The following is a 96,682-nucleotide window of genomic DNA, read 5'->3' on the forward strand; positions in this document are numbered from 1 at the left end:
TATTTCGATCTTCTTGTGAGGTTTTAATTCTAGGTCGCTGTGGCTTCGGCATCTGTTTGGGTCGTCCTTTGGGCTTAGATTTTAAGCCATCTATACCGTGTGCCTGATATTTGCGCAACCATGTAGAAAGAGTTCCAACTTCTTTTAATTTAAAAAATCTTAAAGCATCGATAAGTGACAAGCCATCATTCAATATTTTAAGAACAACTTTAAGTTTGAACTCTGTAGAGTAGGTTATGCGATGAGATTGAGGTTTCAAGCCGTCTTCGCCAAGAGTCTGGTATATAGCAACCCATTGTCGAATAGTAGCTCTGTCTAATTTATATTTATTAGCTGTTTTTCTAAACCCATCATCATTTTTATTTGATAAATAATTTTGAACAACTTCAAGTTTAAACTGTTGAGAATATTTAGCCATAGAAAAGCACCCTTCAAATTGGACTAAGAGTGTCCAACTTTCGGGGTGCAGATCAGCTCCGGCGTGTTTTTTTTGGCTTGATAGAAGGTTCAACGATCTTCGAACGAGTCGATTACCTCACCCTATCTTTATAAGTTAATGAAATTCCCGATCTGGTCGATTGGCTTCAACTTCTTCAATCACTTCATCTTCTAATTTTAATTTCACAATACCCTGCGAGTTGGTCAGCTTTTGCTGGGTCTGAATCCGTTTAATCATTTTTTCCAGCACACCAATCAGTTCCGGATATTCAAAGTTTTGCACTTCATCCAGATTTAGTAACAGATGGAAACCTTTGTATTCATAGTCAAACCAGCGCTGATAATCGGATTTTCTGGCTGCATATTTTTCCATCACCTGCCAGGTTTTCACCGGACCCTGAATACCTTTCAGGAAAATTGGCGCTTTCGGCGCACACAGATAATCATTTTTCACCAGTTGATAGGTATCATCTGACAGCAGGATTTCATCAACTTCGGCTGCGCTTTGCAAACGCGCTGCCAGATTGGCATCGCGGCCGACAATGGTATAGGCCATCCGATGCGCCGCACCATAGTTACCCACGTGGCAATAACCGGTACTGATGCCCATGCGGATATGTAGCGGCGGATAACCCATTTTAATCCAGCGTTCACGCAGCAGTTTCATTTGCTGGCGCATGGCAATAGCCATTTCAACGCAGGTCTTGGCATCATTTTCTACACCCTGACTGCTTGGATCACCAAAGAAAATTAGGATAGCATCGCCCATAAACTTATCGACCGTGGCTTCATACTGCTTGGCAATTTCAGTCATATGACTCAAATAATCATTCAGCAGGTAGGCTAAATCGTCTGGAATCAGGGTTTCAGACAGTTCGGTAAAGCCCTGAATATCGGAAAAGAAGATGGTGAGTTTTTTACGTTTATATTCAATTTTGGCTTCTGACTCGCCTTTCATGATCGAGTGCCAGAGCTGAAGCGGCGCATAACGGCTCAACTGGTTGGCAAACTCCATATAGCGGTTCATTTGCTGATAATAATGTTCACGCTTATGGTTAGAGGCACGAATCCGGCGGGTCTGATAAACACTACCCATCCCGAAATACACGATCATGCACAGGAAGGCCAGAATGGTCAGCTCATTGGTGGTGTATTCAAAATATTCACCAAAGCCAAATACGAAAATATTGCACAGATAGAATACCGACGCTGCAAATAAAGCCGCCAGCGACACCAAAAAGAACGACACTTTGACGTTAATGGCGGTATACAGCAAGGCAAAAATAGCCGCAAAGGTCAGGACCAGATTTAAATGCACAGCCGACAGACAGATGGCCACAATCATAATATCTATAATAAATAAGATATTTCTTTTAATCTGATAGTTATATTTAGATTGTAGCCAGCGCGACAGTTTCGGGGTAATAAACAGCAAAAATGCCAATAAAACCGGAATATAAATTTGGTACTGGGTGTCTGGATAGGTGTAATGATAGACAATCAGGATCAGCGATAAACTGGCATAGCCCATAACCCGATGCAGGTAATCAAATTGTGTAGGATCTCGATCCATCCAATAACCTAGTGACACCGTACTCTACTCTCCTTAGCGGATCTGGTCACACCATACATCCCTGCATGATGCAAACACGAATATCAGTCCATTCGCCAGTCAAATGGCATATCGCCCTGACCGCGCAATGCCAACATTAGCGTTTGGCGCATATGGTTCAGCACTTCACTGTTATACGGTACTGCTGGTGTTCCCCAGACCGGTTTTGGCCATGCCACATCATTTTGATAACGCACCACATGATGGAAATGTAATTGTGGCACCATGTTACCCAGTGCAGCGACATTCATTTTATCGGCACGGAATACACGTGACAGTTGGCTAGATAACCAGCTCGATTCACGCAGGAACTGTTCCTGGTCGGCCTGGCTTAATTCATAGAGTTCGGTAATGCCCGGCACACGTGGAATAAGAATGAGCCAAGGAAATTGCATATCATTCATTAAACGACATGTTGACAGGGGAAAGTCGCCTACAAAAAAAGTATCTTGAGCAAGTTGTGGATGCAAACTAAACATATCTTTATAAATGACGCAAATTAGAATGATGGCTAATACTATCACATCCCAAAGGACGTGAATATTCTATAACGGCCGTTTCACCACAAATAACACACTATTTGCAGCCAGCCAGAGCAATCCCCTATCTTCAATAAATTTCCTTAAATAATCAAGACTTCTTTGCGCAGTCAGCGATTAAATAAACAGCAGGAATTGCATCAGGACTGAGCGCTGACTCAGGCTGGCAGCTCACGCAGCAGTTGCTCCAGCAAATCGGAAATAAACTGAATCCGTTTTTGATGTTCATCCAGCAATACCATCACTTTTAAACGCTGTCCGCCATCCATCCGGAAATAGGTCGGATGTTTTTGCATCATCTGGATAATACTAATGGCCTGCACCGGGGTATCTGGTGAAAACTCGATATTGCCGCCATTAGCACCCACATCAATTTTGGTAATACCAAGCTGCTCGGCTTTCAGACGCAGCTGATGCACGGCAAATAGCTGTTTTACCGGTTGTGGTGGAATACCAAAACGGTCAATCAGTTCCATACGGATGTTGTCGAGTTTTTCCTGTGTATCGGTATTGCTGATACGTTTATAGAATAATAAACGCTGATGCACATCGCCCAGATACTCATCCGGAATCAAGGCTGGCATGTGCAGGTTGATTTCCGCTGTTAACGACAACGGCGCATCGAAATTTGGGGTTTTGCCTTTTTGAATGGCTTTGGTGGCTTTTTCCAGCATTTCCATATACAGGCTATAACCAATGGCCTGCATCGAACCGCTTTGCTGTTCCCCGAGAAGTTCACCGGCACCACGAATTTCCAGATCTTCGGTGGCCAGCATAAAACCGGCACCCAAGGTCGATGCACGCTGAATCGCATCCAGACGTTTTTCAGCATCACCTTTTAAGCCTTTAATCGACGGCACCAGCAAATAGGCATAAGCCTGATGGTGCGAACGTCCGACCCGGCCGCGTAGCTGGTGTAATTGCGCCAGGCCGAGCTTGTCGGCGCGTTCAATTAAAATGGTATTGGCATTCGGGACATCAATCCCGGTTTCAATAATGGTGGAACAGACCAGCACATTATATTCTTTATGATAGAACTGCTGCATCACCTGCTCCAGTTCACGCTCACGCATCTGGCCATGTGCGACTGCTACCCGTGCTTCCGGCACCAGCTGGCGGATATTTTCTGCTGCACGTTCAATGGTATCGACTTCATTATGCAGGAAATAGACCTGACCGCCACGCAGCAATTCACGCAGAATCGCTTCTTTGACTGAATCACCAGTCTGTTCCTGCACAAAGGTTTTCACGGCTAAACGACGCGCAGGTGGTGTGGCAATGATGGATAAATCTCGCATACCACTAAAGGCCATATTCAGGGTACGTGGAATAGGGGTTGCCGTTAAGGTCAGCATATCCACATCGGCGCGCAAGGCTTTAATCCGCTCTTTATCGCGCACACCAAAACGGTGTTCTTCATCGACAATCATCAGGCCCAGCTGTTTGAACTGGACATTTTCCTGCAAAATTTTATGCGTACCAATCACAATATCGACTTTGCCTTCGGCCAAATCTTCAATAATTTTAGTATGGGTTTTGGATGAACCAAAACGCGACAGGACTTCAATACGCACCGGCCAGTCGGCAAAACGGTCTTTAAAGGATTCATAATGCTGCTGTGCCAGCAAGGTGGTCGGTACCAAGACCGCTACCTGTTTATTATTTTGCACCGCGACAAAGGCGGCACGCATGGCCACTTCGGTTTTACCAAAGCCAACATCCCCACAGACCAGACGGTCCATCGGTTTTGCCTGCTGCATATCATATAAGGTTGCTTCAATGGCATTGGCCTGATCCAGGGTTTCTTCATAAGCAAACCCGGACGCAAACTGCATATACAGTTTTTCATCCAGCTCAAAGGCATAGCCCGGCTTGGACTGACGGCGTGCCTGTATATGCAGCAATTCGGCTGCAACATCGTGAATCTGCTCTAAAGCCTTGCGCTTGGCCTTGTTCCAGGCATCAGTGCCGAGTTTATGTAGTGGTGCCAAATCCGGATCGCCACCACTATAGCGGCTAATTAAATGCAAATTAGTCACCGGCACATAGACTTTAGCGCCATCGGCATAATCGAGCTGCAAGAATTCATGATCCTGCTGATCAATTTCCAGCGTCACCAGTCCGGCATAACGCCCCACACCGTGATCAATATGTACCACCGGTGCACCAATACTCAGCTCGGTCAGACTGCGAATTAAAAACTCTTCCGAGACTTCCTGCTGACGTTTACGCCGACGCTGAACCACACGATGTTCATAAAGCTGATTTTCCGAAATGACCGAAAGCTGGCCCTGAATTACCAGACCACGATCTAAAGGAGCGTTGGTAATGGCAACGGCATATAAAGATTTCTGGAATTCAGCAAAGTTCTCAACGGTTGGGATTTCTCCCAGACTGGAACGCAGCGCATCTTTTAAGGTTTCACGGCGACCGGCACTTTCTGCGACCAGCAACACCGGATGATTGGCCGCGTTAATATACTCTTTGACCAGACTGAACGGTTTTTCCCGTTTCGGATCGACCGGCAGTTTAGGTGGTGCTTCAGTGGCCAGATTTACCACACCGGCTTTTTCAGCAAAATGATCTGCCGAGGCGATGATGCGGCCAAACTGGTTTAACTGTCCCAGCACCTGCTGAGGTGATAAAAACAGTTGCTCGGGCGGTAAAATAGGCTGGTCAATATTATGCCGGCGATCTTCATAACGGCGGTTTACGTCTTGCCAGAAGCTGTTTAAACCTTCTTCCAGTCCCTTATCTGTAATGACAATGCCATTCTCAGGTAAGTGCGCCATTAAGGTACTTTCGGCAGCCATTGCCTGAGCGCTAAAGAATAATGGAAAATAGAACTCTATCCCTGGCGAGGCAATGCCATCGAGCACATCCTGATACACCGGGCTTTTCTTTGGATTTGCACTTGGGAATAATTCTGCATAACGATCGCGGAACAGCGAACGGCCTTCTTTTAAAGGAAACTCTTTGGCGGGTAGTACTGAAAATTGCTGAATGGTTTGGGTGGTCCGCTGGGTTTCCGGATCAAAAAACTTCAGGCTTTCAATTTCATCATCAAACAGGTCAATCCGGATTGGTGCTTCTTGCCCTGAAGCAAAAATATCCATAATACTGCCGCGCACCGCAAATTCACCATGGTCATAGACTGTATCGACCAGATGATAACCAGCCTGAATCAGGCGTTTCTTTTGCTGTTCCAGTTCAAACTTCTGGCCAACCTGAATATCAAAATGCTCACCTAAGACCCAAGAGGTTGGCGCCACACGCTGCGCCAGGGTTGCAGCCGACACCAGCAGTACGCCCTGCTGTGGCATATTCGATAAAATCGCCAGACGCTCAGAGACAATATCCTGATGCGGCGATAAACGGTCATAAGGTAAAATTTCCCAATCCGGGAAAATGGTCGGTTGAATACCATAAAACTCAAATTCGCTTTCCAACTGCCCCAAATGCTGGCTGTTACGCGCCACCACAATCAATAACTGTTTATGCAGGGTGCTCAGCTGCTTGATCAGCAAGGCCGCGGATGAGCCCTGCAAATTGCCCACCCAGCGTTTTTCGCCCGTTTTTAATTGTTTCAGATTGAGTTGGGAGCTTTCGTGTTGGAACATGTATATAGCTTTTAGGTCTAATCAACATGCGGCTTATACTAACACGAGCATTTCCATCCATTACGTTAATTTTTCTTAATCTTTATCTGAAAAATGAGACTGCATCTAGCTGAAAAGATGGATTGAAGCTTACTTTTTCTCACGCAAGAACTGACGATAATAATCATTCAGGCGTTTCACGATACTTTTAAACTGCAACAGGTTTTCTTCTGTGTTGCCCAAACGCGTCACAAAGCTTTGCGTGGCAATTTCCAGATCAATTTTTTCATTGATCAGCATGGCGGTAAAATACAGTTCTTTCAGGTCATCAAAACGGTTCATACGCCGATTAGACAAATACTCCAGCCGCTCCGATAAAGCATCATTCAGCACAATACCATCGACGATATAGCCGTGTTGCGGATCAAACTGAATCTGATGTTCAGCCAGAAATTCTGCTTCTGGAGAGGGCTTGCTTTTAAACAGTTGCGCCACTTTATTGAACATATGGTTATATCCTGAAATTCGCTGTGCCTAGTGTATCTGCTTTAGCATGGAGATCCAGCGTTTGAACGCGGATATCTTCATAAAAACAAAAAAGCATCCGAAGATGCTTTTAACTTGAGAGTTTTAACCATACTGGCGCTGTAAATAATGCACAATATCATCCGATTCAAACATATGAGCGCCGGTATTCGGATCAACCAGATAAGGCACCTGAATATTCTCTCCCATCAGTGCCAAGACTTTCTCACGTTTACCGCCCTTTAAAGGTACATATTTACCTGGCTTTAAACGTAATTTGGCCAGCCCCTGATCCTGCCAGCGCTCTTTGGCCACATTATGGAAAATAAAAGGCAATTCCAGCTCGGTTAAGGTACTGCGCACAATGCGCGTATACGGACTGGCTTCAAAACCCCACAGCTCCAGCAGTTGCTCTGGCGCCGCACGGTTTTTAATCTTTTTCTTGACCCAGACCCCACGTGCGCCATTGAGCAACGTACCAACAAAGGCCACAAATGGAATTTTTGGATAATGTGCATAGCGCCGCGGGGTTTTCCCGCTTTTGCCATAGTGTTTAAACAGATGATGAATAATCTGCTGCGATTCGTAGAGATGATCTCCAGTATTTTCATCTACCAGAAATGGAAATTGCAGTTTACCGCCCAATTCCTTGACCTGCGGACGGTATTTTTTACCGCCTTTAGGACAGGGATAGACTTCATAATCCAGATTCAGCAAGGTCATGACTTCGCGTACACGTCGACAAAATGGTGAACCTTCAAACTCATACAACTTGAGCGGCTGCTCTGGTTGCTTGGGAAATGCTGTGCCATTGCTTCCGCGCCCGCCTTCGGTCAAAGCAGAAGCCAATGCCTGTACCACTTTAATTTGATGATGCAACATCATGACCTTCCTGTTCTTGTTATGTTCTAGAAGATGAATGCCGAATCGGGTTGATTACAGCTCCACCAATGCTTCTTTGGACACCACAATACCATTATTATCGGCATAAATATAATCACCCGACTGAATATTCACGCCGCCAAAGCTGAGTGGAATATCGACCTCGCCCACGCCTTTACGGTTACTTTTTTGTGGAATTGCTGCCAGCGCATGTACGCCTAAATCCAGTTCAGCAATGGCATCGACATCACGTACACAACCGTAAATAATCACACCATTCCAGTTGTTTTTTACTGCAGATTCGGCAATCAGGTCACCCATAAGTGCACAGCGCATTGACGCACCACCATCCACCACCAGCACTTTGCCCCGGCCTTCAGTCGCCAGTAATTCTTTTACACGCGAATTATCTTCAAAGCATTTTACCGTCACCACCTGACCGCCAAAACTTTTACGCGCGCCATAGCTTTTGAAAAATTTGCCATCCATTGATGGGGTGACCACTTGCAGCTGTTTATCCGGGTTATCATCCAGCAAATCACAAGTAACGAAAGCGACTGTAGACACGTGTGTTTCCCTCATTTTGTATGTTGTATGCGTAAATTATCATAAATTTCAAACTTTTCAGTTTGAGTTAAGGCAGCCTCGACCATAGTATGAGCCACCTGCCCGGCTGTCACTGGCCGATGTTTAAAATTTTTAGGCAAAAAAGATGAACAGCGCTGAAACAGCTGCTGTGACAGATCTTCCAGAAAACGTGCATCCTGACGCTCGCCTAGCAATAACGATGGGCGCAGCAGTGAAACTTTGCTTAAAGATAAGTTCTGAATGTACTGTTCCAGTTCACCTTTGACCCGATTATAAAAAAATGGCGATCTGGCATTGGCCCCCAAGGCACTGACCAGCAGATAATGGGCAGAGGTTTGCTGCAACAGCTCGGCAAAATGGGCATTGATAGTAAAGTCGGTCGCATAAAAGTTATCTTTTGAGCCGGCTTTTTTCAGGGTGGTACCCAAACAGCTAAAGCCATGACTATGCTCGCTGACATCCTGATCATTCAGCATCAGTAAATCTTCCAGCACCAATGGCTGTACTTTGGCCATCTGTTCAAAGGCTGCATCCGGACGACGCACCACCGCTGTAACCTGCTGACAGGCAGGATGATCATTTAAGGCAGAAACCAGTGCCCGACCGACCAAACCGGTCGATCCTATGACAATGGCTTTTTTTATGATTTGAGTCATTTTTTATCCAATATTCAGGCACTCACACTAATCTAACGTTTTCTTTCATTTTTTTCTGCATCTTAAATGTTGTCAAAGCTTGTCAAGACTTGACTTCGACGCATTGTTTAATCAAAATATGGCACTTGTTTACGGGCTGGTGAAATTCTGCTGATGTGGTTTTCAGTTGAATTGCGGCCCGCCCAGACCAATCTATTTCAAGGAGTGCACGAGTGGCAAACTCTGCTCAAGCTAAAAAACGTGCTCGTCAAAACGTTAAAGCACGTAAACATAACGCAAGCTTGCGTTCTATGGTTCGTACCTATCTTAAACGTACAGTAGCTGCTATCGCTGCTGGTGACTATGCTGTTGCTTCAGAAGCTTACAAAAAAGCTGTACCTGTAATCGACCGCATGGCTGATAAAGGCATCATCCATAAAAATAAAGCTGCTCGTCATAAGAGCCGCTTGAACGCGCAAGTTAAAGCATTAGCTTCTAACTAATCGCAAAGCAGAAAGAGCCCTGATTCAGGGCTTTTTTTGTATCTGTAGATTTTATTTTGGTCCGATCTTATCCTCAATACGTTTACGTCCCGATCGATTCCATCTCAATTCCACACTAAACCGTCTAAAAAACATCTAACCATCACACGACCTACCATCACTAGAAAATAAATCTGTCCCCCTATATTTTTGATTGCCACAACATCCCCCATAAAAAAACACCTCCTAAACTACTTAGAAGGTGTTTATATAATTCAGACTAGAATGTTGAATATGAATTGTTATTTCAGCATCAGTCTTAAGTTTTCTGGGGTTAAATAAGCCAGTTGCAGACTATTATTAGCGCTTAACTGGGTCCATTGCTGGTTAGCCCCACCGGTACAGCCATAGCGGATTAAACGGGCACGATTGTCTTTTAAATAGCCATGTTCCAGATCAAAACATTGAGCATCCTGGCGGATGGTTCCGGTTTCTGTATGCATTGTCCACACCTGACTGTCCTGTGTGGTGCTACAGCTGGCCAGTGTTACCACATTGCTGTTATTGCTTAAACACAAATCTATCTCGGCTTTACTATGAATCCGGCCCAAACCATCATAAATCCATTGCTCGGTGTCATCTCCGGTACAGGCGCTTGCACCACTGATATAGACATTTTTCTGACCTGTCGCCAGAGTTTCCACTTTCAAACAGTTATTTCTGTTTTTAAGTAGCGTTGCTTCAGCCAGAAGATCTTCATTGGCCAGTCCCAACTGCGTCACGAAGCCTTCCAGCGCTGTTTGCGCTTCAGGGTTTGCATGCTCCAGATCGGCACGGTAGACATTCATCCAGCGATTCAAACGGTAGATGTTCTGTTGCTGCTGTTCATAACGCTGCAACTGCTGCTGAGCTAGTGCACTCAATTCATGACGATTTTCTGCATAAGAATCATATAGTAATTGTGCAGCTGGCTTTAAAGCGATCACCGCCTGATTGGCCTGTGCTTCCAATTGCTGCTGGAATTCCGGCAATTCCACTTTTCTAAGCGCCGTATAACCATCCTCACGTCCAATTTTTACAGCAGCTGAAATGGCAGTGCCGTATTGAGGAATCGTAAGTGTCGATAATAATTTCTCGGCTTCATTGGCTTTTTTGCAGTACAAATTAACCTGTTGCGGCTGATCTGTAATGGCCAGGTTCACATGCAGCTTATTGGCATTACCACGCATACGATGAGGTGCCAAAGCCACGTTCTGGCTGCGATTGGTATATTGAACATCTAACCAGCAAGCCGCCTGCTCTGCGCCACGCTGTGCAGCCGGCAAATCATAGACATTGCCCCAGTTGCTGCGTGCTGCCGGATACAACACCCCTTGCTGGGTTTCCGGATCATAGCCGCCAATAATGGTAATCACCGGCACCCCAAATAAACGCGGTTTTAAATAATAGCCATCGGCGCTGTTATACCAGACCTCGCTTGAATTCGGCACTTTCGGATAGACCACTTCCATCTGGCGGCTGTCCGGATTCCAGCGTTTATAGCCGGATGGCGAGCTTTCATCCCACACATGACGATTGGTAAAATGCGGCTGGATACGCAAAAAGGTACTATAACCGGTGTAATGGGTATAACGTGAAATACTGCTATTGGTGGCACCGCCTGACATGGCATCCCAACCATACGGATACAGTTTCAGGAAATTTGGCACCCCGTTTTTGCCATCGCCCAGATTGGAGGATTGCCAAGCCAAATTACCGCGCATTTTGTTGCGATAGCCTATATAGCCCCAGCCACTATCGGCATGATGTGCCGACCAGAAATAATTGGTGGTGGTATCATCTACTTTAAAAGAGCCCGGATAATGGCCTAAACCATAATGATGGCCAATTTCATGGCTAAATTCGTTACCCACCGAGTTATACAGGGTCAACATGCCGTTACCGCCACTCAAGCCATGGGTCTGTTCACCATTGCTATATTTACCCCGCGCATGGTGAGTTACCACAGTTTGAGTCAGTTGAGGCTGTTGCTGACTGAGCATCGAAGCACTGGTCACCCCCCAGTTGGCCAAGTTAATTCCCACACTAAAGGTCGATTTCGCCGTGTTTTCGCGCATATCCCCCGAATAAACACCGCCTTCGCCTGCACTTTGACTGTCGTAGATGGTGCCGTTGGCCACCATCACCCGATCCAGCTGAATATCATCATATTTAGCCACCGTCATGTGCGCTGCCGGAATGGTCTGGAAATAGTCTGAGCCTGACTTTTCCGGTTCAAGCAGCATGGCATGCCCTGTTGAATGTGGGGGCGCAGTGAGCAGTCCAATCCGAATATTATTTAGTACCAGTTCACCAGGCGCAGCAAAATCAATCTGCTCTGCCAGTAAATCACCACTGCGGTTTTTGCTGTCAATGATCCGTAATTTTAAGCCCGGACGTACTTCATCCCAGTTTAAGCGCGCTGACCAGGCCCGTTTACTGTAGCGCACTTCTGCACGGCCATCACGATTGCTCTGGTCCGAGGCCGGAATTTGAGTCGGATCAGCCAGGTTGATACGGCGTAACAGCCGTTCATTCTGATACACCTCAACCTGCAGTGCATTAATCTGATCCATCTCCTGCATCGGTGTGATTAATAACAATGCCTCCCGTTCTGCGGTTAAACGTGGCATTTTTTTCTCTTCGTTACCATTCGGGTCAACCACATGGCCTTGGGCAAACTGCACCATCGCCTGCAAAGAACCTGTTAAATCATTACGCACTTCACGTGATTCAGACTGGGCATTAAAATCATAAAAACCCAAAACAGATGGACTTACCACATCTTGCGTTGGCTCAGGATAATGACTTCCATGCAGCGGAGCATCTGGTGCTGTCCCATTGTTCGGCTGTTGACTTTCTCCATCACTACCACCACCGTCACATGCCGTCAGCATAAACGACAATATACTTACACTCAACAAACTAAGCGGAAACTTGATCACACTTTTCACTATTTACTTTACCCCAATGTCAATTTATGACTAAAAATAAAAAAAATAAACACATATTTTTCAATAACTTAATTAAATATATTAAAGTAGTTTAGAGTCCAAAGCAATGTGTTGTACTTTATTGAGCAGATACAGAGAAAGCTAATTTTTATTTTTTAAATGATGAACAAAAATGCAGCAGAAAATAAAATTTTGATTTAGGCGTTTTTTAGACAGACAAGACTCTTGCACCCCCAATAGAAATAGGCGTAGCACATAGTCATTTTAGGTGAATTTTTTTGAGTGTGAGCAAGATATATTAAAGCCAGCCATAGCTCACCTTCACAAACCATCCCCAGCGCAAATTTATATTAAACTTTTTGATGAAACTGCGAGATATCCAAGGTATGTACTTTGCCGCGCCAGATCCATTTCAACTGTGATTCCAGAAAATTTTCACCTTCAAACCAGACAAACAGCCCTTCCATCATTTGTGGCCAGTCTTCCTGTGACACCTCATTACGCCCTGAAATTACCGCAATAATCGCAGCCAGAATGGTGTCATGACTGACCGCCAGACTTAGGCCGCCCGGACTGTTAGGATGAGTGTTATAAATCAGTTCCAGCACATCCACCACGCCATGAATCGGATGTTTCATGCCCGGCAAGGCATTATTGACAAAGCTGTTAATAAAGCCCAACGCACCCTGCTGGCGAAAATACGGACCAGCCTGCTTGATGTCCAGCACAAAACTGCCTGGCTCGACCAGCAAGCCCTGCTCGACAATTTCAATATGATGGGTATTTGGCGCAATATGTACCGAATCTGCGCCTTCAATCATTAAGGCGGCAGTATCGACACAGCGCTGGATTGGACTAGAGATACAATGCTGAATGGCGCGTCCGCTATGGTCAATAAGATAAGCCCCCCATTTTTGCGCCAGTTCACGCCCCGGACCGGTTAACTGCAAATCATAGCCCGCCAGCCCCTGTCCAGCCACATTTTCACGAATGGAATGCCGGGTAAACAAGGTCACGGGAGTATGCACATCGGGCAATAAATCAATTGCCTTTAACATACTCGGTGGAAGCAGCTCTAACGCCATGGATCAAGCCAAATACAAAGGTGTTAAGCCCACTATAGCATGTTGGCAAATTAGCTCAATGTTCATTCGCCATAAGTGCTAGAGCACGCAAGGCAATCTCTTTCATTTCGGCATTTTTATAGGCAATAAAATTGCCATTTAACAGCGTATCACGATGGTTATATAAAAATGGCCGTCCCTGAAAATCAATCAGGCCACCGCCAATCCGTTCAATCAGGCATTGGCCAGCACTAGTGTCCCATTCACTGGTTGGGTGAAAACGCGGATATAAATCCACTTTATCTTCCAGCATCATGCAGAACTTATAAGCACTGCCAGCACGAAAAACCGTATAGTCCTGTTCAATCGTAGCGAGCGCCTGTAGATACTGCTCATAGACCGGTTTATTTTGGCTACTTTGACTTAAACCGACTTGAATCTGCGGACCACTGTCTACATATAGATAGGCGTACCATTGCTGTTGCTGGATATTAAACCGTAGCGGCAGGCCCTGTTTGGGGCAGATATACACCGTTTGCTCGCCCGGAATCGCCAGAATGGCAAAGGTGGTATGAATGCCTTCGACCAGACTCAGGTTAATAGTAAATTCCGGACGTTGATGTAAAAACTCTTTGGTGCCATCGAGTGGATCGAGCAGCCAGAATGTGTTCCACTGCGCCCGATCATAAACTGCGCCTTCTTCTGACAGTAGCGGCACATCTGGAAACTGCTGGGCCAGCTGTTCTGTAATGAAGGCATTCACCCGAAAATCGGCCTGGGTTACGGGCGATTCATCGCTTTTGTGTTCAATATCAAAATCGGCACCGGAACAATAACGCTGATATTCTTCTCGCAAGATTTCACATGCCTGTGTCACAATGGGCATCAGCTGCAAAATCAGTGGATCTTGTGGTGCTGTGGTTTTTTTAAACATAGATAGCCTTATATGTCGAATTATTCTGATCAACCCACCATCATCTTTGACATGGATGGTACGCTGCTTGACCTTGCCTATGATGATTTCATCTGGAATGAGCTGTTACCGGTCCGCTATGCCGAGCTGCATCAATGCAGTCTGGCCGAAAGCCGGGATACCCTGTTCCAGTTTTATCAGGAACACAACCATACCCTCAACTGGTATTCATCGCGCTTCTGGACCAGTAAAGTCGGAGTCGATGTACTGGCCATGCAGATTGAGCACAAACATAAGGTGGCCTTAAGACCGGGCTGTATCGAGCTGCTCGATTATCTAAAAGCCAATGGCTATCCAATCTGGCTGGCCACCAATGCCGACTGCGCCGGACTGGCGTTTAAACTTGAGCAGACTGGTCTAGCTAACTATTTTGATGTCATGATCAGCAGTGAAAGCGTTGGACATGCCAAAGAATTTGTCGAGTTCTGGCAACACCTGGCACAGCAGCATCCTTTTGATCCTGCCCGTTGTTACTTTATTGATGATACCGAAAAAGTACTCAATGGTGCAGCAAAATTCGGTATTCAACAGCTGCTGACCATTCAGCAGCCTTCATCAGGCAAAGCAGCCCGTGTAGACAGCCGTTATCCGATGCTGCATGCGCTGACCGACCTGATTCCCCTATTGCAACACGCTGAGGAAAACAAAATATATGCCTAAATCTGCTCAACACGAAGCTGTAGAAAGCATGCGTATTGACAAGTGGCTCTGGGCGGCCCGCTTTTTTAAAACCCGTTCAATTGCCAAAGCGGCCATTGAAGGCGGCAAGGTGCATCATAATGGTGAGCGCGTCAAAGTTTCCAAGGAAATCCGGGTTGGTATGGAGCTGACCATACAACAGGGCTTTGACCGCAAAACGGTCAAAGTACTGTCTTTATCGGCAGTCCGTGGTCCGGCACCGGTGGCCCAGCAACTTTATGAAGAAACTGAGGTCAGTATTGCTCGTCGGGAATTGATTGCATCACAAAGAAAGTTGCATAATCTAGCACGGCCTGATCATCGTCCAAGTAAAAAAGACCGACGACAAATCAGTAAATTTAAACAAGAAAATGATCAGTCCTATGACCAGTCCTGGTCATATCATGATGATTAATTTTGAGCGTCAGAATGTGTCGCAAGGCCACTGATTTTCATAGAAGAGAAACATAAATTCTGTCACTATACTCGGGTGGAAAGAGTTTGAAGTACATACATCCACTTGAGTATATAGTTTGGTGACATCGTATTGAGGTTGTAAGATGGATGAGAATAAAAGCAAGGCGCTAAATGCTGCCCTAAGCCAGATTGAAAAACAGTTTGGTAAAAACACAGTAATGCGTCTTGGTGACAATACCGTACAGGCTGTAGAAGCAGTATCTACCGGCTCATTAACGCTGGACATCGCGCTCGGTATTGGCGGTTTACCAAAAGGCCGTATTATTGAAATTTATGGCCCTGAATCTTCAGGTAAAACCACAATGACCCTGCAAGCCATTGCGGAATGTCAAAAAGCCGGCGGCACCTGTGCCTTTATTGATGCCGAACATGCTCTTGATCCTCAATATGCACGCAAACTGGGTGTAGATATTGACAACCTGCTGGTTTCACAACCGGACAACGGTGAACAGGCGCTAGAAATTGCAGACATGCTGGTACGTTCAGGCGCAATTGACCTGATCGTTGTCGACTCTGTTGCAGCCCTGACCCCACGTGCCGAAATTGAAGGCGAAATGGGTGATTCACATATGGGCTTGCAGGCTCGTCTGATGAGCCAGGCGCTACGTAAAATTACCGGTAATGCCAAACGTTCTAACTGTATGGTGATCTTCATTAACCAGATCCGTATGAAGATTGGTGTGATGTTTGGTAGCCCGGAAACCACCACTGGTGGTAACGCACTGAAATTCTATGCCTCAGTACGTTTAGATATTCGCCGTGTTGGTCAGGTTAAAGAAGGTGACGAAATTGTCGGCTCTGAAACCAAAGTGAAAGTGGTGAAAAACAAGATGGCACCTCCGTTCCGTGAAGCGCTGTTCCAGATTCTGTACGGCAAAGGTGTGAACCACCTAGGTGAACTGGTCGACCTGGCTGTACAGCAAGAGATTGTACAAAAAGCCGGTGCCTGGTATTCATATCAAGGTGAAAAGATTGGCCAAGGTAAAAACAATACCATTCGCCATCTGGAAGAACATCCTGAACTGGCACAGACCATTGAAAAACTCATTCGTGAACAGCTGTTAACCACAGGCAACGTGGTTGAAGAAAAAGACGAAGAAGAACCTGACTTTTCATTAGATCTGTAAGACTCAACTGTTGAGACTTTAGACATTACACAATACGCCCTACGGGGCGTTTTGTTATTATGCTGATGGCCCTTTTCTGCGAGATGCTTATGTCAGATGCGAAATTCACTAAACTGTTGGACTATGAAACCTTAAAGCAGCAATTTGGCGATGCAGAAGATCAGCCAGCACCATCTGTATCTGCAACTGCCCCGCCTGAATTTGATCCTGAAGAACGTTTATTCGATCATAATAACAGTCAGGAACACAAACCCGGTTTAAGCGGTTCACGTTTGCGCTCTTATGCCTTTGCAGTCCTGACCCGTAAAGAATATTCCAAAGCTGAACTGATTGAGAAACTGGCGCTGTATGCAGAAAACCGTGAAGAAGTGGTCGTCTTGGTCGATGAACTGTCACGCGAGAATTACCAGAGTGACCAGCGTGTGGCCGAAACCCTGCTGTCCAGCCAAAAGCGCAAAGGCAAAGGCCCCAATCAGATTAAAATGAAGCTGAAAAGCAAAAAAATTGATACCGCTTTAATTTCAGAAGAACTGAAAGAAACCGACTGGGTGCAGCAAGCCTACGAATTAAAAGTTAAAAAGTTTGGTCCTGAAGTCACGAAAGACCCAAAACTGAAAGCCAGACAGATCCGCTTTTTAATGTATCGTGGTTTTGAAATGGATGCGATTATGAAGGCGATTAACCGTAAAGCAGAAGATTAAAAAGTGAATTGATAGATATAGATAAGCAGCTGACAAGGATGAAACATCAAAAAATATAGGAAAGACTATCAGAGTTAAATCGAAAGGAAATTAAAAAGAAATATGCTAAGAATTATAAAAATGGTGGCAACCCTACCAGCAAAGCTTCGGCACATCCCACGTCTGCTACCGTTGCTACCTTCCGGTCCTGGCGGGGTTCACAGGGTGAAATTGCGAAGTAACCGGCAGGGCTACCATTGCAGAAACAGAGTATAGACAATTTTATTGAACTTGCAAGTCCTGATTGCGCTTTTATATAAATCAGCCATCTATTTGATTATTAAAAAAACAGTTTGTATTTAATTGGTTATTTTGCAACAGAATTCCGGGAATTTTGACTGACGCCTAATTCATGACAACTTTGTAAAAGCTTATTGCAATTCGGGTTCGGGCCGTTTTTAATGTGCACATGATGATGATTTGGAATGAGCCCTTTCCTGCCCGCTCATTCCCAGTAAAGATAAAAGATGGATATGAAAATGATGCTAAAAAAGCATACACTCTGTGCACTCACCCTGCTCTGCTCTGCGCCAGCACTGGCCAATATTCCCATTGAATCACGCGGCTTAAGTCAGAACAGCGGCAGCGCCAGCACCCCGGCGGCCATTGGCGCCTCCAATAGCGGCGCTCCGGTCACCACCAACCTGAACTGGCAATTGATGCAAAAAAACCAGCAGCTTGAAAATGATATTCGCACCCTGCGTGGCAAAATGGAAGAACAGGAAAACGAGATTGCCCAGCTCAAGCATGAACTGACCAACCGTTATACCGATTTAGACCAGCGTCTTGAACTGCTCAATCAGAAAATTGATCCGGAAGCAGCACCTGCTGTAGAGGAGGATAATCAACAGGATAGTTCTCCCAGTACAGCCAGCAGCAGCCAACCCACCAGTAACCCCGTAAATAATACCGCTGCCCCAGCACCAGCAGCGACCACCGTGGTTAGCACACAAAGCTCGACGGAAGAACTGGAAAAAGCCGCCTATACCATCGCTTTGGATGCCTATAAACAAGGCGGGGCCAAAAAAGCCATTGCCCCGATGCAGAACTTTATTAAAAACCATCCGAATAGCGTGTATATCAGCAATGCCTATTTCTGGCTGGCCGAGTTTAATCTGGCAATTGAACCAACCAATTACAGCGAAGCCAAAAAGAATTTTGAAATTGTTGCCAGCAAATATCCAAATTCGTCTAAAGCCTCCAATGCGGTGTATCGCCTGTATAGCATTGCCAAAAATGTCGACAAGAATGATGCACTGGCCGCGCAGTATCGTAGCACCCTGCTGACCAAATACCCATCTTCCCAGGAAGCAGGCTTTGTGAAAAGCTCATAACCAAAAAGCCTCAGATGAGGCTTTTTTATAACAGCAGGATCGTGTTTAACGATGGGTATGTACCGACATGACAATGCCCATCCCGGCCAGCAAACTGACCACAGCCGTACCGCCATAGCTCATTAACGGTAATGGATCGCCGGTTACCGGTAAAATCCCGCTGACCATGCCGGAATTTAGAAACACAAAGAAGAAGAAGGTCAAGCCAACTGCGCCGGCATATAGGCGGCCGAAATTATGAAAACAGCTCAAGCTGATAATCAGGCAGCGGATAATAATTGCAGCAAACAGTGCAAACAGTAAAAACACCCCAAAGAAGCCAAATTCTTCAGCATAGGTCGACATAATAAAGTCGGTATGATGCTCCGGCAAATAACCCAAATGCGACTGGGTCCCTTCCAGATAACCCTTACCAGTCAGGCCACCCGAACCAATGGCGATTTTAGATTGAATAATATTCCAGCCTGCGCCGAGTGCATCAGATTCCGGATCAAATAGGGTTAAAATCCGTTTCTTTTGATATTCCTGTAATAAAAACATCCAGGCCAGCGGTGCAACAATGGCCATCGCCGCAAATGCCCCGCCAATTAAACGCCAGGACATACCGCTCAGAAATAATACAAAAATGCCTGGAATAATCAGGCCAATGTTCAAGTCCGGCTGTAGTGCCACCAGCACAAAAGGAATCCCGAGCAGTACCAGCGCACCGACGATTTGCAGAAATTTGGGTGGAAACGGTTTACGGGCAAAATACCAGGCCATCATCAGTGGCATGGTAAATTTCATGAATTCACTGGGCTGCATACTGCCAATACCGGGCAGACTGATCCAGCGTTTGGCACCCATACGGGTTTCACCAATCAGCAGCACCAGTACCAGCATGAGCACGGCCAGGGCATAAAAATAGGGACTGGCGGCCTGATAGACCTTGGGCGGAATCTGCGCACAGATAAACATGGCAATAAAGCCGATACCAAAGCTGATGCCCTGACGCATCACCATCCCCATATCCTGTGCGGTGGCACTATACACCACCATCAGCCCTAAAATTGCATTCAGGATTAGAAAGCATAATAGCCAGGGATCGAGGTGTAGTTTGGTCCAGCGAGAGGTATCGCTTTTAATGCTTCTTCCATCACGTAAAGAGTGACGTAAAAAACGATACTGCTGAGAAGGTATCATTGCGCCCCATTCAATCCAGATAACAAATCATCGGCAATTATAGGATGAACCATGCGCAGAGTGAATCGGAAATACACACCCGACTCATGATTTCAGCAAAGATTTTTTATGCAGTGCTTCCGGCGTGCTGGGCTTGCAGAATTAAACGTGCCAGCTCCAGATCATCGGGATAGGTAATTTTAATATTGTCCGAGCGGCCTTGTACCACCTGTACCGGATAGCCACCATGCTCCAGCGCACAGGCTTCATCGGTAATATTCACCTCTTGCGCCAATGCCTGTTCAATCGCGCGTTTTAGCTCACCTAAGCGCGCCATTTGCGGGGTTTGCGCCTGCCACAGCTGGGCACGGTCTACTGTGGTCTGAATCTGCTGCTGCGTCTCTACGCGCTTGAGGGTGTCACGGACCGGAATGGCCAGAATGGCACTCTGGTTGCTGTGTACCGCCTGATTCACCAGCGCATATAAGTTTTCAACCGCCACACAGGGACGCGCGGCATCATGCACCAGCACCCAGTCTTCATCCGATGCCATAGCAGATAAATACTGCAAGGCATTCAGTACCGAGTTGACCCGCTCTGCGCCACCCAGACAAAAATGAGCTTTATCCTGATGTGCAAACGGCAAACGCTGGGCCACATCATCCTGCACACCAATGGCCAGCACATAACCTGCCAGCGGCAACTGATTTAAACGCGCTACCGTATGCTCCAGCACCGTGTGGTCCTGGATCATCTGATATTGCTTGAGTTCGGATTTGGAAAAGCGACTGCCCGAGCCTGCTGCCGGAATAACGGCCCAAAGTTTATGGTGTAGGGGTTGTTGCAGCTGGCTGTGGTGCTTCATTGGTACGTAAATCTACCTGGGCATTCGGATTGATATAAATCGGCTTATATTGGGTACTGATGGTACTCATCTGTACAAAAGTTTCATGTGGTTTAATTAAGCCCAGATCAAGACGGGCATGTTCTTCGATGGCTTCTACACCATTTTTTAAATCATAAACTTCCGCGGCCAAAACCCGGTTACGTTCTTTTAATTCATTATTGAGTTCGGTTTGTTGTTGTATTTTCTGGGTCAGTTCCTGATGTTCACGATAACCACCTTCACCAAACCAGTATAAATATTGAAACCCTGCGATCAGAACGATCGCAAGGCCCAACAGTACTTTACTCGATTTCGAGTCGAATACACTTAACATTGACATCTGTCGCTTAGTTTAAACCTTTAAACTCAGCTTTACCGCGATATGCAGCATTCGTCAATTCTTCAATACGAAGTAATTGGTTATATTTCGCTACACGGTCAGAACGGCATAGAGAACCAGTTTTGATTTGACCTGCTGCTGTACCTACTGCAAGATCAGCAATGGTCGAATCTTCAGTTTCACCTGAACGGTGAGAAATAACCGTTGAGTAACCATTGGCTTTTGCAAGGTAGATGGCATCTAAAGTTTCAGTCAAGGTACCGATCTGGTTGTATTTAATCAGAATCGAGTTACCCACTTTTTCGTTGATACCGCGTTGCAGGATTTTCGGGTTAGTCACGAACAGGTCATCACCGACCAACTGGATCTTGTCGCCAAGAATTGACGTCAGGTAAGACCAGCCTTCCCAGTCAGATTCATCTAAACCATCTTCAATTGAGATAATTGGGTATTGGTTTACCAGGCCAGCTAAATAGTCAGCAAACTGGTTGCTGGTGAATGCTTTGTTGCCTTCGCCTTCCAGTACGTATTGACCATTCTTGTAGAATTCAGAAGATGCACAGTCAAGCGCAAGCATCATGTCAGAACCTGCTTTGTAGCCAGTCTGTTCAATTGCTTCAAGAATTACGGTAATTGCTTCTTCGTTTGAACGTAAGTTCGGCGCGAAACCACCTTCATCACCTACAGCTGTGTTCAAACCTTTTTTCTTTAATACTGATTTTAACGCGTGGAATACTTCAGCGCCTGAACGTAATGCTTCAGCGAATGAAGTGAAGCCCACTGGCTCAATCATGAACTCTTGGATGTCAACAGTGTTGTCTGCGTGCGCACCACCGTTCAGGATGTTCATCATTGGCACAGGCATAGTCAAAATGGTTTGACCACGTAAATCTGCGATGTATTGGAAAAGAGGAATTTTCTTTTCATCAGCAGCAGCGCGTGCAGCAGCCAACGATACGGCTAGCGTTGCGTTTGCACCTAATTTTTCTTTGTTTTCAGTACCGTCTAAAGCAATCATCGTATTGTCGATGTCTTTTTGCTCAAATACTGATTTACCCACCAGCGCATCACGGATTAGCGTGTTAACGTTGTTTACGGCAGTTTTCACACCTTTACCTAAGTAACGTGCTTTATCGCCATCACGAAGTTCTAAAGCTTCACGAGAACCAGTTGAAGCACCAGATGGTGCACATGCACGGCCAACTACGCCAGATGCTAAGATTACGTCTGCTTCGATGGTTGGGTTACCACGAGAGTCCAAAATTTCACGTGCACGAATGTCAACGATTTGGCTCATGAACAATTCCTCAGTTGATTGAATAATAGATGCTGTTGCGGGCATCAATGAGTATCTAACTTTTTGAATCCTTTAACTAAAGTATCCAATTCTTTTAATTGCGCCAAGAATGGCTCTAATTGTGACAGGCGCAGCGCACACGGGCCATCACATTTGGCCACATCCGGATCTGGATGCGCTTCTAGGAATAAACCTGCAAGCCCGGTCGCCATACCGGCACGCGCCAGTGTGGTGATTTGCGCACGACGACCACCTGCTGAATCGGCACGGCCACCCGGCGTTTGCAGTGCATGGGTCACATCGAAGAAGACCGGTACATTCATCTCTTTCATGATGTCAAAGCCCAGCATATCGACCACCAGATTGTTGTAACCAAAGGCTGAGCCCCGTTCACAAAGAATCAGTTTGTCATTACCGGCTTCCAGACATTTATGTAGAATATGACGCATTTCATGCGGCGCAAGGAATTGGGCTTTTTTAATGTTGATGATGGCCTGTGTTTTGGCCATAGCTTCAACTAAATCGGTCTGACGGCTTAAAAAGGCAGGAAGCTGAATAATGTCAGCAACTTCAGCCACCGGCGCAGCCTGATACGGCTCATGCACGTCGGTGATAATCGGAACATTGAAGTGTTTTTTGATGTCTGCCAGCCACTCAATCCCTTTTTCCAGGCCTGGGCCACGGAACGAGTTCAGGCTTGAACGGTTGGCTTTATCAAAGCTGGCCTTAAAAACGTAAGGAATATTCAAACGTGTGCAGATATCAATATAGGTTTCTGCAATTTCAAAGGCCAAATCTTTGGACTCAAGTACGTTCATGCCGCCGAATAGTACAAATGGCAAGTGGTTTGCCATTTGTATATCGCCTAAACGTACAACTTCTTGTGCTTTTAATTGTGACATTTAAACTTCCTGGTTTATTCCTTTTACCGCTTAGTGCTTGTTTTGGTACTGCTTTTTGGCAGCATCAATAAAGCTTGCAAACAGCGGATGTCCATCACGTGGCGAGCTGGTAAATTCTGGGTGGAATTGTACCGCAATAAACCAAGGATGTTGAGGGATTTCAACTGTTTCCACCAAGTGCTGTACTGGTGAATAACCTGAGATTTTCATGCCTTTTTCTTCAAGAACAGGAATATAACGGTTATTCATTTCATAGCGGTGGCGGTGACGTTCAATAATTTCTGCTGAACCGTACACTTCACAGGTTTTGGTACCTTCAACCAGTTCTGATTTTTGTGCACCTAAACGCATGGTACCGCCGAGGTCAGAATCAACTGAACGCTGCTGTACTTCACCACGCTCATCTAACCATTCGGTAATCAGACCAATTAATGGAGATTTGGTTGAACGGTTAAATTCAGTTGAAGTCGCATCTGCAATACCGGCAACATTACGTGCGTATTCGATCACGGCAAGCTGCATACCTAAACAGATGCCCAGGAATGGAACACCGTTTTCACGTGCATAGCGGATTGCCGCCATTTTGCCTTCAGTACCGCGCTCACCAAAGCCGCCAGGGACCAGAATTGCGTCAGCATCTTTCAGTACGGCTGCAACGTCCTGGCTTTCCAGGTCTTCTGCATTGACATAGTCAATTTGTACTTTGACACGGTTTTGAATACCGGCATGCAATAATGCTTCGTTCACCGATTTATAGGCATCTGGCAGTTCAACGTATTTACCAACCATCGCTACACGTACGGTGTATTCCGGATTCAGTAAGGCTTCAACCACGTTATCCCAGTCAGACAGGTCTGCTTCTGGCACATCAAAACCAAAACGTTCACAGATCAAATCATCAACATCCTGCTCATAGAAGGTACGTGGAATTTGATAAATGGTTTTGGCATCTTTACATACCACCACTGCACGCGCTTCAACGTTGGTGAACAGTGCAATTTTGCGGGTAGTATCTGCGTCTACATCGTGCTCAGTACGGCAGATCAGGATATCTGGCTGAATACCGATTGACAGTAATTCTTTAACCGAGTGCTGGGTTGGCTTGGTTTTTAACTCTGCTGCCGACTTGATGTATGGCAACAGGGTTAAATGCATCAGCATGGTACGTTTATGACCGAGCTCAACCATGAGCTGACGGACCGATTCCATGAATGGGAGAGATTCAATGTCACCGACCGTGCCGCCAATCTCAACGATGGCAACGTCATAACCTTCACCTGCGCGAAGGACACGCTCTTTAATATTATCTGTGATGTGTGGAATCACCTGAACGGTACCGCCCAGATAATCACCACGACGCTCTTTATTTAAGACGTCTTGGTACACGCGACCTGATGTGAAGTTGTTTAACTTCGTCATCTTCGCACGACGCAAGAAACGTTCGTAATAACCCAAGTCTAAGTCAGTTTCAGCACCATCCTCTGTGACAAAAACTTCACCATGTTGGAAAGGACTCATCGTCCCTGGATCGACATTGATGTATGGATCCATTTTGACCATGGTTACTTTCAAACCACGGGCTTCTAAAAGTGCAGCAACTGAAGCAGCTGAAATACCTTTACCTAGTGATGAAACAACACCACCAGTCACGAAAATAAAATGGGTCATTGGGTTTCTCGTACAATCGAGCCTAAACTGGCCTGCAATGTTGCGCAATTTTACTTTACTCTGCACCTATAAAGCAAAGTCATTCCGCATCAATTCATAGAACAATAAACAATTGGCTATTCTATCAGCATTTCCGATAAAAAATTAGATTTTATTCATAGGATTTTCATCTGATTTTTTGCTGTTATAATACGCGCATCTCGTTGAACCCTCCTTTTTTAGATTATGAACAAAAAATTTTTGATTTGTGGTGCAATTGCAACCAGTTTATTCCTGAGTGCCTGTGTTAAAAAAGAAGCACCTCAGGAAGAAGAACAGGTTGAAGTTGAGGTTCAGCAAACTGAGCAGATCACTGAGCCAGCCCAGTTCGAGCCACTTGAAGCAGAAACGCCAGAAGTGTCTGAAACTGAAGCGCCAGTGGAATACGAAGTTGAACGTACTGAAACTGAAAACACCACAACCGAAATTCGTCGTGAAGTGACGCCACGTGAACCTGCGCCAGCCCCTCAGCCAGCTCAGGCCGCTCCTGCTGAAGACAAACCTGTAGAAGCCCGTCCAGCCAACCCGGACCCGGACAGCCAGTCACAAGATGACGCCGTTGCCGCAGCCATTGCAGCAGCGACACCAGCTTTAGAAAACTAATCATCGCTATATTAGATGATTAAAAAAACCCGATTGATATCGGGTTTTTTTATTGCCGGCTTATAAATAAGCTTTTAATTTTTCTACAAGAAAGTCAATAAATAAGCGAATACGTTTTGGCACATAATTCTGTTGATAGTAGACCGCATGTATTTTCTGCTCTTTGATCTGAATTTGATCTTCCAACAAAGCAATAAACCGCCCATCTTGAATATCTTGCTCGACCATAAAACGTGACAAACACGCAATCCCTGCCCCTTGCAATGCCAACTGACGAACCGTTTCTCCATTTGAACATTTAATTTTGGCCTGAATAATTAAAGGCTCATCCTCCAACTGAATAGGCCACGTATTTAAATGTGCAGGCTGACTAAAACCAAGCAAAGTATGTGAGCTTAATTCTGCTGCATTTTTAGGTAGACCATGTTTTTGCGCATAAACAGGACTAGCCACAATATATAACCGACTTTTACAAAGCAGCTTGGCATGTAAGCTGGAATCCGCTAACTCACCAAACCGAATCGCGACATCGGTTTTATGTTCAAGTAAGTCTATAACCTGATCGTGATTGGTAATTTCTATATCAATTTTTGGATAGCGCTGCATAAACTCTTCAATCAGCGGCACTATCACATGCAGCACAAAAGGCGTTGCTGAATCAATCCGAATTAAACCAGACGCCTCAGCATCATTATTTTGCAGGCTTTCTTCAGCTTCGGTCAGATCAAGTAAAATTTTACGTGCCTTTGTCAAAAACTGCTGCCCTTCATAGGTCAACTTGAGCTTCCGTGTCGTTCGCTCTAGCAAAGTCACATTCAACTTTGACTCTAGACGTTGCAAGGCTCGGCTGACACCCGATGTGGTTTGATCCAATTGCTGCGCAGCTTTGACGATAGAGCCACTATCAACAATGCTCACAAAAGCCGTTAATTCTTCTATGGTTGATTTCATGTGTAATTATTGATTAATAGTCAATAATATTTTGCAAATTACCCAGTTTTTAAGCAAGTCTTTTTTCTACAAAATAGCCTCATTCCATGAAACAAGTTATCGAGTAAAAAATGAATATCGTTCCTCAATTCGGCCTAGGTACTTTCCGTTTAACAGGTGACACTGTCATTGAGTCTGTGAAAACTGCACTAGAAGTCGGTTATCGTGCGGTCGATACTGCTCAAATCTATGGTAATGAAGCCGAAGTTGGTCAAGCCATTGAACTCAGTGGTATCAATCGTCAAGATCTTTTTCTCACCACAAAAATCTGGATGGAAAATTACTCAGCAGAAAAATTGATTCCAAGCTTAAAAGAAAGTTTGCATAAACTAAAAACCGATACCGTGAATCTAACCTTGATCCACTGGCCTGCCCCAAGTACAGGTGTAAACATTACAGAACTCATGCAGAACTTATTGCAAGCGAAACAACAAGGTTTGACCGAACACATTGGTATTTCTAACTTCAATATTGAGCTGACTCAACAGGCGATTGAGAGTATTGGGCTAGAAAACATCGCAACCAACCAAATTGAACTCAGTCCTTACCTACAAAACCATCAACTGGTTGATTTCCTCCAAGCACAAAACATTGATGTCACTTCATATATGACACTGGCTTACGGTAAGGTTTTGAATGATCCTGTTTTAATGCACATCGCGCAGCAACATCAAGTATCGACTGCACAAATTAGCTTGGCTTGGGCATTACAACGTGGTTTTGCAGTCATACCTTCTTCAACCAAACGTGAACACTTGATGTCCAACTTAAAGGCGCAAGAGATTCAACTATCGACTGAAGAAATGATGGCAATTACGCAATTAGACCGAAATCAACGTGAAGTTAATCCTGAAGGATTAGCACCGATTTGGGATTGAGCATCGCTATGAAAATTAATTTTCCACTTTTGGCACTTGCAGTGGGTGCTTTTGCCATTGGAACCACCGAGTTTTCACCCATGGGCTTTTTGCCTGAAATTGCCAACGATTTGTCCGTTTCAATTCCACAAGCCGGACTGCTGATTAGTGCCTATGCAGTAGGTGTCATGATTGGGGCTCCGCTCATGACCTTATGGCTGGCACGCTTTCCTAAGAAAACCGCTTTAATCCTATTGATGGCTATTTTCACGATTGGGAATGTGTTGGCGACCGTTGCACCTGATTATATGAGCTTAATGGGTGCACGTTTAATTACCAGTTTAAACCATGGTGCATTCTTTGGCTTAGGTTCGGTGGTGGCGGCCAGTGTTGTGCCTAAAGACAAACAAGCCAGTGCAGTCGCCATGATGTTTATGGGTCTCACCATTGCCAATATTGGCGGTGTGCCACTTGCAACGTGGCTCAGTCAAAATACCAGTTGGCGCATGGCTTTTGCTGCGATTTCAATCTTAGGCATTATGACCATATTGGCACTATGGAAAGCACTCCCACAAGATCACGATGTGGTTAAACCGAATGTAGCAAAAGAATTACGTGTTTTAACACGTGCGCCTGTCGTCCTTGCTTTATTAACCACGGTCATGAGCGCGGGCGCAATGTTTGCGTTATATACCTACATTGCTCCGAGCCTACATGTATTTATGCAGGCATCACCGCAAACCATCACCTTGATGTTGGTGTTAATCGGGATCGGTTTCTCTATTGGTAACCATTTTGGCGGAAAGTTTGCCGATCTATCCCTAGAGAAAACCCTGATAGGCTTCCTTGTACTTTTGATGGTGATGATGCTTGTTTTCCCAGTATTAGCGCAAACAACCGTTGGTGCGGCGATTGGCTTAGTGATTTGGGGTACGGCAGCATTTGCGGTAGTACCACCACTGCAAATGCGCGTCATGTCAGTTGCAGCAGATGCGCCTGGTCTCGCCTCTTCAGTTAACATTGGCGCGTTTAACTTAGGCAATGCCTTAGGTGCCTTTGCAGGTGCAACCGTATTAAGTATGCAACTCAGCTATGCAGCGGTTTCATATGCAGGTGCCGCACTCAGCTTTATGGCCTTAATCTTGGTTTTACTGCAGATGAAGTTCGGTCTCAGCAAGAAAGCCTGTGAAGCCGTTTAAGCCTTACACGACTAAACCAATCAAAAAAAGACCTACACTGCTGTAGGTCTTTTTTATACTTAGTGTTTTTGTTGTTCCAATTTCAAAAAGTCCGCAATCAGCTTGGTTGCCCAAGACTCTGTATTAAGTGCCCCTTCATAGAAGCCACAATGGCTGCCTTTTTTGGTGGTCACCACCATAATATTCGGCATTTGACGGATCATGTCTTTATACGGTTCAAAATTTTTAATGTGACAAACGGGATCATCTTCGGCGTTTAAAATCATCAGGGGAATTTTGACATTCTGGAACACATAAATCGGGTTAATGGCTTTGCTATAACTTTCATAATCATGATAGCCAGCCATCTCAAAATAGGCCTGCTCAAATTCGGCCAGGTTTTGTGCGGTAATGACTTTGGCCAGCGATTTGGTTTTCTGCCAGCTACTCCGATAAGGATCAATAAAGGCCTGAATCACCTTTTTGGTCATGACTTTGCTATAAAACGGATGAACATGATTAAAGCCAATTTCGGTGTCATACCCCGGGCACAATGCAAAGGCAGCTTTAAGTGGTGTTTCATCGCCTTCTTCACCTAAATAACGCACCAGCAAACCGGTGCCTGCCGATGAACCTACGCCATACAGGGCAGAAACTGGAAATTTTTGCTGAATAAACTGGATCTGTTCCCGTAAATCTTCGGTGGAACCAAACAGGCAGATTTTCGGAACCGGCATAGGCAAGTTGGCATGACCACGGCGTAAACATAGGGCAATACGCCAGCCGGTCTGCTGATGTAAATCCCGCACCAGCTCGCTCATGCTCTCGGCAGTGCCAACAATAGTGTGCATTACAATAATGGTTGGGGTGCATGGTGGCAGATGCAGACCGTACCAGGCAATAGCCGTTACACCACCATCGGACATGTTCAGCTGCTCAATGGCATCGTAATGCAGGCGGATGGTTTTTTTCTTGATTAAGTCAAAATAAAGCAGATGCGCATGGGTATTGGACAGCCACGGGGTTGGCCGGTATTTCTGTTTCAGTTGCGGTAAAACATCAATACAGCGCCGGATTTGACCTTCGGGATTAAAGTATAAGGTCGGTTCTGCGGCGCCGGTCCATTCATCAATCAAGCGCTGGGTGAGCTGGGCCATTTTCTGGATCACAAATTTCATGTTTTGTTCCCCCTTTTATGGTTTGGCTTATATCATGCTAGTTCTCTCATGTTATGAAGTCAGTTGAGTTCAGGGCTTAGATCAGGTGGGCATAAATTGTGCCATCCTTTGTCCCATCTCGGCAGCCAGAGCTTCGAGGCCGCTTTTAGGACGAATCATCACTTCAAAATCAATGATCTGACCTTGATCATTGAAGCGGATCATATCAATACCCTTGAGTTTTTTATCTCCCACCTGGGCAGAAAACTCAAGCACAACATTGTTACCGTCTGCAGCATAAAATTCACGGTGATAGCTAAAGTTCTCAAAGACCTGAATTACATTGGTCAGAATAAAAAACACCACCTGCTTGCCGGCATAAGGCTGATAGGCCACCGGAGAACGAAACACCACCTCATCGGCCAGCAGTTCATTCAGGATGGCCATATCACGCTGTTCAAGCATCTGGTGCCAACGGGCAATCGCGGTTTTGGTGATGTGTAAGGTCATTTTGGGGTCCTTTTTTGTTTTGATATTTCATTGCTATATAAACTCCCCCTGAGCAAGTTTTAAAGCATTGCTTTACAACGAAGTGCAAGAAAGGAGGATTTAGGGGAGTTTTTCTACAAGAATCCCTCCCAACCTCCCTTTTTCAAAGGAAGGAGTTGATTCTATTCAGCGAATTCCCTCTGCGTCCAGAAGATGAGCAACCCTGCTGCACAGGGCAGAGGCGGTTATTCACCCTCTCCCCAGCGCTCTTCCATAGGGAGAGGGTGAAGGAATTGCATTAAATTTTCGCCGCCAACTCTGCGCCCTGACGGATTGCGCGTTTGGCATCTAACTCACCGGCTTCCTTGGCACCGCCAATCAGATGCACATTTTTACCCGCAGCTTGCAGCTGATCGTACATAGCAGTATAAGATTCTTGTCCGGCACAGATCACCACATTTTCAACTTCCAACAGCATCGGCTGGTCATTGACCGTAATATGCAGCCCCTGATCATCAATTTTCTGGTAGCTTACGCCGGCCATCATTTTAACGTCACGGTTTTTTAAGCCGGTACGATGAATCCAGCCGGTGGTTTTGCCCAGGCCTGCTCCCACCGAAGATGCTTTACGCTGCAATAAATAGATTTCATGATTGGAGGCTTCTACCTGTGCCGGTTTCAGGCCACCGACATGCTCATATTCGGTATCAATCCCCCATTCATCATAGAATTTTTCCGGATTCAGACTGCCACTTTCACCGGCATGACTTAAGTATTCTGCGGTATCAAAACCAATTCCACCGGCACCAATAATCGCAACCCGTTTCGCCACCGGTCGACGCTCTTTCAGCACATCCAGATAGCTCAGGACTTTTGGATGATCAATTCCTTCAATGTCCAGCTGACGTGGAGTTACCCCTGTTGCCACCACAATCTCGTCAAAACTGCTCTTGCTCAGCTCATCAAAGCTAGCCGTATGATTCAGTTTTAGCTGAATGCGTGGCTGCAACTCAATTTGACGTTTGAAATAACGCAAGGTTTCATAAAATTCTTCTTTGCCCGGAATGGTCTTGGCAATATTAAACTGCCCGCCAATCTGGTTAGAGGCTTCAAAAATGGTGACTTCATGGCCACGATCTGCCGCATAAATTGCAAAGCTTAAACCGGCGGGACCAGCCCCAATTACCGCAATATTTTTTGGCTGGCTCGCTTCTTTAAAGATCAGCTCGGTTTCATGACAGGCACGTGGATTGACCAGACAGGAGGCAATTTTCATGGAGAAAATATGGTCCAGACAGGCCTGGTTACAGGCAATACAGGTATTAATTTCATCGCTACGGCCCTGCTCGGCTTTTACTACAAAATCGGCATCTGCCAAAAATGGACGTGCCATTGACACCATATCGGCCTGACCGGTCGCCAGTACATGCTCTGCCATTTCCGGGGTATTAATCCGGTTGGAGGTGATTAAAGGAATTTTGACTTCACCTTTGAGCTTTTCTGTGACCCAGCTAAAAGCCGCACGCGGCACTTTGGTGGCAATGGTCGGAATACGTGCTTCATGCCAGCCAATACCGGTATTAATAATGGTCGCACCCGCTTTTTCAATTTCTTTGGCCAGCTGCACCACTTCTTCAAAACTTGATCCGCCTTCGACCAGATCCAGCATCGACAGACGATAGATAATAATGAAGTTTTCGCCGACTTCAGCACGGGTACGTTTCACGATTTCAATCGGAAAGCGAATCCGGTTTTCATAGCTACCGCCCCATTCATCATCACGATGATTGGTGCGCTTGGCAATAAACTCGTTAATCAAGTAGCCTTCCGAACCCATAATTTCAACACCGTCATAACCGGCATATTTGGCCAGCTTGGCACAGTTGGCAAAATCGGCAATGGTCTGCTGCACTTCGGCCGAGGTGAGTGCATGCGGTTTAGACGGGTTAATAGGCGCCTGAATCGCGGATGGCGCCACAATATCCGGCTGATAGGAATATCGTCCGGTATGCAAAATCTGCAAGGCGATTTTACCGCCCGCTTCATGCACGGCTTGGGTGACCACTTTATGTTTTTCAGCTTCGGCCAAGGTGTCAAGTTTATTGCCACCTGCAAAGGTTAAGCCGGCATCATTTGGAGAAATCCCGCCGGTTACAATCAGGCCTACGCCGCCTTTGGCACGCTCTGCATAGAATGCTGCCATCCGTGCATAACCATTTGGTGCTTCTTCAAGACCCACGTGCATAGAACCCATAAGTACGCGGTTTTTTAAGGTGGTAAAGCCTAAATCAAGCGGGGCTAACAGATGCGGATAATTCGACATATTCTCTCCTTGGCTGGCCAAAAGCGGGCTATTTTTATGTTAATGCAACTTGTTGCATAAATTTATATGCGAATTTTGACTTTTATGCAACATGTTGCATAATATTTTAGATTCATACTTGCATGATCTCATCTATGTCTTTAGCCCATGTATTACTCACCAGCCTGATTGAAAAACCCAGCACGGGCATTGAACTGGCCCGGCGCTTTGATCGCTCGATGGGCTTTTTCTGGAATGCCACCCATCAGCAGATTTATCGTGAATTAAACAGCATGCTCAGCAAAGGCTGGATTTCCACTTTGGCTGAAGAAGATGCCCAAGGCCGTAAAAAAACCTATCAGGTTGAGGCCGCAGGCCGGGTCGAACTGGCCGACTGGATGGTCAAGCAAGGTCCTCCGGCGCAGCTCCGTGAAGAACTGATGGTGCGTTTACGGGCCGAAGCACAACTCGGCGGTAATGAGGTTTTGCCCGAGCTAGAGCGGCATTTACAGTTGCATCAGGAAAAATTGCAGCTGTATCAGGCCATTTATGCCAAAGACTTTGCCCAGCAGACCGACGAAAATCGTACCTTATATATTCATAAAATGATTTTACAGCTGGGTATCGAGCAGGAAATCGGCTGGATTCGCTGGCTGGAAGCGGTGATTCCGGCGCTAAAAGCTTTTGATCAACAACAATAAAATTTCAAGGAATAAAATCTCATGCCGTATTATGTCATGCCCGATGGCGAAGGTTTATTTGTGCGTGAATTTGGTCAGGGCCAACCGGTGCTGGTGCTGTCCGGTTTGGGCATGCACAGCTGGCAATGGCTGCCGTTTTTGTGGCCGCTACGCAAACAGTTCCGTTTTATTATTCCCGACTGGCGCGGCTTTGGCGGTTCGAAACAGTGCCGTATTCCGGAGCTGGATGCCATTTCCAGCCACTGGCAGGATGTGCAATCCTTAATTCAGCAACTACAGCTGCAACAGTTTATAATCGTTGCCTATTCGATGGGTGCGACCACTGCCATGCATGGTATGCAATATGGACAGCTGGCAGCGCAGTTAAAAGCTTATTTGCATATTGATCAGACCCCGAAAATCATGGTGGATGAACACTGGGCCTATGGCCTGTTTGGCCAGCAGCACAGCCGCTTCAAACAGATCTTATCCGAACTGTCCGCACTATTTACGGAACACGCACATCTTCAGTGGATTCACGATTTAAATAACACAGCCAAAGATCAACTATGTGCTTTATGGATGCAGTTTATTGAGCTGCAAAATAACAACCCGCGCCAGCGAGCCATCTTTTGTAAAATCCTGCAACAGCCACGTTTGCAACATCTGCTATTACCCTCATCTCGACTGGACTATATGGCCTGGTATATCCGCAACTATTTAGAACATGCCGAAGATTATCGCGAGGCTTTAAGCCAGCTGAACTGTCCTACGGTGTTTTTTAGCGGGGTGCAATCGGTGCTCTATCCGGTACAGGGACAAACCCTGATTGCCCAAAGTGTGGCACAGGCACGGCAGGTGTTGTTTGAAAAATCAGGGCATACTCCGCTACTGACTGAGCCGCTGAAATTTGCCCGTGAAATTAAACGCTTTTTGTTGCAGCATCAGTAAGTATCTGCATCAATATTTATAGCGCACTCAATAAAAAAAGCCGAACAGTGTGAGGTTCGGCAAAAAGCAAGTGAAGATTAGCAATCAAGGCAAAGCGCTAGGCAATTTTCCCATCAATAATGCCCTGCTGTTTTAAAGCCTGCAGTTCTTCGGCAGATTTAAAACGGGACAGAATATAGGCCGTATGTTCACCCAGTTGTGGGGGTGCCTGTCGGTATTCGACTGGGGTATCTGACAGCTTGATTGGTGATGCAATCATCCTAAATTGCGCATTTAAACTGTGCGGCAAATTAACCAGCATCTGCCGATGCTGAATTTGTGGCTCAGCCAAGGCATCTTCAATCGAGTTAATTACACCGACCGGCACTTTGACCGCATGAATCCGGCGTACCCATTCCTCTGCATTAATTACAAAATGCAGCAATTCCGGTCTGTGCACGGCCCAGAATTAAAGCATGTACATCATGAGTACCTTCATAGGTATTCACGACTTCCAGATTAACCAGATGACGGGCTACACCAAATTCATCAGAAATCCCGTTACCGCCCATCATGTCACGTGCTAGACGTGCAATATCCAGGGCCTTACCACAGTTATTGCGCTTGATCAGTGAAGTCCCTTCAACTGACGCGATACCTTCATCTTTCATGCGACCAAAACGTAATGCTACCTGTAAACCAAGGGCAATTTCAGTTTGCATATCGGCCAGTTTTTTCTGAATCAGCTGGTTTGCTGCCAATGGACGGCCAAACTGTTTACGGTCCATGGTGTATTGATGTGCGGTATGCCAGCAAAATTCTGCTGCGCCCATCGCACCCCAGGCAATCCCGTAACGGGCACTGTTCAGGCAGGTAAATGGACCTTTCAAGCCACGCACTTCTGGAAATGCATTTTCTTCTGGGACAAAGACGTTATCCATCACAATTTCACCGGTGATCGAGGCACGTAAACCGACTTTGCCATGGATCGCAGGTGCAGACAGCCCTTCCCAGCCTTTTTCCAGAATAAATCCGCGGATGTCACCGACATTGCCTTCAGGTGAAACCTCTTTGGCCCAGACCACAAATACATCGGCAATTGGGCTATTGGTAATCCACATTTTCGCGCCCGTTAAACGGTAACCGCCATCAACTTTTTTGGCACGGGTAATCATGCTGCCCGGGTCAGAACCATGATCAGGTTCGGTCAGACCAAAACAGCCAATATATTCACCAGTCGCCAGTTTCGGTAAATACTTCTGTTTTTGTTCTTCCGAGCCAAATTCATTAATCGGCACCATCACCAGTGAGCTTTGTACACTGGCCATAGAACGGTAACCTGAATCGACACGTTCAACTTCACGGGCAATCAGACCATAGCTGACATAATTTAAACCGGCACCGCCATACTGTTCAGGAATGGTTGGGCCTAGTAAGCCTAGCTCGCCCATTTCACGGAAAATGGTCGGATCGGTTTTTTCATGACGGAACTGTTCTAATACACGTGGCATCAGCTTGTCCTGACAATAGGCTGCAGCAGTATCACGGATCATGCGTTCTTCTGCAGTCAGCTGCTGCTCCAGCAGGAATGGGTCTTGCCAGTCAAAATGTACTTTACGGCCTGAATGTGAATTTACCATTTGATTCATAGCTTCCTCTGCCTGAATAATGTTCTCGTTGTTTGTGTTGATACTATGTGTGAAAAATAATATTTTCAAACGAGATTTTTTAATGCAGATATGCATTCTCCGCATATCTTAAATAAGCATATTCATACTGGAGCTGCGCATCGCGTTAAAACCTGTGAAGAAACAATAAAAAATAACCAAATTGGCGATCATAGCGCCTTCATCTATGCTATTTTCAAATACCTGTGCAGATAAAGGATGATCTGAAATGCGGCGTAATATTCCATCTTTACAGGCCTTGCTCTGCTTTGAGTCGGCAGCCAAACATTGCAGTTATACCCATGCCTCGCAAGAGCTGTTTATTACCCAAAGTGCGGTTTCCCGGCAAATCCAGCAGCTGGAAGAATTTCTTGGCTTAAGCCTGTTTATCCGGACCCGGCATGGAGTCGAACTGACGCCTGCAGGACAGCATTATTATAAAAGTATCAAACCCTATTTACTGGGGCTGGAGCAAAGCACGCTCGATGTGATGTCGCATAAAGGATTAGGTGGCACCTTAAAACTGGGTGTGGTACCAACTTTTGCCACGCGCTGGCTGGTGCCGAAGCTGCATCGTTTTAACCAGCGCTATCCGGAAATTACCATCCATTTGGAAACCAGCACCAAACCGTTTTTATTTAATGAAAATATTTTTGATGCGGCCATTTATGCCGGCACGCAGCAGCAGATTGATCATTGGCCCGGAATCCACACCCATTTTTTAATGAAGGAAGATGTGGTGCCGGTGTGCTCACCGCAGCTGATTGCCCGGCATTTTCCTGCGGCACAAAAAAGCCATCGCTATGGTTATAACCTGGCTGCTGAACAATTACAGCAACTGCCCTTATTACAGCAAACCACACGACCGACCATCTGGCAGGAATGGTTTCAGACCCAGCAGATTGAGCATGCCCATCCGTATGATGGACAGCGTCATGAACTGTTTTCGATGCTGGCTGTGGCCGCCAGTCATGGCATGGGAATGGCGCTCATCCCGCAAATGCTGATTCAGCAGGAATTAACCAGCGGTGAACTGGTACTGGCCTCAGATCAGCAGCTCAGCGGCCGGCGCTCCTATTATCTGGTACATTCCAGTCAGGAAAATTCAGTTTTAATTCAGAAATTTGTAGAATGGATGCAACAGGAAGTCACGCACAGTATCGCCACACAGGAATCTACCTATGCCTAAACTGATTGTTTTCTCCGGTGCCGGAATGAGCGCCGAAAGCGGGATTAATACCTTCCGTGATAGCGATGGATTGTGGGAACAGCATCGGGTGGAAGATGTGGCCACGCCGGAAGCCTGGGCCAAAAATCCGGCGCTGGTGCAGCGTTTTTATAATGAACGGCGCAAAAATATTCTGAATGCCCAGCCCAACGCGGCACATCAATTGATTGCCGAACTGGAACAGTATTTTGATGTGGCTGTTATTACCCAGAATATTGATGATCTGCATGAACGTGCCGGTAGCCAGCAGGTATTACATTTGCATGGCAATATCCGGCTGGCCAAAACTTCCGGACCCGATGCACAAACCACTACCCGCTTTTACCCGATTGAAGGCGCCGAGCTGGATTTGGAACGCGATGTCTGTGATGCGGGTTATCCGCTACGGCCACATGTGGTCTGGTTTGGTGAGGCGGTACCAGCCTATGAACAAGCGATTGAATGGGTGCAGGATGCCGATATTTTTATTGTGATTGGCAGCAGTCTGGCGGTCTACCCGGTGGCCGGTCTGGTTCATGAAATTCCGGCCAGCTGTCAGGCCTTTTATATTGATCCGAAAGCCAATCAGCAGCATTTACCAGCACAATATGAATGTATTGCCGCCACTGCAACCCAAGGTTTGGCACAGTTAAAGCCGCGTCTGCTGGCGGCCCTGTAAGTTGAATCAAAACCATCGGTCAAACACAAAAGGCTCAAAGCCAATACATGACCTTAAGCCTTTATTGTTTTACTGAAGCAGTCAGTGTCTTAACTGACTTGGGCAAAAACCGCTTCCGGTGGTGTTACCTCACTGACCAGATTATGCAGAGCGAAAATTTCATCAAGCTGATCCTGAGTCAGTAATTCCTGCTCCAGTACCACCTGCTGAATGGTTTTGTTTTCAGCAATACACAGTTTCCCGATTTCATCACATTTGGCATGACCTAGAATCGGATCAAGCAAAGTGACAATACCGACGCTACGCATCACCGCATCATGGCAAGCCTGTTCATTGGCCTGAATGCCCTGAATACATTTCTCATCCAGACTTTTCATGGCTTGAGTCAATAACTGGATGGATTCATGAATCGACACGGCAATCACCGGTTCCATCACGTTTAACTGCAACTGCCCGGCTTCGGCCGCCATGGTCACGGTCAGGTCATTGCCAATCACTTTAAAGGCAATCTGGTTCACCACTTCCGGAATGACCGGATTGACCTTGGCCGGCATAATCGAAGAACCGGCCTGCAACTCCGGTAACCGGATTTCCCCCAGACCGGTACGCGGGCCAGAACTTAATAAACGCAGGTCATTACAGATTTTCGATAATTTCACTGCCAGACGTTTCAGTGTGCTGGATAAAATGATGAAAACCCCACAGTCGCTGGTGGCTTCAACATAATCTTCTGCGCCAATTAACGGCAGGCCGCTAATCTCTTTTAAAGCCTGCACCGCTTCCTGGGCATAGCCTTTGGGAGTATTTACACCCGTACCAATCGCGGTAGCGCCGAGGTTAATTTCCAATAACAACTGACGGGTCCGGTCAATCAGTTTTAAATCTTCTTTTAACAAGGTGGCAAAGGCACGGAACTCCTGCCCCAAGGTCATCGGCACGGCATCTTGCAGCTGGGTCCGGCCCATTTTCAGCACATACTGAAATTCAGCTACTTTCTTGTAGAAACTGTCAATCAGGTTACGCATCTGTACGAACAGGTCATCCAGACTGTAATACGTGGCTAAACGCAAGGCTGTCGGATAGACATCATTGGTGGATTGCGACTTATTAACATGATCATTCGGATGAATGGAAAAATAACTGCCTTTTTCCAGACCCAGATACTCTAAGGCGATATTGGCAATCACCTCATTGCTGTTCATGTTAATCGACGTTCCGGCACCGCCCTGATAAACATCTAAAGGGAAATGCGCACGCCATGCAGCAGGCTGTTCAATCAGCTGGTCACAGGCATACTGAATCGCCTCAGCCACCTGCGGGGAGATTTTTTCAAACTGTAAATTGGTTTGTGCAGATGCTTTTTTCACTTGCGCCAAAGCACGAATGAAATGCAGGTTTTCACCGACCTGCTGATTGGAGATCTGGAAGTTCTCCAAGGCACGCAAGGTATGAATACCATAATAACTGTCTGCCGGCACTTCTTTAGCACCTAGCAAATCATGCTCTATTCTTGTTTTCTCTGTCTGAACCGTAATCACACTGTTTACTCACTATTTCGCACCAATATTGTGCATAAGAAAATCTTAAACCTGTGCCAGCCTGAAACTACACAAGATTGATACGCTTTTTGAAATATTTAATTACACATTCTTTCTGAATGTACTGGATGTAACATAATGTAAATTTACTCCATTTTTAAGCCAGATTTAACAGATTCTCTCCATATTTGCAAAAATAAAAATATTCACCGCTTTATTCAAAATTTTGACTTAATAATTTTCCGCTCATTGCAGCCTTTTGCAATTGTATCTAAAGCTACAAACTGCAACATAAGACCGCTATAAATCCCGTCGAAATGTTACAGAACGTAATTTTAATTCCATGCTTGAATCAGCTCCTTGAAAAAATGCGCAAAAAATCATCTCGGATGGATGAACGCTTACAGACAAAGGATGGGCATATGAGTCAACTGAATCCCACATTAATTACCTTTATATTTTATATCGTGGCCATGATCGGTATCGGGCTGTATGCCTACAAGGCCACCACAGATTTCTCGGATTATATTCTTGGGGGCCGCAGTCTGGGCAGCGTGGTGACTGCGCTTTCTGCCGGCGCATCGGATATGAGCGGCTGGCTGCTGATGGGTTTACCCGGTGCAATCTATCTGGCCGGATTATCTGAAGCCTGGATCGCCATCGGCCTGATTATTGGTGCATGGTTAAACTGGCTTCTGGTCGCCGGGCGTTTGCGGGTCCATACCGAAGTACAAAACAATGCCCTGACCCTGCCAGATTATTTCACCAGCCGTTTTGGCGACCGCAAGAAAATCCTGCGCGTCAGTTCAGCACTGGTGATTCTGGTATTTTTCGCGATTTACTGTGCATCCGGCATGGTGGCCGGTGCGCGTTTATTTGAAAGCCTGTTTGGCTGGTCCTATACCACGGCGCTGTGGATTGGCGCGATAGCCACCATCAGCTATGTCTGTATTGGCGGCTTCCTGGCAATTAGCTGGACCGATACCTTCCAGGCCGGACTGATGATTTTTGCCCTGCTGATTACTCCCATCATGACCTATCTGGCACTGGGTGATCATAGCCAGCAGATTGGTCTGTTACTGGAAACTGCACGCCCACATGCCACACAAATGCTGTCCGGTTTAAGTTTTATTGCTATTTTATCTTCCTTGGCATGGGGCTTAGGCTATTTTGGACAACCGCATATTCTGGTCCGCTTTATGGCAGCCGATTCGGTTAAAACCATTCCGGCGGCGCGTAAAATTGGTATGAGCTGGATGATTCTCTGTCTGGGCGGTGCAGTCGGTGCCGGTTTCATTGCCATTGCCTATTTCCAGCAATTTCCAGAACTGGCCGCTGTGGTGAATCAGAACCCGGAAACCGTGTTTATGGAGCTGACCAAAATCCTGTTTAATCCGTGGATTGCCGGGATTATTCTGGCCGCCATTCTAGCCGCGGTCATGAGTACACTCAGCTGCCAGTTACTGGTCTGCTCCAGTACCTTAACTGAAGATTTATACAAGGCTTTTTTACGCAAAAATGCCTCACAAAAAGAGCTGGTCTGGGTCGGCCGTTTTATGGTGTTGTTGATTGCAATGCTGGCAATCTGGCTGGCCAGCAATCCATCGAGTAAAGTCCTAGGTCTAGTGGCCTATGCCTGGGCCGGTTTTGGGGCGGCTTTTGGTCCTCTCATTATTCTGTCGCTGTTCTGGAAACGCATGACCCTGAAAGGCGCGATTGCCGGGATGCTAGTCGGTGCGATGACCGTGATTGTCTGGAAAAATGTCATGGCCGATACCGGACTCTATGAAATTATTCCCGGCTTTATTCTGGCCAGCCTGAGTATTGTAATAGTCAGTCTGCTCGACCGGGCACCAAGTACAGAGGTGATTGAGCGCTTTGAACAGTCAGATGCCGAGTACAAAAAAGCCATGCAGGAAATGAACAGCTAGCACAGCAATCTACCGAATTGATTGATCATCCATAAAAAAAGGAGCTTCGGCTCCTTTTGGGTTTTAACGGAAAATACAGACAAAGATGACGGTTTATTTGGCCTTGTGCTGATATTTCAGTTTCAATTGCGAGCTTTCCTTAATCACTTCCATCACCGGATAACTGCGGGTTTCTTTCACCCCCGGCAACTGCCATAAAATTTGCCCGGAAATCTTACGGAATTCTTCCATATTGGCGCAGCGGATTTTGACTACAAAATCGAAACCACCACTAATCATGTGACATTCCACAATTTCCGGATGCTGCAAAATCGCATCTGAAAATTCCTCCAGTACATTCGGCGTGGTTTTATCCAGCAGAATTTCCACAAATACCACAAAACTGCTATTCAGCAACTCCGGATTCAGCTTGGCTTCATAGCCCAGAATAAAACCATCTTTACTCAGTTTCTGTACCCGCGCCAGCGCAGCAGTTGGCGATAAATTGACGGCTTCTGCCAGTTTAATATTTGAAATCCGGCCATCTTTTTGCAGAATATCCAGAATTTTAATGTCAGTGCGATCCAGGCTCATCATTCCATTCATAATCCGTATTTATCTCTAAAAATAACAAAAATTATAGTGAGTTATTCGGCATATTTTCTGTGATCATAAATTATATAAGGTACACCGTTCAACTAAAATATATCGTCACAGGATGTTGGCATGAACATGATGGATAGCGAAACCCATTTCGACGACGCAAAACCGCATTTGGATTACATCACTGAATTCAAAGAAAAAAATGAGGCAGAAATTGCCATTAATACGGCATGGCGTCGCCCTGAAAGTGAATGTGTCAGCCACTTACTCGAGCACAGTGAAATTCCTGATGCACTGAACAGCCAAATTTATGAGCTGGCTTTTCAGCTGGCCCACTCCCTGCGTGAACGTAAAAATTCCAGCGGTAAAGCCGGTCTGGTGCAAGGCCTGTTGCAAGAGTTCTCCCTCTCTTCACAAGAAGGCATCGCCCTGATGTGTCTGGCCGAAGCGCTATTACGTATTCCCGATACCGCAACCCGTGATCTGCTGATCCGTGACAAGATCAACCAGGGCAACTGGAAAGAGCATTTAGGCCAAAGTAACCTGATGTTTGTAAATGCTGCCGCCTGGGGCTTAATGCTAACCGGCAAGCTGATGGAAACCCCGAAACAGAACAGTTTAAGCGGTATTCTGACTGGCCTGCTGGCGCGCAGTGGCCGTGGCATTATCCGTAAAGCGGTAGATGTGGCGATGCGGATGATGGGTGAGCAGTTCGTGACTGGTGAAACCATTAGCGAAGCCCTGCAACATGCCGAACCCTTAGAAGAAAAAGGTTTCCGTTATTCTTATGACATGCTCGGTGAAGCGGCCCTGACCGAACACGATGCAGAGCGTTATTTTGATGACTATCAAAATGCCATCCATGCCATTGGCCAGGCCTCTAAAGATAAAGATGTTTATACCGGTCCGGGGATTTCGATCAAGCTCTCTGCCCTGCATCCACGTTATCAGCGTGCTCAAATTGACCGCGTACATACCGAACTGTATGACAAGGTGCTGCAACTGGCGGTGCTGGCCAAGGACTACAATATTGGCCTGAATATTGATGCCGAAGAATCTGAACGACTGGAAATGTCGCTAGAGTTGCTGGAGCGTCTGTGTTTTGAACCGGCACTGGATAACTGGAAAGGCATTGGCTTTGTGATTCAGGCCTACCAGAAACGCTGCTTCTATGTGGTAGATTATGTGGTTGATCTGGCCAAACGCAGCCAGAAACGCCTGATGATCCGTCTGGTGAAAGGCGCCTATTGGGACAGCGAAATCAAGAAAGCGCAAATTGATGGCATGTCAGATTATCCAGTGTTTACCCGTAAAGTGCATACCGATCTGTCCTATATTGCCTGCGCGAAAAAATTACTGGCGGCACCGGAACAGATTTATCCGCAGTTTGCGACTCACAATGCTCAAACGCTGGCCACGATTTATCATCTGGCCGATCCAGCGCGCTATTATGCTGGCCAATACGAGTTCCAATGCCTGCATGGTATGGGCGAGCCGTTGTATGAAAATGTGGTCGGCTCGAAACAGCAGCAGAAGCTCGGTGTGCCGTGCCGTATTTATGCGCCGGTCGGTAACCATGAAACCCTGCTGGCCTATCTGGTACGTCGTTTGCTGGAAAATGGTGCCAATACCTCTTTCGTCAACCGTATTGCCGATAAGACCCTGAACATTGAAGATCTGATCGAAAATCCGCATCAGACCATTTTAGCCACAGCTCAACAGGAACAGAAAGTCGGCCAGAAACATCCGGCGATTCCCTTACCACATGAACTGTACGGCGTGCAGCGCGACAACTCTGCTGGACTGGACTTAGCCAATGATCAGGACTTGGCGGCATTAAATACAACCGCGCAGCATCTGCATCAACATCAATGGACTGCCCAGCCGATGGGTGAAGGCTTAACCGCCGAAGACAGTGCCGATGTACACGCAATTTTAAACCCGGCTCAGCATCAGGATATTGTTGGTCATGTGCAGGAAGCCACTGCAGCACAGGTCAATCAGGCGCTGGAAAATGCGGTACAGGCACAAGCCGTCTGGGCCAATATTTCCAAACATGAACGCGCACAATGTCTGGAACGTGCTGCCGATTTAATGCAGGCACGCCTGCAACCGCTCATGCTGCTCCTCTGCCGCGAAAGTGGCAAGACCTATGCCAATGCTATTGCCGAAGTGCGTGAAGCAATTGATTTCCTGCGCTACTATGCCGCACAGATGCGTGATCTGGACATCAATACCCAGATTATTCCGCTAGGGCCGGTGCTATGTATCAGCCCGTGGAATTTCCCGCTGGCGATTTTTAGCGGCCAGATTGCCGCGGCACTGGTGGCTGGCAATACCGTTCTGGCCAAACCGGCCGAGCAGACCCCGCTGATTGCAGCGCAAGCGGTGCAGATTTTATGGGATGCCGGCATTCCGCAAAATGTACTGCAACTGCTGCCGGGACGTGGTGAAACAGTCGGTGCGCAGCTGAGTCAGGATGAACGGATTCAGGGCATTATGTTTACCGGCTCGACTGAAGTCGCCAAAATCCTGAATCAGACCGTGGCCAAACGTTTAAGCCAGACTGGTGGTGCCATTCCGCTCATTGCGGAAACTGGCGGGCAAAACGCCATGATTGTTGATTCTTCAGCCCTGACTGAACAGGTGATTCTGGATGCGGTCAGCTCTGCTTACGACAGTGCCGGTCAGCGCTGCTCTGCCCTGCGAATTCTATGTGTGCAGGAAGATAATGCCGACACGGTACTGACTATGCTCAAAGGTGCCATGCAGCAGTTGCGCGTCGGTAATCCTTATTTGCTGAAAACCGATATTGGCCCGGTGATTGACCTGGAAGCACAGAACAATATTGAGCGTCATATTGAAAAAATGCGCATTAAGGGCTATCCGGTGCATCAGTTGATGTGGAATAAGCAAAGCGATGCAAGCTTGCAACACGGCACTTTTGTACCACCAACGCTGATTGAACTGCCGCATCTGGATGATCTGGAGCGTGAAGTATTTGGCCCGGTACTGCATGTGATTCGCTACCGTTACGGACAGCTTGATCAACTGCTGGCGCAAATCAATGCCAAAGGTTATGGCCTGACCATGGGCTTGCATACCCGTATTGATGAAACCATTCATAGCGTAATTGCCCAGGCCGAAGTCGGCAACCTGTATATCAACCGTAATATTGTTGGTGCGGTGGTCGGGGTGCAACCTTTTGGCGGCGAAGGCCTGTCGGGGACCGGACCTAAGGCCGGTGGACCGCTGTATCTCTACCGCTTAATGCAATACTGCTCGCAGAAAAAACTGGCTCAACCATTTGCGGCGCAGGCTCTGCATCCAGCAGCAATGCCTGCCCTGTATAGCCAACTGGTGGACTGGGTACAGGCCGAGTTCCCGCAGCAGCTGATTCAGCTACCGGAAAAAATTGCCACGGGTCAGAGTTTTAACCTGACTGGCCCAACCGGTGAAAGTAACCAGTATACGATTTTGCCCCGCCATGCCGTGCTATCCCTGGCTGAACAGGAGCTGGATCAGATTCATCAGTTACTGGCGATTTTTGCAGTCGGCAGTCAGCCGGTGGTTCTGGCAGAAAACCGCTTCATGCTGAAATATCTGCCGAAAATGCCGCCAGAGATTGCCCAGCGGATTCGCGTGATCCCAGACTTGCTGCATGGCGATTATGATGCAGTGCTGCATCATGGCAGCTCGGCGCAATTGCTGGAGTTACAGCAAACGGTAGCGCAGCGTGCCGGAGCGATTGTCGGCATCAGCCATCTCAAACCGAATGATCCGAAAATTCCGCTGGAACGTCTGGTGATTGAACGGGCCATCAGCATTAATACTGCTGCAGCTGGAGGGAACGCCAGCCTGATGACGCTGGATTAAAGCCGCTCCTTTTCATGGTGTTATTCCTCTTTGCCAAACCAACTCTCCCTGGTCTCTGTTGGTTTGGCTTTTTTTATCTTTGCTCTCGCAAGTGATCTATTTCCCGGCTTTAATCTGCCGATCTGTTGAGCCGAAGCTCGATTTCTTCCCTCACGCTACCGCAATTTAAGGTTTGCACAGAATATCTTTAGGCATCTGCCTGAAACTTTGTTACCATCCCCTGTTTCAATGGGTTTGTGATTTTTACTGCATATGACTTCATCTTATCAGCAACAACTTGATGCCAAAGTTGCACGTCTTTCTGCACAGTTTGCCGCATTTAATCCTCCAGCGCTGGAGGTGTTTGCCTCGCCTGAACAGCATTTCCGTATGCGTGCAGAATTCCGGATTTGGCATACCGAAGATGACCTGTTTTATGCCATGTTTGAACGCGATGAGCAGCAGAATAAAAAAGTCATTCGAATTGATGAATTTCCAATTGCCGATGCCAGCATCAACCAGTTAATGCCGGTACTGCTGAACGCCTTAAAAGCAGAACCACTGTTATCCAATCGCCTGTTTGAAGTGCATTTTCTGGCAACCTTAAAAGGTGAAATGCTGGTTTCACTGATTTATCGCTGTCCATTAACTGCAGAGTGGGAAGCGCTGGCCAAACAGCTGGCCGAGCAACTACAGATTAAGATTATTGGCCGGAGCCGTGGCCAGAAACTGGTGCTGAGCGATGAGTTTGTGGTGGAAGAACTGCAAGTCTTTGAGCGCCAATATCAATACAAACAGATTGAAAGCAGCTTTACCCAGCCGAATGCGCGCGTTTGCCAGCACATGCTGGAATGGGCCTGTACAGCTGCCGGACGCTCCAATCAGGACCTGTTAGAGCTGTACTGTGGCAATGGTAACTTTACCCTGCCGCTGTCGACCCGTTTTAATCGCGTCTTAGCCACAGAACTGGCCAAATCTTCAGTTTATGCGGCGCAGTGGAATATTGAGCAGAACCAGATTGACAATATTCAGGTGGCGCGTTTATCTGCCGAAGAATTTACCCAGGCCTACAACGGCGAGCGTGAATTCCGCCGTTTGCAGGAAGCCGGCATTGAGATGTCCAGCTATCAGTTTGATACCGTGTTTGTGGACCCACCACGTGCCGGTATTGATGCCGAAACCTTAAAACTGTTGCAGCGTTTTGAGCGGATCATTTATATCTCCTGTAATCCGGATACGCTGCATGACAATTTGCAGACTTTGGCCAACACCCACATGATCACCCAATTTGCCCTGTTTGATCAATTCCCTTATACCCATCATGTGGAATCCGGTGTCTTACTGGAAAAGATCTAAAACAATTTGTTTCAAATTATATTATTCAGCCCGAAAAGGAAGATTTTTTAATCTTCCTTTTTTCTTATAAAAACAAGCAACTTAGTTATAATCAAGGCTTATAGCCATCATAATTACGTTTAAACTGTTACAAGCTATCGAAATTTCTAGAGTCTGTTTGCTGCTTTTATCACTTTAGTCGACTTGCATTAATTTTTAAATTGGCTATATTTCGAGCTATGTTAGGTTGCAAATGAAGGCTCTATGAGTTTTTGGCAAAAGCTGTTCGCTCAGGAACAGCAAAACGAGCATAAGAATCAGATTGCTTGTGTTGAAAATGATTGCTCTTGTAAGACAAATGAACAGCTTCTTGAAGCTTTAGCAAAAGCGACAGATGAAGATGTGATTATCGGTATTAAAAAGGTTCTCGCTTCGCGCGGCTATAGCCGTAAAGAGTTGAATGAACTTCAACATTTACCCCTGCAATAGCAGAGTCTGACCACAGAAAAAGGCATTTAGAATTTCTAGGTGCCTTTTTTTATTGGTCTGATTTTAATCAGATTTCTTAGTTTTGACATTTTTTTCATGTATGCTCAAGGGCTTAGATCAGTCTTGATCGTATTTTTAATTCAATACATAACAATAAGGACACCATGATGAACAACAAAATGATCGGCGCTCTTACCCTTCCACTGCTCTGCCTGGCCCTCACAGGCTGCGACCGTATGCCGGCAGAATGTGAAGAAGCCTGGAACAAAATGGACAGCTTGAGCACAAAAATGGGGCTTTCGGAAGAACAGCGTCAATTCCAGAAAAAACAGTTTGAGGCCGGAATCAAAGAAATGTCGACTGAAGATGCCAAACGCCTCTGCAGCCAGCAAACCCAGACCCTGGGCATTATTGGCCAGTAGATTTTTCTGGCTCAGTCGCGCAGGCTGAATCATCAATATACGCCAGCATCGGGCCAACTGCGCGGTACTGGCGATGGCGTTTTAAGGCCACAATATACACAGAAGACACTGAACCATCCAAGTACAGCGCATTCGGTGTCTTAAGCTGCTGCTGAAACAGCCGGGCAAAGTCATAAAAATTAATTGGCTGCTGGCTAATCATAAAATACAGAGTGGCGTCTTTCAGCCCAACACCATTGCGGATTTTTCTGGAATCGGAATCCGGAATAAAGTTCGGGTTAATTTTTCCATCAATCACCAGCATCGGGCCAGATTGGGTGGCATATTTCGGTTGCACATTGGCCTGCTGATACTGCTGGGTGGTCATCAACAGTGGTTGCTTATCCCAGGCCAGTACGCCATTCGGCTGAATCAGAAAATTGCCCCAGCCTTGGGTCTGGGTATTTAACTTGCTTACCCTCTTGCCCTCTTCAATATACAGCCCGACGGGTGCATAATCGGCATGGAACATCCCGGCATTCATGGCAAACTCTAGCTGCTGGCACGGTTGCAGATCATCCTGGAGCGCAGTGAAATAACGATAGGGCTGCTGCGCCGTATTCTTTAATACCAGCTTCAGCTGCGCCGTCGATCGGATTTCCGTGACATCAAAATCACCCAGCCTATGTTTCAGCTGCCAGCTGTGGATTTGCGGCTGTGCCTGCGCCCAGTTTGCACTGCAAGCACACAGCAGAATCAGCAGTTTTAACAGTGGTTTGGCGGTGACTCGCGCAAAGTACTGTCCTAACTTTTTCATTACAACTGTTCCCTGTTCATCGTTGTATAATTCAGCCATTCTTGTCGCAACCCTGTCGATTCTTGTGCCAAGAAGCAGTACACTAGAGCTTTAAAATACACCTGTCACTTTACTAATGTCACAATGCTCAAGCAGAACACACGGTTCCCTTTAGGGGCGCATCTGATTGTCAAACATTTCGGCTACACCCACCACGGGATTTATGCCGGACGTGGTCGTGTTATTCATTATTCCGGTTTTGCGCATTTATTTAAAAAACATCCCATCGAAATCACCAGCCTGGACAAGTTCAGTCATGGCAAACCGGTGCATGTGCAGCATTATGATCAACCCAAATATAAAGGCCGTAAAGTGGTGCGCCGGATGCGTTCACGGATGCATGAAAATAATTATCACCTGATTATCAACAACTGCGAACATTTATGCACCTGGGCCATTACCGGCGTGGAAAGCAGTCCGCAAGTCTTCCGGATGATGAACCGCTTAACCACCATTGGTTATGTCAGCTCCTTAATGAGCTATATGAACAGCATGATGCTGACCCTGACCACCACCTGTTTTGCCCTGGTGCTGTATATTAAAAAGAAATTGCGCGACAAAGCCAAAATGCAGATGCCGACCCATCTGTTTTATAAACACGATGAAAAGAAATAACACACCGGATCATCTGTAAATCAAATTTTTTTTAATTTAACGTGCTACTTCCTTTCAACGTTTACTTTCCATTTTCAACACCGCATAAAAAAGCCCGCTGAGTCCAGCAGGCTTTTTCAATCATCTAGCAAAATGCGCTTTTATTTGCCCGGTTTGAAGCTGTCTTTTAAGTCCAGAATACGGTTAAACACTGGTGTTTCGCTAGTATGATCATACTGATCTGCCACGAAATAACCTTCACGTTCAAACTGGAAACGATCTTCTGCTTGCGCTTGCGCTAAAGCCGGCTCAATAACCGCTTGTACCACTTTCAATGAGTCCGGATTCAGATTCGCCAGGAAGTCATCGCCGACTTCTGGGTCAGATTCGGTGAACAGACGGTCGTAAATGCGTACTTCGGCTTTCACACCTTTGGTGGCAGATACCCAGTGAATCACGCCTTTCACTTTACGGCCTTCCGGGTTTTTACCTAAAGTTTCAGGGTCGATTGAACATTTCAGCTCAACAACTTCACCGTTGTCATCTTTAATGATTTCGTCGCACTTGATCACATAGGCATGACGTAAACGCACTTCACCGCCCGGAATCAGACGTTTAAAGCCTTTTGGTGGCTCTTCTTCGAAATCTTTACGGTCAATATAGATTTCAGAGGTGAGCGGAATGACACGCTCACCCATATCTACGTTTGGATGGCGCGAATGAGTCAGATCCATTTCTGCTGGCAGATTGGTTAACGTCACTTTTAATGGATTCAGCACGGCCATACCACGCGCTGCGGTATTTTCCAGCGACTGACGGATGCAGTATTCCAGCATTGCCACATCGACGATACCGTCAGACTTCGACACACCAACGCGCTTACAGAAATCACGCAAGCCTTCCGGAGTAAAGCCACGACGACGCATACCCACTACGGTTGGCATACGCGGGTCATCCCAACCCTTAACAAAACCACCTTCTACCAGACGGCGCAGCTTACGCTTTGAAGTAATGGTGTAATCGACGTTTAAACGGCTGGATTCATACTGACGTGGTACTGCCGCTGATTTTACCTTTTCCACCACCCAGTCATAGAACGGACGGTGATCCTGGAATTCAAGCGTACACAGTGAATGAGTAATGCCTTCAATCGCATCGGATAATGGATGCGCATAGTCGTACATCGGGTACATTTTCCATTTGTCACCGGTTTGGTGATGCTCAGAATGCAGCACGCGGTACAAAATTGGGTCACGCATATGTACGTTTGGCGATGCCATATCAATTTTGGCACGCAATACCGCCTGGCCTTCGCCCAGTGCACCATTACGCATCTGTTCAAAACGCGCCAGGTTGTCTTCTACAGACGCGTCACGGTACGGCGAGTTTTTGCCCGGCTCGACAAATGAACCACGATTCAGCTTGATTTCTTCAGGGGTTTGCAAATCGACATAGGCATCACCCTGTTCAATTAACTGCACCGCCCAGCTATACAACTGGTCAAAATAGCTCGACGCATAGCGTGGCTCGCCATTCCAGTTAAAGCCTAACCATTTCACGTCGTTGGCAATACCATCTACATATTCTTGTTCTTCGGCATCCGGGTTGGTATCGTCAAAACGTAAGTTACATAAACCGTTAAATTCTTCGGCAATCCCGAAATTCAGGCAAATTGCTTTCACGTGACCAATATGTAAGTAACCGTTCGGTTCTGGTGGGAAACGTGTGATCACTTTTTCAGTACGGCCTGCTGCCAGATCATCAGTAATGACCTGACGCACAAAATCTAAGCCCGGCTGTTGTTCTTGCTGCGCAGCATCGACAGAGGCATGGTTACTTGGTGTCGGGGTGTTAGGCAGAGATGAAACAGCATCATTCGGCTTCATAGTTAATAAATCACTTCTAGATAAAAATTTAGGATAATTAAAACGCTATTCCCACTTTTTAACAAAGAAAATAACGTTTTTACTTGCCTTGTAGTTTACAGTTTGCTTATGCTTCTCTCAACCAAAAAACCCATGGCTTTTTTGTCCATGATTAGGAGATAACACAATGAGTTTTCCTCAAGTCGAATTAAACACCAACAAAGGTCGTATTGTTCTTGAGCTTAACACTGAAAAAGCACCTAAAACTGCTGAGAACTTCCTTCAATACGTTCGTGACGGTTTCTATGATGGCGTAATTTTCCACCGTGTCATCGATGGTTTCATGATTCAAGGCGGCGGCTTTGATGAAAACTTCAAAGAAAAAGCAACCCGTGATTCAATCGAAAACGAAGCAGACAATGGTCTGAGCAATGACGAAGGTACCATCGCAATGGCGCGTACCCAGGCTCCGCACTCTGCATCTGCTCAATTCTTCATTAACGTGAAAAACAACTCCTTCCTGAACCACACGGGCAAAACTGCACAAGGTTGGGGTTATGCCGTATTTGGTAAAGTTGTTGAAGGTATGGACGTAGTTGCTGAAATCAAAGGCGTACGTACAGGCAACCGTGGTTACCACGCTGATGTTCCACTAGAAAATGTGGTGATTGAATCTGCCAAGATCATTTCTGAATAAGAATCCCTCCCTACCTCCCTTTATTTAAGAGCGTTGGGAGATTCCAAGGAAAAGATTGTGACCTATCTGTTTATTTCAGATTTACATTTGTCACCTGATCACCCTCGACTCGTTCGGGGGTTTTTAGATTTATTACGTGCTTATCAGGATCAAAACACCCAGCTGTATATTTTAGGCGACTGGTTCAATGCCTGGATTGGCGATGACTACACCGCCCCTTGGCTGGATGAAATTGTCAGCGCTTTAAAACAGTTTAATGCCGCAGGCAATCAGCTGTATTTTCAGGTCGGCAACCGCGATTTCGCACTGCATGAGGTTTTTTTACAGCAGTTTAACGGGCAATTATTACCTGAAATTGACACCCTCATTATTGGCCAGACCCGCTATCGTCTGGAACATGGCGATGCCTTGTGCACCGATGATGTGTCCTATCAGCGCTTTAAAAAAGTTATCCGTCATCCGCTCGTACTGTGTCTGTTAAGAAAAACTCCGCTGTCCTTTCGCAGCAAACTGGCCAACGGTTTTCGCAAACAAAGCCGCGCTTCTAAAGAAGTCAAATCATATGAAGTGATGGATGTGAATCCGGCTGCGGTAACGCAGGCTTTGGCCGAGGTGGATGTACTGATTCATGGTCATACCCATCGACCAGCCATCCATGAGCTGAATGGCAAAAAGCGGATTGTGCTGGGGGACTGGCGTGCGCATGAGGCACTGATTCTGGAAATTGATCCTGAACAGCCTACCACTCACCTGCAACTGAAACGCTGGACCTATTAAGCAGCAGGTGGATGACTATAAATCCCCACCTCCTGCATCATCTGTCAGGTTAATAATGACCGCTTAATACCCCCCTTCAGGTTTTACCCAGCTCGCTCCGGTTTTATATTTGGCCAGCAGCTCACGCAAGGAATTCATTAATACGCTGGTATCGACACCGACAGCGACAAATTCGGTACCCAGTTCAATATATTTTTGCGTCACGTCATGTTGAGTCGATAAAATCCCGGCCGCTTTACCCGATGCGCGAATTCGTTGAATTGCATCAACCACTGCGTTTTGCACGTCAGGATGGTTCGGATTGCCTTCATAACCCATAGTGGCAGATAAATCTACTGCGCCAATAAATACCCCATCAATGCCCTCGACTTTTAAGATGTTATCCAGATTTTCCAGCCCTGTAACTGACTCAATCTGAATCAGCAAACAGATATTTTCATGTGCAGTGGCATAATAATCCGGAATACTGTTCCAGCGTGTGGCACGTGCCAAAGCCGCACCTACACCGCGAATCCCTTCCGGTGGATAACGCACTGCTTTAACCATCAGTTCGGCCTGCTCCACGGTTTCCACCATCGGAATCAATAAGGTTTGTGCGCCAATATCCAGCAACTGTTTAATAAGCTGCACACTGCCAATTGGCGGACGGACCACCGCCTGTGACGGATAGGCCGCAATACTTTGCAGCTGGGCCAGTGTGGTTCTTAAATCACTGGGCGCATGTTCCCCATCAATCAGCAACCAGTCATAACCGGCATTGGCCGCAATTTCAGTGCCATAGGCATCGGCCAGACCGACCCATAAACCAATCTGCTGCTGGGTTTTTAATTTATGTTTAAAGTGATTACGATAGTCCATCGACAGGCTCGCTATAGTCCACACCTGTCTCCATTAAATGCCGATTTTTAAAAATTGCCAATATTCAAAACCGCTGTTGTGATTTGATTTAACACTTAATCGGGCAATAACTGAAAATACGATGAGCACATTTTAAGGTTAATTTTGACAATAAAATTGCAGCGAATATGCCATCAAAGCCGTCAAAATGGCGTATGATGCTGAAGGTTCAGCCTTTCTCAATTTATCCTTATTGCTGGAGTATCTTTATGGATTTGCTCGACGTCGTACGCAGCCGCTATACCACCAAAGCCTATGATCCTGCAAAAAAAATTCCTCAAGAGCAGTTTGAACGCTTTCTCGAAATTCTCCGTTTTACCCCCTCTTCTATTAATATCCAGCCTTGGCATTTCTTTATTGCCGAGCATGATGCAGCCAAGCAGCGCATTGCCAAAGCCCTGGTCGGGAAATATGCCTACAATGCGCCTAAAGTCTTAGATTCTTCTCACACCATTTTGTTCTGTACCAAAGCCGATATTAGCGATGAACATCTGGACAATTTGTTGCAGCAAGATGATGTCAGCGGCCGTTTTAAAGATGCCAGCGCCAAGCAGGGCCAGAAAGACAGCCGTAGCGGATATGTGGATTATTACCGCAATGAAAAAGGTGATATTCAGCGCTGGGCCGAAAACCAGACCTTTATTGCCTTGGGTCAGATGTTGCTGGCTGCCGGTATTGAAGGTGTAGATGCCACCCCGATTGGCGGCTTTAATGAACAGATTCTGACAGAAGAACTAGAATTACAGGACAAGGGTTTAATTCCATCGGTGCTGCTGACCTTGGGCTATCGCAGTGAGCAGGACTTTAATGCTAAACTTCCCAAGTCACGCCTGAATAAAGATGAAATTTTCACCAAATTGTAAGAACTACATTACATAATACAGGGACGAAAGTCCCTGATTTCGGCTTGATTTTTGCTTTCCCTTTCACAACACAATAATAATAGACCGGAGAAGAAAGATGTCTATCCTTGCCCAGCTCCCAATGAAGTTTGAATGTCGTCAATGCAATAAACTGTATTTGCATCAATATCAGCAGGAAAAACGCCATTATCCTCATTGTCCGAGCTGCCAGAAAGCCGGTCTGTTACTGGGCATTGCCGAACTTCAGGACCTGATCAAACATCCGCTGATTTTTGCTGCCAGCTTCATCAAATTCAAGCCGTCATCGCATAAGCTAAACACATCACACTGATGATGCCCAGCCCCAGCCCAATGGCGGTGCTGGGTTTTAATTTTTCTTTAAAGAACAGCAAACCGCTGATTACCCCTAAAATTACCACCAGAATATTCATGCCAGCGAACACAACCGCCGGTGAATCTTTTAAAGCCATATGTGCTTTGACATAAAACGCGATATTGGCAAAATTCAGCATCCCCAAAATTAAGCCTGCCACTATATTTTTGCCACTGCCCCAGCTTTTGTGCTGAATCAGAATATACCCCAACGATAAAATAAAAGCGCAGATGAACATTAGGTTCAATACCAGCGCAAACTGCAGGCCTAAACCGGTGGTGTATTTCAGCAACACATCAATCAGCGCATAACCGACCCAGACCAAAGCCAAATACAGCATACCCGCTTGAGCGGACGATGCACCGCCACGATGCGAATATAAAATACACAGTACCGCTGCAATCCCCAACGCAATCCCGACAATTTTCAGGCTATTAAACTGTTCCTGGAAAATAAAATAGGCCGCAGTTAAAGACAGCACCACCGATAGCCGCTGGGCAATTTCGGTTTTTAAAATTCCGGCAGTTTGTAATGCTTTGGCTAAAAACAGGAATACGCTTGGCAATAATACCCCTAAAGCCAGAATCAGCAGCCACGGCGTGTCGGTGAGGGACAGCTGTTGTACATTAGGCTGAAACCACCAAAAACACAGCACACTGGCCGAGGCATAATTCCAGCTGATCATCTGCAAAGGTGAATAGCCGCGATTCTTTGCGACTTTCAAGAGAATCGACACCACCACACTACAAATGGCCGCTGCTAAAATCAGTTCCATGATCTACTCTTATTTATATGCATTATGTGATCTGCTCTGCTGCACTATAGCGGTTCAGATACAGAAAAGCCCACGCAATGTGGGCTTTTTTTATAAATACTTCACCAAGAATTATTTATAACGATCTACCATTTTCTCTAAAGAAATTGGACGGATTTTGTCAGCATTGCCCGCAGTACCAAACGCTTCATAACGTGCAACACAAATATCTTTCATTGCATCGACCGTTTTAGCGAAGAATTTACGTGGGTCAAACTCGCTTGGTTTTTCAGCCATGAAGCGACGCATTGCACCGGTAGAGGCCAGACGCAAGTCGGTGTCGATGTTAATTTTACGCACACCGTGCTTGATCGCTTCAACCAGCTGCTCAACAGGTACACCATAAGTTTCCTTGATGTCACCGCCGTACTGGTTGATCACTGCCAGCCATTCTTGTGGCACAGAACTTGAACCGTGCATCACCAGATGCGTATTTGGCAGTGCCGCATGAATTTCTTTAATACGGTCAATCGCCAGAATATCGCCTGTAGGTGGACGGGTGAATTTGTACGCACCGTGTGAAGTACCCACTGCAATTGCCAGTGCGTCTACATTGGTGTCTGCTACGAAAGAACGTGCTTCTTCAACTGAAGTCAGCAATTGAGAGTGATCCAGTACACCTTCTGCACCGACACCATCTTCTTCGCCGGCCATACCTGTTTCAAGGCTGCCCAGACAACCGATTTCACCTTCAACAGAAACGCCACATGCGTGTGCCATTTGTACCACACGACGGGTCACATCTACGTTGTATTCATATGAGGTTGGAGTTTTACCATCTTCACCCAGTGAACCATCCATCATGACTGATGAGAAGCCCAGCTGGATAGAACGTTGACAGACGTCAGGACTGGTACCGTGATCTTGGTGCATCACCACCGGAATGTGTGGCCATTCTTCAATTGCAGCCAAAATAAGATGACGTAAGAATGGTGCGCCTGCGTACTTACGGGCACCTGCAGATGCCTGTACGATTACAGGTGAATTCGTCGCATCTGCGGCCAACATGATTGCGCGCATTTGTTCTAAGTTGTTTACGTTAAACGCTGGTACGCCGTATCCGTGTTCACCGGCGTGATCCAATAGCTGGCGCATTGAAATAAGAGCCATAATATCCTCCCAGGTAATGCTGCATATTCTACATGGGGATTTGTTTCAATTCAGCAACAAAACGTCGTATTTAAAAAAAATCCCTGCCAATGCAGGGACTTTTATACAAATTACTACAATTTGTGGGACTTTTAGAATTATTGCGCTTCAGATGCTGGTGCTGCTGCGCTGTCTGGGGTTGCGGCATCTGCTGGTGCATTGGCCACTTCTTCAGGCACATCGGTATTGTTTTCATCCAGTACTGGCTGATCAATTGCATCAATCGCCGCTTGCTGTTCTGCAGAAATTTGCTCTGACGCTACAGCTGCTGATGCATCTGCAGTGGTCGCTGTTGCATTGTCGTCTTTTTTAGCACATGCAGTGAAAGCTAAAGATGCAGCAAGTAACGCGGCAAGAGTTAATTTTTGGTTCATCAGAATATCCTACAACCCGGTGATTTTTGATCATAATATTTCAGAAACATGACAGTTTTATGACTAAAAAATGAAGTGCATAAAAAAGGCTGACCGAGGTCAACCTTTTGTCATCTTGCAAGCGTGTGCGAATTAAGCACGTTCTAGCAATACGGCAACTGCTGGTAAGGTCTTGCCTTCTACAAACTCAAGGAAAGCACCGCCACCTGTAGAGATATAACCAATTTTGTCTGCAACTTCATATTTGTCGATGGCAGCCAAGGTGTCACCACCACCTGCAATTGAGAAGCCTTCTGATTCAGCAATCGCTAAAGACAGGGCTTTAGTCCCTTCACCGAACTGATCCACTTCGAATACGCCAACTGGGCCATTCCAGAGAATCGTTTTAGAAGTTTTCAAGATCTCAGCAAATGCTTTTGCCGTTTCTGGACCAACATCCAGAATCATGTCGTTGTCAGCCACATCTTCTACTTTTTTCACGGTTGCTTTGGCAGCTGCCAGTGAACCCAAGAAGTCATCAAAGTTGATTTCAGATGCATCAGCAACTACCACATCCGTTGGAAGTGGTACAGATACTTTGGCAGCAATGGCTTTGGCTGTGTCGATCAAATCATTTTCACACAGTGATTTACCCACGTTGTAACCCGCAGCGGCCAGGAAAGTATTGGCAATACCACCACCCACAATCAACTGGTCGCAAATGTCAGACAGTGATGTCAATACATCCAGCTTGGTGGATACTTTAGAGCCGGCAACAATCGCCACCATTGGTTTTTCTGGGGTTTGCAGTGCACGGCCCAAGGCATCCAGTTCAGCAGCCAGTAAAGGACCTGCTGCAGCCACTTTAGCAAGACGCGCAACACCTTCAGTTGACGCTTCTGCACGGTGCGCAGTACCAAAGGCATCCATTACGAATACATCACACAGCGCTGCATATTTTGCTGCCAGCTCAGGATTATTTTTCTTTTCACCCACGTTAAAGCGGCAGTTTTCAAGTAACACCACTTGACCTGCTTCTACCTCTACACCATCCAGGTAGTCAGTCAATAATTTGACTTCCTGGCCCAGTGCTTCGGTCAGGTAAGCTGCGACAGGCGCAAGTGATTGTTCAGCTTTAGGTTCACCTTCAACAGGACGACCCAGGTGAGAATACACCATTACGGCTGCGCCTTTTTCCAAAGCCGCTTTAATTGTCGGTAAGGCAGCACGTAAACGCGCATCGCTGGTAATCACACCATTTTTCACCGGCACGTTTAAGTCTTCGCGGATCAGAACACGCTTTTGTGCCAGGTCGAGGTCAGTCATACGCTGAAAATTCATGTATAGCTCACTTTTTAGATATTAAAATCGCCAAGATTCTAAATGATTATGCAGAAAAAGGTTAGCTTCTTTTGCAGAAAAGCTAACGATTGCCAAAGTTTTGTTATGATAGGAAAAAAACAGACCTGATAATTCTTATGCCTATGTCTATACATCCAGATCCAACCCTGAACCGTTTAAATGTTTTAGGCGAGCCTTTGGCCAGCTGCTGTTTTGACCCGATTACCGGCTATTTTCGTAATGGCTTTTGCCATACGGCGCCCACGGATCTGGGCCAGCACACTGTTTGTGCACAAATGACCTCGGAATTTCTGAACTTTTCCCAGAAAATTGGCAATGACCTGATCACACCGTTGCCTGAAGTCGAATTTCCGGGCTTAAAACCGGGTGATTTATGGTGTATTTGTGTGACCCGCTGGGTTGAAGCCTATCAGGCCGGTAAAGCACCACCCGTAAAAATTCAGGCCTGCCATCAGGCGGTACTGTCTTACGTTCCCTTAGATATTTTGATGGAATATGCTGTCTAATGAAGCGTCCGATTATTCTGGCGTCCAGCAGCCAGCCCCGTAAAGAGCTGATGGACCGTTTAAAGCTCGACTATCAGTGTATGACACCCGACATTGATGAATCACCGCAAGGTGAAAACCATGCCGATGATCTGGCCAAACGGCTGGCTTTTGAAAAAGCCCAGAGTATTGCCGAGCAATATCCTGAAGCCATTGTGATTGGCTCCGATCAGGTGGCGTGGCGTGAAGGTGCGCCCGATATTTTTATTGGTAAACCGTTAAGCTCGGAAAAAGCCATTCGCCAGCTGCAGGCCAACTCGGACAAAATTGTCTACTTTAGTACTGCGCTGAGCGTACAGCAAAAATCCAGCGGTTTTGAACAGACCCTTGTCGAACACTACAAAGTCAAATTCCGTAAACTGAGTCTGGATGAAATCGAGCGCTATGTGGCACTGGAACAGCCGCTGCATTGTGCCGGCAGTTTTAAATGCGAAAGTCTGGGGATTAGCCTGTTTGAACAGATGATTGGCCAGGACCAGACCACCTTGATGGGTATGCCAATGATTCAGCTGTGCCAGATTCTCCGCCAGCTTAATCTGCAGATTCCCTAAACACGGTAATGCAATACCCAAAATGATCAGGTGCCTGTCCTGATCATTTTTTTCGCCATCTTTTCCCTTCTGCCACTTTTCTAAATTTCCTCAAGATGAAGTTCATCACTTGCACCACCGCACAACTCAAGGGACAATAACAGCTAAATTTATGTTGTAGTTATTTGACATGTCTCAACCTTTAGACGTTTTAGGCGGAATCACCGCTGAACAATTCCTTGCCGAATATTGGCAAAAAAAACCGCTGCTGGTGCGTAATGCTCTGCCTGAAATTGCCAATATTCTTGAGCCGAGTGATGTCATGGAGCTGGCACTGGACGAAAATATCAGCGCCCGCTTAATCAAGCAGAAAGATCGTGATCCCAACCAGTGGTCCGTAAAATCTTCACCGCTATTAAAAGCCGATTTCCAGAAAATGCCAAAGCTGTGGACGCTGCTGGTCCAAGCGGTAGATCACTACTCTTTTGATCTGGCGGAACTGTGGAAAAAATTCCCGTTTATTCCGCAGTGGCGCCGTGATGACATTATGGTGTCATATGCGCCAAAAGGCGGTTCGGTCGGCAAACACTTCGACTTCTATGATGTATTTCTGGTGCAAGGCTATGGTCATCGCCGCTGGCAACTGGGCCAGATGTGTGATGCCGAAACCGAATTTGTTCCAGGTCAGCCGCTGAAATTACTGCCAGAGATGGATGTCAATTTTGATGAAGTGCTGGCACCAGGTGACCTGCTTTACGTACCACCAGGTTTATCGCACTATGGCGTGGCCGAAGATGACTGCCTGACCTTCTCTTTCGGTTTCCGTATGCCAAATATCAGCGACATGATGGATCGCGTCAGTGACAAGTTTTCTGACAACCAGTTGCTAAAAAATCCGTTGCAAGATCTGATCCGCGACCAGATCAGCCCGATTGGACAAATTACCCAGCCGGAACTGGAATATTTAAAAGCCGAATTGCTGGCACAACTGCACAACTCGACCGTGCTGGAAGATGCCATCATGAGCCTGATGTCAGAGCCAAAATATCCGGACAATATTCCAGAAGCAGAAGAAATTGGTACTGGCGATCTAGAAGATGCGCTGGATCAGGGCTATCAACTGATTTTAGAACCGGCTTCACGCCTGCTCTATACCGAAGAAGATGGCGAGTTACTGTTCTGGGCCAACGGTGAAGGTCTGTATATTTCGGATGAGTTTGCGCCTTTACTGAAGCAGATTGCTGATGGTGAACTCGTCGAGCTGAATGAAGACCTGTACCATGAAGACATTTTGGAAGATGTAGCCCAGTTACTCAATGATTCTGTGCTGATGCTGCTGCCAGCTGAAGATGCAGAAGATGAGGCCGAATAAGGGCTTAATCCTGAGGTGATACCACTAAAATCGCCTTGATTAAGGTATAACCGGGTGTAGAGTTCACCTTTAACTCTGCACCTATCCGCGCCAGACGCAGCTTCATACTGCGTACGCCAATACTCATCCCGTGATCGAGCACCCCATGGGTATCAAATCCAATTCCATCATCCTGAATACTTAAACATAAAGTCTGTTCATCGGGAAAATCCAGTGTCACTTGCACATGCTTAGCCTGACTGTGCTTCACCACATTGGTCAGACTTTCTTCCAGCACCCGCATCAGGTTCAGACATTGCAGCGGTGTCGGTTGCACTACCCATTCACTGGCAATGTTCCAGGTGGCGCGCATCTCAACTTCATCCATGAGCTGGCTAAAACGATGACGCACCGGCGCAATCCATAACACCGGCGTTTCCGGCACTTTGGCGCCAATTGAGGAGCCACTGTCAATAATTTGCCGCAAATCATCACGCAGTAATTTCAAAATCGACAGAAACTGGCGGTTACTCATGGGCTGCTCGCTCTGATCAACCATAATCATTGAACGCACCAGCGAAGCACCCAGGCCATCATGCAAATCATGAGAGAGATGAATCCGCTCCTGCAAGCGCACATTTTCCAGTTCCAGATAATGCTTTTCCGACATGCTCTGTTTTAAGTCTTCACGAACCTCAAACACCCGGTATTCCAGTTGCTGGTTAAACTGCTCAATTTTCTGCATGCTTTTGGTGGTGCGAATCCCGAGAATTAACGCAATAAACAGCGTCACCACCGGCGAGGTATACGGTGATAAGGGCTGTAAATCGGTATCAAACGGCGCAGCCAACAGTGCAATATCTAAAGCGGCAAAGATAATAATCAGGCTTAAACAAATCACCAGCAGGATATTTTCTACCCGCGGCACGCGGAAGGTTAAACGCAGCAGATACAGGAAAACCCCGAATAATAGCAGGCTATAGCCTAAAAATACCAACCCGAAAACGGTTTGTGCATGTTCGAGTGGCGTTACGAAAATGCCCAGAATCACCGCCACCGAACAGATAAAGGCGGTTTCTTCCAGTATCGGAAATTTTTTATCCACAAAACGTAGCAAATAGACAATGAATGACAGAATATACAGCACAAAAAAGGCAATATTGGCCTGTGCCGCCATCAGCGTATTCGGGAAGGGATAAGTTTCCGTGCTAATAATATTGGAGACAAATAACAGCCACAGCAAACAGCTTAAGGCAAACCAGCCATAACTGACTTCTTTACGCCGAAACAGCCAGATCACCAGACACAACACACCCAAGGTCGCCGATAAAATTGCATTAATCACAAATAAGGTACGACGATCCCAGATCTGTTGCTGATATTCCGTATAACTGTTATAGACATTCTGGAAGGAAACATCCCCAAGACCGGCGGATTGAAAGGCATAGCCTCGCACATAAACTAAAATTTCATTCTGGTCATGACGCAGGCCGCTAATCGGTAAAATCCAGTAACGTGGCATATTCCAGCTTTTGGAAAGCGGCTCTTCCAGATGCCGGTTTGACCAGATTAAATCGCGGTTTAAAAACACCGCACCCGCACTATTTAAATAATTAATAGAAAATACAATCGACTGATCCAGCACGGCCGGTTCCTGACAGGACCAGTTCCAGACAATTTTGTACCACACCCCGCCGTTATAATCCGGCCAGCGTTCATTCCAGCGATCAGGCAACGTCACAGGTTGCCATCCTGTATGTGGATGGCTATGAATATCCGGTGTCTGTACGGTGCTGACCGACTGAATATTAACCTGACAATACGGGTCTATGGCATAGCTTTGCTCTGCATACGCACTCGATAGACAAAGATAAAGACAACAGCCGCACCAAAACTGGAGCAATCTGTAGATCATAAAATGCCTAATGAGCGCGCTGTACTGACTGCCTTGGTGCGTTTACTTACCGAGAGCTTGCGATAAATATGCTTGATATGACTTTCCACGGTATAGCGCGACACAAACAGCTGCTCGGCAATTTCCCGGTTACTCAGGCCCTGCGCGACCAGATTTAGAATTTCATGTTCACGGTTGGTCAGTTGTTCAATATCTTCATCGGGCTGTTTAAACGGCTTGGCAATTTCCTGTGGTTTCTGTACTGAAATCTGCGACAGTATTTCCCGGGCAATAAAGGGATCAATCGGTGCGCCGCCTCTTAAAATACTGCGAATGGCCATGATCACTTCAGTATCGTCGCGTTCTTTTAACACATAACCGGTAGCGCCCGCCTGAATGGCCGAAAACAGGCTGTTTTGCGTACTCCAGGCCGAAATCACCAAAATTAGTACACTGCTGTCTTTGGCCCGAAGCTGTTCAATCAGTTCAATTCCATTGCCATCTGGCAACCCCAAATCGACCAGCGCCAAAGACACCAGCTGTTCTTCAATTTTCTGTAATGCTGCTTTTAAATGGCTAACAAAAATCAGCATGTCATTGCTGTAGCCCATTTCAAGGAGGATATGTCTGAGGCGTGACTGAATCATGGGTTCATCTTCCACAATCAGCACAGGGGCCGGTAATATTGATTCTGTAATGTCCACTGTCTTCCCCGATCTTTTAACTTTCAATATAGCGATATTATTAAACGGTTCTCTATCCCTAGAATTAAGGAATTTCAGAGTGTTAGCACTGTTATTTTTATGATTTCAGCATAGCAGCTATTTTTTAATTTTTATAGATTTTATTGCTCATTTTTAAGCTGTGCTAAAGCCCTTGCCAAATTTCACAAATCATTACTTGTATGCCCTATTCAGAATCTGCACAGTAATACAAGATTGAATTCGCAATGGAAAAATCATAACAATGCCAAGTCCAGCCCAAGCCATTCGCCATAAACTTTTAAATACTTTTTTCTCCCGTCACTCGGTCTGGTTTGCCTGTATTTTAATTGCGCTGGGCATTACATGGCTTAGGCTATTTTATGAGCCACATTATATTTATTATTTTCTGTCCGATGGTGTAATTAACTCACTCTGGCTAATCACCACACTGCTGAGTCTGGTCGGTCTGTATGATGTCATTCAGACCAAGCATTCCATTCTGAAAAACTACCCGATTATGGGTCATTTCCGGTTTATTTTTGAAGATTTCCGCCCGGAAATTCGCCAGTATTTTATTGAGGCCGATCAGGACGCCCAGCCTTTTTCCCGCATGCAGCGCAGTCTGGTCTATCAACGTGCCAAAAATGAAAATGCCGATAAACCCTTTGGCTCGATTTTGGATGTGTACGAAGCCGACTACCGTTTTATTGTGCATTCCTTGCGCCCCTGCCCACCGGCTGATCCAAAAACCTTCCGGATTCATATTGGCAATGAACAATGCAGCCAGCCTTATAGCGCGTCGATTTTAAATATTTCTGCCATGAGTTTTGGCAGCCTGAGTGCCAATGCCATCCGTGCCTTAAATAAAGGTGCCAAACTCGGTGGCTTTTATCATGACACCGGTGAAGGCAGCCTTAGCCCGTATCATCTAGAATATGGCGGCGATATTGTCTGGCAAATTGCCAGTGGCTACTTTGGTTGCCGCACCGCAGAAGGTTTATTTGATCCGGAAAAGTTTGCCCGTCAGGCCGGTAATCCGAATATCAAGATGATTGAACTCAAACTCTCTCAAGGTGCCAAGCCGGGCCATGGCGGTATTTTGCCGAAACATAAAATTTCAGAAGAAATCTCGCAGATTCGTGGTGTGCCACGTGACCGCGATTGTGTATCGCCCTCGCGCCATCCTAGTTTTAGCACCCCAATTGAAATGCTGCAGTTTTTACAGCAGTTACGCGATTTATCGGGTGGTAAACCGGTGGGCTTTAAACTGTGTATTGGCCAGCCCTGGCAATTTATGAGTATCGTCAAAGCCATGCTGGTGACCAAAATTGTGCCTGACTTTATTGTGGTGGATGGCTCGGAAGGCGGTACCGGCGCCTCCCCGATTGAGTTTAGTGACTATATTGGTACGCCGCTGCGTGAAGGCTTACTATTTGTGCATAACACTTTGGTTGGCGCCGGCCTGCGCAGTAAAATCAAGCTCGGGGCCAGCGGTAAAATTATCAGTGCCTTTGATATTGCCAGTACCTTTGCCTTAGGCGCAGACTGGGTCAATTCAGCCCGTGGTTTTATGTTTGCCGTTGGCTGTATTCAGGCGCAAAGCTGTCATACCAACCAATGTCCGGTCGGTGTCGCCACACAAGATAAAGACCGTCAAAAAGCGCTACATGTACCCTCCAAAGCAGAACGGGTCTATAACTTCCATAAAAATACCATGCATGCCCTGTCGGAAATGATTGCGGCAGCCGGTTTAAAACACCCCGCCGACATTCGTGCCCATCATCTGGCGCAGCGGATTAACGACCGGGAAATTAAAAACTATGCCCAGCTGCATTTCTGGCTGAAAGAAGGTGAATTACTGAGCTGTGAAAATAAAGATGAAGAAAACTTTTATTTTCGTATGTGGAATTTGGCCAAAGCGGAAGAATTTTAAAAAAGAGGCACAGGCCTCTTTTTTATGAAATGGAGGAAAGCTTAATAATAAGTCTTGGAATTCGAAGCATGTAAAAAGGCTGGAATCAAACCGGTTAAGGCCGCACGAATATCCGGGCGCTCATTAATCAGTTGATGTGACCCTTCTTCCAGCATCAGCAAGGTTTGCAGGCGGAATTTACGCCGGATAAACTCGATGTTATAACGCCAGTCCACAGTCTGATCCTGCGCGCCTTGGGCCAGCCACACTGGAATCCGGCACGCTGGTCGCTGTTCCATTTCCAGCATCCATTTGGACATGGCCAGAATCCAGTCCATGCCCATCATCCGTGGTTGTAACGGATCTTTTAAGCGCACAAAACGCAAAAATTCCGGGTTATGGTTATTGCGTCTGAAATGGCGCGGTACTTCGCGTTTAATCCTGCGGATAATCCCGAGGCCCACCGAATTATGCCACCAGGCACTTTTGGCCGGACGGATTAAAGGAGATAGCAATAGCACCCGCTCGACAAACGGATTTTCCCTGCGCTCGGCAAATTCCAGTAAATGATGCATCCAGATCGCACCACCGGTACTTTGCCCTACCCCTAGCCAAGGCTTAGGCAATTGATCGGCATTGCGCACATATTGGTAAATGGCGTGTAGCACCTGCTGGTAATGATCAAAATTCTGGATACTGGCGGGCGAGCCATTACTTAAACCATGGCCGGGCAAATCATAAGTCAAGACACTAAAGCCCTGCTCCAGAATTTCTTTGACAATCGGCTGATAAATGCCGCTGTGCTCCAGATAGCCATGCAGTAAAAACACCGTACCTTTGCTTTTTTCCAGCTTGCCCGCTTCAAGTTTAGGCTGAAACACCTGCACATGCAGTTTAAACAGCGGCATTTGCACATAACCCTGCCAATGCTCGCACTCTAAGCTGTCAAAACCGTAAAGCTGACGATAGGCCTGAATATCTACCGTGGGCGCATAAGGCCGGTTCAGGTTTAAAGGCTCCAGCACCTGCGGCGTGGTATCGCGGCTAGGAACCGGTAAATCCAGCTGTTTCAACACACTCGGATTTAAAAACGGGATATTCGGCATTATGGCACCTCCCGGCAGTCGCTCGAACCAAACAGCATATCGCGGATGGTGGCCAGCATTTCATAATTGGCGCGGCGACTATGATCATAGTTCTGCTCACTAGGCTGCCATTGGGTTAACTCGGTTGGAATTGGCGCGACCACCGGCACGGTTTCAATGCCGTTTAAGGCAAACAAACGGCGTGTGCGCGGCATGTGATATTGATCGGTGATTAAAATCACCGTTGGTGCGCCGCCTTTTTTCTGTAGCAGCAAGGAACTAAAACGCGAGTTTTCACAGGTATTCATGCTGCGATCTTCCAGCAAGTTGGCTTCAACCCCGCGTTCTGCCAGCCATTTCTGCATATAAGGTGCTTCAACACCGCTCAGCACAATGGGTAATTTATACTGTTTTTCAATTTCTAAGGTTTTTTCTAAACGTAGTCGTGTGTAGTTATTCACAATAATATCTTTTTGATTTTCATGTAAGGTCAGACCGCCACCCAGAACCACAATTGCATACGGCTGGGAAGTTATTTGCGGCTTCTGGCTATTTTGTTGTTGAATCAGCGCAATATCCTGAAAAATTTCTTCATCAACCGGTACGGTTTCAACCGCTGCCACTTCATGGGTTCTTAAAAATTTCAGATATTGTTCCATCAGGGCCTGATTTTCAGAGCTGTCTAAATCCAGTAAATCCTGTAACTGCTGTGAAGGCTGCGCAAGTTGCGCCTCCGATGCAGAAACATCGGCCAGTAATGGAATTTGCGGTGTACTGTCCTGCTCTTGTTCCTGCTGACTGCGCTGCTCATCCTGAATTAAAGCCTGCAAGGCTTTATAGCGCGCCTGAATGGTGGTGAGATTCTGTGAATTTTTAGCCTGAATCTCTTCTTCCATGACTTTTAAATAAGCTTGCCGGGCAATCCACAAATTCGAGCCAGGTTCCAGATTTTCCTGATCGGTCAGTGCCCCCATCTGCTGGCTTTGTGCAGCCACTTCATTGACCTCCACCGGCACAATGGTATTCAGCACTTTTATCACAAACTTGGAATAAAACGGCGAATAGATAAAAACCACCAGACAGCCCATCAGCACAAATAGCACAGCCGCCATTTGTACGATACGCACCATCCAGTGAGTTCTATTCATAAATGCCTAACCTGATTAAAAGGTATTGTGGGGAATAATCAGCCCGGCGTCATTAAACAGCACCGGTTCTGGTTCTAAGTGTATCCCAAATTTTTGGTACACGTCCTGCTGTACAGCCTGATATGTTGCCTGAACATCGGCCAGGGTCGCATTGGCATAATTGACAAGCACCAGTGCCTGCTTGTGAAACATACCAACCATGCCCAGCTGTTTCCCTTTCCAGCCAGCCTGATCAATAAGCCAGCCAGCTGCAATTTTGACCTGGCCTTCGGGTTGCGGATAATGCGGCATGTTCGGGAACTGAATCGCCAGCTGTTCATAGACCGCGGCAGTCACCACCGGATTTTTAAAGAAGCTGCCGACATTTGGAAATTGCTGCGGATCTGGCAGTTTACTTTGACGGATCTGGATCACCTGGCGTTGCAGGTTTTCAGCGGTTTGCTCATCACCCACAGCGGTTTTTAAATCGCCATAATTCAGTTTCAAGTCCGGCTGTTTCCGTAGCTTGAACGTGACATGGGTGATGATATAGCGGTTCGGATTTTCTTTGAAAATACTGTGGCGATAGGCAAAATGACAGTCACTGGCCAGAATTGAATTAAACTGACCGTTATAGCGGTCATAAACCTGTACCGATTCAATAAATTCACCGACCTCAACCCCATAGGCACCAATATTCTGCACCGGCGATGCACCGACCAGACCGGGAATTAAGGCCAGATTTTGCAGGCCAAATAACTGCTGCTCAGTGGTCCAGAGCACAAAATCATGCCAGACCTGACCCGCACCAACGCGAATGGTGCTGAAGTCATTATCTTCATTCAGGAATTTAATGCCCTGAATATCCATATGTAACACCAGCGCCTGAATCTGCTCTGGCAGCAGCATATTACTGCCGCCCGATAAAATCAGCACATTCAGCTGCTGCAACTTGGCATAATTTAAGGCCGCAATTAAATCATCGGTAGAATGCACCTTAATATAATGAGACGCATTTGCAGCCAGATTTAAGGTATTAAAAGGCTTAAGCTGGACCTGATGTTGAATGTTCATATTCTTAAACCTGATTTAAGCCAATTCTGTTTTTAAAATATTGATCCAGGCCTGTGCGCTGGACTCACACTGATCCAGCACGCGCTCAAAGCCATCGGCTTCGCCATAATAAGGATCAGGCACTTCATGACGCGGATATTGCGGATCATGTTCGCTCATCAGCGCCACGTTGGCACGTAGCAGCTCTGCACCATATTCTTCGGCCGCATGACACTTTAAATGCTGAATATTTTGCAGGTTTTCCTGATCCATCGCCAGAATCAGATCAAAATCCAGAAAATCGCGCGTAGTTAACTGACGGGCACGCAAGGCAGATAAATCATAGCCACGCTGCAAGGCATGTTGCTGGCTGCGCGCATCGGGCGCTTTGCCCGGATGATAATTACTGGTGCCGGCAGAATCGACCCAGATATTCAGTTGCAGTGCATCACAATAATGTCTGAACACCACTTCCGCGGTAGGTGAACGGCAGATATTGCCCAAACAGACACATAACACCTTGTATGGCGTTCTGGATGACATAACAACCTCAAAACTGCTTTCTTTTAAAGTGTCTTATGTTAAGTTATTTGCAGGATGAATCCTATATTGTCACTATAGATAAATGTTGATTTAAGTATAAAAATTAAGGATAAAGCGTATGAGCCCATTTCAATTCCAGACTGTGCCCAACATTATTGCCGGACTGGGCAGCATCCAACAGCTCAAAGCCCTCCTGACTGAACAGAACAATCAACGTGTGCTGCTGGTGACCGATCCGGGAATGGTGCAATTACAATTGCATGCACCTGTTTTGGAAACTCTCGAAGCTGCCGAATGTGATTACCGCATTTATGCCAGCGTACAGGCCGATCCACCGGAACATATTGTGCTGGAAGCCGCCGAATTCGCCCGGCAAAACCAGATAGATACAGTCATTGGTTTTGGGGGTGGCAGCTCGCTGGATGTGGCCAAAATTATTGCCCTGCTGGCCCATCCTGAACAAAAACAGCAACTGCATGACATGTATGGCGTCAATCAGGCGCAAAAACCGCGTTTGCCTCTTATTCTGATTCCAACCACGGCCGGCACCGGCTCGGAAGTCACGCCCATTTCCATTGTCACCACCGGCGAAACCACCAAAACCGGCATTGTATCTGCTGCCCTATATGCCGATGTCACCATTTTAGATGCCAACTTTACCCAAAACCTGCCGGCGCACATTACGGCCGCCACCGGTATTGATGCAATGGTACATGCCATTGAAGCCTATACCTCCAAACACAAAAAGAACTTTTATGCCGATATGCTGGCGATTCAGGCACTTAAACTGCTGAACCAGAATCTGCATCTGGTGCTAAAAGATGGTAACAACATGGAAGCCCGTCAGAATATGCTGGTCGGTTCGATGCTGGCCGGACAGGCCTTTGCCAATGCACCGGTGGCAGCAGTCCATGCACTGGCCTATCCGCTGGGTGGACATTTTCATCTGTCGCATGGACACAGCAATGCGCTGGTCTTAACCGAAGTGCTGAAATTTAATGCACCAGCCGCCAAGCAGCAGTATGCCGAACTGATGACCCTGCTCGACCCATCCAGCAAAGGCTGTGTAGATGGCTTGTGTGATCTGTTTATTGACCACATGCAAAACTATCTGGACCGCAGTGGCCTGACCTTGAAACTGAATGCCCTGAATGTGCCTGACAACATGCTGGAACAGCTGGCCGAGGATGCCATGTTACAAACCCGCCTGCTGCAAAATAATCCACGCGACATGGAAAAACAGGATGCGCTGGCCATCTATCAGGCGATTTATCAATAAGGCTGAAGCTATTTAAAGTTGTGGTAAATCAAAAATATAAATTTTCGATCTATTCAGGGATGACGTCTTTTTATGAAACCGGTAGCCAAAACCCGCGATCAATATACCTTCTTTTTACCGATTCAAACCCGCTGGTCAGACAACGACATGTATGGTCATGTCAATAATGTCATGTATTACAGCTACTTCGATACCGCTGCCAATGCGCTGCTGATTGAGAAAGCCGGACTGAATATTCATCAGGCCGAGATTATGGGGCTGGTGGTAGACTCTGGCTGCAGCTTTTTAGCCGAGCTGAGTTATCCAGAAGTGATTGAGGTCGGTGTGGCGATTGCAGCGCTGGGCAACAGCTCGCTGAAATATGATCTGGCAATTTTCAAGCAGCATCAACAGCAGGCTTCAGCTCAAGGACATATGGTGCATGTTTTTGTCGATGCGCAGCAACGTAAAAGCACCCCGATTCCAAGCGAAATGCGGAATGCCCTGTTGCCTTATCTGCGTTCTCAATAAACGGTTGAAATGGTCTGACGGTGGTTATTTCAACTGGATATTCTGCAATTCGCCATCAAAACTTTCGAGCAGCGATTTAACCTGCGGCTCCTGATGCAGCAGCTCACTGGCGCGTTGATAAGCACGTACTTTACGTTCCTGCTGCAAGCTATACGGTGTCACCTCTGTGACCTGTCCATACTGCACTTTCAGGAAGCTGTTCGGCCACTGCTGTTTCAGCGCTGCTTCTAAATGCTGTAACTGCGAATTTAACAATTGCTGATACTGCTCCGGAATATGGAAAACCGACTCAGCTTCAATCTGGCCGGTCATCAGGCCGTGTTGGGCTAGTTCCTGAACCGCCGGTGATAAATCACTATTACGGAACCAGTATTCCCATTTTTCCACACTCCATTCGCCCTCTAAGGACTGCACCGGCAGTTGCAGAATATCTTGCGGCATCAGGCGCTGATCAGCACGTGGAATAGCGGTATTGTCTACAGCAGCAACGACAGGCTGATTGGTGGATGGCATCGGCGCTGGCTCCGCAAATAAACTGTCTTGCGGACTGGAGTCCTGCGGATGCGTCAGCTCAGGCTGTGCGACAGACGAAACCGGTGCTGCAAGTTCAGCAGGCTGTTGAGTTGGCTGCGCAACGGCCGTTTCCGGTAAAGGTGCAATTTCATCAAACAGGAAATCATCACTGCTGGCCTCCTCCTGCGTTGCCGGCTGATCAGCGCGATCATCTTCATCTAAATCAAACAGCACTTCATCTGCCGCCGGATCAAAAATCATCTGCGCAGATGCCGCTTCTGCCGGTGTAGTCACCGGATGGTCTGGTTCGGATGGAGATGCAACTTCAGCAACCTCTAACGCTTCATCCTGCAGAAAATCATCTGATGATGGTTCAGCAACGGGTGGGTTTATAGCAGCAGTTTCAGCTTCTAATTCATCCTCAACCGAAACAACGGGATGCACCGGTTCAGGCTGCGCGCTAGCTGACTCAACTGCCGGTGCTACAGCAACTGCGTTGCTTTGTGCGCTGACCTGCGTCAAGGGCACTTCATTTGGCTGTAAGGGACGGAAAGCCAGCAGACGCAGCACGCACATCTCAAAGCCCTGCTCCTGGGTAACCGCCAGCTGTAAATCTGCGCGGCCTTTGCTGGCAATCTGATAATATAGCTGTAAATCCTGAGCCGAAATGCGCTGCGACAGCTGGGTAATTTTCTGGTTAATTTCGGCGCTATATTTCAGGCTTAAATCCGGCAGATATTGCAATAAGGCCAGTTCATGCAAGGTCGAAATCAGCTGATCCAGCACCAGTGATACATCCAGCGCCTGCTGACGGAACTGCATTAACAGTGCGCTCACGCGCGCAGTCTGGTTCTGATGGATCGCCAGAATCAGGTCATAAATAATGGTGCGGTCAATCAGCCCCAGCATGTCTTTGACATCCTGATGATGAATTTCACCCTGACCATAGGCAATGGCCTGATCGGTTAAGGACAAGGCATCACGTAATGAACCTTGTGCCGATTCAGCAATTTGCCAGATTGCATCCTGCTCAGCCTGAATCTGCTCTTTGCTGAGAATTGAAGATAGGTGCTCGGTAATTTCATCTACTGCCAAAGGACGCAAGGTAAATTGCAGGCAGCGTGAAATGACCGTAATCGGAAGCTTCTGCGGATCGGTGGTGGCAAACAGGAATTTAACATGCTCTGGCGGTTCTTCCAGCGTTTTTAGCAAGGCATTGAAAGAGTGCGTCGAGAGCATATGCACTTCGTCAATCAGGTAGACTTTAAAGCGGCCTTGTGTCGGTGCATACGGTACGTTATCGAGCAGTTCGCGGGTATCTTCCACTTTGGTACGTGATGCCGCATCAATCTCGATTAAATCAATAAAACGGCCTTCATTGACCGCTTTACAGGTCGGACAAACTTCACACGGTGTAGAGGTCACCCCTGTTTCACAGTTCAGGCATTTGGCCAAAATACGCGCAATGGTGGTTTTCCCGACCCCACGAGTCCCGGTAAACAGATAGGCATGGTGTAAACGGCCACGCTCTAAGGCACTGGTCAGTGCACGAGAAACATGATTTTGCCCCACCAGCTCATTAAAATTACGTGGACGATATTTACGCGCAAGTACCTGATACATGTATGCTCCTTTTTACAGGTCTAAGCATACTGTTTTTTTAGTAAATAGTGAAATAAATGACGGGCGCTTCCAAAGAAAAATCCCTTGTTCGCGCCAGCAAAAAAGGGATTAAAAATCAGTATATTTAGCAAATGATTAGCCAGTATTTAAACAGACTTGGCCAGAATAAAATCACTTTGCATTTGATAGCGTTTGCCTGTTTGATCTACACGAATCTCGAGCAATTGTTTCTCAAGGTCGACATATAACAAATTTCGGGTGTTGACTTGCAGCAGTTCAAGCTGCTGACGCGATGCATCTGCGAAGCGAATCCGCCCTTGAATCACTTCCGGTGTATTGTGCCCGCTCATACTTTCACGCACCAAGGTATAAGTTTCATCCTGATGAAGTTCTAAAGATACTGCCATTCCCGGACAATCATCACAGCGCGACAAACAGCCCATACAAGGCGTGGTGCCTTTGAACTCACCGACCCACGCAGGAATTGCGCTCTTAGATTCCACCACGGTTTGGGATTGAGTTGAGTTTTGATCCTGACATCCAAGTAAAACTGAACTGGCCACCAGCGGAATCAAAATGACTTTTTTCATCTTTGCACAACATCAAATTGACTAGTGCCAGAACATAGCACAAGCTACAGCTAAAAATCATCTCAAACTGTTTAAAACCAGCCCTTTCGGCCTTTTAACACACCATCGGCACAGCGTAAGGTTTCCTGGGTTAATCCCCACAAGCGATAATCGCCGGTGATGGAACCGGTCGGAAAATTATGGGTATAAGCAAAACTTAAATTCCGCTCTGGATCACACCAGGCACCCGAACCATTAAAACCAATATGACCAAAGCCCGACGATGCCGACTTGCCCAGGCTCAAAATGCGGTGATAGCCCAAACGCCAATGCATCGGCAGCGGCATCACCCGGTCACGGGCGGTATATTGCACCTGACTTAGGGTCTGAAACACCTGTGGTGAAATCAGTCGTTGCCCCTGCCATTGGCCACCCTGCGCCAGCATGGCATAGATTTTGGCCAGACTTTGTGCGGTAAATACCCCGGAGGCTGCCGGCACAATCGCCTGTAAACCGGCATCACTAAAGAATGAAAATTTCTTCATGCCTTTGGGAATCATGGCATCCTGAAAATCTTGCGGATGTTGCCCACTGAAGGCCAGCAGCTTTTCTAAAGGCGATGCCGTACGTGCAGGTTTAGCAGCAGCCTGTTTTTTGGGAGGCTGGGCAGATTGGGCGGGCTGAGATGTGGCAAACGGTCGCGCCACCCGCGCTAATTCCTCTACCGGCACGCCAAAATAAGCTCCGTTTAATTCCAATGGCTCGCTTAAATGACGCTGCATCAATACAGCCAAGCTTTCATTACAGGCTTTTTCCAAGACACCACCGACCTGCCAGCCAAAGGTCAGGGGCTGATAGGCTGCATCACTGTTCGGCAGAAAACGCGGTTTGGCCGCGGCAATGACCTCCAGCATATGCGACCAGTCGGCCATTTCCGAGGCATCGGCAATCAGGTTACGGATATCGTATAAACCACTGCGATGGCACAGCATCTCTCTTAAAGTCAGCTGCTGTTTGCCCTGCGCTGCAAATTCTGGCCAATATTCAGCCACCGGCACATCATAATCCAGCCGCCCCTGACTCACCAGAATATGCGCCAGCGTGGCCAGCACGCCTTTTCCGGTGGAATAACAGACCGACAGACTATCCGGCTGCCAGGCTTCATTGGCAGATTTTTGACCGGTATAAATATCAACGACTTTATGACCCTGAAAATAAACCACCAGCGCAGCGCCGCCTTGCGTTGAGCGGGCATCCTGAAAACGGCTAAATAGATGGGCCAAATCTTTAAATGGTTCTTCCACTGAACCACGATAATTCTGAATATCTGCACGCAGATAATCTTTTACGCTGTTCATGCATCCTTTCCAGCAATATGGTGAACAATGAAAAAAGCCTAAATCTGGTTTGGACTTAGGCGCTATGACTTAAAGTGGGCGAATGCTACCGCTGACATGCGGCTTCTGATTCTTTTTGCTGCGAATCAGGAAGTCAGTATTTTGTGCCTGCTGCGCCGTCAAGAATTCCACCTGAGATGGCAGATACATTGGCAACTTAAACCAGACATCAGCTTCATACGCATCTGGCAACTGGATATTGGCCAGCGCTTTGGCTTTACTCCACATACCATGTGCAATGGCCTGTTTAAAACCAAAGGCTTTGGCGGTTAACGCATGAATATGGATCAGGTTAAAATCTCCCGATGTCAGCGCATAACGACGACCGGTATTTTCCGACACATCCCATTGTCCTGCCGGTACATAATCCGGTACGGCACTTTCTGCTGCTTTAGCCGCGGGCTTGTTGCCACTTTTCTGACGTGACAAATAGGTGGTTAAACCTTCCATCACCACTTCATTACCAACTTTAGCAGTGGTGATAAAATCAAACTGTACGCCTTTGTCATGTGGCTGCAATTCACCAAACTTGCAGGATAAAGTCAGCTGCTCATTCACGCCAACTTTACGGTATTGCTTGAGCTGATTGCGGATATGCACCAGACCTAAAATCGGAAATGGGAAAGCTTCCGCAGTCATCATGTGCATTTGCAGGCTTTGCGATAACACCGCCAGATAAATGGCCGGAATATAGCCGTTATTTTTAAAACCACAGACTTCGTTATAGGCTTTCAGATGTTTCTGGTCGACCTTGAATGAATCCACCACATATTCAACTTGCGGCAGAACTTTTTCACCCTTCGGCTTTTTAAAAATTAAGCCCTGAATCACTTTTGGATAGGCTAAATACGGCTTGGGAAGTTGACTAAAATGGCGAGTATTCATACTGAACCTTTGGAATATTTATCTTTTAAATCACCCTTTCTTTAATAAGAATTGGGTTTTCTATTTTAATTCCCTCAAATCCCTCCCGACCTCCCTTCAAAAAGGGAGAAGAAGTCCCCCTTTATTAAAGAGGGATTTTAGGGGGGATTCCGAGTGAGGGATATATTAAGCCCCTAACAGACTCTGACCACAAACACGCACCACGTTACCATTTAAACCGGTAGATGCAGTTGAGGCAAAGAAGGCAATGGTTTCTGCGACATCAACCGGTAAACCGCCCTGACTCATCGAGTTCATACGGCGGCCCGCTTCACGAATGGCAAACGGAATGGCCGCAGTCATTTGGGTTTCAATAAAGCCCGGAGCCACAGCGTTAATAGTCACACCATTTTTCAGCACCGGTGCCGTATATTTCACCACTCCAATCACGCCTGCTTTTGATGCTGCATAGTTGGTTTGGCCCAGGTTACCGGCAATCCCTGAAATCGAGGATACGCAGATGATACGGCCATTGGCATTCAGACCGTCATTTTCCAGTAGATAGTCGTTCACGCGTTCAATAGCAGCCAGGTTAATGTTAATCACCAGATCCCACAGTTCAGGCTTCATATTGGCCAGTGTCTTGTCACGGGTAATACCGGCATTGTGCACGATAATATCCAGACCGCCCTGTGCAGCAGCTGCCGCTTTAATCTGCTCGCCCGCATCAGCGGCGGTAATATCAATTGCCAAGGTTGAACCCCCAATTTCAGAGGCAACACGGTCCAAGTCAGCTTGTTGCTGTGGTACGTCCAGACAAATCACATGCGCGCCATCACGTGCCAATACATGCGCAATCGCTTCACCAATACCACGGCTGGCACCAGTCACAACCGCGGTTTTACCTGCCAGTGGTTTAGCCCAATCCACATCGACCGTGTCTGCTTTAGAAACACGAATCACCTGACCCGATACATAAGCCGAACGCGGTGACAAGGCAAAACGTAAGCTCGATTCCAGGTTCGCTTCAGCGCCGTCATCAACATAAATCAGATTGGCGGCAATACCTTTTTTAAACTCTTTCCCGACCGATTTAACAAAGCCTTCCAGCGCACGCTGTGCAATTGCATGTTTTACCGTTTTGGCGGTTTCTGGCGTGGTGCCAATGACCACTACACGGCCAGAGGCCTGAATCTGGCGCGCCACCGGATTAAAAAAGTTATAGAGCACATTTAACTGCTCAGAGTTCTGAATACCTGAGGCATCAAAGACCACCGCTTTAAATTTAGATTCTTTATCGCCCGCGTTAAAAGCACACAGGTTTAAACCGGCTTGTGCAGCAGCCTGCTGTAATTCTGCATTATTGCCGGCATAGCTGTTGGCATGGATATTGGCCAGGACCTGGGCAATTGCACCCGATAATGTGCTTTCCGGCGCTGCGCCCAGCAATACTGCACCCTTGACCACAGGCGTGGCGCTGTCAAAACGCTCAAGGAAAGTTGGGGATGGCAGGCCTAAATTTTTAATGACAAATTTACCAATTGGAGATTTTGCAAAAGCTTGGTATTGGTCAGTCATGATTATTATCTCTCAGACAAAATGAATTTGTGATTAATCTAAAGTTATCCTTTAGCTTCAATATGATGTCAGATACTTTGTATTTCAATAGATCGATCAGTTTGTTATGAATAATACTTGAGATCATATATAGATGACTTGACCTGAAAGCATTCTGCAATGTCATTGTAGTCAATTCAGGCTATTCTAGATTATGCTAATGTAACCCCTAAGAAGATCATCAACATGCTTGGAAAAGCCTTATGAGCAAAACAACTCAAGAAAATCCGGCGGTCGAAAATTCTGCTACAGAAACTGTGTCAAATACATCAAAAAGTACAACGCGTACAACCAAAAGTTCTGGCACGGCAAATTCGTCAGCAAACCCTGCGGCTAAACCTGCACGCACCCGTGCGGCATCTACCCGTAAAAAAAGTACAACCCCTCCTCCTTCTGAAACTACAACTGAAACATCTGGTCAACAGGATAATACCATGAGCCAAAACACTGTCCGTCGCGTTGCGATTATCGGTGGTAACCGCATTCCATTTGCACGTTCAAATGGCGCTTACTTCACTGCCTCAAACATCGATATGTTCACCGCCGCTTTAAATGGTCTGGTAGAACGTTATCGTTTAGAAGGCCAACGCCTCGGTGAAGTCGTTGCCGGTGCCGTACTCAAACACAGCCGTGATTTTAACATGACTCGTGAGTGTGTACTGAACACTGAATTGGCTCCTGAAACACCTGCTTACGATATTCAGCAAGCGTGTGGAACCGGTTTGCAGGCAGCTTTTTTAGTGGCCAATAAAATTGCTCTGGGCCAAATTGAAGTCGGTATTGCTGGTGGTGTCGATACCACTTCCGATGCCCCGATTGCTTTTGGTGACGGTTTACGTAAAGCCCTGCTGGAGCTGAATATTGCCAAAACCGGTAAAGACCGCTTAAAAGCGCTGACCAAAATCAATATCAAAGACCTGATGGATGCACCGAAAAATGGTGAACCACGTACCGGTCTGTCAATGGGTGACCATCAGGCGATTACTGCGCTGGAATGGGGCATCTCGCGTGAAGCGCAGGATGAACTTGCTGCATCTTCACACCAGAAAATGGCAGCCGCCTATGAAGCAGGTTTCTTTGATGACCTGATCACACCATTCTTAGGTTTAGAGCGTGACAACAACTTGCGCCCGGATTCTTCAGTAGAGAAACTGGCCAAACTAAAACCAGCCTTTGGTAAAGGTGATGCGCGTACCATGACCGCAGGCAACTCAACCCCACTGACCGATGGTGCATCTTGTGTTCTGCTTGCTTCTGAAGAATGGGCCAAAGCCAATGGTCATGAAGTACTGGCTTACTTAACCTTCCAGGAAACGGCTGCAGTTGATTTTGTCGAGAAGAAAGAAGGCCTGCTTATGGCGCCAGCCTATACCGTACCACGGATGCTGGAACGTGCCGGTCTGACTCTACAAGACTTTGACTACTATGAAATTCACGAAGCTTTTGCTTCACAAGTGCTGTCGACCTTAAAAGCCTGGGAAGATCCAAAATTCTGTAAAGATCGCTTAGGTCTAGAAGCACCATTGGGTTCAATTGATCGTAACAAGCTGAACGTAAAAGGTTCTTCTCTGGCTGCTGGTCACCCATTTGCTGCAACCGGCGGACGTATTCTGGCGACTGCTGCCAAACTGCTGAATGAAAAAGGTTCAGGTCGTGTGCTGATTTCAATCTGTGCTGCAGGCGGTCAAGGTGTAACAGCGATTGTCGAGAAGTAATTCTCCTCACCTTCACTGAAAAAGCCACTGCCTGGTGCAGTGGCTTTTTTTATGGACGTTTTATTACCTTTTTATTGTCTGCTCTTAAATTCATCAGACGTATTTTAAACAGACTCACGATAGGCCGGTGCATAGCCCAAACGTACCTCAATCGCGTCATAACCCCACTGGAAGATAAAGGTATAGACCAAAATACATAAGGTCAGGCTTAAATCCAGCAAAAAAGCCTCGGGCAGACTCATCTGCATAGCATAGGCCACCATTGGAATGGTGGCTAACATTAAGCCTCCTTCAAAACCAATGGCATGTAAAATCCGTACTTTCACCGTTCGCTTGAGCTGTCTGCGTGCTTCAAATTTTTCAAAAAAATGATTAAACAGCATATTCCACAAGACCGAGGTTACTGCCATGGCCACACCCAGGCTACCGGTCACTTCCAGCGGCATCTTGAAAATCAGGCTTAAAGCTAGGGCAATAATCACCAGTAAAATCAGTTCATAACTCAAGGCATGAATTAATCTTCTTTTCGACAGCAGCATGTTAAACCTTATCCATTTCATCAATTGTCGCCATCTTATTTTTAAATTATCGACAAATCGAGTTAGAATCTTTCAATATTATTGATAGGTTACTGCCCATGAATGTGAATCAGGAACAGCTGATCATTTTTAAAACCGTGATTGAATGCGGTTCTTTTTCCGCAGCGGCGCGGCAACTGGGAAAAGTGCCATCTGCAGTAAGTATGTCAATTGCCAATCTGGAAATTGACCTGAACCTGAATCTGTTTCAACGCATCGGCCGTGAACCGGTGCCCACCGCACAGGCGCTGACGCTGTATGAAAAGACCGAACAACTGCTGGTTGAAATGAACCAGTGGAAACAGCATGCCGCAGCGTTAAGTGAAGGGCTGGAATCGGAACTGAATATTGTGGTGGTGTCCGAGCTGATTCATAGCGACTGGACCCAATACATTGCCCTGCTGCAGCTGGAATTTCCAACGCTACAGATCAATATATTTTCAGCGCCACAGGAAGATGCCATGCACATGCTGGTCGAACAGTCGGCGCAACTGGCAGTAATGTTTGAACGTGAACAACTCGACAGTGGCGAACAGTTTGTAGAACTGAAACGCGAAGCCTTGGTGCCGGTGGCGGTCCGAGATTTTGCCTTGGCTCAACAGGCACCGGTCAGCTTTGAAGCTATTTTGCACAGCCGGCAAATTGTGGTGGCCAGCCGTGACCGTCGTATTCAGCCGGAACTGTTATTTTCCAAACAGTACTGGCGCACTGATAATCATCATACTGCCTGCTCATTAATTTTACAGGGTCTGGGCTGGGGTGTGTTGCCGCTACAAATGCTGAATGAAAACCCGAACTTAAAGCAGCAACTACAGGTTTTGGATTTTCTGGATTTCTCGCCCAAGTTTGAATATTTTGTTGATCTGGTCTGGAGCCGTGAAAGCAAACTGGGGCTAGCTGCTCGTTTTTTGATTAATCACTTGCGCAATCAACGAAAAAGCACAAATTAGACACTGATCTGTAACGCTTTTCACTTGGGTTAAATCCAGTTTGTGTTATAAATAATTGCATAAGCAATAACCGAACAACTAGAGAAGCGGATTCAATGACACAGAACGCCTTAAACCAATTAAAACGCTTAACAACTATTGTGGCCGACAGCAGTGACTTAACTGCCATTGAAAAGTTTCGTCCTTTAGATGCAACAACCAACCCGTCTTTAATTACCGCGGCGGCTGAACAGGCCGACAGTAAACCGCTTTTAACTGAAGCCTTTGATCAGGCCAAAGCGGAAGGTTATCAGCAAGACGAGCTGATTGAACGCACCATTGATATTTTAACCGTCAAGTTCGGGGTAGAAATTCTTAAACTGATTGATGGCCGTGTATCGACTGAGGTAGATGCCTCGCTGTCTTATGATACAGATGCCACTATTGCCAAAGCCAAAGAACTGCTGGCGCTATATAAAGAATATGGTATTGATCAGAAACGCATCCTGATTAAAATTGCTTCGACCTGGGAAGGCATTCAGGCTGCAAAACAGCTGGAAGCAGAAGGCATTCATACCAATTTAACCTTGCTGTTCGGTCTGCATCAGGCGCATGCCTGCGCCGATGCCAACGTGACCCTGATTTCCCCTTTTGTCGGTCGAATTCTGGACTGGTACAAAAAAGCCGAAAACGTCATGTACTACCCGATTGAAAAAGATCCAGGCGTGCTGTCAGTGAAAAAGATTTACCAGTTCTACAAACAGCATGCGGTGAAGACTGAAATCATGGGTGCCAGCTTCCGCAGTATTGATCAGGTCTTGGCGCTGGCCGGTTGTGACCTGTTAACCGTTTCACCAAACCTGCTGGCCGAACTGGAACAGGATGAGCGTGAAGTCACAGCACAACTCTCAAGTGACACGATTGAATCTCAAGGCGAGCTGGAGCCAATCACAAAAGAGAAATTTAAACAGCAGCTGGAACATGACTTAATGGCCTTCCAGTTACTGCAAAGCGGTATTGATGGCTTTATTAAAGCGCGCGAACAGTTAAGCCAGCTCTTGCGCCAAGGCTTTGGTATTGATGCTGAAATTAAAGCTTAATTTTTCTGTTTAGCCGCGCCGCTGTGCGCGTATTCCAGGCCGATGTTGCTATATAATGCTGCATCGGCCTTTTTAGTTCTCTGGATTTCTTGTGTTTGGTATCACTGACGTAATGACGTTCATTATTGGAACCATTTTAATTGTGATCCTGCCCGGCCCTAACTCTTTATATGTGATGTCAATTGCCTCGCGCTTTGGCATTAAAGCCGGCTATCTGGGTGCTTTAGGCGTTTATACCGGTGACCTGATTTTAATTCTGTGTACTGCCTTTGGTGCAGCCTCCGTGCTACACAGTTTTCCGTGGCTGTTTATAGCGCTGAAAATGATTGGCGCGCTGTATTTAAGTTATTTGGGCATACGTCTGATGATTGCCGCCTATCGCACCTGGCAACCCGAGAAAAGCCGCTCGACTCAAACCAGGAATAGCAGCAGTACACCAGAACAGATTCATCCTTTTCGCACTGCATTAACCATTAGTATTTTAAATCCGAAAGCGATTCTGTTTTATCTGTCTTTTTTTGTGCAATTTGTTGATCCGGCCTATCCTTATCCGGCGCTGACTTTTACCCTGCTGGCGATTATTCTGCAAATCATCAGTATGAGTTATCTGTCAATTCTGATTTTTTCCGGAATGAAACTGGCGACCTATTTCAACCGGAATTACCGCCTTACCGCGACCGGTGTGGCCGCAGTTGGCTTGCTGTTTTGTGGTTTCGGTTTAAAACTGGCCAGCTCGACCTTATAAAAATCAGGCAAAATTTTTAACTTCTGATAAAGATTTGAGCTTTTAGATGGCCATTGAAAGGCGTATGATTTATCGGCTTTCTCTCCCATTTTTATTGTGCAACGGATTATGCAAAAGCTTATACATGATTTTTCTATTCCGGCTGTTTTTGCTGGATTTATCACTTTTTTAATTGGTATTAGTGTTTCTGCCGTACTGGTGATTCAGGCGGCACAAACGTTAGGAGCCACAGCCGAACAGATTACCTCTTGGTTCTGGGCTTTGGGTCTGGGCATTGGCCTGTCGGGCTTGCTGCTCTCGTGGAAATTTAAATATCCGGTGTCGACGTCATGGTCAACCGCCGGGTTGGCCCTGATTATTGCCACGGGTAGTGGTTATAGCTTGAATCAGGCTATTGGGGCTTTTCTGGTGTGTGGCGTGCTGACTGCACTGTTGGGCTTTTTCGGGATTTTTGAACGTCTGTTTCGTTATATTCCACAAAGCCTGACCAGCGCCATGCTGGCCGGCGTACTGCTAAAATTCGGTATTGCCTTGTTTGCCAGTATTCAGCATGAATGGGCATTTATCCTGTCTTTACTGGCAGCCTATGTACTGTCAAAACGCTTCTGGCCACGCTATAGCATTGTACTGACCGTAATCGCGGCGATGCTGCTGTGCCCACTGGTACTGGATTTCCATTTTCCTGTGGTGAGCTGGTCATTGGCACAACCGGTGTGGATCAGTCCAGAATTTAGCCTGCCCGCGATTTTAGGTCTGGCTTTACCGTTGCTGGTGATTAACCTGGCCTCGCAATATTTGCCCGGCATCGCCATTATTAAAAGCTACGGCTATCAACCGCATGTTAATCAGTTGCTCGGCTGGACCGGTACCGCGCAGGCCGTGTTATCGCCTTTTGGCTGTTATAGCGTGAATATTGCAGCGATTAGTGCTGCCGTTAATCTGGATCATCAGGTGCATCCGGACCCATCAAAACGCTATATTGCCGGCATGAGCTGTGGCCTGTTTTATATCCTGATGGGCTTGTTTGCCGCCACCTTAACCAGCCTGCTGATGTCTTTTCCGGCAGTGCTGATTACCGCCTTGGCCGGTATCGCCCTGTTTGGCACCATCGGCCATAACGCCTTTATTGCCTTTAAAGAGGCCGATGACCGGGAAGCCGCATTAATGACCTTTTTACTAAGCGCTTCAGGCATCCAGTTCTGGGGCATTGGCTCGGCCTTCTGGGGGCTGGTTTGCGGTGTGGTGGTGTTACTGGTGATGAAATTTCCCTGGAAAGCCAAATCCTAAAGACTAACATGATGACCAGCAGATTTTAGGGCGCGGATCTATCTGTCTGATCCGCTTCACTATAATCGGCCAGAAATGACAGGGTCTGCTCAAAAGTCTGCTGGCTTTCGGGCAGATGCATTAAGAACTGATATTCATGAATCAGCCAGCGTTTAGAGTCGGGATAAAATACCGCCTTTACCGGCACCTGCTGCTGCTTTAACACCTCTAACAGCGGTAAAGATTGAGTATCAGTCAGGAAATCCTTATTGCCGCCACTTAAAAATACCGGTGGAAACGCCGGAGTAATATGCTGAATCGGTGAAATCTGCTGCAGAAATTCAGCATCCTGTTTGCGCTCGCCGGTATAGGCCTGCACCATGTTATAAATGCCCCACTCGACAATTTTGATTTCATCCGGTGCGGTTTCAATAAAATGCGGTAAATCATAAATCCCGCAGTGCAAAATCACCCCTTTCAGCTGTGTTAAGGCCAGAACCGGCACAAATTCCGAATGCGCGGCAAATTCCGGATTACTCAGCAAGGCTGCATAATGGCTGGCCAGATTGGCACCGGCAGAATCCCCGGCCAGAAATAGTTGCTCGGCATCAACACCAAACAGCGCGCCATGTTCCTGAATATAGGCCAGTGCCTGATTAATCTGATGCAACTGGGTGGGATAAGTTGCCGCTGGCGCCAGTTGATATTGCAGGGAAAACACCGGATAACCGGCATCTGCCAGCCGCTTAAAATAACCGCGCGCATGGGCTTTGGAACCGGAAATCCAGCCACCACCATGAATCCAGACCACGGCCGGGCGCAATCCGGTATCATCCGGCGTCTGTGCTGGCAAATAGACATCCAGGCTTAAATCCGGATCTTGCTGAAACTGGATATTTTCCAGCACCCGCACCTGCTGCGGTGCATCCCGATCCATCAGTTTCTGTTGCAATTGGGTGGTCAGATTAAATGCGCCAGCAATAATACGGCTATTACCGGCTGTGCTTTGGCAGCCACTCAGCACCAGCAGCAAGCTCATGCACAGACTTAACATCAAATACTTCATTTCACCCATCTTCCTGTTTATACAGCTGTTTTATTTTTCTTCACTATAAAGCAGCCGCCGCGCAGATGGAACCCGGTTTTTCACGACAATGCGATCTGACAATGTAGAGTATTCCAGTCAGAATTATTTGTTAAATCAAAGACCTACTTAAGTGGTATTGTGATTAAAAATCTGTATCTTTTTTGCAGGCAGAACACCGGAATAAATTGAATGCCCCCCGGTGATGTGCTATCTATAGAGTATAGCTAAACATTAAGTTCATTATATCAATAAGGAGTTTCTCCATGGCGTATCAGCATATTCTCGTTCCGGTCGATGGTTCTCAAATTTCCTATTCTGCGGTGCAACATGCAGCTGAAATTGCCCGTGCCTTTAACAGTCAGCTGAGTCTGGTGAGTCTGGTGGCGGAAGACCCGTTCACTGATGCCGATTTCTATTATTCCTCTGCCATCATGAAAGAATATTTTGTGCAGGCACACGGCAATGCACAAAAAGCCCTGAAAGAAGGCCAGCAAATTGCCGAAGCTGCGGGCGTTACTGTAAGTACTAAAATTGTGGAAGGCGAAGTATCGGCCAAGCATGTGGTTGAAGCCGCACAAGAGATGGGCGTTGACCTGATTGTGATGGGTTCACACGGTCGTAAAGGCTTCCAGAAATTCCTGCTCGGTAGTTTTGCTCAGGATGTACTGCGCAGTTCTGAATTGCCGGTGCTGGTCATTAAGGCCTAATTGCCCCATTACAGCCCAGAATCCTGAATGCTTTTGATGTACTTTCATTCACTGTCAGTTTCAATAAAGCCCGCGATTTTCATATGTAAAAATAAGGAAAACTGTCATGACCAGCTATAAACATATTCTTGTTCCAGTGGATGAATCCCCGATTTCTTATGCTGCTGTAGAACAGGCTTTAAGTCTGGCCAAAGATTTAGGCTGCCAGGTCACGGTAATGAGTGTGATTGCGGTTGACCCATTTGTCGGCGTCGACTTTTATAAAGTTGCTCCGGCCATTACCGACTATTTCATGCAGGCCGAAAAAAATGCCAAACTGCGCTTGCAGGAAATTCTTGATTCTTTCCAGCGCGAAGGCGTGCAGGTCGACCAGAAACTGGCGCACGGCGTTGCACCCTCAGATGGCATTATGCAGATTGCCGATGAAGTCGGTGCCGATCTGATTATTATGGGCTCACATGGCCGGACCGGTTTCAAGAAAATGATGCTGGGCAGCGTAGCGCAAAACGTGCTGACCCAATCGCCTATTCCGGTGCTGATTGTGAAGGTCTAAAGTAAATCTAAAGCTGCCATAAAAAAACTCCTCAACGTGAGGAGTTTTTTTAAATCTGCTGAACAGCGGTCAGGGTTTGGAAATTTCCTGATGCAATGCCTGTAAAAACAGTTCTGCTTCAATTTTATTCGGAAAGATGCGCTGATACAGCCCCTTGTCCTGCATCGAGTGTGGTGTATATTCAATAGACACCATAAAACGCTCTTCATTCAATATCCTGTTCATTCTTAACGCAATAATATGTCGTGAATTCAAGTAAAAACCATCTTCAATTTTAACCAGCATCACTTAACCTCTTGTTCACGCCAGAACCCGGCTTTTTCACCTGAACCTTTCCAGGCTAAAAATAAAAAAGCCCACCACAATGATGAGCTTTTTTATTTAAATTATCTAAACACGTTTCAGCCTTAATTTAGCATACTCCCCGCGAATATGCGGGAAAGTTCACATAAAGTTACTGCTAAATACCGAGAAAATAAAATAAATCTTCATTATTCTATTTTTTCGAGCGAAAGCTGCACCGGTTTAGACATTTAGCATACTGTTTAAAGTTTCGACCACGTTTTTCGATTTCACCAAGGGCTTCAAGGTTTCCAGGGCCACCTGTACCTGACTGCGCTGTGGTTCATCCAGCGTATACCAGCGTGACAGCACCTGCAGCAAACGTGAACCTAAAATCGGGTTCTTTTCATCGAGGTATTTGGCCAAATGGATATAATGCTGCACCCCAAAACTCCAGGTATTTACCGGATTCATATTCAGACCGCCACTGACCGAACGAATGCGGTTTGGTGTGCCCAGGTCATAGTCCGGATGCTGGGTTAAGGCATGAATGGTTTCAGCCGTTGCATTTGGATGGGAGGCCTGTACAGTAAACCACTGGTCTAAAGACAGCGCTTCATCTTTAAAGCGGTCATAGAAGTCCTGCAGGCAGGCTTCGGCTTGTGGTGCATCATTCCAGACCAGTACACGTAGCGCGCCTAAACGTTCTGACATATTGCCGGTATTCTGGTATTGCTGATGTGCCAGATCAAAGGCTTCGGTATCGCCCTGACGTGCCATCAGACTGAGCATGATATTCTTCAGCGCACGTACGCCCATGGCCTGTGAAAACTCTTTTTGCAGGTCCGGGTCCAGACTTAAGTAAGTTTCCTTACAGAAAGCACCCAATTCACGCGCCAGCGTATTTAACAAGGCTTCACGTTTTTCCTGAATATCCACCGGACTATAGTGCTGATCAATCCGGCTACCCAAATAGCCTTCGCTTGGTACATCAAAAATTCGTGAGGCCAGTAACGGGTCCTGATTGACCAGTGCCGGCACCGTGTTTTTCATGGCCTGAAGATAACTTTCTACCGCATGACCATTTAGCAAAATGCGCTCCAGCAAGGTCTGCGTCGCCTGCCACTGGTTAAAGCCGTTGGTTTCATACTGCATCAGGAAGGCCAACTCGGCATCACTGGCATCAAATTCCAGATTTACCGGCGCCGAGAAGTTACGTAACAGCGACACCACCGGTTTGGCATTAATGCCGCTAAATTCGATGGTTGCCTCATCCTGATCAAACAGATACACGCCATCTTTTACGCCATTTTCAAACAGGGCCTCAGATTGCAGCGTATACTGCTCGCCGGTTTCGGCATTAAACAGCGCCAAAGCCACTGGAATTGGCACCGCTTTCAGGTCCGGATATTTCGGATGCGCTTTCAGGCTTTGTTTAAAGCTTAAACGATAGATTTGAGCCGAAGCATCATATTCGCCATGTGCCTGCAATTTTGGGGTACCCGGCTGGTTATACCAGGTTAGGAACGCAGATAAATCAACACCTGAACCTGCAGTCAGTGCCGCAACCCAGTCTTCGACCGTCACCGCCTGACCATCATGACGGCGGAAATATTCATCGGTACCGGCGCGGAATTTTTCCTTGCCGAGCAAGGTCGACATCATGCGGTTAATTTCCGCCCCTTTTTCATACACCGTGGCGGTATAAAAGTTATTAATTTCAACAAAATGATCTGGACGTGGCGGATGCGACAATGGGCCAGAATCTTCCGGGAACTGATGCGCTTTTAATACAGCGACATCATCAATCCGTTGTACTGCGGCCGATTGTAAATCTTCTGAAAACGACTGGTCACGGAAAACGGTCAAGCCTTCTTTTAGACACAGCTGGAACCAGTCACGGCAGGTAATCCGGTTACCGGTCCAGTTATGGAAATATTCGTGTGCGATGACCGACTGAACCCGCATAATTGCCGCATCGGTGGTGTATTCTTCATCGGCCAGCACGCAAGAGGTGTTAAAGATGTTCAGGCCCTTGTTTTCCATCGCGCCCATATTGAACTGGCTAACCGCCACAATCATATAGTTGTCGAGGTCATACGGCAGACCATAATGTTCTTCATCCCAGCGCATCGAATGTTTTAACGCTTCCATGGCGATGTGACATTTAGGAATATCTTTTTCTACCGCATAAATTTCCAGTGCCACATTACGGCCTTCAGAAGTCACATAGCTGTCTTTCAGCACCGCTAAATCGCCGACCACACAGGCAAACAGATAACTTGGCTTTTTGGTGGGGTCCTGCCAGATCGCATAGTGACGCTGGGCATCCACCTCGCCTTTTTCAATCAGGTTACCATTGGCCAGCAGCACCGGATATTTTTTATCGGCTTCCACCCGGGTGGTAAATACCGACAGCACATCCGGACGGTCCGGATAGAAGGTAATTTTACGGAAACCTTCCGGCTCATTCTGGGTCACAAACAGATCACCGGCCTGATACAGACCTTCCAGCATGGTGTTGCTTTCCGGATGAATCACCACCTGGGTTTCAATACGTGCACGATCTGGTGCATGCTGAATCACCAGCTGTTCAGTATCGAGCTGATAGTCATTTTCAGTCAGTTGCTGGCCATTCAGATGAATGGCTTTCAGCTCCAAATCACGGCCCAACAGCACCAAATCACCTTCGGTCTGGCGCTGCATCTCCAAAATAGTATTGACGATAGTGTGGTCTGCATACACCTGAATATCCAGATTAATTGAATCCACCAGAAATGCAGGTTTTTGATAGTCTTTTAAATAAATAGTTTGGTCTGCTTCAACCACTGGATTTGCTGCGATATTCATATCATGTCCTAATTGTTTATACGCCGGGGCATTATGCGGATGATGTCTTGATCATACGCCAACTTTTTCAGTCTGTCTGCTGAATGCGCGTCTGTTCTAATATGGGCATCCGGCCATGACTTTTCAATTCATCATTCAACTAAATCTGTTTAAAAATACAGAGATGCTGAATTATGCAGCGAATCCAACAGCTTAATCTGCCAGCTAAAATCTTCTCGCGCTGGTGTTGCGCCATGCTGGTGCTGTTCTGCCCATCTGACCTGAAATTCTGCGCTATTGAGATACAAGTTCCTACATAAAGCTGCCACTTGACTACATTCTGTAATCAAAGACCTGTGATCTGTGCAGCTAAAAATATACTGCGAGATAAAACCGGATAATTTCTCTAGTCTAAACAGAGGCTTATTTAGACTTCGTCAAGATAAATCCGGTGACAATTTGTCAGCTTTTGCGAAGGGAGATTTATTCAAATTTAGCTTTTCAATTTCACATCTAGACTCAAACAGTTACCGGCTAAATGACGCTTTCAGTTGGACGGATCGCCATTTGAGCGTGGGTCATTACATTATTTTCAAATCGGCTACATTTTGTGCACGCTTCTTGCTTGTATTTACAGGCGCCGAGCGCATGATAACAATGATGAAAAAACGAGAAGAGGTGTGAGATGTATTTAAAAGAGCATATCGTCCGTGTAGAAAATATTAAAACCCTGCAAACCCTCGATCAGGCCAACATCGACCATAAAGTGATTGCCCTCTTTATGAGCTGTGAAGGCATTCCCATGCAGACCAATGAGGTCACGTCCATTTTGAATACCTATGATGCCTTGGGTAGCAAGAAAATCCCAAGCAAAAAAGTACAGGCGCTAATTCAGGCCAAACAACTTGGTGAGGAGGATGATTCGCTACCGTGTCCGGTATAATCTCTCCCCCTTTAACTTCCATTTAAAATACGGCGCACTGCCGTATTTTTTATGACAAAGAGCTGTTCAGATCAGAGTATTCAAATTCGGCATGGTGCCCAAGTTTTCTGCTTTATGTTTTTTTGAGCAAACCAATGCGGCCCAGCCATGTATAATCCAGACATCCTATTTCTAAAATGATGACTGCACCTGAATATGCTCCAGATTCTGCAAAAACAGTTAGATGAAAGCACCTCATGTCCGCTGTGCCGCGCCGCCATGTATTGGGTGGAAGCCGAACAGTATGATCAGGAGCTGAGCTATCACGAGTGCAGTTACTGCGAACATAAAGTATATCCGGGCAATTTGCACAGTTGCCATTGCCCAGCCTGTGAGAAAAAGCGCAAACAGCTGATTAAAGAAGCGCTGGTACAGGAAAACCGCAAACTGAAAAATAAAGGCAAAGATAAAGACATGATTGAGCACAAGCTGAATCAGTTAAGCTTTATCCAGAAACTGTTTTTATTGTCGATGCTGGACGATCAGGTACATGAAAATACCCAGCATGATGAATATATATACTGGGAACGGATTAAATTCCAGCCTTTTTCACCCAACTATTTATATCAGAAACAGCTGATCAAACAGCTGCTTGACCAGCAGATTCTGGTGGCCAAGGAATTCGCCGATGAAGCCGGCCAGTATTATGTGAATGTGCGGCTGGATGGTTATTCAGAGCCGAGCCTGTTCAGTATTACCCATCAGCTTCGACAATGGTTTTACCAGAATTTAAGCCAGGGCGTGCCCTTTCACAGTTCAGATGAAGTCAAAGATGCCATCTATGAACTGATGTATGAAAAAGTGGTGCAGTTCATGCAGTTTTATTGCCGCATCTGGCAGGTGCAAATTTCCGGCAACAACAGTTTTAAAAGCCTGTGTTTTCGCCTGCTGGACAGCCTGGCAGTGGGTCAGATTTTTTATCTGGTGCAAACCGCGCTAGATTATCTGCATGGCCAGAAATTATTACAGGCACGCAATGAAAAATTCATTAATACCAATCTGCTGAAAAAAACCGTAGAACAGTACCGTGAACGTGGCCTGCAAGAAAAATGGATGACCACCACGCTGCCACATCCACTACAACTGCCGATGAGCAAAATGGTGGAAATTCTATTTTTCCGTTTTCTCAATTATGATGAAATGATCTTTGTACAACCGATCTGGAAAATCTGGGAAAAGATTGAACCGCGCTTAAAATTTTATGCCTTAAAACGCTGTATGCACTGCGGCTCGGATGAACTGGATGTCGATTATGATGCCCAGCATTATGTGTCCTTGTTCTGCCGTCGCTGTAAACAGCAAGACCACTACTTTACCCAATAAAGGGGTAACTGATGAATTATCCAGAACAGCTTTCCACTCTTGACAGCAGCCTGCCCGATGAAACCGCGGCAATGATTGAAAAAATTATTGAAGCCTGGAGCCTGCTCAAAACCCGGCAACCACTGGTGCAATGTATCACCAACAGTGTTGCGACCAATTATACCGCCAATATTCTGCTGGCTGCCGGTGCATCACCGGCCATGATTGATAATCCTTTTGAAGCAGAAAGCTTCAGCAGTATTTGCAGCGCCTTAAGTGTTAATTTGGGCACACCGACCAGCGAACAGATGCAGGCCATGCAGATTTCGGCAGAAACGGCCCAGCGTCTTGCCAAACCGTGGGTGCTGGACCCGGTCGGTTATGGGCCCGTCTTAAAATGGCGCTCAGATATGGTTGATGCGCTATTGACCTTTCAACCGAGTGTGATTCGCGGCAATGCGTCGGAAATTGGCGGCTTGGCCGGCGCACAGGTAGAATCCAAAGGTGTTGATTCGACCCTGGATAGCACCGCGGTATATGCACAGGCCAAAAGCCTCTTGGCGCATGCCGAATGTATTGCCATTTCCGGTGAATCCGATTTTATTCTGTCCAGACAGCTTGAACAGGTGGTGCAGGTGAATGGTGGCTCGGAATTACAGCCCAAAGTCACCGCAACCGGCTGTGCCCTAGGCGCTTTAATTGCTGCTTATGCCGCAGTCAGTCCGGTGACCATTGCCACCATTGCCGCGCATGTCCATTTTGCCATTGCCGGAAAACTGGCCCACGCGCAAAGTTCACAGGTTGGCAGTTTTAATGTGGCGTTTATGGATGCCATTTTCAGTCTGGATGCGGACACCATCCGTGAACATGCCGATTTAAAATTTCTGGCGCCTTAAGACACCTTCCAGTCCAAAGCAAAGTTGAGTGCCGTTTCGGTCAGGGTTTTACTGTCTAAACGGCAAATACACATCAGGCCGATGCCATCAAAATAGTCCGGTGCGTGTTGCAGGAAAAAATCACAATGCGGATTGGCATGCACTCTTAACTGTTGCAGCTCCTCTTCACTGCGCAGCGGCACACAGGTCTGATGCACATAAATATCTTCATCACGCTTCTGGATGTCGTGTTGCCGGCTGGCCATCACCTGCAACACGCTTAAATAATCCTCCGGCATCCGGATATCACTGCGTGGATAAAAGCCCCGAACACGCGATATAAAATGTGCATAAAGCTTCGGCTGGTTGATGGTGGCAATAAACCACATGGGCGTTAAAGGATATTTAAAGCGCTGATTCAGCATGGCTTTGAGCGCACTGTTGATGATTTTATGGTTGTATTGATGGCGATAGCTTTTTAAAAAACTGGCGCGTGAGTTAACCACCAGAATTGGCTGATGCAACAGGGTTAAGGCCAACAGTGGAATAATGGTCTGCCCAACCAGTTTGCCACGATGATGATATTGAATAATGGTGACCGAAATTGCCTGCGGGTCATACAGATATTTCTTTAGCTCCTTTTCACAGGTTAACGTAAACACCTGCTGATCAAACTCGGCAATTTTTTCAAAAAAATAATCTTGTTGTTGTGTGGATAAGGCTTTGAAGTCAAACACCGTCTCAGTGATATCCATAATCCTTCACCCTATGATTGTTTTAATTTATCAGACTCATTTTAGTGTCACAACCCGGAATCAGTTATCACTATTTTCCGGGATTTGTCCATTTTGTGATAAATCATTGTAATTATATGAAATAATTCATATTAATCAAAATAATTGTGAGTAAATTTAATCTAATGATTTTACAACGCTTATCTGGGCTTTCTCGCTAAAAAACCTGATAATTCAGCGAATTAATGAGATCTGGTTAACATTTTAATTCGACCAAAGGTTATTTGCCTACCATCTACACACCGGCGAAATAACCGCAGTCATATTGCATGAATTTTCAACTAAAAATCAAAATGAATCATAAAAAAACCAGTGAAAAATCACTGGTTTTTGTGAAACAAAAAATGTGTGAACAATTAAAAATTAAAACAGCTGGAAAGCTTTAGATGCCCAGCCGCGTGCAGCCGATGAACTGACCGCAGGCAAAGGTTGTCCTCCATAAACTACGCTGCCCTGCCGATCCTGATAACTCATCCAGCCAATGGTGTCAGCAAAGCCAACTGGGGCTTGGCTATAGTCACACACGCCTTGCGGGAAAACCTGATGCAATCGCTGGAGCTGTTCATTGCTAAAGCGGACCGTATTGCCATAATCCGACACATTTAAAGGTTTCAGCTGACACTTGTTGGCATAGGTGGTCAGGCTGTCCCCGGCCACCATACGCGGTGTGCCATATACCGGTAATCTGAGCGTGCTGCACAGATTCTCGCGGTTAATGATGCCGGCAGTAATACAGGCATCTTTTACATCTGCCGGTTTGTTTTGGGTCAGTTTGGCAGCAATAGGCAAATCACTTAAGTCTTTTTCGACATTGCTTAACCAGCGGTCCATATCATTAAAGCTGATTTCCAGACATTTGGCATCGGCAATCATGACCAGATCACCGCCATAAATCACATGGTTATTATAATTACCATGCGCTTTTTCCAGTCGCGCCCGAATGGCAAAGGCACGATAGGAATCATGGAACAGCGCCGGGTCCGGACCTCGACAGTCAATAATCGCCACTTTATTCAGGTTATTTCCGACATTAATTAAGCCACTGCGATAGGCGTTGTTCAGCGCCGTATAATTGGCTTCTAGCCGCTCAGGCACCGCCTGAATATCAATATCCACACCGCCTATTTTTTCATTTAACTGTACAAACTGTTCTGGGGTAATGATGTTTTTCATCAAGCTGTCCAGGCCATATTGTACCCCGACATTATCCATCGGCAGGCCAGCAAAACCGCGACCAATGCGTTTTTCAGTTTCGGTCCACAGCTCCGTTGGGCGTGGTGCCAGCAAATTAATTGCCGCATCCTGAATCGAACAGCGAATGCCTTGAGGATTATTGGTGGCATGATATAACTGTGCCGATGAAATTCCCTTGCAGATGGTATTTGGCCGCGCCACATCAAACTGGGCCAGCTCACTGACATAGCCATTAATTTCAGAAATATGTCCCTGAACATGCGCAATCTGATGCGGCAAGAAGCTTAAACGGCCTTCTGGAGTCTGGAAATAATTAATCATCAGGTGATAATCGGCGAACTGTGAAGCGGTACTCCAGGCATCAGGGAATGAGCAAGTGGGTAAAATCCCCTAATAAATTCCCGGATAGGCATTGGCCACCCATTGTGCTGCCAGCGCACCACCTGAACAGCCCTGCCCGATGGTATAGCGCAAGGTGCCATACTGCTCAATAAAACGCTCTTTGGCCATAATCAGCGATTCTGCCTGAATCGCCAGATTACAGTTATGACCGCTATGAGACAGTGCAGTCGACATCACCCCAAAGCCGCGGCCTAAAGCCAAAATGGTGACATCAGGCAAAATGGAACTTGAAGTGGCAATGACCGTTGGCGCAGAGGCAGACTGGTAATCATTACTACAGCTTTGGCCATGCGTGACCACCAGTTTATGGTTAAATTGCGCTTGTGGCTTTAAGGCGGTCCACGGCTGGTTCGGATCATACAACACCGCAAAACGGTATTCATCGCGGTTCTGATAGCCCACTTCCTCACGCACAATAAATGGCACCGTTAGTCCTTCATCGGTAGTGGTGGTGGCAATATTCTGGCTGGCCGGCGGTTGTGCCGGGTCATAACTTTTAATGAGTCCCAAACGATCTTTATAGTAATAGTTATATTGCACAGCCTTTTGACAGAACTGATCGGTCGACGCATTGGTACAGGTCCAGGGCTTTAACTGCGGGCCAGACAGTAATGGTCCACTCGAAGGATGATTGATCAGGCTTAAATTCTGATAATAACGCCCTGCTTCAACCTTGAGTTGATTATCGCCCAGTTTAAGTCCTTCAACTAAGGCTTGGCGCTGCTCATTGGCAAATGCATCACTAATATTTTGTCCATTCAGGGACACTTTCAACGCCGTAGTTTGAATATCATCGGGCAGATCCAGTTTCAGCAATACATCCGAGTCTGTAATTAAATCTGGCCGGGTGGATAACACCTCCACCATTTCCCGCTCTACTTTCGTAGATGTTCCTGAACCGGAAGAATCTCCACCTCCGCCACCACAGCCATACAATATGACACCACACACCGCAATATTGAGGCTATTGAATACCAGTTTTCCTTTCATACGCTCATCCATAAATTATTATTTTTCTGAAGTTTTTATCTGTATAACTTCATTCATGAGCATAAAGATAATTTGACAACAACCATTGTCATTATTGTTATTTATTGTTTTATGGGCTGTTTTAAAAAATCACCAAAATCAGGGATAAAAACCAAATTCTGCTTCTGAATATCTGATTTAATTTCAAGCTATTTTGCATGACTAAAAAGATGAATAGTTATATAACTTTTACTTTAATTAACTTAGTAAATGATTAAATTCTTTTATTCCCGTGTAATATTTTCCGTCTTATTGGAAAATTTTTGTAACCATTTAACGATTAAATGAGAAATTCAAAACATCCAAGTTCCAGATAAAAAATGCTTATTTTTGAGCAATAAAACTTTCTCCTCCTCCCACTTTTGGCTATGACCTTTCATTTATAACCAGCAGATCAGAAAAACTTTCGTAGGTTGAAGTAAAAGAGTGTGCTTTAATACGCTCAGTATGAGATGAGCCTCTTACAGTATGTGCCTCAGATGTGCATACGACTAGCCCCTAACCATGGTAATGCCAGTCAGTTAAGCAAATTTTAGTAAAATGTAGTAAAAATGAGTGTATGTAAATACGCTCATTTTTTTATGTCTTTATCTGAACATTTAGAATCCACTCTTGAACATGCTCTCCCATCACTCAACCATTTTTGTGAACTTATTGATTTAAATTGGATTGAAACAAGCCTGCATCAAACAGGTAAGGCATCAATCAGAAGGAGAAAATTACCTGCTGAGCACGTGGTTTGGCTTGT

87 protein-coding genes, 1 other RNA gene and 2 pseudogenes are annotated in these 96,682 nt (G+C 46.4%); 40 read left to right on the top strand and 50 right to left on the bottom strand.

Features of this window, described 5'->3' with window-relative positions; translation table 11 throughout:
• The 8 genes from FTU50_RS05305 to FTU50_RS05340 form a co-directional block, all read right to left on the bottom strand.
• Positions 1-418, bottom strand: a 418-nt coding sequence (locus tag FTU50_RS05305; protein WP_180069555.1) for a helix-turn-helix domain-containing protein, incomplete at its 3' end; no start/stop codon positions are given.
• A 135-nt stretch (positions 419-553) separates the two neighbouring features.
• Positions 554-2,011, bottom strand: a complete 1,458-nt coding sequence (locus FTU50_RS05310; RefSeq protein WP_171526586.1) for an adenylate/guanylate cyclase domain-containing protein — start codon at positions 2,009-2,011, stop codon at positions 554-556.
• Between the two features lie 83 nt (positions 2,012-2,094).
• Entirely contained in the window at positions 2,095-2,529 is a 435-nt protein-coding gene (locus FTU50_RS05315; protein WP_180069557.1) for an HIT domain-containing protein, read from the bottom strand.
• A gap of 218 nt (positions 2,530-2,747) precedes the next feature.
• On the bottom strand, positions 2,748-6,209 hold the full coding sequence (mfd, locus tag FTU50_RS05320; RefSeq protein ID WP_168405010.1) for a transcription-repair coupling factor: 3,462 nt from the start codon (positions 6,207-6,209) through the stop codon (positions 2,748-2,750).
• A gap of 129 nt (positions 6,210-6,338) precedes the next feature.
• On the bottom strand, positions 6,339-6,695 hold the full coding sequence (locus tag FTU50_RS05325) for a hypothetical protein (protein ID WP_005178476.1): 357 nt from the start codon (positions 6,693-6,695) through the stop codon (positions 6,339-6,341).
• Between the two features lie 123 nt (positions 6,696-6,818).
• A complete protein-coding gene (locus tag FTU50_RS05330; protein ID WP_168398035.1) occupies positions 6,819-7,595 on the bottom strand; it encodes a glutathione S-transferase N-terminal domain-containing protein in 777 nt (258 codons plus the stop codon).
• Positions 7,596-7,649: 54 nt separating this feature from the next.
• Positions 7,650-8,162, bottom strand: coding sequence for a ribonuclease E activity regulator RraA (gene rraA / locus FTU50_RS05335; protein WP_104471102.1), 513 nt, complete (start codon positions 8,160-8,162; stop codon positions 7,650-7,652).
• Positions 8,163-8,173: 11 nt separating this feature from the next.
• Positions 8,174-8,839: an NAD(P)H-binding protein gene (locus FTU50_RS05340; protein ID WP_075167976.1), complete on the bottom strand. Its 666-nt coding sequence runs from the start codon at positions 8,837-8,839 to the stop codon at positions 8,174-8,176.
• Between the two features lie 212 nt (positions 8,840-9,051).
• Here FTU50_RS05340 and rpsT point away from each other — a divergent pair, with 212 nt between their 5' ends.
• Positions 9,052-9,321, top strand: coding sequence for a 30S ribosomal protein S20 (gene rpsT / locus FTU50_RS05345; RefSeq protein ID WP_005178484.1), 270 nt, complete (start codon positions 9,052-9,054; stop codon positions 9,319-9,321).
• Positions 9,322-9,602: 281 nt separating this feature from the next.
• Here the strand turns inward: rpsT and FTU50_RS05350 are convergent, their stop codons facing one another.
• From FTU50_RS05350 to FTU50_RS05360, 3 genes are all read right to left on the bottom strand, one after another.
• Positions 9,603-12,281 carry a M66 family metalloprotease gene (locus FTU50_RS05350; protein WP_373685470.1) on the bottom strand — a complete coding sequence of 893 codons (2,679 nt, stop codon included), beginning with the start codon at positions 12,279-12,281 and terminating at the stop codon, positions 9,603-9,605.
• 362 nt (positions 12,282-12,643) lie between these two features.
• The gene (locus tag FTU50_RS05355; protein WP_005178488.1) at positions 12,644-13,378 is read right to left on the bottom strand and encodes a histidine phosphatase family protein; all 735 of its coding nucleotides are present in this window, start codon (positions 13,376-13,378) and stop codon (positions 12,644-12,646) included.
• Positions 13,379-13,433: 55 nt separating this feature from the next.
• Entirely contained in the window at positions 13,434-14,291 is an 858-nt protein-coding gene (locus FTU50_RS05360; RefSeq protein ID WP_045795417.1) for a 3'(2'),5'-bisphosphate nucleotidase CysQ, read from the bottom strand.
• Positions 14,292-14,303: 12 nt separating this feature from the next.
• Here FTU50_RS05360 and FTU50_RS05365 point away from each other — a divergent pair, with 12 nt between their 5' ends.
• From FTU50_RS05365 to FTU50_RS05380, 4 genes are all read left to right on the top strand, one after another.
• On the top strand, positions 14,304-14,990 hold the full coding sequence (locus FTU50_RS05365) for an HAD-IA family hydrolase (protein ID WP_075167978.1): 687 nt from the start codon (positions 14,304-14,306) through the stop codon (positions 14,988-14,990).
• Positions 14,983-15,423, top strand: a complete 441-nt coding sequence (locus tag FTU50_RS05370; protein WP_016659022.1) for an RNA-binding S4 domain-containing protein — start codon at positions 14,983-14,985, stop codon at positions 15,421-15,423. The genes FTU50_RS05365 and FTU50_RS05370 overlap by 8 nt, the downstream gene beginning before the upstream one ends.
• A gap of 145 nt (positions 15,424-15,568) precedes the next feature.
• Positions 15,569-16,612 (top strand): recombinase RecA, encoded by a 1,044-nt coding sequence (recA, locus tag FTU50_RS05375; RefSeq protein ID WP_005178495.1) that lies wholly within the window; start codon positions 15,569-15,571, stop codon positions 16,610-16,612.
• 89 nt (positions 16,613-16,701) lie between these two features.
• The gene (locus tag FTU50_RS05380; protein WP_075174543.1) at positions 16,702-17,313 is read left to right on the top strand and encodes a regulatory protein RecX; all 612 of its coding nucleotides are present in this window, start codon (positions 16,702-16,704) and stop codon (positions 17,311-17,313) included.
• Between the two features lie 130 nt (positions 17,314-17,443).
• Here FTU50_RS05380 and ffs read toward each other — a convergent pair.
• Positions 17,444-17,540: signal recognition particle sRNA small type (ffs, locus tag FTU50_RS05385), an RNA gene on the bottom strand.
• Positions 17,541-17,831: 291 nt separating this feature from the next.
• Between ffs and FTU50_RS05390 the strand changes: the two genes are divergently transcribed.
• A complete protein-coding gene (locus tag FTU50_RS05390; protein WP_016659024.1) occupies positions 17,832-18,686 on the top strand; it encodes a YbgF trimerization domain-containing protein in 855 nt (284 codons plus the stop codon).
• Positions 18,687-18,731: 45 nt separating this feature from the next.
• Here FTU50_RS05390 and rodA read toward each other — a convergent pair whose 3' ends face one another.
• The 6 genes from rodA to FTU50_RS05420 form a co-directional block, all read right to left on the bottom strand.
• Positions 18,732-19,868 carry a rod shape-determining protein RodA gene (gene rodA, locus FTU50_RS05395; protein ID WP_005178500.1) on the bottom strand — a complete coding sequence of 379 codons (1,137 nt, stop codon included), beginning with the start codon at positions 19,866-19,868 and terminating at the stop codon, positions 18,732-18,734.
• Between the two features lie 106 nt (positions 19,869-19,974).
• Positions 19,975-20,712 carry a 2-C-methyl-D-erythritol 4-phosphate cytidylyltransferase gene (gene ispD, locus FTU50_RS05400; protein ID WP_180069563.1) on the bottom strand — a complete coding sequence of 246 codons (738 nt, stop codon included), beginning with the start codon at positions 20,710-20,712 and terminating at the stop codon, positions 19,975-19,977.
• Positions 20,672-21,073, bottom strand: coding sequence for a septum formation initiator family protein (locus FTU50_RS05405; protein WP_075167982.1), 402 nt, complete (start codon positions 21,071-21,073; stop codon positions 20,672-20,674). Before FTU50_RS05405 ends, ispD begins: the two co-directional genes overlap by 41 nt.
• 7 nt (positions 21,074-21,080) lie before the next feature.
• Positions 21,081-22,370, bottom strand: a complete 1,290-nt coding sequence (gene eno / locus FTU50_RS05410; RefSeq protein WP_016659026.1) for a phosphopyruvate hydratase — start codon at positions 22,368-22,370, stop codon at positions 21,081-21,083.
• 44 nt (positions 22,371-22,414) lie between these two features.
• Positions 22,415-23,272: a 3-deoxy-8-phosphooctulonate synthase gene (kdsA, locus tag FTU50_RS05415; protein WP_005178509.1), complete on the bottom strand. Its 858-nt coding sequence runs from the start codon at positions 23,270-23,272 to the stop codon at positions 22,415-22,417.
• A gap of 30 nt (positions 23,273-23,302) precedes the next feature.
• On the bottom strand, positions 23,303-24,940 hold the full coding sequence (locus tag FTU50_RS05420; RefSeq protein ID WP_005178510.1) for a CTP synthase: 1,638 nt from the start codon (positions 24,938-24,940) through the stop codon (positions 23,303-23,305).
• A 225-nt stretch (positions 24,941-25,165) separates the two neighbouring features.
• Here FTU50_RS05420 and FTU50_RS05425 point away from each other — a divergent pair, with 225 nt between their 5' ends.
• Positions 25,166-25,582: a hypothetical protein gene (locus FTU50_RS05425; protein ID WP_005178512.1), complete on the top strand. Its 417-nt coding sequence runs from the start codon at positions 25,166-25,168 to the stop codon at positions 25,580-25,582.
• Positions 25,583-25,642: 60 nt separating this feature from the next.
• On the opposite strand, the gene FTU50_RS05430 is transcribed toward FTU50_RS05425, so the two are convergent.
• A complete protein-coding gene (locus FTU50_RS05430) occupies positions 25,643-26,533 on the bottom strand; it encodes a LysR family transcriptional regulator (RefSeq protein WP_104470497.1) in 891 nt (296 codons plus the stop codon).
• 110 nt (positions 26,534-26,643) lie between these two features.
• On the opposite strand from FTU50_RS05430, the gene dkgB reads away from it, so the two are divergent.
• Both dkgB and FTU50_RS05440 read left to right on the top strand, forming a co-directional pair.
• Positions 26,644-27,450, top strand: coding sequence for a 2,5-didehydrogluconate reductase DkgB (dkgB, locus tag FTU50_RS05435; RefSeq protein WP_075167984.1), 807 nt, complete (start codon positions 26,644-26,646; stop codon positions 27,448-27,450).
• An 8-nt stretch (positions 27,451-27,458) separates the two neighbouring features.
• Complete coding sequence (locus FTU50_RS05440) at positions 27,459-28,628, top strand: MFS transporter (protein WP_075167985.1); 1,170 nt, start codon at positions 27,459-27,461, stop codon at positions 28,626-28,628.
• Positions 28,629-28,687: 59 nt separating this feature from the next.
• Here the strand turns inward: FTU50_RS05440 and FTU50_RS05445 are convergent, their stop codons facing one another.
• The 3 genes from FTU50_RS05445 to FTU50_RS05455 form a co-directional block, all read right to left on the bottom strand.
• A complete protein-coding gene (locus FTU50_RS05445) occupies positions 28,688-29,785 on the bottom strand; it encodes a YheT family hydrolase (protein ID WP_180069566.1) in 1,098 nt (365 codons plus the stop codon).
• Positions 29,786-29,866: 81 nt separating this feature from the next.
• Entirely contained in the window at positions 29,867-30,274 is a 408-nt protein-coding gene (locus FTU50_RS05450; RefSeq protein WP_075166817.1) for a nuclear transport factor 2 family protein, read from the bottom strand.
• A 277-nt stretch (positions 30,275-30,551) separates the two neighbouring features.
• On the bottom strand, positions 30,552-32,576 hold the full coding sequence (locus FTU50_RS05455) for an NADPH-dependent 2,4-dienoyl-CoA reductase (protein ID WP_180069569.1): 2,025 nt from the start codon (positions 32,574-32,576) through the stop codon (positions 30,552-30,554).
• A gap of 134 nt (positions 32,577-32,710) precedes the next feature.
• Here FTU50_RS05455 and FTU50_RS05460 point away from each other — a divergent pair, with 134 nt between their 5' ends.
• Together FTU50_RS05460 and FTU50_RS05465 are read left to right on the top strand one after the other, a co-directional pair.
• Positions 32,711-33,256, top strand: a complete 546-nt coding sequence (locus tag FTU50_RS05460; RefSeq protein WP_160243061.1) for a PadR family transcriptional regulator — start codon at positions 32,711-32,713, stop codon at positions 33,254-33,256.
• Positions 33,257-33,277: 21 nt separating this feature from the next.
• Positions 33,278-34,186 (top strand): alpha/beta fold hydrolase, encoded by a 909-nt coding sequence (locus FTU50_RS05465; RefSeq protein WP_180069572.1) that lies wholly within the window; start codon positions 33,278-33,280, stop codon positions 34,184-34,186.
• Between the two features lie 97 nt (positions 34,187-34,283).
• On the opposite strand, the pseudogene FTU50_RS05470 reads toward FTU50_RS05465, so the two are convergent.
• Both FTU50_RS05470 and FTU50_RS05475 read right to left on the bottom strand, forming a co-directional pair.
• Positions 34,284-34,589 (bottom strand): annotated as a pseudogene (locus tag FTU50_RS05470) (CoA transferase); the annotation flags it as partial.
• A 1-nt stretch (position 34,590) separates the two neighbouring features.
• Positions 34,591-35,814: an acyl-CoA dehydrogenase gene (locus FTU50_RS05475; protein ID WP_104490393.1), complete on the bottom strand. Its 1,224-nt coding sequence runs from the start codon at positions 35,812-35,814 to the stop codon at positions 34,591-34,593.
• A 247-nt stretch (positions 35,815-36,061) separates the two neighbouring features.
• Between FTU50_RS05475 and FTU50_RS05480 the strand changes: the two genes are divergently transcribed.
• Positions 36,062-37,021 carry a LysR substrate-binding domain-containing protein gene (locus FTU50_RS05480; protein WP_075174550.1) on the top strand — a complete coding sequence of 320 codons (960 nt, stop codon included), beginning with the start codon at positions 36,062-36,064 and terminating at the stop codon, positions 37,019-37,021.
• Entirely contained in the window at positions 37,014-37,718 is a 705-nt protein-coding gene (locus FTU50_RS05485; RefSeq protein ID WP_075166825.1) for an NAD-dependent deacylase, read from the top strand. The genes FTU50_RS05480 and FTU50_RS05485 overlap by 8 nt, the downstream gene beginning before the upstream one ends.
• 89 nt (positions 37,719-37,807) lie before the next feature.
• Here FTU50_RS05485 and aspA read toward each other — a convergent pair whose 3' ends face one another.
• A complete protein-coding gene (gene aspA / locus FTU50_RS05490; RefSeq protein WP_075166826.1) occupies positions 37,808-39,256 on the bottom strand; it encodes an aspartate ammonia-lyase in 1,449 nt (482 codons plus the stop codon).
• A gap of 422 nt (positions 39,257-39,678) precedes the next feature.
• Here aspA and putP point away from each other — a divergent pair, with 422 nt between their 5' ends.
• The gene (gene putP, locus FTU50_RS05495) at positions 39,679-41,187 is read left to right on the top strand and encodes a sodium/proline symporter PutP (protein WP_104490403.1); all 1,509 of its coding nucleotides are present in this window, start codon (positions 39,679-39,681) and stop codon (positions 41,185-41,187) included.
• A 93-nt stretch (positions 41,188-41,280) separates the two neighbouring features.
• Here putP and FTU50_RS05500 read toward each other — a convergent pair whose 3' ends face one another.
• Positions 41,281-41,763: an Lrp/AsnC ligand binding domain-containing protein gene (locus tag FTU50_RS05500; RefSeq protein ID WP_005178547.1), complete on the bottom strand. Its 483-nt coding sequence runs from the start codon at positions 41,761-41,763 to the stop codon at positions 41,281-41,283.
• A 129-nt stretch (positions 41,764-41,892) separates the two neighbouring features.
• Here FTU50_RS05500 and putA point away from each other — a divergent pair, with 129 nt between their 5' ends.
• The 4 genes from putA (at position 41,893) to FTU50_RS05520 (ending at position 47,870) form a co-directional block, all read left to right on the top strand.
• Positions 41,893-45,645 carry a trifunctional transcriptional regulator/proline dehydrogenase/L-glutamate gamma-semialdehyde dehydrogenase gene (putA, locus tag FTU50_RS05505; RefSeq protein WP_180069575.1) on the top strand — a complete coding sequence of 1,251 codons (3,753 nt, stop codon included), beginning with the start codon at positions 41,893-41,895 and terminating at the stop codon, positions 45,643-45,645.
• A 252-nt stretch (positions 45,646-45,897) separates the two neighbouring features.
• Positions 45,898-46,980, top strand: a complete 1,083-nt coding sequence (gene trmA, locus FTU50_RS05510; protein ID WP_180069577.1) for a tRNA (uridine(54)-C5)-methyltransferase TrmA — start codon at positions 45,898-45,900, stop codon at positions 46,978-46,980.
• Between the two features lie 243 nt (positions 46,981-47,223).
• Positions 47,224-47,448, top strand: a complete 225-nt coding sequence (locus tag FTU50_RS05515) for a hypothetical protein (RefSeq protein ID WP_005178553.1) — start codon at positions 47,224-47,226, stop codon at positions 47,446-47,448.
• A 167-nt stretch (positions 47,449-47,615) separates the two neighbouring features.
• Positions 47,616-47,870 carry a hypothetical protein gene (locus FTU50_RS05520; RefSeq protein WP_228151028.1) on the top strand — a complete coding sequence of 85 codons (255 nt, stop codon included), beginning with the start codon at positions 47,616-47,618 and terminating at the stop codon, positions 47,868-47,870.
• Here the strand turns inward: FTU50_RS05520 and FTU50_RS05525 are convergent.
• Complete coding sequence (locus FTU50_RS05525) at positions 47,857-48,705, bottom strand: phosphodiester glycosidase family protein (protein ID WP_168390630.1); 849 nt, start codon at positions 48,703-48,705, stop codon at positions 47,857-47,859. The two genes, FTU50_RS05520 and FTU50_RS05525, sit on opposite strands and share 14 nt — an antisense overlap.
• An 84-nt stretch (positions 48,706-48,789) precedes the next feature.
• Between FTU50_RS05525 and FTU50_RS05530 the strand changes: the two genes are divergently transcribed.
• Positions 48,790-49,320 carry a lecithin retinol acyltransferase family protein gene (locus FTU50_RS05530; RefSeq protein WP_016659043.1) on the top strand — a complete coding sequence of 177 codons (531 nt, stop codon included), beginning with the start codon at positions 48,790-48,792 and terminating at the stop codon, positions 49,318-49,320.
• Between the two features lie 140 nt (positions 49,321-49,460).
• Here FTU50_RS05530 and FTU50_RS05535 read toward each other — a convergent pair whose 3' ends face one another.
• On the bottom strand, positions 49,461-51,185 hold the full coding sequence (locus FTU50_RS05535) for a glutamine--tRNA ligase/YqeY domain fusion protein (RefSeq protein WP_104484319.1): 1,725 nt from the start codon (positions 51,183-51,185) through the stop codon (positions 49,461-49,463).
• Positions 51,186-51,351: 166 nt separating this feature from the next.
• On the opposite strand from FTU50_RS05535, the gene FTU50_RS05540 reads away from it, so the two are divergent.
• Positions 51,352-51,861 carry a peptidylprolyl isomerase gene (locus FTU50_RS05540; RefSeq protein ID WP_005178561.1) on the top strand — a complete coding sequence of 170 codons (510 nt, stop codon included), beginning with the start codon at positions 51,352-51,354 and terminating at the stop codon, positions 51,859-51,861.
• Positions 51,862-51,918: 57 nt separating this feature from the next.
• Positions 51,919-52,638: a UDP-2,3-diacylglucosamine diphosphatase gene (locus FTU50_RS05545; protein ID WP_075174557.1), complete on the top strand. Its 720-nt coding sequence runs from the start codon at positions 51,919-51,921 to the stop codon at positions 52,636-52,638.
• Positions 52,639-52,701: 63 nt separating this feature from the next.
• On the opposite strand, the gene hpaI is transcribed toward FTU50_RS05545, so the two are convergent.
• Positions 52,702-53,496, bottom strand: coding sequence for a 4-hydroxy-2-oxoheptanedioate aldolase (hpaI, locus tag FTU50_RS05550; protein ID WP_075166833.1), 795 nt, complete (start codon positions 53,494-53,496; stop codon positions 52,702-52,704).
• A 248-nt stretch (positions 53,497-53,744) separates the two neighbouring features.
• Here hpaI and nfsB point away from each other — a divergent pair, with 248 nt between their 5' ends.
• A complete protein-coding gene (gene nfsB, locus FTU50_RS05555) occupies positions 53,745-54,398 on the top strand; it encodes an oxygen-insensitive NAD(P)H nitroreductase (RefSeq protein WP_005178567.1) in 654 nt (217 codons plus the stop codon).
• A gap of 97 nt (positions 54,399-54,495) precedes the next feature.
• Positions 54,496-54,729: a hypothetical protein gene (locus tag FTU50_RS05560; protein WP_005178570.1), complete on the top strand. Its 234-nt coding sequence runs from the start codon at positions 54,496-54,498 to the stop codon at positions 54,727-54,729.
• Here FTU50_RS05560 and FTU50_RS05565 read toward each other — a convergent pair.
• From FTU50_RS05565 to FTU50_RS05580, 4 genes are all read right to left on the bottom strand, one after another.
• The gene (locus tag FTU50_RS05565; protein ID WP_104494872.1) at positions 54,692-55,546 is read right to left on the bottom strand and encodes a DMT family transporter; all 855 of its coding nucleotides are present in this window, start codon (positions 55,544-55,546) and stop codon (positions 54,692-54,694) included. The genes FTU50_RS05560 and FTU50_RS05565 overlap by 38 nt on opposite strands.
• 111 nt (positions 55,547-55,657) lie before the next feature.
• On the bottom strand, positions 55,658-56,695 hold the full coding sequence (gene fba / locus FTU50_RS05570) for a class II fructose-bisphosphate aldolase (protein WP_005178575.1): 1,038 nt from the start codon (positions 56,693-56,695) through the stop codon (positions 55,658-55,660).
• Positions 56,696-56,832: 137 nt separating this feature from the next.
• Positions 56,833-57,108, bottom strand: a complete 276-nt coding sequence (locus tag FTU50_RS05575) for a hypothetical protein (RefSeq protein WP_005178577.1) — start codon at positions 57,106-57,108, stop codon at positions 56,833-56,835.
• Between the two features lie 132 nt (positions 57,109-57,240).
• The gene (locus FTU50_RS05580; RefSeq protein ID WP_005178578.1) at positions 57,241-58,428 is read right to left on the bottom strand and encodes a phosphoglycerate kinase; all 1,188 of its coding nucleotides are present in this window, start codon (positions 58,426-58,428) and stop codon (positions 57,241-57,243) included.
• A 143-nt stretch (positions 58,429-58,571) separates the two neighbouring features.
• Here FTU50_RS05580 and FTU50_RS05585 point away from each other — a divergent pair, with 143 nt between their 5' ends.
• From FTU50_RS05585 to FTU50_RS05595, 3 genes are all read left to right on the top strand, one after another.
• Positions 58,572-58,955 (top strand): DUF2237 family protein, encoded by a 384-nt coding sequence (locus FTU50_RS05585; RefSeq protein ID WP_168390631.1) that lies wholly within the window; start codon positions 58,572-58,574, stop codon positions 58,953-58,955.
• Positions 58,955-59,545, top strand: coding sequence for a nucleoside triphosphate pyrophosphatase (locus FTU50_RS05590; RefSeq protein WP_180069580.1), 591 nt, complete (start codon positions 58,955-58,957; stop codon positions 59,543-59,545). The genes FTU50_RS05585 and FTU50_RS05590 overlap by 1 nt, the downstream gene beginning before the upstream one ends.
• Before the next feature lie 169 nt (positions 59,546-59,714).
• A complete protein-coding gene (locus FTU50_RS05595) occupies positions 59,715-60,896 on the top strand; it encodes a JmjC domain-containing protein (protein ID WP_005178584.1) in 1,182 nt (393 codons plus the stop codon).
• Positions 60,897-60,900: 4 nt separating this feature from the next.
• Here the strand turns inward: FTU50_RS05595 and FTU50_RS05600 are convergent, their stop codons facing one another.
• Positions 60,901-62,790 (bottom strand): ATP-binding protein, encoded by a 1,890-nt coding sequence (locus FTU50_RS05600; RefSeq protein ID WP_075174559.1) that lies wholly within the window; start codon positions 62,788-62,790, stop codon positions 60,901-60,903.
• Entirely contained in the window at positions 62,787-63,473 is a 687-nt protein-coding gene (locus FTU50_RS05605) for a response regulator transcription factor (protein WP_180069583.1), read from the bottom strand. Before FTU50_RS05605 ends, FTU50_RS05600 begins: the two co-directional genes overlap by 4 nt.
• 262 nt (positions 63,474-63,735) lie before the next feature.
• On the opposite strand from FTU50_RS05605, the gene FTU50_RS05610 reads away from it, so the two are divergent.
• On the top strand, positions 63,736-65,406 hold the full coding sequence (locus FTU50_RS05610) for an FMN-binding glutamate synthase family protein (protein WP_005178590.1): 1,671 nt from the start codon (positions 63,736-63,738) through the stop codon (positions 65,404-65,406).
• Between the two features lie 41 nt (positions 65,407-65,447).
• Here FTU50_RS05610 and FTU50_RS05615 read toward each other — a convergent pair whose 3' ends face one another.
• From FTU50_RS05615 to FTU50_RS05630, 4 genes are read right to left on the bottom strand one after another with little or no spacing between them, the layout of a single operon-like run.
• Positions 65,448-66,491 (bottom strand): alpha/beta hydrolase, encoded by a 1,044-nt coding sequence (locus tag FTU50_RS05615; RefSeq protein ID WP_005178596.1) that lies wholly within the window; start codon positions 66,489-66,491, stop codon positions 65,448-65,450.
• Positions 66,491-67,618 carry a YdcF family protein gene (locus FTU50_RS05620; RefSeq protein ID WP_045795453.1) on the bottom strand — a complete coding sequence of 376 codons (1,128 nt, stop codon included), beginning with the start codon at positions 67,616-67,618 and terminating at the stop codon, positions 66,491-66,493. Before FTU50_RS05620 ends, FTU50_RS05615 begins: the two co-directional genes overlap by 1 nt.
• Before the next feature lie 15 nt (positions 67,619-67,633).
• Positions 67,634-68,671, bottom strand: coding sequence for a UDP-N-acetylmuramate dehydrogenase (gene murB, locus FTU50_RS05625; protein ID WP_104505371.1), 1,038 nt, complete (start codon positions 68,669-68,671; stop codon positions 67,634-67,636).
• Between the two features lie 15 nt (positions 68,672-68,686).
• Positions 68,687-69,193 (bottom strand): low molecular weight protein-tyrosine-phosphatase, encoded by a 507-nt coding sequence (locus tag FTU50_RS05630; protein WP_104470454.1) that lies wholly within the window; start codon positions 69,191-69,193, stop codon positions 68,687-68,689.
• Positions 69,194-69,311: 118 nt separating this feature from the next.
• Between FTU50_RS05630 and FTU50_RS05635 the strand changes: the two genes are divergently transcribed.
• Together FTU50_RS05635 and FTU50_RS05640 are read left to right on the top strand one after the other, a co-directional pair.
• The gene (locus FTU50_RS05635) at positions 69,312-70,472 is read left to right on the top strand and encodes an iron-containing alcohol dehydrogenase (RefSeq protein ID WP_075166842.1); all 1,161 of its coding nucleotides are present in this window, start codon (positions 69,312-69,314) and stop codon (positions 70,470-70,472) included.
• Positions 70,473-70,544: 72 nt separating this feature from the next.
• Positions 70,545-70,982: a thioesterase family protein gene (locus tag FTU50_RS05640; RefSeq protein ID WP_075166843.1), complete on the top strand. Its 438-nt coding sequence runs from the start codon at positions 70,545-70,547 to the stop codon at positions 70,980-70,982.
• A 24-nt stretch (positions 70,983-71,006) separates the two neighbouring features.
• On the opposite strand, the gene dnaX is transcribed toward FTU50_RS05640, so the two are convergent.
• From dnaX to FTU50_RS05665, 5 genes are all read right to left on the bottom strand, one after another.
• A complete protein-coding gene (gene dnaX / locus FTU50_RS05645; RefSeq protein ID WP_104470453.1) occupies positions 71,007-73,118 on the bottom strand; it encodes a DNA polymerase III subunit gamma/tau in 2,112 nt (703 codons plus the stop codon).
• A gap of 146 nt (positions 73,119-73,264) precedes the next feature.
• Positions 73,265-73,708, bottom strand: a complete 444-nt coding sequence (locus FTU50_RS05650) for a copper resistance protein NlpE N-terminal domain-containing protein (protein ID WP_104473029.1) — start codon at positions 73,706-73,708, stop codon at positions 73,265-73,267.
• Between the two features lie 71 nt (positions 73,709-73,779).
• Positions 73,780-75,045: a serine hydrolase gene (locus FTU50_RS05655; protein WP_180069587.1), complete on the bottom strand. Its 1,266-nt coding sequence runs from the start codon at positions 75,043-75,045 to the stop codon at positions 73,780-73,782.
• 69 nt (positions 75,046-75,114) lie between these two features.
• Positions 75,115-75,969 (bottom strand): MaoC/PaaZ C-terminal domain-containing protein, encoded by an 855-nt coding sequence (locus FTU50_RS05660; protein WP_104489202.1) that lies wholly within the window; start codon positions 75,967-75,969, stop codon positions 75,115-75,117.
• Positions 75,970-76,134: 165 nt separating this feature from the next.
• Positions 76,135-77,526 (bottom strand): 3-oxoacyl-ACP reductase, encoded by a 1,392-nt coding sequence (locus FTU50_RS05665; RefSeq protein ID WP_180069590.1) that lies wholly within the window; start codon positions 77,524-77,526, stop codon positions 76,135-76,137.
• A 242-nt stretch (positions 77,527-77,768) separates the two neighbouring features.
• Here FTU50_RS05665 and FTU50_RS05670 point away from each other — a divergent pair, with 242 nt between their 5' ends.
• Positions 77,769-79,280 carry an acetyl-CoA C-acetyltransferase gene (locus FTU50_RS05670; RefSeq protein WP_180069593.1) on the top strand — a complete coding sequence of 504 codons (1,512 nt, stop codon included), beginning with the start codon at positions 77,769-77,771 and terminating at the stop codon, positions 79,278-79,280.
• 104 nt (positions 79,281-79,384) lie between these two features.
• Here FTU50_RS05670 and aceI read toward each other — a convergent pair whose 3' ends face one another.
• Positions 79,385-79,819 (bottom strand): chlorhexidine efflux PACE transporter AceI, encoded by a 435-nt coding sequence (gene aceI, locus FTU50_RS05675; protein WP_104473026.1) that lies wholly within the window; start codon positions 79,817-79,819, stop codon positions 79,385-79,387.
• A 98-nt stretch (positions 79,820-79,917) separates the two neighbouring features.
• Here aceI and FTU50_RS05680 point away from each other — a divergent pair, with 98 nt between their 5' ends.
• The 4 genes from FTU50_RS05680 to FTU50_RS05695 all read left to right on the top strand — a co-directional run bounded on the left by FTU50_RS05680 (position 79,918) and on the right by FTU50_RS05695 (position 83,919).
• On the top strand, positions 79,918-80,808 hold the full coding sequence (locus FTU50_RS05680) for a LysR family transcriptional regulator (protein WP_075166851.1): 891 nt from the start codon (positions 79,918-79,920) through the stop codon (positions 80,806-80,808).
• Positions 80,809-80,903: 95 nt separating this feature from the next.
• Entirely contained in the window at positions 80,904-81,887 is a 984-nt protein-coding gene (gene tal / locus FTU50_RS05685; RefSeq protein WP_104470447.1) for a transaldolase, read from the top strand.
• Positions 81,888-81,978: 91 nt separating this feature from the next.
• Complete coding sequence (gene leuE, locus FTU50_RS05690) at positions 81,979-82,632, top strand: leucine efflux protein LeuE (RefSeq protein ID WP_075166853.1); 654 nt, start codon at positions 81,979-81,981, stop codon at positions 82,630-82,632.
• A 108-nt stretch (positions 82,633-82,740) separates the two neighbouring features.
• Positions 82,741-83,919, top strand: a complete 1,179-nt coding sequence (locus FTU50_RS05695) for a benzoate/H(+) symporter BenE family transporter (protein ID WP_180069595.1) — start codon at positions 82,741-82,743, stop codon at positions 83,917-83,919.
• A 25-nt stretch (positions 83,920-83,944) separates the two neighbouring features.
• Here the strand turns inward: FTU50_RS05695 and FTU50_RS05700 are convergent, their stop codons facing one another.
• The gene (locus FTU50_RS05700) at positions 83,945-84,964 is read right to left on the bottom strand and encodes an alpha/beta hydrolase (protein WP_180069598.1); all 1,020 of its coding nucleotides are present in this window, start codon (positions 84,962-84,964) and stop codon (positions 83,945-83,947) included.
• Between the two features lie 284 nt (positions 84,965-85,248).
• Here FTU50_RS05700 and FTU50_RS05705 point away from each other — a divergent pair, with 284 nt between their 5' ends.
• Both FTU50_RS05705 and FTU50_RS05710 read left to right on the top strand, forming a co-directional pair.
• Positions 85,249-85,692 (top strand): universal stress protein, encoded by a 444-nt coding sequence (locus tag FTU50_RS05705; protein WP_005178628.1) that lies wholly within the window; start codon positions 85,249-85,251, stop codon positions 85,690-85,692.
• Positions 85,693-85,798: 106 nt separating this feature from the next.
• Entirely contained in the window at positions 85,799-86,245 is a 447-nt protein-coding gene (locus tag FTU50_RS05710) for a universal stress protein (RefSeq protein ID WP_075166855.1), read from the top strand.
• A 69-nt stretch (positions 86,246-86,314) separates the two neighbouring features.
• On the opposite strand, the gene FTU50_RS05715 is transcribed toward FTU50_RS05710, so the two are convergent.
• On the bottom strand, positions 86,315-86,530 hold the full coding sequence (locus FTU50_RS05715; RefSeq protein ID WP_180069602.1) for a hypothetical protein: 216 nt from the start codon (positions 86,528-86,530) through the stop codon (positions 86,315-86,317).
• A 240-nt stretch (positions 86,531-86,770) separates the two neighbouring features.
• On the bottom strand, positions 86,771-89,377 hold the full coding sequence (gene pepN / locus FTU50_RS05720; protein ID WP_075166856.1) for an aminopeptidase N: 2,607 nt from the start codon (positions 89,375-89,377) through the stop codon (positions 86,771-86,773).
• A gap of 664 nt (positions 89,378-90,041) precedes the next feature.
• Between pepN and FTU50_RS05725 the strand changes: the two genes are divergently transcribed.
• The 3 genes from FTU50_RS05725 (at position 90,042) to thiM (ending at position 92,536) form a co-directional block, all read left to right on the top strand.
• Positions 90,042-90,299 (top strand): hypothetical protein, encoded by a 258-nt coding sequence (locus FTU50_RS05725; protein WP_005178638.1) that lies wholly within the window; start codon positions 90,042-90,044, stop codon positions 90,297-90,299.
• 195 nt (positions 90,300-90,494) lie between these two features.
• Positions 90,495-91,661: a hypothetical protein gene (locus tag FTU50_RS05730; protein WP_180069604.1), complete on the top strand. Its 1,167-nt coding sequence runs from the start codon at positions 90,495-90,497 to the stop codon at positions 91,659-91,661.
• 11 nt (positions 91,662-91,672) lie between these two features.
• The gene (gene thiM / locus FTU50_RS05735; protein ID WP_168407897.1) at positions 91,673-92,536 is read left to right on the top strand and encodes a hydroxyethylthiazole kinase; all 864 of its coding nucleotides are present in this window, start codon (positions 91,673-91,675) and stop codon (positions 92,534-92,536) included.
• Here thiM and FTU50_RS05740 read toward each other — a convergent pair.
• Together FTU50_RS05740 and FTU50_RS05745 are read right to left on the bottom strand one after the other, a co-directional pair.
• A complete protein-coding gene (locus FTU50_RS05740; protein ID WP_168382536.1) occupies positions 92,533-93,270 on the bottom strand; it encodes a hypothetical protein in 738 nt (245 codons plus the stop codon). The genes thiM and FTU50_RS05740 overlap by 4 nt on opposite strands.
• A gap of 402 nt (positions 93,271-93,672) precedes the next feature.
• A pseudogene (locus FTU50_RS05745) lies at positions 93,673-95,907 on the bottom strand (DUF6351 family protein).
• 608 nt (positions 95,908-96,515) lie between these two features.
• Here FTU50_RS05745 and FTU50_RS05750 point away from each other — a divergent pair.
• Positions 96,516-96,682: transposase domain-containing protein (locus FTU50_RS05750; RefSeq protein WP_171295185.1), on the top strand; the 167-nt coding region annotated here is incomplete at its 3' end.

Origin of the sequence: Acinetobacter sp. YH12112 (assembly GCF_013418945.1) — a bacterium.
In the GTDB taxonomy this organism is placed as follows: Bacteria; Pseudomonadota; Gammaproteobacteria; order Pseudomonadales; family Moraxellaceae; genus Acinetobacter; species Acinetobacter indicus.

Excerpts from the sequence above, each read along its gene's own strand:
- FTU50_RS05355 (WP_005178488.1), bottom strand. The coding sequence starts at position 13,378 with ATGGCGTTAGAGCTGCTTCCACCGAGTATGTTAAAGGCAATTGATTTA.
- FTU50_RS05450 (WP_075166817.1), bottom strand. The coding sequence starts at position 30,274 with ATGACCTTACACATCACCAAAACCGCGATTGCCCGTTGGCACCAGATG.
- nfsB (WP_005178567.1), top strand. The coding sequence starts at position 53,745 with ATGGATTTGCTCGACGTCGTACGCAGCCGCTATACCACCAAAGCCTAT.
- FTU50_RS05600 (WP_075174559.1), bottom strand. The coding sequence starts at position 62,790 with ATGATCTACAGATTGCTCCAGTTTTGGTGCGGCTGTTGTCTTTATCTT.
- FTU50_RS05430 (WP_104470497.1), bottom strand. The coding sequence starts at position 26,533 with ATGAAATCAACCATAGAAGAATTAACGGCTTTTGTGAGCATTGTTGAT.
- FTU50_RS05325 (WP_005178476.1), bottom strand. The coding sequence starts at position 6,695 with ATGTTCAATAAAGTGGCGCAACTGTTTAAAAGCAAGCCCTCTCCAGAA.
- FTU50_RS05485 (WP_075166825.1), top strand. The coding sequence starts at position 37,014 with ATGCCTAAACTGATTGTTTTCTCCGGTGCCGGAATGAGCGCCGAAAGC.
- mfd (WP_168405010.1), bottom strand. The coding sequence starts at position 6,209 with ATGTTCCAACACGAAAGCTCCCAACTCAATCTGAAACAATTAAAAACG.
- FTU50_RS05610 (WP_005178590.1), top strand. The coding sequence starts at position 63,736 with ATGCCAAGTCCAGCCCAAGCCATTCGCCATAAACTTTTAAATACTTTT.
- dnaX (WP_104470453.1), bottom strand. The coding sequence starts at position 73,118 with ATGTATCAGGTACTTGCGCGTAAATATCGTCCACGTAATTTTAATGAG.
- FTU50_RS05670 (WP_180069593.1), top strand. The coding sequence starts at position 77,769 with ATGAGCAAAACAACTCAAGAAAATCCGGCGGTCGAAAATTCTGCTACA.
- FTU50_RS05425 (WP_005178512.1), top strand. The coding sequence starts at position 25,166 with ATGAACAAAAAATTTTTGATTTGTGGTGCAATTGCAACCAGTTTATTC.
- FTU50_RS05715 (WP_180069602.1), bottom strand. The coding sequence starts at position 86,530 with ATGCTGGTTAAAATTGAAGATGGTTTTTACTTGAATTCACGACATATT.
- ispD (WP_180069563.1), bottom strand. The coding sequence starts at position 20,712 with ATGAAGCACCACAGCCAGCTGCAACAACCCCTACACCATAAACTTTGG.
- FTU50_RS05520 (WP_228151028.1), top strand. The coding sequence starts at position 47,616 with ATGAACAACAAAATGATCGGCGCTCTTACCCTTCCACTGCTCTGCCTG.
- FTU50_RS05330 (WP_168398035.1), bottom strand. The coding sequence starts at position 7,595 with ATGTTGCATCATCAAATTAAAGTGGTACAGGCATTGGCTTCTGCTTTG.
- FTU50_RS05620 (WP_045795453.1), bottom strand. The coding sequence starts at position 67,618 with ATGAATAGAACTCACTGGATGGTGCGTATCGTACAAATGGCGGCTGTG.
- FTU50_RS05405 (WP_075167982.1), bottom strand. The coding sequence starts at position 21,073 with ATGTCAATGTTAAGTGTATTCGACTCGAAATCGAGTAAAGTACTGTTG.
- thiM (WP_168407897.1), top strand. The coding sequence starts at position 91,673 with ATGAATTATCCAGAACAGCTTTCCACTCTTGACAGCAGCCTGCCCGAT.
- tal (WP_104470447.1), top strand. The coding sequence starts at position 80,904 with ATGACACAGAACGCCTTAAACCAATTAAAACGCTTAACAACTATTGTG.
- FTU50_RS05380 (WP_075174543.1), top strand. The coding sequence starts at position 16,702 with ATGTCAGATGCGAAATTCACTAAACTGTTGGACTATGAAACCTTAAAG.
- eno (WP_016659026.1), bottom strand. The coding sequence starts at position 22,370 with ATGAGCCAAATCGTTGACATTCGTGCACGTGAAATTTTGGACTCTCGT.
- FTU50_RS05445 (WP_180069566.1), bottom strand. The coding sequence starts at position 29,785 with ATGAAATTTGTGATCCAGAAAATGGCCCAGCTCACCCAGCGCTTGATT.
- FTU50_RS05560 (WP_005178570.1), top strand. The coding sequence starts at position 54,496 with ATGTCTATCCTTGCCCAGCTCCCAATGAAGTTTGAATGTCGTCAATGC.
- FTU50_RS05530 (WP_016659043.1), top strand. The coding sequence starts at position 48,790 with ATGCTCAAGCAGAACACACGGTTCCCTTTAGGGGCGCATCTGATTGTC.
- FTU50_RS05725 (WP_005178638.1), top strand. The coding sequence starts at position 90,042 with ATGTATTTAAAAGAGCATATCGTCCGTGTAGAAAATATTAAAACCCTG.
- FTU50_RS05650 (WP_104473029.1), bottom strand. The coding sequence starts at position 73,708 with ATGAAAAAAGTCATTTTGATTCCGCTGGTGGCCAGTTCAGTTTTACTT.
- FTU50_RS05315 (WP_180069557.1), bottom strand. The coding sequence starts at position 2,529 with ATGTTTAGTTTGCATCCACAACTTGCTCAAGATACTTTTTTTGTAGGC.
- FTU50_RS05440 (WP_075167985.1), top strand. The coding sequence starts at position 27,459 with ATGAAAATTAATTTTCCACTTTTGGCACTTGCAGTGGGTGCTTTTGCC.
- FTU50_RS05635 (WP_075166842.1), top strand. The coding sequence starts at position 69,312 with ATGAGCCCATTTCAATTCCAGACTGTGCCCAACATTATTGCCGGACTG.
- FTU50_RS05475 (WP_104490393.1), bottom strand. The coding sequence starts at position 35,814 with ATGAATCAAATGGTAAATTCACATTCAGGCCGTAAAGTACATTTTGAC.
- FTU50_RS05700 (WP_180069598.1), bottom strand. The coding sequence starts at position 84,964 with ATGAAGTATTTGATGTTAAGTCTGTGCATGAGCTTGCTGCTGGTGCTG.
- FTU50_RS05695 (WP_180069595.1), top strand. The coding sequence starts at position 82,741 with ATGCAAAAGCTTATACATGATTTTTCTATTCCGGCTGTTTTTGCTGGA.
- FTU50_RS05740 (WP_168382536.1), bottom strand. The coding sequence starts at position 93,270 with ATGGATATCACTGAGACGGTGTTTGACTTCAAAGCCTTATCCACACAA.
- pepN (WP_075166856.1), bottom strand. The coding sequence starts at position 89,377 with ATGAATATCGCAGCAAATCCAGTGGTTGAAGCAGACCAAACTATTTAT.
- kdsA (WP_005178509.1), bottom strand. The coding sequence starts at position 23,272 with ATGTCACAATTAAAAGCACAAGAAGTTGTACGTTTAGGCGATATACAA.
- FTU50_RS05480 (WP_075174550.1), top strand. The coding sequence starts at position 36,062 with ATGCGGCGTAATATTCCATCTTTACAGGCCTTGCTCTGCTTTGAGTCG.
- FTU50_RS05340 (WP_075167976.1), bottom strand. The coding sequence starts at position 8,839 with ATGACTCAAATCATAAAAAAAGCCATTGTCATAGGATCGACCGGTTTG.
- dkgB (WP_075167984.1), top strand. The coding sequence starts at position 26,644 with ATGAATATCGTTCCTCAATTCGGCCTAGGTACTTTCCGTTTAACAGGT.
- aceI (WP_104473026.1), bottom strand. The coding sequence starts at position 79,819 with ATGCTGCTGTCGAAAAGAAGATTAATTCATGCCTTGAGTTATGAACTG.
- FTU50_RS05680 (WP_075166851.1), top strand. The coding sequence starts at position 79,918 with ATGAATGTGAATCAGGAACAGCTGATCATTTTTAAAACCGTGATTGAA.
- FTU50_RS05705 (WP_005178628.1), top strand. The coding sequence starts at position 85,249 with ATGGCGTATCAGCATATTCTCGTTCCGGTCGATGGTTCTCAAATTTCC.
- FTU50_RS05460 (WP_160243061.1), top strand. The coding sequence starts at position 32,711 with ATGTCTTTAGCCCATGTATTACTCACCAGCCTGATTGAAAAACCCAGC.
- FTU50_RS05580 (WP_005178578.1), bottom strand. The coding sequence starts at position 58,428 with ATGAATTTTCAGCGTATGACTGACCTCGACCTGGCACAAAAGCGTGTT.
- putP (WP_104490403.1), top strand. The coding sequence starts at position 39,679 with ATGAGTCAACTGAATCCCACATTAATTACCTTTATATTTTATATCGTG.
- FTU50_RS05525 (WP_168390630.1), bottom strand. The coding sequence starts at position 48,705 with ATGGCTGAATTATACAACGATGAACAGGGAACAGTTGTAATGAAAAAG.
- FTU50_RS05390 (WP_016659024.1), top strand. The coding sequence starts at position 17,832 with ATGATGCTAAAAAAGCATACACTCTGTGCACTCACCCTGCTCTGCTCT.
- FTU50_RS05615 (WP_005178596.1), bottom strand. The coding sequence starts at position 66,491 with ATGCCGAATATCCCGTTTTTAAATCCGAGTGTGTTGAAACAGCTGGAT.
- FTU50_RS05565 (WP_104494872.1), bottom strand. The coding sequence starts at position 55,546 with ATGGAACTGATTTTAGCAGCGGCCATTTGTAGTGTGGTGGTGTCGATT.
- trmA (WP_180069577.1), top strand. The coding sequence starts at position 45,898 with ATGACTTCATCTTATCAGCAACAACTTGATGCCAAAGTTGCACGTCTT.
- putA (WP_180069575.1), top strand. The coding sequence starts at position 41,893 with ATGAACATGATGGATAGCGAAACCCATTTCGACGACGCAAAACCGCAT.
- FTU50_RS05640 (WP_075166843.1), top strand. The coding sequence starts at position 70,545 with ATGAAACCGGTAGCCAAAACCCGCGATCAATATACCTTCTTTTTACCG.
- FTU50_RS05420 (WP_005178510.1), bottom strand. The coding sequence starts at position 24,940 with ATGACCCATTTTATTTTCGTGACTGGTGGTGTTGTTTCATCACTAGGT.
- FTU50_RS05500 (WP_005178547.1), bottom strand. The coding sequence starts at position 41,763 with ATGATGAGCCTGGATCGCACTGACATTAAAATTCTGGATATTCTGCAA.
- hpaI (WP_075166833.1), bottom strand. The coding sequence starts at position 53,496 with ATGGACTATCGTAATCACTTTAAACATAAATTAAAAACCCAGCAGCAG.
- FTU50_RS05455 (WP_180069569.1), bottom strand. The coding sequence starts at position 32,576 with ATGTCGAATTATCCGCATCTGTTAGCCCCGCTTGATTTAGGCTTTACC.
- FTU50_RS05535 (WP_104484319.1), bottom strand. The coding sequence starts at position 51,185 with ATGAAGCCGAATGATGCTGTTTCATCTCTGCCTAACACCCCGACACCA.
- fba (WP_005178575.1), bottom strand. The coding sequence starts at position 56,695 with ATGGCTCTTATTTCAATGCGCCAGCTATTGGATCACGCCGGTGAACAC.
- FTU50_RS05590 (WP_180069580.1), top strand. The coding sequence starts at position 58,955 with ATGAAGCGTCCGATTATTCTGGCGTCCAGCAGCCAGCCCCGTAAAGAG.
- FTU50_RS05540 (WP_005178561.1), top strand. The coding sequence starts at position 51,352 with ATGAGTTTTCCTCAAGTCGAATTAAACACCAACAAAGGTCGTATTGTT.
- FTU50_RS05575 (WP_005178577.1), bottom strand. The coding sequence starts at position 57,108 with ATGAACCAAAAATTAACTCTTGCCGCGTTACTTGCTGCATCTTTAGCT.
- recA (WP_005178495.1), top strand. The coding sequence starts at position 15,569 with ATGGATGAGAATAAAAGCAAGGCGCTAAATGCTGCCCTAAGCCAGATT.
- FTU50_RS05370 (WP_016659022.1), top strand. The coding sequence starts at position 14,983 with ATGCCTAAATCTGCTCAACACGAAGCTGTAGAAAGCATGCGTATTGAC.
- FTU50_RS05710 (WP_075166855.1), top strand. The coding sequence starts at position 85,799 with ATGACCAGCTATAAACATATTCTTGTTCCAGTGGATGAATCCCCGATT.
- FTU50_RS05310 (WP_171526586.1), bottom strand. The coding sequence starts at position 2,011 with ATGGATCGAGATCCTACACAATTTGATTACCTGCATCGGGTTATGGGC.
- rodA (WP_005178500.1), bottom strand. The coding sequence starts at position 19,868 with ATGATACCTTCTCAGCAGTATCGTTTTTTACGTCACTCTTTACGTGAT.
- FTU50_RS05630 (WP_104470454.1), bottom strand. The coding sequence starts at position 69,193 with ATGTCATCCAGAACGCCATACAAGGTGTTATGTGTCTGTTTGGGCAAT.
- FTU50_RS05730 (WP_180069604.1), top strand. The coding sequence starts at position 90,495 with ATGCTCCAGATTCTGCAAAAACAGTTAGATGAAAGCACCTCATGTCCG.
- FTU50_RS05665 (WP_180069590.1), bottom strand. The coding sequence starts at position 77,526 with ATGACTGACCAATACCAAGCTTTTGCAAAATCTCCAATTGGTAAATTT.
- FTU50_RS05365 (WP_075167978.1), top strand. The coding sequence starts at position 14,304 with ATGTCGAATTATTCTGATCAACCCACCATCATCTTTGACATGGATGGT.
- FTU50_RS05465 (WP_180069572.1), top strand. The coding sequence starts at position 33,278 with ATGCCGTATTATGTCATGCCCGATGGCGAAGGTTTATTTGTGCGTGAA.
- FTU50_RS05595 (WP_005178584.1), top strand. The coding sequence starts at position 59,715 with ATGTCTCAACCTTTAGACGTTTTAGGCGGAATCACCGCTGAACAATTC.
- FTU50_RS05515 (WP_005178553.1), top strand. The coding sequence starts at position 47,224 with ATGAGTTTTTGGCAAAAGCTGTTCGCTCAGGAACAGCAAAACGAGCAT.
- FTU50_RS05655 (WP_180069587.1), bottom strand. The coding sequence starts at position 75,045 with ATGAACAGCGTAAAAGATTATCTGCGTGCAGATATTCAGAATTATCGT.
- murB (WP_104505371.1), bottom strand. The coding sequence starts at position 68,671 with ATGAACATTCAACATCAGGTCCAGCTTAAGCCTTTTAATACCTTAAAT.
- FTU50_RS05660 (WP_104489202.1), bottom strand. The coding sequence starts at position 75,969 with ATGAATACTCGCCATTTTAGTCAACTTCCCAAGCCGTATTTAGCCTAT.
- FTU50_RS05585 (WP_168390631.1), top strand. The coding sequence starts at position 58,572 with ATGTCTATACATCCAGATCCAACCCTGAACCGTTTAAATGTTTTAGGC.
- FTU50_RS05360 (WP_045795417.1), bottom strand. The coding sequence starts at position 14,291 with ATGTTTAAAAAAACCACAGCACCACAAGATCCACTGATTTTGCAGCTG.